At 68.9% G+C, this 94,982-nt stretch carries 60 protein-coding genes and 7 pseudogenes; 43 read left to right on the top strand and 24 right to left on the bottom strand.

Going from position 1 to position 94,982, the window contains the following annotated elements; all coding sequences use genetic code 11:
- The first annotated feature begins 177 nt into the window (after positions 1-177).
- The 5 genes from PZE19_RS32120 (at position 178) to PZE19_RS32100 (ending at position 9,766) form a co-directional block, all read left to right on the top strand.
- Positions 178-552: a hypothetical protein gene (locus PZE19_RS32120; protein ID WP_277864753.1), complete on the top strand. Its 375-nt coding sequence runs from the start codon at positions 178-180 to the stop codon at positions 550-552.
- A gap of 194 nt (positions 553-746) precedes the next feature.
- Complete coding sequence (locus tag PZE19_RS32115; RefSeq protein WP_277864752.1) at positions 747-2,360, top strand: efflux RND transporter periplasmic adaptor subunit; 1,614 nt, start codon at positions 747-749, stop codon at positions 2,358-2,360.
- 28 nt (positions 2,361-2,388) lie between these two features.
- The gene (locus PZE19_RS32110; RefSeq protein WP_277864751.1) at positions 2,389-5,520 is read left to right on the top strand and encodes an efflux RND transporter permease subunit; all 3,132 of its coding nucleotides are present in this window, start codon (positions 2,389-2,391) and stop codon (positions 5,518-5,520) included.
- Positions 5,521-5,645: 125 nt separating this feature from the next.
- Positions 5,646-6,487, top strand: a protein-coding gene (locus PZE19_RS32105; protein ID WP_438269962.1) for an IS5 family transposase whose coding sequence is annotated in 2 segments (ribosomal slippage) — positions 5,646-6,008 and positions 6,011-6,487 — 840 coding nt in all. Because the reading frame shifts where the segments join, the coding sequence is not laid out codon by codon here.
- Positions 6,488-6,820: 333 nt separating this feature from the next.
- Positions 6,821-9,766 (top strand): serine/threonine-protein kinase, encoded by a 2,946-nt coding sequence (locus tag PZE19_RS32100; RefSeq protein WP_277864750.1) that lies wholly within the window; start codon positions 6,821-6,823, stop codon positions 9,764-9,766.
- A 653-nt stretch (positions 9,767-10,419) separates the two neighbouring features.
- Here PZE19_RS32100 and PZE19_RS32095 read toward each other — a convergent pair.
- Together PZE19_RS32095 and PZE19_RS32090 are read right to left on the bottom strand one after the other, a co-directional pair.
- Complete coding sequence (locus tag PZE19_RS32095; protein ID WP_277864749.1) at positions 10,420-11,388, bottom strand: DUF1559 family PulG-like putative transporter; 969 nt, start codon at positions 11,386-11,388, stop codon at positions 10,420-10,422.
- Positions 11,385-14,207 (bottom strand): sigma-70 family RNA polymerase sigma factor, encoded by a 2,823-nt coding sequence (locus PZE19_RS32090; RefSeq protein WP_277864748.1) that lies wholly within the window; start codon positions 14,205-14,207, stop codon positions 11,385-11,387. Before PZE19_RS32090 ends, PZE19_RS32095 begins: the two co-directional genes overlap by 4 nt.
- 260 nt (positions 14,208-14,467) lie before the next feature.
- Here PZE19_RS32090 and PZE19_RS32085 point away from each other — a divergent pair, with 260 nt between their 5' ends.
- The 3 genes and pseudogenes from PZE19_RS32085 to PZE19_RS33400 form a co-directional block, all read left to right on the top strand.
- On the top strand, positions 14,468-15,091 hold the full coding sequence (locus tag PZE19_RS32085; RefSeq protein WP_277864747.1) for a PEP-CTERM sorting domain-containing protein: 624 nt from the start codon (positions 14,468-14,470) through the stop codon (positions 15,089-15,091).
- Between the two features lie 423 nt (positions 15,092-15,514).
- The gene (locus tag PZE19_RS32080; RefSeq protein ID WP_277864746.1) at positions 15,515-18,553 is read left to right on the top strand and encodes a serine/threonine-protein kinase; all 3,039 of its coding nucleotides are present in this window, start codon (positions 15,515-15,517) and stop codon (positions 18,551-18,553) included.
- Positions 18,554-18,778: 225 nt separating this feature from the next.
- Positions 18,779-19,084, top strand: a pseudogene (locus PZE19_RS33400) (integrase core domain-containing protein); the annotation flags it as partial.
- A 321-nt stretch (positions 19,085-19,405) separates the two neighbouring features.
- Here PZE19_RS33400 and PZE19_RS32070 read toward each other — a convergent pair.
- Complete coding sequence (locus PZE19_RS32070) at positions 19,406-19,573, bottom strand: hypothetical protein (RefSeq protein ID WP_277864745.1); 168 nt, start codon at positions 19,571-19,573, stop codon at positions 19,406-19,408.
- A gap of 182 nt (positions 19,574-19,755) precedes the next feature.
- Positions 19,756-20,565 (bottom strand): YncE family protein, encoded by an 810-nt coding sequence (locus PZE19_RS32065; protein WP_277864744.1) that lies wholly within the window; start codon positions 20,563-20,565, stop codon positions 19,756-19,758.
- A gap of 1,357 nt (positions 20,566-21,922) precedes the next feature.
- On the opposite strand from PZE19_RS32065, the gene PZE19_RS32060 reads away from it, so the two are divergent.
- The 3 genes from PZE19_RS32060 to PZE19_RS32050 all read left to right on the top strand — a co-directional run bounded on the left by PZE19_RS32060 (position 21,923) and on the right by PZE19_RS32050 (position 27,371).
- Complete coding sequence (locus tag PZE19_RS32060) at positions 21,923-23,326, top strand: TlpA family protein disulfide reductase (protein WP_277864743.1); 1,404 nt, start codon at positions 21,923-21,925, stop codon at positions 23,324-23,326.
- A 194-nt stretch (positions 23,327-23,520) separates the two neighbouring features.
- Positions 23,521-24,069 (top strand): sigma-70 family RNA polymerase sigma factor, encoded by a 549-nt coding sequence (locus PZE19_RS32055; RefSeq protein ID WP_277864756.1) that lies wholly within the window; start codon positions 23,521-23,523, stop codon positions 24,067-24,069.
- Positions 24,066-27,371 carry a protein kinase domain-containing protein gene (locus PZE19_RS32050; RefSeq protein ID WP_277864742.1) on the top strand — a complete coding sequence of 1,102 codons (3,306 nt, stop codon included), beginning with the start codon at positions 24,066-24,068 and terminating at the stop codon, positions 27,369-27,371. The genes PZE19_RS32055 and PZE19_RS32050 overlap by 4 nt, the downstream gene beginning before the upstream one ends.
- A 1,042-nt stretch (positions 27,372-28,413) precedes the next feature.
- On the opposite strand, the gene PZE19_RS32045 is transcribed toward PZE19_RS32050, so the two are convergent.
- From PZE19_RS32045 to PZE19_RS32030, 4 genes are all read right to left on the bottom strand, one after another.
- Positions 28,414-28,980, bottom strand: coding sequence for a hypothetical protein (locus tag PZE19_RS32045; protein ID WP_277864741.1), 567 nt, complete (start codon positions 28,978-28,980; stop codon positions 28,414-28,416).
- Positions 28,981-29,632: 652 nt separating this feature from the next.
- Positions 29,633-30,154 carry a helix-turn-helix domain-containing protein gene (locus tag PZE19_RS32040; protein WP_277864675.1) on the bottom strand — a complete coding sequence of 174 codons (522 nt, stop codon included), beginning with the start codon at positions 30,152-30,154 and terminating at the stop codon, positions 29,633-29,635.
- The gene (locus PZE19_RS32035; RefSeq protein ID WP_277864676.1) at positions 30,151-30,480 is read right to left on the bottom strand and encodes a type II toxin-antitoxin system HigB family toxin; all 330 of its coding nucleotides are present in this window, start codon (positions 30,478-30,480) and stop codon (positions 30,151-30,153) included. Before PZE19_RS32035 ends, PZE19_RS32040 begins: the two co-directional genes overlap by 4 nt.
- Positions 30,481-31,276: 796 nt before the next feature.
- On the bottom strand, positions 31,277-31,555 hold the full coding sequence (locus PZE19_RS32030) for a hypothetical protein (RefSeq protein ID WP_277864740.1): 279 nt from the start codon (positions 31,553-31,555) through the stop codon (positions 31,277-31,279).
- A 295-nt stretch (positions 31,556-31,850) separates the two neighbouring features.
- Here PZE19_RS32030 and PZE19_RS32025 point away from each other — a divergent pair, with 295 nt between their 5' ends.
- Positions 31,851-32,990 (top strand): PDDEXK nuclease domain-containing protein, encoded by a 1,140-nt coding sequence (locus tag PZE19_RS32025; protein WP_277864739.1) that lies wholly within the window; start codon positions 31,851-31,853, stop codon positions 32,988-32,990.
- Positions 32,987-33,292 carry a hypothetical protein gene (locus PZE19_RS32020; protein ID WP_277864738.1) on the top strand — a complete coding sequence of 102 codons (306 nt, stop codon included), beginning with the start codon at positions 32,987-32,989 and terminating at the stop codon, positions 33,290-33,292. The genes PZE19_RS32025 and PZE19_RS32020 overlap by 4 nt, the downstream gene beginning before the upstream one ends.
- A gap of 774 nt (positions 33,293-34,066) precedes the next feature.
- Here the strand turns inward: PZE19_RS32020 and PZE19_RS32015 are convergent.
- From PZE19_RS32015 to PZE19_RS31990, 6 genes are all read right to left on the bottom strand, one after another.
- Positions 34,067-37,171: a serine/threonine-protein kinase gene (locus PZE19_RS32015; RefSeq protein WP_277864737.1), complete on the bottom strand. Its 3,105-nt coding sequence runs from the start codon at positions 37,169-37,171 to the stop codon at positions 34,067-34,069.
- Positions 37,172-37,288: 117 nt separating this feature from the next.
- On the bottom strand, positions 37,289-38,110 hold the full coding sequence (locus PZE19_RS32010) for a PEP-CTERM sorting domain-containing protein (RefSeq protein ID WP_277864736.1): 822 nt from the start codon (positions 38,108-38,110) through the stop codon (positions 37,289-37,291).
- A 101-nt stretch (positions 38,111-38,211) separates the two neighbouring features.
- Positions 38,212-38,760, bottom strand: coding sequence for an ECF-type sigma factor (locus tag PZE19_RS32005; RefSeq protein ID WP_277864735.1), 549 nt, complete (start codon positions 38,758-38,760; stop codon positions 38,212-38,214).
- A gap of 164 nt (positions 38,761-38,924) precedes the next feature.
- Positions 38,925-39,578: a PEP-CTERM sorting domain-containing protein gene (locus PZE19_RS32000; protein ID WP_277864734.1), complete on the bottom strand. Its 654-nt coding sequence runs from the start codon at positions 39,576-39,578 to the stop codon at positions 38,925-38,927.
- An 87-nt stretch (positions 39,579-39,665) separates the two neighbouring features.
- Positions 39,666-45,374 (bottom strand): choice-of-anchor Q domain-containing protein, encoded by a 5,709-nt coding sequence (locus tag PZE19_RS31995; RefSeq protein ID WP_277864733.1) that lies wholly within the window; start codon positions 45,372-45,374, stop codon positions 39,666-39,668.
- 126 nt (positions 45,375-45,500) lie between these two features.
- Complete coding sequence (locus tag PZE19_RS31990; RefSeq protein WP_277864732.1) at positions 45,501-46,646, bottom strand: TIGR03032 family protein; 1,146 nt, start codon at positions 46,644-46,646, stop codon at positions 45,501-45,503.
- Between the two features lie 328 nt (positions 46,647-46,974).
- Between PZE19_RS31990 and PZE19_RS31985 the strand changes: the two genes are divergently transcribed.
- The 3 genes from PZE19_RS31985 (at position 46,975) to PZE19_RS31975 (ending at position 52,871) form a co-directional block, all read left to right on the top strand.
- Positions 46,975-47,619: a sigma-70 family RNA polymerase sigma factor gene (locus PZE19_RS31985; protein WP_277864755.1), complete on the top strand. Its 645-nt coding sequence runs from the start codon at positions 46,975-46,977 to the stop codon at positions 47,617-47,619.
- Positions 47,616-52,370, top strand: a complete 4,755-nt coding sequence (locus tag PZE19_RS31980) for a protein kinase domain-containing protein (protein WP_277864731.1) — start codon at positions 47,616-47,618, stop codon at positions 52,368-52,370. The genes PZE19_RS31985 and PZE19_RS31980 overlap by 4 nt, the downstream gene beginning before the upstream one ends.
- Before the next feature lie 117 nt (positions 52,371-52,487).
- Complete coding sequence (locus tag PZE19_RS31975; RefSeq protein WP_277864730.1) at positions 52,488-52,871, top strand: hypothetical protein; 384 nt, start codon at positions 52,488-52,490, stop codon at positions 52,869-52,871.
- On the opposite strand, the pseudogene PZE19_RS31970 reads toward PZE19_RS31975, so the two are convergent.
- A pseudogene (locus PZE19_RS31970) lies at positions 52,840-52,977 on the bottom strand (IS5/IS1182 family transposase); the annotation flags it as partial. The gene PZE19_RS31975 and the pseudogene PZE19_RS31970 overlap by 32 nt on opposite strands.
- Positions 52,978-53,286: 309 nt before the next feature.
- Between PZE19_RS31970 and PZE19_RS33330 the strand changes: the two are divergent.
- Together PZE19_RS33330 and PZE19_RS33325 are read left to right on the top strand one after the other, a co-directional pair.
- Positions 53,287-53,724 (top strand): annotated as a pseudogene (locus PZE19_RS33330) (recombinase family protein); the annotation flags it as partial.
- 120 nt (positions 53,725-53,844) lie between these two features.
- Positions 53,845-54,390: pseudogene (locus PZE19_RS33325) on the top strand (recombinase family protein); the annotation flags it as partial.
- A 9-nt stretch (positions 54,391-54,399) separates the two neighbouring features.
- Here PZE19_RS33325 and PZE19_RS31965 read toward each other — a convergent pair.
- Together PZE19_RS31965 and PZE19_RS31960 are read right to left on the bottom strand one after the other, a co-directional pair.
- The gene (locus PZE19_RS31965; protein ID WP_277864729.1) at positions 54,400-54,870 is read right to left on the bottom strand and encodes a hypothetical protein; all 471 of its coding nucleotides are present in this window, start codon (positions 54,868-54,870) and stop codon (positions 54,400-54,402) included.
- Between the two features lie 15 nt (positions 54,871-54,885).
- Positions 54,886-55,600, bottom strand: a pseudogene (locus PZE19_RS31960) (IS5 family transposase); the annotation flags it as partial.
- 567 nt (positions 55,601-56,167) lie between these two features.
- Here PZE19_RS31960 and PZE19_RS31955 point away from each other — a divergent pair.
- Complete coding sequence (locus tag PZE19_RS31955; RefSeq protein WP_277864728.1) at positions 56,168-56,524, top strand: DUF1330 domain-containing protein; 357 nt, start codon at positions 56,168-56,170, stop codon at positions 56,522-56,524.
- Positions 56,525-56,655: 131 nt separating this feature from the next.
- Positions 56,656-57,273, top strand: a complete 618-nt coding sequence (locus tag PZE19_RS31950) for a hypothetical protein (protein ID WP_277864727.1) — start codon at positions 56,656-56,658, stop codon at positions 57,271-57,273.
- A gap of 277 nt (positions 57,274-57,550) precedes the next feature.
- On the opposite strand, the gene PZE19_RS31945 is transcribed toward PZE19_RS31950, so the two are convergent.
- Positions 57,551-58,516 carry a quinone oxidoreductase family protein gene (locus PZE19_RS31945; protein ID WP_368411431.1) on the bottom strand — a complete coding sequence of 322 codons (966 nt, stop codon included), beginning with the start codon at positions 58,514-58,516 and terminating at the stop codon, positions 57,551-57,553.
- An 806-nt stretch (positions 58,517-59,322) separates the two neighbouring features.
- On the opposite strand from PZE19_RS31945, the gene PZE19_RS31940 reads away from it, so the two are divergent.
- Positions 59,323-61,062: a GMC family oxidoreductase gene (locus PZE19_RS31940; RefSeq protein ID WP_277864725.1), complete on the top strand. Its 1,740-nt coding sequence runs from the start codon at positions 59,323-59,325 to the stop codon at positions 61,060-61,062.
- A 141-nt stretch (positions 61,063-61,203) separates the two neighbouring features.
- Here PZE19_RS31940 and PZE19_RS31935 read toward each other — a convergent pair whose 3' ends face one another.
- Together PZE19_RS31935 and PZE19_RS31930 are read right to left on the bottom strand one after the other, a co-directional pair.
- Positions 61,204-64,056, bottom strand: coding sequence for a protein kinase domain-containing protein (locus PZE19_RS31935; RefSeq protein WP_277864724.1), 2,853 nt, complete (start codon positions 64,054-64,056; stop codon positions 61,204-61,206).
- A gap of 35 nt (positions 64,057-64,091) precedes the next feature.
- Positions 64,092-64,733, bottom strand: coding sequence for a sigma-70 family RNA polymerase sigma factor (locus tag PZE19_RS31930; RefSeq protein ID WP_277864723.1), 642 nt, complete (start codon positions 64,731-64,733; stop codon positions 64,092-64,094).
- A 344-nt stretch (positions 64,734-65,077) separates the two neighbouring features.
- Between PZE19_RS31930 and PZE19_RS31925 the strand changes: the two are divergent.
- The 8 genes and pseudogenes from PZE19_RS31925 to PZE19_RS31890 all read left to right on the top strand — a co-directional run bounded on the left by PZE19_RS31925 (position 65,078) and on the right by PZE19_RS31890 (position 72,110).
- A pseudogene (locus tag PZE19_RS31925) lies at positions 65,078-65,527 on the top strand (DUF1348 family protein).
- A gap of 123 nt (positions 65,528-65,650) precedes the next feature.
- Positions 65,651-66,823 (top strand): cupin domain-containing protein, encoded by a 1,173-nt coding sequence (locus PZE19_RS31920; RefSeq protein ID WP_277864722.1) that lies wholly within the window; start codon positions 65,651-65,653, stop codon positions 66,821-66,823.
- Positions 66,824-66,903: 80 nt separating this feature from the next.
- Positions 66,904-67,227, top strand: coding sequence for a ferritin-like domain-containing protein (locus PZE19_RS31915; RefSeq protein WP_277864721.1), 324 nt, complete (start codon positions 66,904-66,906; stop codon positions 67,225-67,227).
- A gap of 303 nt (positions 67,228-67,530) precedes the next feature.
- Positions 67,531-68,955 (top strand): cytochrome B6, encoded by a 1,425-nt coding sequence (locus PZE19_RS31910; RefSeq protein WP_277864720.1) that lies wholly within the window; start codon positions 67,531-67,533, stop codon positions 68,953-68,955.
- Positions 68,956-69,026: 71 nt separating this feature from the next.
- Positions 69,027-69,833, top strand: coding sequence for a glucose 1-dehydrogenase (locus PZE19_RS31905; RefSeq protein WP_277864719.1), 807 nt, complete (start codon positions 69,027-69,029; stop codon positions 69,831-69,833).
- A 597-nt stretch (positions 69,834-70,430) separates the two neighbouring features.
- The gene (locus PZE19_RS31900) at positions 70,431-70,676 is read left to right on the top strand and encodes a type II toxin-antitoxin system Phd/YefM family antitoxin (RefSeq protein ID WP_277864718.1); all 246 of its coding nucleotides are present in this window, start codon (positions 70,431-70,433) and stop codon (positions 70,674-70,676) included.
- Between the two features lie 33 nt (positions 70,677-70,709).
- Positions 70,710-71,135, top strand: coding sequence for a type II toxin-antitoxin system VapC family toxin (locus PZE19_RS31895; RefSeq protein ID WP_277864717.1), 426 nt, complete (start codon positions 70,710-70,712; stop codon positions 71,133-71,135).
- Positions 71,136-71,210: 75 nt separating this feature from the next.
- The gene (locus PZE19_RS31890; RefSeq protein ID WP_277864716.1) at positions 71,211-72,110 is read left to right on the top strand and encodes a hypothetical protein; all 900 of its coding nucleotides are present in this window, start codon (positions 71,211-71,213) and stop codon (positions 72,108-72,110) included.
- Between the two features lie 33 nt (positions 72,111-72,143).
- Here the strand turns inward: PZE19_RS31890 and PZE19_RS31885 are convergent, their stop codons facing one another.
- Genes PZE19_RS31885 through PZE19_RS31875 form a run of 3 tightly spaced genes read right to left on the bottom strand, consistent with a single transcriptional unit; the run spans position 72,144 to position 74,320 of the window.
- On the bottom strand, positions 72,144-73,157 hold the full coding sequence (locus tag PZE19_RS31885) for a hypothetical protein (RefSeq protein WP_277864715.1): 1,014 nt from the start codon (positions 73,155-73,157) through the stop codon (positions 72,144-72,146).
- A gap of 23 nt (positions 73,158-73,180) precedes the next feature.
- Positions 73,181-73,618 carry a hypothetical protein gene (locus PZE19_RS31880; protein WP_277864714.1) on the bottom strand — a complete coding sequence of 146 codons (438 nt, stop codon included), beginning with the start codon at positions 73,616-73,618 and terminating at the stop codon, positions 73,181-73,183.
- A gap of 3 nt (positions 73,619-73,621) precedes the next feature.
- Complete coding sequence (locus PZE19_RS31875; RefSeq protein ID WP_277864754.1) at positions 73,622-74,320, bottom strand: RNA polymerase sigma factor; 699 nt, start codon at positions 74,318-74,320, stop codon at positions 73,622-73,624.
- Positions 74,321-74,559: 239 nt separating this feature from the next.
- On the opposite strand from PZE19_RS31875, the gene PZE19_RS31870 reads away from it, so the two are divergent.
- The 7 genes from PZE19_RS31870 (at position 74,560) to PZE19_RS31840 (ending at position 83,543) form a co-directional block, all read left to right on the top strand.
- The gene (locus PZE19_RS31870) at positions 74,560-75,711 is read left to right on the top strand and encodes an SAVED domain-containing protein (protein ID WP_277864713.1); all 1,152 of its coding nucleotides are present in this window, start codon (positions 74,560-74,562) and stop codon (positions 75,709-75,711) included.
- Positions 75,711-76,877, top strand: a complete 1,167-nt coding sequence (locus tag PZE19_RS31865) for a cyclic GMP-AMP synthase DncV-like nucleotidyltransferase (protein WP_277864712.1) — start codon at positions 75,711-75,713, stop codon at positions 76,875-76,877. Before PZE19_RS31870 ends, PZE19_RS31865 begins: the two co-directional genes overlap by 1 nt.
- Positions 76,877-77,611 (top strand): hypothetical protein, encoded by a 735-nt coding sequence (locus tag PZE19_RS31860; RefSeq protein WP_277864711.1) that lies wholly within the window; start codon positions 76,877-76,879, stop codon positions 77,609-77,611. The genes PZE19_RS31865 and PZE19_RS31860 overlap by 1 nt, the downstream gene beginning before the upstream one ends.
- 841 nt (positions 77,612-78,452) lie before the next feature.
- Positions 78,453-79,559 carry a hypothetical protein gene (locus tag PZE19_RS31855; protein WP_277864710.1) on the top strand — a complete coding sequence of 369 codons (1,107 nt, stop codon included), beginning with the start codon at positions 78,453-78,455 and terminating at the stop codon, positions 79,557-79,559.
- Between the two features lie 293 nt (positions 79,560-79,852).
- Positions 79,853-80,086 (top strand): hypothetical protein, encoded by a 234-nt coding sequence (locus tag PZE19_RS31850; RefSeq protein ID WP_277864709.1) that lies wholly within the window; start codon positions 79,853-79,855, stop codon positions 80,084-80,086.
- Complete coding sequence (locus PZE19_RS31845) at positions 80,064-81,104, top strand: hypothetical protein (protein WP_277864708.1); 1,041 nt, start codon at positions 80,064-80,066, stop codon at positions 81,102-81,104. The genes PZE19_RS31850 and PZE19_RS31845 overlap by 23 nt, the downstream gene beginning before the upstream one ends.
- 228 nt (positions 81,105-81,332) lie before the next feature.
- Complete coding sequence (locus tag PZE19_RS31840; RefSeq protein ID WP_277864707.1) at positions 81,333-83,543, top strand: recombinase family protein; 2,211 nt, start codon at positions 81,333-81,335, stop codon at positions 83,541-83,543.
- A gap of 1,037 nt (positions 83,544-84,580) precedes the next feature.
- On the opposite strand, the gene PZE19_RS31835 is transcribed toward PZE19_RS31840, so the two are convergent.
- Positions 84,581-84,811, bottom strand: a complete 231-nt coding sequence (locus PZE19_RS31835) for a hypothetical protein (RefSeq protein WP_277864706.1) — start codon at positions 84,809-84,811, stop codon at positions 84,581-84,583.
- A gap of 565 nt (positions 84,812-85,376) precedes the next feature.
- Between PZE19_RS31835 and PZE19_RS31830 the strand changes: the two genes are divergently transcribed.
- The 7 genes and pseudogenes from PZE19_RS31830 to PZE19_RS31800 form a co-directional block, all read left to right on the top strand.
- Positions 85,377-86,762, top strand: coding sequence for a replication initiator protein A (locus tag PZE19_RS31830; RefSeq protein ID WP_277864705.1), 1,386 nt, complete (start codon positions 85,377-85,379; stop codon positions 86,760-86,762).
- Positions 86,763-87,513: 751 nt separating this feature from the next.
- Entirely contained in the window at positions 87,514-88,329 is an 816-nt protein-coding gene (locus PZE19_RS31825; protein ID WP_277864704.1) for a ParA family protein, read from the top strand.
- Positions 88,326-89,237 carry a ParB/RepB/Spo0J family partition protein gene (locus PZE19_RS31820; protein WP_277864703.1) on the top strand — a complete coding sequence of 304 codons (912 nt, stop codon included), beginning with the start codon at positions 88,326-88,328 and terminating at the stop codon, positions 89,235-89,237. Before PZE19_RS31825 ends, PZE19_RS31820 begins: the two co-directional genes overlap by 4 nt.
- 1,047 nt (positions 89,238-90,284) lie before the next feature.
- Positions 90,285-90,899, top strand: coding sequence for a hypothetical protein (locus PZE19_RS31815; RefSeq protein WP_277864702.1), 615 nt, complete (start codon positions 90,285-90,287; stop codon positions 90,897-90,899).
- Between the two features lie 473 nt (positions 90,900-91,372).
- A complete protein-coding gene (locus PZE19_RS31810) occupies positions 91,373-92,494 on the top strand; it encodes an ISAs1 family transposase (RefSeq protein ID WP_277864701.1) in 1,122 nt (373 codons plus the stop codon).
- A 114-nt stretch (positions 92,495-92,608) separates the two neighbouring features.
- Entirely contained in the window at positions 92,609-94,750 is a 2,142-nt protein-coding gene (locus PZE19_RS31805) for a recombinase family protein (protein WP_277864700.1), read from the top strand.
- Positions 94,751-94,841: 91 nt separating this feature from the next.
- Positions 94,842-94,982: pseudogene (locus PZE19_RS31800) on the top strand (ISAs1 family transposase); the annotation flags it as partial.

Here is a 94,982-nt window from a genome sequence, read left to right as displayed (position 1 = left end):
GTCGGCGTGAAGAACAAGCGGCTCAAGGCCGCTTGCAATACGGCCTATCTCGAGCAAGTCCTATTCGGATCATAGCTTATGGTGCAATCGCCCTGCGGTGCCGCCGCTTGACCTTCGCATTCGCAGCCGTACCGTTTATGATGGGTCGACCCGTCATATTCTCAAGCCTGAGGCGCAGTGCGAGCGTACCTGTCCACCTTCCTGGCCCTCCTCATCCTCGCCTGCCCGCTCGTATGCGGGGCCGTCGAGGCGGGGCACGGTGCGCCCCAGGAAATTGAGACAGGGGTTCCGGAAGGCGGACACCACCCGACCGACTGCCCGGCAGAGACCGACAACTGCGTCTGCCAGGGGGCCTTGCAATCGAGCGACGTTCGAGTGCCGCACTCGGACATGCTGCCCTCGCTGTTCGTACCCTTCGGGCTTTTCGCCCTCCTTTCGAGTCCCCTCCCGCACTCGCTCGCCCATCTCACCCTGAACGGCACCCCGACCGGCCTCGCCTCCTGGGGCGACTCCACGGCCATTCGGGCGCTCCTCCAGAACTTCCGCTGCTGAGTCGGGCGTAAGCCCCGTGCGTCGGCATCGGGATAGGGACGCCACGTCCCCTCCCGCGAGCGTTCGCTCGTCCCCGGGTCGTCCCGGGAACTCCAGCCTCTTTTTTCGCCACCGCCCGGCGGCTCGGGGGAAAGTCCCTCCACGGCCCGGTCGAGTGGTCCGAACGCCCCATCCCAGCAGCGGGGGAGATCTCGATGAAGCGGAAACTACTCGTATCGTCCGTGGCCGTTCTCGTGTTGGTCGCCGGCCTCTCGGCGACGCTCGCCCGGCCCCAGTGGCTGCCCTCGTGGGCTCGCATCGACCCGGGCAAGCTCCCGACCTGGGCGCGTTTCGACGCCAAGGCTCCGGCCGCGGCCGAAGACGTCGGTCTCTACTGCGAGGAGCACGGGGTCCCCGAGAAGTTCTGCACCCTCTGCCACGAGGAGCTGAAGGACAAGCTCATGCTCTGCAAGGAGCACGGGAACCTCCCCGAGGACGTCTGCACGCTGTGCCACCCCGAGGTCGAGAAGAAATACAACCTGAAGATGTGCAAGGAGCACGGGCTGCCGGAGAGCTTCTGCTTCAAATGCGGCAAGGGGCCGTCGGCGTCTCTGGGGCTCCCCGACGACGGCTGGTGTGCGGCCCACGCGAAGCCGGAGGCGCTCTGCAGCGAATGCGCCGCGCTCAAGGCCGAGGGGCTGCCGCTCCCCGGTGCGAAGTCCGGGTCGGCGAAGGTCTGCCGCGACCCGTTGCCCCTCGTGCGCCTCGCCTCGGCGGACCTGGCCCGCCAGATCGGCATCCAGACGGCCGAAGTCCTCGAAGAGGAGCACGCCCACCGTCTCGTCGCGAACGCCGAGACGGCCTACGACGCGAACCATTATGCGGACGTCTCGCCCCGGGTCTCCGGCTTCATCCGCGAGGTGAGGGCCGACCTCGGCCGGTCCGTGAAGCGAGGCGAGGTCCTCTGCATAGTCGACTCCGCCGAGGTGAGCACGATCAAGCTGCAGTATCTCTCGGCCGATGCGGCCTTGAAGCTCGCGGAGGACACCTATCGCCGCATGAGCGCGCTCGCGGCCCAGGACGTGGTGCCCAGGAAGGAGGAGATCGCGACGAGGACGGCCTTGAATCAGGCCAAGTCGAGCCTGCTCGACGCCAGGCAGAAGCTCAAGAACCTCCTCTTCGACGACGCGGCCCTGGAAGAAGTCCTCAGGACCGAGGGCACGGGGTCGCTGATCGACGTCGTGAGCCCCATCGACGGCGCCGTCGTCCTGCGGCACGCCGTCAAGGGCGAGGCGGTCCAGGCGACGGCCCAGCTCTTCGCCGTGGCCGACGGCTCCAGGATGTGGCTCTGGGTCGACGTCTACGAGGCCGACGTCCAGAAGGTGAAGCCGGGGCAGGCGGTCGGCTTCTCGATTTCGGGGACGGGCCCCGGGGACGGGCCCACCGCGAGCGGAGAGGTGACGTGGGTCGGCGCCGAGGTGAACGAGCAGACCAGGACGGCCCGCATCCGGGCCGAGCTCGGGAACCCCGACGGCCGCCTCCGGGCGAACCAGTTCGGCGAGGCGACGATTCAAATCGGCTCTTCCCACAAGGCCGTCGTCGTCCCGAAAGAGGCCGTACAGCGGAAGGACAAGGTCGAGGTGGTCTTCCTGCCCGAAGGGCGGGGGGTCTATCGGCCCCAGCGGGTGACCACGAAGCCGACCGACAGGAACGACGTCCTCGAGGTGACCTGGGGGCTCAAGCCCGGGCAGGAGGTCGTGAGCAAGGGGGCGTTCCTCCTGAAGACGGAAATCATGAAGGGGGCCATCGGGGCCGGTTGCTGCGAGTGACCGACCCGACCCGAAGGAGCCCCCGCCGATGCTGAACGCCGTCATCGAATTCAGCCTGAAGAACCGCTTCGTCGTCATCCTCCTGGCCGGCGTCCTCGTCGCCCTCGGCGTGCGAGCCGCCGGGGAGCTTCCGCTCGACGCCTTCCCGGACACGACCCCGGTCCAGGTCCAGATCAACACCGTCTCGCCGGAGCTCGCCCCGGAGGAAATCGAGCGACAGATCACCTTCCCGGTCGAGCAGGCCCTCGGCGGGTTGAAGGGGCTCGAGGAGGTCCGCTCCATATCGAAGTTCGGCCTCTCGCAGGTGGTCGCGATCTTCGACGACGGGACCGACGTCTACTTCGCCCGGCAGCAGATCAACGAACGCCTGGGCGAGGTCCAGCTCCCCGAGGGCGTCGGCCGCCCCGCCATGGGGCCGGTCGCCACCGGGCTCGGCGAAGTCTATCACTACTTCCTCTCGAGCCGGGTCTACGACCTCGTCGAACTCCGCTCCCTCCAGGATTGGGTGGTGCGGCCCCGGCTCCGTCGGGTTCCTGGCGTCGCCGAGGTGAATTCCTGGGGAGGCCTCGCGAAGCAGTTCGAGGTGCGGGCCGAGCCGTCGAAGCTCGCGAAGTACAAGCTCACGCTCGACGAGGTCGTCAGGGCCCTCGAGGAGAACAACAAGAACGTCGGCGGGGGCTACGTCGTCAGGGCCGGCGAATCGAGCCTCATCCAGGGCGTCGGCCGCGCGAGGTCCGTCGAGGAGATCGGGAAGATCGTGGTCACCGCCCGCGACGGCGTGCCCATCCGCATCGGCGACGTGGCCGAGGTCGGGATCGGCCACGTCATCCGCCGCGGCGGCGTCACCGCGAACGGCGAGGGCGAAGTCGTCCTCGGCCTCGCCTTCATGCGGATGGGCGAGAACTCGCGGGACGTGACGATGGCCCTGGACCAGGCCATGCGGGACGTGAAGAAGGCGCTCCCCGCGGGGGTCGACGTGACGGTCGCCTACGAGCGGACGCATCTCGTCGACCAGGTCTTGAAGACGGTCGAGCGGAACCTGTTCGAGGGCGCGATGCTCGTCATCGCGGTGCTCTTCGCCTTCCTAGGGAACATCCGGGCCGGGCTCATCGTCGCCTCCGCCATCCCGCTCTCGATGCTCTTCGCCGTGACGCTCATGGAGCGCGTCGGCATCGCGGGGAGCTTGATGAGCCTCGGCGCCATCGATTTCGGGCTCGTCGTCGACAGTTCGGTCGTCATGGTCGAGAACTGCGTGCGGCGTCTGGCCCACGACCGCAGCGGCCGGAGCAAGCTCGACGTCATCCGCGACGCGGCCGTCGAGGTGAGGAAGCCGACCATGTTCGGCGAGCTCATCATCATGATCGTCTATCTGCCGATCCTCACGCTCCAGGGAATCGAGGGGAAGCTCTTCCGGCCGATGGCCTTGACCGTGGTCTTCGCCCTCATGGGTTCGATGGTCCTCTCGCTCACGCTGATGCCGGCCCTCGCGTCCATCGGCCTGAAGCGGAGGACCTCGGACAAAGAGACCGTCATCGACCGCGCGGCCCATCGCTTCTTCCGGCCGCTGCTCCACCTCGGCCTGCGCTTCCCGAAGACGACGCTCGCCTTCGTGGGGGCCGTCACGGTGGCGACGACCATCCTCGGGTTCACGCTCGGCTCGGAGTTCGTCCCCCGCCTGAACGAAGGGACCATCGTGATCAACACCATCCGGCTCGCGAGCGTGAGCCTCGAGGAGTCGATCCAATACGGGGGCCGCATCGAAGCCCTCCTCAAGGAGGAGTTCCCGGACGAGATCGACCGGATCTGGAGCCGCACCGGGACGGCGGAGGTGGCGACCGACCCGATGGGGTTCGAGGTCTCCGACGTCTACATCTCGCTCAGGCCGCGAGCGGACTGGAAGCGGGCGAAGAGTCAGGACGAGCTCGTCGCCGCGATGGCCGATGTCACCGGGAAGCTCCCAGGCATGCGGTCCGTCTACAGCCAGCCCATCGAGCTCCGCATCAACGAGATGGCGGCCGGAATCCGGGCCGACATCGGCGTCAAGCTCTTCGGGGACGACCTCGAAGTGCTCAAGGCGAAGGCCGCGGAGATCGAGCGGGTCGTCAAGGACGTCAGGGGCTCGGCCGACGTCTCGGCCGAGCAGGTGACGGGACTCCCGGTCCTCCGGGTCGAGGTCGACCGGGACGCCCTCTCGCGGTTCGGAGTCCCCGCACGGGCGGTCCTCGACGCCGTCACGGAGGCGGGGGGCATCAAGGTCGGGGAGGTGCTCGAGCCCGGGAGACGGTTCCCCCTCGTGGTCAGGCTCCCCGAGTCCTATCGGGACGACCCGACGGCGCTCGAGAGGATCGTCATCCCGACCGCCTCGGGGCAGAGGATCCCCATCACCCGGCTCGCCCGGCTGGAGGAGACCGAAGGCCCGTCGACGATTCAGCGAGAGTGGGGCCAGCGTCGGATCGTCGTCCAGTCGAACATCCGCGGCCGTGACATGGGCTCGTTCGTCGAGGAAGCCAGGAGGCGGGTCGAACGCGAAGTGGACCTCCCGGACGGCTACACGCTCGCGTGGGGCGGCCAGTTCGAGAATATGCAGCGGGCCGAGAAACGACTCTTCATCGTCGTCCCGCTCGCCCTAGCGCTCATCCTGAGCCTCCTCTACCTCACCTTCAATTCGGTTCGCGACGCCTTGATGATCTTCAGCGGCGTCCTCTTCGCGCGGGTGGGGGGCGTGTTCGGCCTCTGGGTGATGGGCCTGCCGTTCACAATCTCGGCGGGGGTGGGCTTCGTCGCTTTGGCCGGGGCCTCGATGCTCGAAGGGCTCATCCTCGTGAGCGCCATCCGCGACCGCATCGCCCACGGGACGGAGAAGCGGGAGGCCATCGAGCAGGCGCGGCTCGCACGGCTCCGCCCGGTGCTCATGACGGGCAGCGTCGCGGCCCTCGGCTTCCTCCCCATGATGCTCTCGACCGGCATCGGCGCCGAGGTCCAGCGGCCCCTCGCCACCGTCGTCTTCTTCGGCATGGTCTGCGACACGTTCCTGACCATGCTCGCCCTGCCGGCCCTCTACCTCCTGTTCGGAGAAGGCCCCGAAGAGCTCGTGACGGAAGTCTCGACCTACGACAGAGACGACGCAGTCGCGGCCGAGCGGCACGCGGTCGCGGTGTAAGTCGGAGACCACGCAAGAGTCCTCGAAAGGAGTCGGGACAATGAAACGCTCTAGGGTCTGTTTGATGAACAGGCAGCCAGTCATCTTCGTAGAACCTTGTTCGGGAAGAGCAAGGAGGGTCGGAGATGAGACGGCACGAGTTGACGGAGGCCCAGTTCGAGGCGATCAGCCGGCTTCTGCCCCAGGGCGGCGGCCGCGGCCGCAGGTGGCGCGACCACCTGAAGGTGCTCAACGGCCTGCTCTGGCGGCTGCGCACCGGCTGCCCCTGGCGGGACGTACCGGAGCGCTACGGCCCCTGGTCGACGATCTACGGCCGATTCCGCCGCTGGAGCCGCGACGGCACGTTCGATCGCATCCTCAAGGCGTTGCAGATGCGGATGGACGAGGAGGGGCGGGTCGACTGGGACCTCTTCTGCATCGACGGGACCTCGATCCGAGCCTCCCGGGCGGCCGCCGGCGGCGGAAAAAAGGGGGCGCGGACGAGCCCGACGACCATGCGTTGGGCCGCTCGCGCGGCGGATTCGGGACCAAGGTCCACCTGGTCGTGGACGGTCGCGGACTTCCCCTCGCGGCCGAGGTGACCGCCGGTCAACGCCACGAGTCGACGCAGTTCGAGAGGGTGATGGACGCGGTCCGCGTGCCTCGGCGGGTCGGTCGTCCCCGCAGCCGGCCCGCGAACGTGGCCGGCGACAAGGGGTACAGCTACGACCGCATCCGCGTCTGGCTGCGCCGCCGCGGGATCGGGGCCGTCATCCCCCAGCGTTCGGATCAGAAGGCCAACCACCGTGGCCGGCCCTTGAAGTTCGACCCCGACAGCTACCGCCGCCGCAACGTGGTCGAGCGGTGCGTGAGCTGGATAAAGGAATGCCGGGCCGTGGCCACGCGCTTCGAGAAGCTGGCCCGCCACTACCTCGGAATGGTCAAAACCGCCATGATCGAAAGGTACTTGCGCCTACTCTATTTGTGATACAGACCCTAAGGCGGCTGAAGGACGACCTGCAATCGCTACAGGCCTCACATAACTACCCGCAAGAACATAATCGCCAAGATCGGACGGTGGCCATGCTCGGTCTTATGGCCCCGAAAGGGGGCTTGAACCCCTCTCGCGACTGCATCCGATGACAGGCGCGGCGTCCGGCTCGGGCTGGAGGCCCGGCCCCTCTTCGGGCATCCACTTCCGCTCTTGCGCTGTATTCGTTTACCATGAGCGTCGGCCTCGCAGAGCCGCGCCGGCGACCACGCCTGGCAGGGCTTCCAGGCGCGTCGCAACGCCCGATGCCGGGGGCCGGGAGCCGAGCCGATGCCACCACGCGACGACGCCCCGCGCGACATGCTCTTCGGCCTGCTGGCCCTGCAGAACGGGATGGTCGCCCGCGACCAGCTCGTGGCCGCCTTCGCGGTCTGGACCGCCGGCGGCGACCGCCCGATGGCCGACCTGCTGGTCGAGCAGGGGGTCCTCTCCCCGTCCCGCCGCTCCCTGCTCGACGCCCTGGCGGGCGAGCACCTGGCGGCCCACGGCGGCGACCCCGAGGAGAGCCTCGCCGCCCTCGACCTGAACCGATCGACCCGCGAGAGCCTCGCCGCCGCGGGCGGGGCGCAGGTCGAGGCCACGCTCGCCCGAGTCGGCGGCGGCGCCGAGCCGGACGGCGACGCCGACCGCACCAGCAACTACTCCGTCGGCTCCGCCACTTCCGACGGCCGACGATTCCGCGTCCTGCGTCCCCACGCCCGGGGCGGGCTCGGCGCCGTTTTCGTGGCGATGGACTCGGAACTGAACCGGGAGGTGGCGCTGAAGCAGATCCTCGACCGCCACGCCGACGACCAGACCAGCCGCGCCCGCTTCCTGCTGGAGGCCGAGATCACCGGCGGGCTGGAGCACCCCGGCATCGTCCCGGTCTACGGGCTGGGGACCTACGGCGACGGGCGCCCGTATTACGCCATGCGGTTCATCCGCGGCGACTCCCTGAAGGAAGCCATCGGTCGGTTCCACGCCGACGCGGCGTCGAAGGACGACCCCGGGCGGCGGTCGCTGGAGCTGCGCCAGCTCCTGCGTCGGTTCCTCGACGTCTGCAACGCGATCGACTACGCCCACAGCCGCGGCGTCCTGCACCGCGACCTCAAGCCGGGCAACGTCATCATCGGCAGGCACGGCGAGACGCTGGTGGTCGACTGGGGCCTGGCCAAGGTCCAGGGGCGAACCGACGCCGTCGGTTCGCCGGACGAGCGTCCGCTGGCGCCCAGCCCGGCCAGCGGCAGCGCCGAGACGCTGCCGGGAAGTGCGTTGGGCACCCCGGCCTACATGAGCCCGGAGCAGGCCCGAGGCGACCTGGAGGACCTCGGGCCGCGGAGCGACGTGTACAGCCTCGGGGCCACCCTGTACTGCTTGCTGACGGGGCGGCCGTCGGTCGAGGACGACGACGTGGGCGCGGCGCTGCGCGCGGTCCAGAAGGGCGAGTTCGCGCCGCCGCGCAAGCTCGATCCGACGATCGATCGGGCGCTGGAGGCCGTCTGCCTCAAGGCCATGGCCCTGGAGCCGGGCGACCGCTACCGCTCGCCCCGGGCGCTGGCCGAGGATCTCGAGCGATGGATGGCCGACGAGCCGGTGGCCGGCTACCGGGAGCCATTCGCGACGAGGGCCGGCCGCTGGGCGCGCCGGCACCGGCCGCTCGTGGCGGGGGCGGCGACGCTGCTCCTCGCGGCCGTGGTCGGGCTCGCCGCCGGGACCGTCCTCCTGGGCCGGGCGAACGCCCGGACCGACGCCGAGCGGCGCCGGGCCGACCAGCTGCGGCTGGCCGCGGAGGCCAACTTCCAGAAGGCCCGCCAGGCGGTCGACGAGTATTTCACCAAGGTCAGCGAGAGCAAGCTCCTCAACGTCCCCGGGCTGCAACCGCTCCGCAAGGAGCTCCTCGAATCGTCTCGGAGGTACTACCAGGAGTTTCTCGACGAGCACGCCGACGATCCATCGGTGCGGGCCGAGGCGGCCGAGGCCTGGTACCGCGTCGGGTTCGTCACGATGGACGTCGAGTCGGCGACGGAGGCGATGCCCTGCTTCGAGCGGGCGACGCAGATGTACGATCGGCTCAGCGGCGAGCACCCGACGGTCGAGCGCTACGCCTACAAGCTCGCGATGTGCCTGAACGACCTCGGAAACCAGCAGGCGGCGCTTGGACGCGAGGCGGACGCTCGTCGCTCCCATGAGCGTTCCCTCGAAATCCGCAAACAGGTCGTCCGCGAGCATCCCGACGTGCCCGAGTATCGGAAGGAGCTGGGCATCGGCTACGGGGTCTGGTCGGAGAGGTTGTATACCGCGGGATCGACCTCCGAGTCGCTGCGCTCGACGGAGCAGGAGTTGGCCATATTCGAACATCTCATCCGCGACTACCCCGACGTCGCCGATTACAGGTCGCGACTGGCCGGCGCCCTTCGCAGCATCGGCGCGCGGCAACGCGACTGCGGGCGCTCGGCCGAGGCTCTCGCGGCGTTCCAGCGATCGCTCGCGCTGAGCGAGGGACTGGCCCGCGACCATCCCGACGACGTCAACCATCGGTGGGGCGTGGCCAACTCCTTGCACGGCATCGGCTGGACTCATTACCGGTTGACCGGCCGTACGGAAGACGCGCGAGCCGCCTTCCGCCGCGCGTTGGATCTGTCTGAAGCGATCGCCCGCGACAACCCGGGCCTGGAGACGGCGCGTGCCACGGTCGCGTTTTATGAGAACGAGCTGGCTCGGGTGCTCGCCCGTCTCGGCGAACCGGACGAGGCCCTCCAACATTACCGAAAGGCCCTCGCGTACGCCGAGGCGCGCCGGCGGAAGAACGACGGAGGCGTCTGGGCCGAGCGCGACCTCGGATACATTCTCTACGAGACGGGCCGGATCCATCTGGCGTCCGGTCGCGTCCAGGAGGCGTCGCAGTCGCTCGATCGAGCACGCCGACTCTTCGAATCCATCGCCGATTCCGCCGCCCTGGATCCCTATAATCGCGCGTGCGTACGCGCCATCTGCGCCGATCTGGTCGCTCCAGGAAAGACCGACCTCGCCCCGGAGGAGCGGTCCCGCCGCGCGAACTTCACCGCACGAGCCGTCGCGAGCCTGCGGGAAGCGCTCGCCGGCGGCCACCAGAATCCCGACATGATCGCGTCGGACATCGACTTCGACGCCATCAAGTCCGACGAAGACTTCGAGGCGCTGCTCGCCGAGCTGAGGGCGGGGCGTCCCGAGGATCGGGTCGTAACGCCCGGCCCTTGACCGCGGACTTTGCCGTTCGAATCGCGGGATGGATGGTCCGACGGACTTCGGAGCAGAGAGGCGCTCCAGGCCCCGCGGCCCCGCCATCGGAGACGAGTCGGGTTGGAGGCCGGTCCATCGCGACGGCGCCTTCCGCGCCGGAGGGCGCCCCCAATTCGCTCGATTGTGCGTCCTACCGATAGAGTCGGCCCGTCCGACGGTCGCCCCGGGACTTCGCCGCGCCTCCGATCCCGGGGGCCCAAGCATCGTGAAACGACCGGTATGATCGATACATTTGCACATCATTGAACATAAACCCCAAGATCGGACGTTTGCCAGATCGGGCCCTCGATCCCGTAACAGGTGCGTATTCGGGCCCTATCGTCTGGGTCCGATAGTAGCTGTCAAGTTCTTGGACGTGTAAATGCGTCGATCGTTATGTATGTTCCGCGGCGCTGGAGCCGCCGGCTGCGGAGCTCAGGGTCGACGTACCGTCCCGCCCTTCTTCATGTCCGACCGAGGGCGCGGCATGGCCGAGGGTCGGCCCGACTTACGACGGGCCCCGGACCGTCGAACGTCGAGTCGGTCCGGCCTATAGTCGGGGTCGCCGCCTCGCCCTCGCCCTCGCCGTCGTCGCGGCCCGTTCCGGCGATCCCTCGGGCTGCGGGAGCCGATCATTCCGCCGGGGGGACGACCTCGCCGCCGGCCCGGGTCCCGAGCGCCCGCCAGATCTCGCGCGCCGTGGATTCTCCGACGAAGGCGACGTGGCCGTCGACGGCCAGCGCGGCCGCCCCGCCCGGGTGGCGGCTGGCCGCGGTCCAGGAGCCGTCCGAGGCCGAGCGGGTCCCGTCGTCGCACGACGGCATCCCGACGCCCTGATTGTGGTTGTAGAGGGTGGACGCCAGCCCCGTCTGCAGCCAGTAGCAGCGCTTGCCGTTCGGCAGGACCGGCCGGACGCCGACGCTCGAGTCGCACGCCGCGACGAAGCCGTCGAAGTCGGACGCGCCCGAGACGTCGTAGATGTTGCCCCGGAAATCGGCAGCCGCCCCGAGCCCCGCGCCGAGCACCCATTCCGAGACCGCGACGGTGTTCGAGGCCCCGTCGGCGATCTCGGCGAGGCGCGTCACGGAGGATTGCGGCGACCATTCGTCGAAGAAGACCCCGCGGGCGAACCCCGGCGTCCCGCGGCGGCCGTGGCCGAGGTTGCCCGCGTAGTTGGTGGTCCCCGAGTTCCACGAGGCCCGCCGGTCGCTCGGGCAGGCGAGGACGCCCAGCCTGGCGAGCGACGCCGTGCGGTGCGCGTCGGCGGGGGTCCCCGCGGGATAGTCGTGGGCGATCGAGACGTGGACGCTCATGTTGAGCGAGTCGTAGAGGGCCGCCTGATCGAGGTGGGGCAGCAGGGGCGCGTAGAAGGAGTACCCGTTCCAGCACCGCCCCGGCGGCAACCCGCCCGTAAACGTCGCATAGCTGTTCAGGGCCGTCCCGATCTGCTTCAGGTTGTCGACGCATTGGATGCGCCGCGCCGCCTCTCGAGAGGCCTGGACGGCGGGGAGGAGGAGGGCTAGGAGGACCGCGACGATCAAGATCGCCGCGAGGAGTTCGATCAGCGTGAACCCGCGACGCACGGACTTCGATCGAGTCATGGGCCGGCCCTCCGGATGGATGGGGATGCGGGAAGAGGACGGACGGTCCGAACGAGGGCCGCGGCGTGCGCCCAGGGCCCCGATTGTCCGACCGCGGTCGGATTCGACCGATCGATCGACTCGAGCACGACGTCGCGACGGACTTCCGGCCCTGCGGCGTCGAGGTCGAGCATGACGACGGCGTCCGCATCGCGACCGTCGAGGAGCGACGGGAGGCGAGGCCGCCGTTCGAGCCGGGCGTCGGCCGGCGCGAATCGCCCGCCGGCCCGGACCGCGAGCAGGCCGCGTCCGGGCAGCGCCGCGACCGCGAACGATCCATCCGGTTCGGTGGGCGCCGCCTGCCGCGTCCCTCCGAATCCGGGCGCCTCGTCGGCGTGGGGATTCGACGGATCGGCGAAATACTGCACCCGGGCCCTGACCGGGAGGCGCCCCGACCCGCTCGTGACCCGGCCGCGGACCAGCACCCCGCGCCTCAGCGCGAAGTCGACCCGGGTCGGCTCGCCGTCCGGGGCGAGGCCCACCTCGACGAGCGACGCCAGGTAGGGTTGATCGCCCGCCGGCGCGGCGACGATGGAGTTGCCCGGCCCGTCGGGCAGCCCGTCCAGCCGATAGCGCCCCCGCTCGTCGGTCGTCGTGCGGATGAAGTCGTCGGCCGACGTCGCGCCTTGCGACACCCGATCGCTCTTCACGGCCACGCCCGCGATCGCGCGGCCCGTCTCCCCGTCGAAAACCACGCCTTCGACGGATCGGGACCGTGCCGCGACGACGTCGAAGGCCGCCGACGCGGCCAGGGCGACGCCCGGTTCGGGCCGCTTCACCGCACGTCGCGGGGCGCCGGGAGGCGTCGGGCCCGCCGGCGCGGCGACCAGCTTCTGCGTCGCGACGCCCGGGCCCGCGATCCTCAACTCGACGACTCGCCCGCGACCTACCCCCTCCAGGTGGAAGCGGCCGTCGGGCCCGGTGCGGACGGACGGGACGAGGCCCGAGGCCTTCACGTCCAGCCGCCCCCCGAGCAGCAGCAGGGCCCCGGCCGCCGTCGGCGTCCGCTCGAAGGCCCGCACGAACGCGCCGAGGTCGTCCCCCCGGACGGCTCGCAGTCCGAGCACGCGCACCTCGGCGTCGGGGACGGGCCGGCCTTCGGCGTCGAGCAGCTTCCCCGAGATCGGGACGTCGTCCTCGACCAGCCTCAGCTCGACGTTCGACGCCGAGGACGGCGACTGGCACGAGACCCAGGCGGGGCCGAAGCCGTCGGCGAGGGCCGAGACGGTGGGCCGGCTCAGGGGGGAGGCGCGGTCCACGCCCGCCCAGGCGTCCGCCTCCGCCCGGAATCGGAACCGGCCGTCCGGGCCGCTCGCGGCCACCTCGGCCGCCTTGCGGGCGCGCGGCTCCTCGCCCGCGCGGGCGTCGTCGGGGACGTCGAAGTAGACCTTCGCCCCCGCGAAGGGTCGACCGTCGGGCCCGAGGACGACGCCGTCGACCTCGGCCGGTCGATCGGACGTCGGGGATGGAAGCGGCCTGGGCGCCGGGCCGCCCCGTCCCAGGACCAGCAGGCGGGGAGGCCCGGCGACGCCCTCCCGGAACGACGACGGTCGAGGCATCCCGGGCGTCCCGTAGCAGATCTTGAGGGAGTCGCCGTCGAGCTCGTAGATCCCCAGATTGTCCTCCAGCGGGCCCGCGGCGGAGATCGCGTGGACGATGGCGAACGTCTTCGGGTTCGACCGTCGATCGACCACGAGGCGGGCCTCGACGGGCGGATCCTCCGCGACGCCGTCGGGGCTCGCGACCCAGATGGAGAGCGCATCCCGCTCGATGGCCCATACCAGGACCTGGGGCCGGCCCTCGGGGCCCGGAATCGAGGCCGACCAGCGGCCTTGCAGCGAGACGTCGTCGCGTCCCGCCTCGCGGAGGCGGGGCGAGGGGGTCGGGGCCCCGTCGACGCCCCGCCCCCCGAGCATCCTCGTCGCATGGGCGCAGCAGACCGCCACGGCCCCGCACAGGGTCGCCGCGGCGAACGCCGCCTTCCACCGGCCGAGGGCCGGGGGCCCGAGCATGGATTCGGCCATGGCGACCGCCGTCGAGGATGGGACGGCCGAGCGGCCCGCGACGAACTGCACGGCCGCTCGCGTCGCGGCCGAGGCCAGCGCCCGGGGCACGCCGGCCCCGGCCGCGTCCGCCGACGTCGAGAGGGCGAGCAGTCCCGCCGACGGCGCCGCGCCGCGCCGGACGAGCATGCGGCGGAGGCGCTCCCGCCCGCGGATGAGTCGCGTGTGGACGGTCCGGACCGGGCATCCGAGCCGCATCGCCGCCTCCTCGTAGGTCAGCCCGGACAGGTGGCAGAGCACGATCGGCTCGCGGTACTTCTCCGGGAGGCGGTCCAGCTCCTCGTAGAGCTCCGCCCCCGCCTCGGTCCGTCCCGGGACGTCCGCGCGTCGGGCCGCCATCTCCGCCCCCCGGCGTTCGAGGGCCTTGCGGCGGGCGACGTCCGCCCGCGACTTCGCCGCGATCCGGCGGGCGATGCGGAACAGCCAGCCCGCCACCGCGTCGGGCCGGCGGATCGAGCCCGCGCGACGGGCGAGCAGCAGGAACGTCGCCTGGAACGCGTCCTCCGCGGAGTGCGGGTCGCCGACGACGCCGCGGCAGACGCGCAGGACGAGGGGGCCGTGCCGCTCCACCAGGGCCGCGAAAGCGGCTTCCGCCCCGGCTTCGCCCCGCCGCGAGGCGAACGTCCGCAGCAGGTCGCCGTCGGTCATCCCGCCGACCGACCCGACATGGAACAGGACTCGCAGCGGATCGACGCCCCCGACCGTTCCTGGCTTCATCGATCCACCCCCGAACCGAACGGACTTTCGACCTCGCATCCCTAGTGCCGTCTTCGGGGGGGATGCGCCTCAATCATTTCCTCGATTCTTCGGCACGCCCCGCTTCGAGCAAGGCCCGATCGACCAGAGGGGGCGTCGTCCGCGTCCTAGGTGCGCGGCGATCGCGAATCCGGGGTTCATCCTTGCACCCGTCCGATCCTAACATCATGATGCTGGACGCGTTTCCATGATTGCATCGAAACCCCGGGCGCGAGGCGCGGATGAAGATGCGGAGATCGAGCTTGGCGATCCTGGCGGTCGGCCTGTGGGCGGGTGCCGCGCGGGCGGACGTGGTCATCGATTTCGCGGCGCTTGCAGCGCCGGGGGCCGGCGCCGTCGCGGTCGGATCCCCCTACGTGGAAGACGGATTCGAGTTCTCGTCGACTTCGGTCAACTCCGCGTTCTCGTCCTGGGAGGCGCAGAGCGCCAACTTCGCGGGCTCGACCGGCCTGTTCAACAGCGCCGCGGAGCAGACGACGATCCTCCGGAAGGTCGGCGGGGGGGCCTTCGACCTGGTCTCGATCGCATTGGCGTTCTACTCGAGCGGGGACGGCCAGCAGGTCCCCGTGAACTTCACGGGGACCCGGGCCGACGCCTCGACCGTCCAGCAGGGGTTCGTCCTGGCGCCGACGTTCGGCTTCCATACCTACAGCTTCGTCGGCTTCGAGGACGTCGTGAGCGTGGCCTGGGTCCAGCAGGCCGGCTTCCACCAGTTCGACGACGTCCGGATCGCCTCGTCGTCGGCCGTCCCCGAGCCGGCCTCGCTGGCGATGCTGGGCGTCGGGGCCCTCGGCGCGCCACGCCTCGCCCGGCGCCGCCAGGCCCGAAGGACCGAAAGACGGTGAAGGCGGCCGGGCTCGCCCTCACGCGGCGCGTCCGGCCTTTCTCATGCGCCTCGGCGGGAGACCGCCGCGGCTCGAAGCCGCGGAATTTCGACGGCCGAGCGGGTCCGATAATGGGTAATTCGCCCGCCCTGTCGGGTCCCCCCGCCCGGTCGCGGCAGTCGGCGTTTCGAGCTGCGTCTCGCCGTTTGAAGGGCCGGCTGGCTGAAGACGCTTCCCGCACCTACGCGCTCGATCGCGGTCGCCCCCCCCAAAAACGCCACGTGATCGGGCGGGCCTGCGGGAAGCGTCGGGTCGGAGGCCGATCCGCCGGGACTTTCTCGCACGACCTTGGGATAATCCAGGCGATCCGAATCTGGACCAGGCCGACGGCGCCGGGGCGGGGGCGCGGCGCCGATCCAAGCTTCGCCTCGGGAGCCTCGTCCCATGGCCGCGAACGCCGCCGACCGCGATCTCCTGTTCGGGCTGCTGGCCCTGCAGAACGGCCTGATCGACCAGGTCCAGCTCGTCGCCGGCTTCCAGGCCTGGACCCGGGACAGGGGCCGCACCCTGGCCGAGCACCTCGCCTCCCGCGGCGACCTCGACGCCGACGACCGCTCGGTCCTCGAGGCGCTGGTCGACCGTCACCTGAAGAAGCACGGCGGCGGCGCGCAGGCGAGCCTCGCGACCGTCGCCCCGGGCGGATCGACCCGCGAGAGCTTGGCGGCCCTCGGGGACGCCGAGGTCGGGGCGATCCTCGCCCGCATCCGCCCGGCCCCCGATCCCGCGGGGGACGCCGACCGGACGAGCACCTGCGAGTTCGGCGTCGCCGACGGCGAGGGCCGGAGGTTCCGGGTGCTCCGGCCCTACGCCCGCGGGGGCCTGGGGGCCGTCTTCGTGGCTCTGGACGCCGAGCTGAACCGCGAGGTGGCGCTGAAGCAGATCCTCGAGCGCCACGCCGACGACCCGTCCAGCCGCCAGCGGTTCCTCCTCGAGGCCGAGATCACCGGCGGCCTGGAGCACCCGGGGATCGTCCCCGTCTACGGCCTGGGGACCTACGAGGACGGGCGGCCCTACTACGCCATGCGGTTCGTCCGCGGAGATTCGCTCAAGGAGGCGATCGGGCGCTTCCACGCCGACGCGGCCCTCGCTGGCGATCCCGGGCTGCGGTCGCTCGAGCTGCGCAAGTTGCTGCGCCGCTTCCTGGACGTGTGCGACGCGATCGAGTACGCCCACTCGCGGGGCGTGCTCCACCGCGACATCAAGCCCGGCAACGTGATAGTGGGCAGGCACGGCGAGACCCTGGTGGTCGACTGGGGCCTCGCCAAGACGCTGGGGAGGGTCGAGCCGGGGGTCGGCTCCGACGAGCGGCCGTTGAACCCGAGTTCCGCCAGCGGGTCGGCCGAGACCCTCCCCGGCAGCGCCCTGGGGACGCCGGCCTACATGAGCCCGGAGCAGGCCGCCGGGGACCTCGAACGCCTCGGGCCCCGGAGCGACGTCTACAGCCTGGGGGCGACGTTGTACTGCCTGCTGACCGGCAGGCCGCCCTTCGACGGCGAGGTCGTCGACGTGCTCCGGGCGGTGGGGCGGGGGGACTTCCCGCCCCCGCGCAAGGTCGACGCGACGGTCGATGCGGCGCTGGACGCGGTCTGCTCCAAGGCCATGGCGCTCGACCCTTCGGGCCGCTATGTGTCGCCGAGGGCGCTGGCGGAGGACCTGGAGCGGTGGATCGCCGACGAGCCGGTGACGGCGTACCGAGACCCGCTCGCGACCCGCGTCACGCGCTGGGGCCGGCGCCATCGCTCGCTGGCCGCGTCGTTGGGGATGTCGCTCGCCTCCGCCGTAATCAGCCTGTCCATCGCCGTGGTGGCGATCAACCGCGAGCGCTCGAAGGCGGAGGCCAATTTCCGGCGGGCGCGGTCCGCGGTCGACGAGTATTTCACGACCGTGAGCGAGAATCGGCTCCTCAACGTGCCCGGCCTCCAGCCCCTCCGGAAGCGGCTCCTCGAGTCCGCCCGCCGTTATTATCTCGAGTTCCTCGCCGAGCGCGGGAGCGATCCCTCGGTCCGCTCCGACGCCGCGTCGGCGTCGTTCCGCGCCGGCTGGATCGATCAGGCTATGGGCGACCTCGAGGGCGCCATGAGCGCCCACCGCGCCGCGACCGAGCTCTACGAGCAACTCGCCCGCGACGGGCCCGACGACGTCGAACTTCGACGGTCTTTGGCCCGCTGCCACGGCGCCCAGGGCCTGGCGCTCGCGGGCCTCGGCCGCATCGAACAGGCCATCGCCGAGCATCGCAAGGCGTTGGAGATCCGCCGCGCCGTCGCGCGTCGGTCCCCGGACGATCCGAGTTCGCGTATAGACGTGGCCCGCAGCCATCGCAACATCGGCCAACTCTTTCGCGACGTCGGCAAGCCTTCCGAGGCCATCGCCGAGTGGGACGACGCCGCCGCGATCGCGCGGCCCCTGCTCGACCTGCCGCTCCCGCACGCCGCCGGCCCGGTCGACCTGACCGGGCGGACCAGCCTGTCTTGGATCGTCCGCGAGGACCTCGGCAGCATCCTCCTCGATCGCGCCACGGCCCTGCGCGAGGCGGGACGACAGGACGAGGCCCGCACGTCCTGGGATCAGGCCCGCGTCCTGTTCGAGGACCTCGCCCGGGACGAGCCGGACGACCTGGGCCTCCGGTCGCGGCTGGCCGACTGCTACGCCGAGGGCCACTCGCTGGCGTACGATCAAGGGCGCTTCGAGGAGGCCCACCGCCACATCCTCCGCTGCCTGGAGCTGCGCGAGGCGATGGCCGTCGCCAACCCCTCGGTCCCGTCGTACCGCCGCGCGCTCTCGGAGAATTTGCTGAGCCTCGCCTACGTCCTCGCCCTGCTGAAGCGCCGGCCCGAGGCGTTGGCCGTCTATCGCCGGGCCGCCGACATGGCCGAGGGGCTTCTGGAGGAGGAGCCGGACGCCGCCTACACGAAGAACCTCCTGGCGCAGGGGCTCAAGAGCCAGGCGGACCTGTTGGTGGTCGCGGGCCGGGGCGCCGAGGCCTTGCCTCTGATCCGGCGATCCGCGGCGATCCTGGAGCAGGTCGTCCGAGAGCATCCCGGCCAGGTGTTCCACGCCAGCTCGCTAGGGGGGGCCCTACGCACGCTGGGCCGGGTCGAAGCGGCCCTCGGCGATGGGGCCGCGGCCCTTCGCACCTTCGAGCGTGCCGCTCAGGTGGACGGCGAGTTAGCCGATCGTTACCCCGGCGTCCGCTACAACCTGGCCTGCGACATCGCCCTGATGAGCGCGGTCGCCGAGCCGGGTCGCGAAGGCCTCGCGGCCGATGCGGTCGCGCAGCTCCGTAGGGCGTTCGTCGCAGGTTACGCCAATCTCGAGAACGTGAAGGTCGACGCCGATCTCGAATCCCTGCGGGGCCGCGTCGACTTCCGGGGACTCGAGCTCGACATGGCCTTTCCGAGAGATCCGTTCGCCCCGGAGAAGTGATCGGCGGATCGGTTAAATTCGATAAGCTGGTCGCTCGCGCGACCTGAGCGGTCGTCGTTCCATGTCCGCACGGCAGCGTCCGATAATCGGGTTTATTTCCTCGGCGTGCCACGCCGTCGGGCCCCCGAGGAGCGATCGCGCGTGGGAGGCGACGCGACGGCGCCTTGACTTCCGGCATCGCGTCCGGACCCTTGGACGCACCTCAACGGGGGTACTCTAAATTTCAGCCGCCAAGGCGAGCCGACGGACGACGGCTTCATCGAGTCGTTCAACGGCCGGGTCCGCGAGGAGCGCCTCAGCCAGAGCTGCTTCACCTCTCGCCGAACGTCATCGTGCTCACCCAAGGTACTGGCCGCAATGCTTGCAGGCCGCGGTGGGCCAACTGCTGTACCAGGCCAAGGCGAACCGCTCCCCGCAGCGCGGACAACGGAAGAGCAAGAGCGCGAACCATGCGACGAAACTGCCGACCCAGCATGTCAGAAACCCGATGAACAGCGTGATGACGAGAAGGCTGCGGACGAGCGGATTTAACCGTGGGCCGAAGGCGGAGAGGGGGCCCCCGAGCATCGCGATTAAGGCTACGGCGGCCAGGAAGAACCGCCACCACCTCATGCGTAGGTTCCTGTGGCGCCGCGCGGCATCGGCCAGCGTGCTGTCGCCAATGTCGCCCAATGTAGGACCGCCTGACGCAGTTTGGCTCGCGAAAGAACAGGGCTTGCCTCTCGCTGAACGCGACGAGTTGACGCACCGGCATCAGGCCGGATGCCAGGGGCCGAGGGCGGCGAGTGCATCGTCTCAAAGGGCGATGCGTCGAGCCCACGATGATTCTCTACACCCTGGAGAACCAGCGATCTAGGCTCGGTCCTTCGGCCACCACTTTCGCCTCCGCCGCATCCTGACCCGCTCGCCGACGTCGTCCACGGCGAACGCCTGGATGTCCAGCCGGCCCCACCGGCGTCGGGCGAGAAGAGGTTCGGCCTCGGCGGAGGGGGATTCCTGCTTCGATTCGGAGGGGATCACGCTGAAGACTCCTCGAACGAAGGCCGGGAGAGGCTTCGGCGGGGTGTTTGGAAGGCGAAATGATCGAACTTTCGCTGTTTATGGGCGAGCGGACGGGCGGCGTCCACGAGAATCCGAGGCCGTGGCCCCATCTCCTCTTCGAACTCCCAGCCGGGGCCCCGCGAGACTTGGACCGGCGACGATCAGGCTCGACGACGAACGACCGCCAGGCCCATCAGTGCGGCCGTCGTACCCATCGCGAGCGAGGAGGGCTCGGGGACGGCGGCCGACCCGCCGACGAAAGCCAGCCCCGAACCGAACACCCCATCGCCCAGGGTGCCTACGGTGGCGACGGCCCCCGTCGCGCGGTTTACGGTGAAGAGCGAGTTGGCTTCAAACGTGCCGCTCAGATAGAGGACGTTCGCCGTCGGATCGAAGGCCAGGTCGTTGTCGTTGACGCCCTGGCCGAAGCCGCCGACGAAGGTCGCGGCTCCGGTCGCGACGTCGATGGTGTAGAGGCCGCTCGTGACGTCGTTGAACGTATCGCGCGACGCGTAGAGGGTGTTCGTGACGGAGTCGTAGGCCAGCCCCTGGGCACCGACGCTGGCGCCGATCAGGGCGGCCGCGCCCGTCGTCGGGTCGATCGTGAAGAGTTGGGCCAGCCTGTAGTCGACCATGTAGAGCAGGCCGTTCGCCGAGTCGAAGGCCACGTCGGCCGCGACGATGTCCACGCCGAGCGGCCCCACAGCCGTGGCCGACCCCGTCGCAGGGTCGACGATCAGCAGCTGGTCGGTGTCGCGGTCCAGACCGTAGAGGACGCCGGCGGCGGAATCGTAGCCCAGCCCTGTGACGCCCGTGAACCCGAAGGACGAACCGAGGGGCGTCGCGACGCCGGTCGACGCGTCGACCGCATAGGCTTGGCCAGCAATCAGGTCGCCGGCGATCAGGCCGGCCGACGCCAGCGACGGCAGGGCCAGCAGCAGTCCGGCGAAGGCGGTGACTCGGCGGATCATCGGGGATGACCTCGTCTGGATTCGCGTCGCATCGCGGCCGCCCGATGCGGGGCCGCCAAGACACATTAGCGGACGCCGACCGTGTATGCAATCGCCTGCGAACGACTTTAGCACGTTTCGAGACGATAGTGCCGACCGAAGAGGAGTTCGGCTTTAATTTCGATGAATTTCTTCGGACCGTTGGGTCCGACGACGGAGCTTCATACGCCTTCGTGACTCTTGGCGGCCGTGACCTTGGCTTCTCACCTTTCGGCTCGCCAAGGAAGCCAATTCCGAGTCAGGGCGGTGACGAAGAACCTGTCTTCGGCGAGCTGGCGCGACCTAGGCTCCGGATTCAAGCGGCGGCGCGAAGACCTGGACGTTTCCGCATCCATCGCACCGCCGCGCCGGCAGCTTCAGGCCTCCGCGGAAGAACTTGCTGAGGAGGGAGGCTTCGTCGGGGGTGAAGTTGATCCCCTGCGCGCCCAAAGTCCCCCAGCAGTATGAATCGCTCCCGCACATTGGACAGGGCCGGTCGGCCTTCTTGCCCGACTCCATGGGTCTGACTCCTGAATGGGCGCCTCGAGGCGACCCGCACGTGGGCGTCCGCCACGGCGCGGCCGGAAGGGCATTCGCTCGGCCCGCCGCCTTATTCGACTTCGGCCGCGCACGGCGGCCTGTTCGAGCCCTCGCCCCGCGACGAGGGTCCTTGAATTCCTCGGAATCATCGGCACCCGTTGCGTCCGATAATAGCTATTATGTTCGATGACGTGAAACTATGCCGATCATATCGGCTGCGACTCGCTCCTCGGCACCCTTGCAGACCGTCGCGTCGAGGTGGCCGTCCTGAAACGCCCCCTATGTTGCACCCGCCGAGACGGGAGCAAACTTCAGCCTACGGCCTCGCCGACGCCCCGGAGTATCACCTGGTCGGCGGCGACGGCGGCCGGCCGCCGTCCGAACTCCGCCGGAGAAAATCCGAGAGGCCGTCGCCCGCCTCCTGAAGCATAAGCCATACCTCCGGGCCGTCGTCGGCTCCTCGACGTCCAGCTGCGCCATCCATCTCCTACCGACCAGGGCCGCCGAAGTCCCCGCGGTCGCCTCATGCGCTGGACTATCAAGTCGTCGGAGGCGGAGGCAGGACACCGCGTAACGTTCGACGCCGGCGGGAGCCGGACGCGACGCCCCGCGGGGCGGTCGAATCGACGGCATGCGGCGCCAAACAGCGATGAGGCAAAGGCGTCTAATACCGTTGAACTGAACATGGAATCCCAAGTTTTCACCCTCGCGGCGCGCCCTGGTCCCGCTCGGATGGCGGCTTATACCGTATGGAAGCCTTTTCGGCGCGAATCTCGCTCGCTTACAGGGGGAAATGAACATGACGCGGGTTTGGGATGCAGGCTCGTGGAAAACCTGGATCGTCCTGCTGGCCGGTCTGACTTCCCAGGCCGTCTCGGCCGCGAAAGCGGAGGAAGAGCTCCCGAGGTATCGGCTCGAGCCCGGCATGGTCCTCTCCTACACCGGGCGGACCAGCATCAAGGCCAACAGCGACACGTTCTTCGAGGATCAGGACACGACCGCCTGGGTCGTCCGACGCAATTCGGACGGCAGCCGCCGCGTCGTCATCCGCGTCGGGAACCGGCTCCGCGAGGCCGCCGGCCCGGGGGCGGGGAAGGCCCCGACCAAGGGGCAGCAGCTCCCGCCGATGGAATACAGCCTCGGCTACTTCGACCTGTCCCCCGACGGACGGCTCGGGGCCGACGCCCAGCTAGGCTCCGACTTCGACCCGGCGATCGCCTTCCCTCGCCTGCCCGACAAGCCCTCGGCGGGCGAGTGGGGTCAGCGCGACGCCCGAACCGGGCAGGAGTACGGCTACTCGTCACTGCGGCGCGGGACCGACGGCTGGGGCTTTCACGCAGAGCGGCTCGGCCCCCTGAAGCGGGTATATACCATAGGATTCGGGTCGGACTACCGCTTCGACCGCGGCATGGTCGTCGGGGCCGAGCAGCACTTCAGCCAGGAGATCGGCGTCAAGACCAAGGGCACCGGCAAGCTTGAGCTGGCGGGCGTCGAAACCAAGAACGCGGCCTGGGTCGCCGCCTTCGCCCCGGCGGCCGATCGGTCCATCGCGGCGCTCCGGGCCTACAGGAAAGCGATCCAGGCGGCCGCGAAGGACGCCGAGAACGGCGCCTCCCTGCTGGCGGACGCCAGGCGGAAGCTGCAGGCCGCCCGCGACGCGACCGACGAGCCCGTCTTCCGCGAGGAGTTCGACCGCAAACTCGCCGGCCACGATGCCAGGGCCAAGGCGTACATGGAGTCGGCGAAGCGGCGCGCCGCGGTGGTGGGCAAGCCGTTCCCGGACTGGTCCCTGCAGGGGCTCGACGGCGAGACGCACTCCCTGGCCGACTACCGCGGGCGGGTCGTCGTGCTCGACTTCTGGTTTCGGGGCTGCGGCTGGTGCATCAAGGCGATGCCGGAGATCGACGCCGTGGCTGAGAAGTTCAAGGGACGCCCGGTGGCGGTGCTGGGGATGAACACCGACGCCGAGGAGGAGGACGCCCGATTCGTGGCCGAGGTCATGGGCCTGAAGTACCCGACCCTCCGCGCCCGGGGCGTCCCCGAGAAGATCGACGTCAAGGGCTTCCCCGCCGTGATCCTCGTCGGCCCCGACGGCGTCGTCCGGGACATCCATTATGGCTACTCGCCGACGATGGGCGCCGAGCTGACGAAGGCGATCGAGGGATTGCTCCCGCGGGGAGCGAAGTCGACGCGCAAGCCGTGACGATGGCCGGCGGCGGCCGCCCGCCCTCCTGAACCCGCGAGTTTTCGGGACGACGACGCCGACCTCGCCGTGACGCGGGTCGGCGTCGCCCGTTGCGAGGCGACCGAAAATCGACGAATCTTGTTCACGACGCGCCCCGATCGGGCGGCGATGGCGGCTACAACCCCATGAGGACGCCGGAGAGCGACGTGGAGATGGCGTTGGAGCGATACCGCTCCTACCTGCGATTGCTGGCCGAGGCCCAGCTCGGGCGCGACGGGCGCCGGGGCGTCGAGCCGTCGGACGTCGTGCAGCAGACCCTGCTCGACGCCCACAGGGACCGCGCCGGCTTCCGCGGCGGCGAGGCCGAGCACCGCGCCTGGCTCCGCCGCCTCCTCGCCTGCAACTTCGCCGACGCGCTCCGCGCCCAGGGCCGGGCCAAGCGGGACGCCGGCCGCGTTCAGTCGCTGGAGGCGTCGCTCGGCGAGTCCTCCGCCCGCCTGGAGCGGTGGCTCGCCGTCGACCAGTCGTCGCCCTCCCGGCGGGCCGAGCGGAACGAGTCGCTCGTGCGTCTCGCCGATGCGCTGGTCCGGGTGCCCGAGGACAATCGCCGGGCCCTGGTGATGCGGCACTGCCAGGGGGCGAGCCTGGCGGAGATCAGCGAGGCCCTCGGCCGCACGCCGCAGGCCGTGGCGGGGCTGCTCAAGCGCGGCCTCGCCCAGCTCCGGGACGAGATGCCCGACGACGAGGGGGGCGCCGGATGACCGGTCCGGATCGCGAGCGGGCCGTCGAGCGGGTCATCGCCGAGTATCTCGCGGCCGAGGACGTCGGCGCGACCCCGGACCGCGCCGCGATCCTCGCCGCGCATCCCGACCTGGCCCCGGAACTCCGTTCCTTCTTCGGCGGGCACGACCGTTTCGGCCGCCTGGCGGCCCCGCTCCGGGGCGACCCGGCCCCCACCGTCGATCTGGCCGCCGCGGTCTCCGCTCCGGGCGACGCGGGCGGGCTGCCCCCCGGCGAACAGGTCCGCTATTTCGGCGACTACGAGATCCTGGAAGAACTGGGCCGGGGCGGCATGGGCGTCGTCTACCGGGCCCGCCAGGTCAGCCTGAATCGGCCGGTGGCTTTGAAGATGATCCGGTCGGGCATCCTCGCCGACGCCGACGACCTGCGGAGGTTCCAGAACGAGGTCGAGGCCGTGGCCCTGCTCGACCACCCGGGCGTCGTGCCGGTGTACGAGGTCGGCGAGCTCGAGGGGCAGCGGTATTTCAGCATGAAGCTGATCGAAGGCGGCGGCGTCGCGTCCGGAGCCTTCATGGACGACCCCCGGGCCGCCGCACGCCTGGTGGTCGAAGCCGCCGAAGCGGTGGCGCACGCCCACGTCCGAGGCGTCCTGCACCGCGACCTCAAGCCGGCCAACCTGCTGCTCGACGCCGACGGGCATGCCCACGTCACGGATTTCGGCCTGGCGAAGCGGACCACTGAGGACGCCGAGCTGACGCAGTCGGGTGCGATCCTCGGCACCCCGGCCTACATGAGCCCCGAGCAGGCCGCAGGCCGCCGGGGCGCGGTCACCACCGCGACGGACGTCTACGGCCTAGGGGGCGTCCTGTATACGCTCTTGACCGGCAGGGCCCCCTTCGTCGGCGAGAGCGTCGTCGAGACGCTCGACGCCGTCCGGACGTCGTCGCCCGCCCGGCCTAGGCTTCTCAACGCGAAGATCCCCCGCGACCTGGAGACCATCTGCCTGAAATGTTTGGAGAAGGAGCCCGACCGGCGGTATGCGACGGCCCAGGCGTTGGCCGAGGATCTGCGGGCGTGGCTCGGGAGCCGGCCGATCGCCGCGCGGCCGACGGGCCCGCTGGAGCGGGCGGCCCTGTTCGCGAGGCGCAAGCCGGCGGCGGCGGCCGCTTGCGGGCTGGCGGCGGCGGTCGTGTTCCTGATCGGGGCCGGCGGGTCGATCGCGTGGCTGTGGCGGGCGGCCGAGAGCGGCCGGGTCGAGGCGGAGACGGCCCGCGCCGGGGCGGAGAAGGCCCGCGTCGATGTGGAGGCTGCCCACGTCCGGCTGGCGTCGGTCGAATACGGCCGGGCGGTCCAGGCGGCCTACGAGGAGTGGCGCGACGACGACGTCGTCGGGGCTCTGGCGATCCTCGAGGGCACGCGACCCGAGCTGCGCGGGTGGGAGTGGCGTTACGTCGATTCGCTCTGCCGCCCCGAGCTGGCGACGTTCCAGGGGCCGGGGGGTCGTTTCGAGCCGTATTTCGACGAGTCGGGGACGCGGATCGCGACCCTGGACGGGGCGGGGACGATCCGCTTCTGGGACGCGCGGAGCGGGGCCGAGCTCCCCGGGCGCGAGGGGCGGACGTTCGTAGGCCTCGACGCCCTCGGCCGCGACGGCGCGCGGGTCCTCGCGGCGGGCGACGGGGGTCGGACCGTCGTCGTCAAGGACGCGGCGAGCGGGGTCGCGATCGCCACGCTGGCGGGACACGCGGGCCGCATCTTCTCGTCGCGGTTCGACCGGGACGGCGGGCGGGTCGTGACCGCGAGCGAGGACGGCACCGCGAAGGTCTGGGACGCCGCGTCCGGCGCGGTGCTCCTCACCCTCGTAGCCCCGAAATTCTCGCTCTTCCCTCACGCGGAATTCAGCCCCGACGGGACGAAGGTCGCGACCGCGGACTTGCACGGGCCGGCGCGGCTCTGGGACGCGAGGACGGGCGAGGGGCTGCGCACGCTCGCCGGGCACGAGGGCGGCGTGGAGCGGGCGGCGTTCAGCCCCGACGGGACCCGGGTCGTCACGGCCGGGCACGACAAGACGGCGCGCGTCTGGGACGCGGCGAGCGGGGCCGAACTGCTGACGCTCAGGGGGCACGCCCGCCGGGTCTTCTCGGCCCTGTTCAGCCCGGACGGCTCCAAGGTCGTGACGGCGAGCGAGGACCGGACCGCCCGCGTCTGGGACGCGGCGAGCGGAGCGGCGACGCTCACGCTCAAGGGGCACGGCTCGGCAGTGTGGGCGGCGCGTTTCAGCCCGGACGGCTCCAGGGTGATCACGGCCGCCCTGGGGACCTTGGAGTCGACGCGGGTCAAGCCGGAGCCGGCTCGGATCTGGGACGCGAAGACCGGCCCCGGGCCGTTCACGCTCGAAGGGGGCCGGGGGTCGGCGCGGGCCTCGTTCAGCCCGGACGGGGCCAAGGTCGCGGCCATCCGGTGGGCCGCCGACCCTTCCGAATCGCGCGTCCTGGACGCGCGGACGGGCCGCCCGAGCTTGCGGCTCGGGAGTGGCGGCGGCATCTCGATCGAGTTCAGCCGCGATGGGAAGCGGATCGTGACGGCGGACTACGACGGGACGGCCAGGATCTGGGACGCCAGGGGCGGCGGGAATCTCATCTCGCTGAAAGGACACGGGGGCTTCCTGACGGCCGCGTCCTTCAGCCCGGACGGGTCGCGGGTCGTGACCGCGGGCGTCGACGGTACCGCGAGGCTCTGGGACGCGCGGGACGGGAGGGAGATCCGCGTGCTGAAGGCGCGTGGGGGCCGGGTCGATTGCGCCGCGTTCAGCCGCGACGGGTCGCGAGTCGTGACCGCGGGCTTCGACCAGGCGGCGACGGTCTGGGACGCGACGACGGGGGTCGAGGTGCTGAGGCTCGTCGGGCACGCCAAGGCCGTCGCGTCGGCTGCGTACAGCCCCGACGGCGCGCGGATCGCGACCGGCGGCTTCGACGACGTGGCGAAGGTCTGGGACGCCGCCGCCGGGGCCGAGATCCTGACCCTCAAGGGCCATACGGGCACGCTGTGGTCCGTGGCCTTCAGCCCCGACGGGTCGCGGATCGTCACCGCCGGCGGCGACGGGACGGTGAGGTTGTGGGACGCCGGCAGCGGGACGGAGGTCCTCGCCCTCAAGGGACACGCCGACGGGGTCCGCTCGGCGTCCTTCAGCCCGGATGGGACGCGGATCGTCAGCGGGAGCGACGACGGCACGACGAGGGTCTGGGACGCGCGACCCTATGCGGTCGTCCGCGCCGAGCGCGCCGACGCCTCGCCCATCCCCGATCCCGCTCGATCTCCTTGATCCTTCCATCCCCAAAACTCCGGAGTTTCAGCTGCAAGCCTCTGCCTCGAAGCACTCGGCGATCCTCCGAGTTCGGGGTCATGAGGTGGCGTGGGTCGAGAAAAACGATGGTGCCCGCCGCGAGCCGCTCGTCGGCACCCGAGCGTGCGGTGCGGGGCGCATCTTACGCGCCGGGGAGCGAGGGGTCTTGCTACGCGCCGGAAGCGCCGGACTCCCGCAACCCCCGTCGCGCTCGGTCGTCGCCGAGTCGAGGCGCGACACCCCCCTGGCCCCCTTGGGGAGTGCCCGAGCCGCACGCCTATCATGAACAGTGCACCGAAACCGCGGATTCGACGGCGCCACGGTCTTTCGGACGATGACGCCCCCGTTTCTAGCGCCAACCTGTCAACCAGCGCCAACTTCTCAACCTGAAGCGGGCCGCCGCCGACCCGGGGCGGGCCGCCCGCGGTCGAAGCCCGACGCCAGGGCGGTCTCCGCCCCGCGGCGCGCGCCGCGGGGGCCGGATTATGCGCCCTGATATGCGCTTCGGGGGCCGTCCGGCCCGATCCCCCCCTCCCCCGGGCGTCGCGTCTGGTTGGACGAGCGTCCAACCAGATGCGACGAGGCGTCTTGCCTGCCCCTCCCCGCCCCACGATCGAGTCGACGTCAGGGGGCGTTACCTGTTGCAGGAAATTCGCCGACGGATGATAACCCCCATTATCGGACCCGGCCTCGAGGTTTAAAACCCGTGCCTTTTTCGAGGCCGAAAGCCCGCCTGCTTCGGGCGTCCGAGCTTGGCGCTTATGTTCGAACGCGTGAAAATGAGACGGTCATGACGCCCGCGACACGGTCCTCAAGCCTTCTCACGTTCGTCTTGGTTCACGAGGACGCTGAGTCCTCGTGAACCAGGGTCAAGGGGACTTGGGGCCTTCCGACGCGACCTATCCGCTCCACCTATAGCCCAGAGGCCGCGTTCGCCAAGCCCTCTCAAGTAGAGGCGACGGGAGATGCCGGGCCGGAGCCCGAGTGGAAAGTTTAGCATATGAACGCCCCATGACATTCTTCAGCGGCTGCTTTCTCTCACCAGCGCTTTAAGAATGCTCAGCTCGATCGATCGGACGAAAGAGTACTTCGGCTCCGGCCCGGGTATCGTGACCGTCCCCTTGGGTAGTTGCACATCGTCGGACCAAATCGTCGCATGGTTCTTGCCCTTGACCTCACGAAGCGGCATCCTGCCTCGCCCCGAATGGGCGATCGTCATAATCGGCGAATCCTTTCGGGTCTCCAGGAAGAGGACGACTTGCTCCCCCTCCTCCGCATCCGAGATGTCGCAGGTCCAAAGCGACGAGGCGACGTAACGGACCTCTGGACCTGGCGTGCCCTTCCACGTCTCGACAACCCGGGCCGTGGCGACCTTAACTCGCGGGAAGACTCGATCATCCTCGGTCTTGATGTCAGCGGGGCCGTCCTCGACCTTGGAGACTTTCGCGAGGACGATCAGATCACTCCTGGTGGCGAGCTCCTTCAACGAAGTCTCCGCCACTTTGGCCCAGACGATTAATGGGAATGACGTCAGGAAAGCGACGACGAGCAATCTGAAAGTGCGGCAGACTTTACGGTTCCACATCATCGTCCTCGTCTCCCGTTCCGTTGATATGTCAAAGGTCATCGGAAGTCCACGCGGTACGCCGGAGATTTGACGTAAATCCGGAACAGACGCAGCAGCTTTCGCCGATGCGATAGGAGTGTTCACTCTTTAGACGTCAAACGCTTGTAGAGAGTTCGCGTTGGCATTCGTCAAGCGATCACGAGGCCAGCCGATCTTGACCTCAAGCATACCGCCCCTCGGATCCTGCCGCACCGCCTCCCGGGCTCAATCGGGTCCCGTCTCGACGGAGCTGGCTGCCTTGTCGAATGCACGATAACCCCTCGATCCTGCCGATAGGGAGTCGGTCTGCACCCGAAAAATAAACCCCATTATCAGACCCACCGACGATGGCGGGGGTGGAGTAGACTCGCGACGCCGTGAAGGCGCTCACCCGATCTCGGAAGGCGATCGAGGCTCGGAAGACGGGCATCACGAGCACGGCCGGGGAGCTCACTCCGACCTGCCGACGATACGATCCCAGGAGCGACGAATACCGCGGACTGCTGCGGGCGTACCTCGAGTTCCAGACGAGGCCGATCCCCGCCCCGGATTCTCCATGCCCGGAAGAATTACAGGACGGCGAGGATCGACGAGCCGCCTGCCTGGGGCGAATCCGTCGGCTGCGGCTATTTCGTCATGTCCTCGGCAGGAAGACCGCCGGCGGAACCTTGAAGAAGCGAGCGAGGTCGACGACTTGGGACTTGGTGAGGTTTCGGGCGCCGCGAAGTACGGCGGAGACGGTGGACTGCGAGATGCCGACCTCGTCCCGGAGGTCGGTCTGGCTGACCCCTTTTTGCTCCATCAGCAAGCCGAGGACGTCGGCCTCGGAGGCGTCCGGGATCGGGCGCGTCCCGGCCTCGTAAGCCTCGACGAGGCCCGTGAGGACGGCCAGATACGATTCCGCGCCCTCGTCCAGGTCCCGACACATCAGAGTCTCGACCGTCGCCAACGCCTCGCCGAGGTGGGCGTCGTCCCGGATGGGTTGCAGCGGGAACTTCTTCACCAGGGCGAGATAGTTCCGAAGGTGGAAGGGGGGCGTGAGGGACGCCGTCGGCTTCATACGCTTCGCCTTCGCCATCCCGCCGGACGAGGCTGGAAGGCCGGCGGCCTCGTGCCGCTTCGGGACCTTGGCCCGTGATCCTTTCTTGATCGTCATCGTCTTCCACCTCTCTTAAGGGCCTTGCCCTCAGGCTTCTCTTTCGGCGACGCGACCGCCCCCGCCTTGGATTTCCCGGGCGGGTCGGGCTCATGGCACCCGCATTGGTCGGGCCATAGATCCCTGTCGTATTCCTTGTGGTCCATCACCCGTTTGATGAACACGATGGCTCGGGCGAAATCGACCTTGGCGATGATCCGATAGTGATTGCCGCCGACGTCGAAGACGAAGCAATTGCCTACCTTGTCGGCCGCGCGGAACGTCTGCTGGAGTTCTCCGAAGTTGGCCCAGACCATGGCCTCGGTGAGCTTGTACCAGGCTCTCATGCGAGACTCGGCCTGAGGATCTCCCGGCCGAGATCGCCAGAAGTCTCGCAGCGGCGCCAAGGTCAATACGTGCATGTCGGTTTCCCGGAAGTCGCAGCGGCCCTGGGCCTACTATCGCAGAATGCGTTGAACGCGTCCAGGCCAAGTATCGCGTATTGCGATAGGATGGTCCTGTCGTCGCCCGGGGTCGAAGGCCTGGGGGCCCGCACGACGCAGTCCGGCGCGTATGCAAGCCGGGACCTTGTCTCAACGTCGGGAGAAGGCGAAGCCGGGGTGGATCGGCTCAAGTCGAGCCGAACCAGTATAACGCCCATTATCAGACGCTGACGTCTGGTTCCTCTTCCGCCTTTTGGTGCTGCTCTTCGCCCACGGTCGAGGCGTCTGAGAGCGGCTGTCCAACATGCGGCCACGGTCAAGAACGTATCATCGTTACAAGACATAAAGGGCGTTATGTCCTTGAAAATATTACATATTCAGACGTTCATAATACTTCGACGAACGGGCTACAGGCCCGAGCTTCGCCTCGCTCCTCCAGCGTCAGGACCAACATCGTCTGAGGTTGGCCTTTGCCACCGACGTGGCCGAGTCAATCCGAATGATCCCCGAGGCTAGGCTCGGGGTTTGCCGGATCTGTTCGGTGTCCTACGAAGTCTCATCTGGAAGACCGAATCGGCATGAAGTTTGCGCGAACCGGGTTCCGGCGAAGGGGTGATCCGGCAAGAAGTTTAATCGCCATGCCTGAGAATCACCTCGACGCTGGGAGGAGTCTCGCAGCCGGCTTCGCGGACCCCTGGATTCAGGATTCCGCTCGAGCGCAGCCAGAGGCGGCGTCGCGGAGCGAGATGAGTTCGACGGCCCGGTTCAGGAGCAGGCTGTACGCCTCGGCGTGACGACCGGTGCCGACGTCGACCCGGAGATCCTCGGCGTCCTCATCGGCGAGGAGCGTCCAGACGAACGCGCTCGGTCCCGGGTGACGACGACGCGTCAGGCGATGCAGCTCGTTCCGAGCGACCTGGTCCTCGGGGATGAACCGGCGGAGCCCGGTGTGATCGATTTCGCCGACGAATGCCCTCATCGCGTCGTCATAGCACGGCCGGGGTCGCCGGCCAAGCGAAACCTCCACGCTGGTCAGTCCTGAGGCGAGAAATCGTCGGCCCCCCGCCCGTGATTTCGCCGGTTGATGGCGGAAGATAAAACCGGTTGCCTTCCGCCATAAACCCCGAGCGAGGCTGCGAGGGGAGTCCTCGATTGGATCATGGACGGCACCTGCGGTAAGCTTCACGAATGGCCATGACGAGCAGCAGCCCCGACCCGCAGCCCCCGCGTCTCCGGCGGCACGCCTCCCGCATCCCGGAAATGGGGGACGGGGCATGAGCAAGGCCAGGAAGCCCGCCGCGCCCCAAGCCGCCGGCTTGACCTTCGAGGGCCTCGTCCTGTCGATCAGCGACGTCGACCACGATCTCGGCGTCCAGGCCGGGCGCGCCGTCAACATCAGCCTCACGCTCCGCAACTGGCTCATCGGCCTCTACATCGCCGAGTACGAGATGCAAGGCGCGGATCGCGCGCGGTACGGCGAGAAACTCCTCGCGAATCTATCGGCCCGCCTGGTCGGGGCCGGCGTCAGCCGGGCCGAGGAGCGAGAACTTCGACGCTACCGGAAGTTCTACGAGACGTATCCTCGGATCCGGGAGTCGCTGCCTCCCGAATTGGCGGAGCGCGTGATCTCCCAGACGGCCGGGCCGACCGCCATGATCCGGGAGTCGGCGACTCCCGAATCCGGCCCGGACGGGAAGGCGTTGATCTCCAGCCTGTCGTTCACGCACATCGTCGAGCTGCTGGCGATAGGTGAAGCAACCAAACGTTCCTTCTACGAGGCGGAGTGCATCCGGGGCAACTGGTCTGTACGCGAGTTGAAGAGGCAGATCGCTTCGCTCTACTTCGAGCGCTCCGGGCTGTCGCACGACCGGGCGAAGCTGTCGGGGCTCGCCCACGCCTCCGCGGAGCGGGCGACGCCCGGCCTGACGGTTCGCGATCCTTACATCTTCGAATTCCTCGGCCTCAGGCCGAGGGAAGTGATGAGCGAATCTCATCTCGAGGATCAGCTCCTGGACAGGCTGCAGGAGTTCCTGCTCGAGCTCGGCCACGGATTCTGCTTCGAGGCCCGCCAGAAACGCATCCTCATCGGCGACGTGCACTATTTCATCGACCTCGTGTTCTACCATCGCATCCTGAAGTGCCACGTGCTCATCGAGCTCAAGCTCCAAGAATTCAACCACGAGAACATCGGCCAGCTCAACACCTACGTGAGCTGGTACGCGAAGAACGTGAGGGGTGAGGGCGACGGCCCGCCGATCGGCATCCTCCTCTGCACGCAGAAGGACCACGCCCTGGCGGAATACGCCCTGGCGGGGATGGACAACCAGCTCTTCGTGTCGAAATACCAGCTCCACCTGCCTCGACGCGAGGAGTTGCAGGAGGAAGTGGAGCGGACGCTCAAGGAGGGGTCGTGAATCCCCCGGGGCGGTCGATGGACGATCTGGCGAGGTCCATGTCGTCGCTGGCTCGCCGGGCGGTGGAAGAGTACGAGCCCCTGGTCGAGTCGATCATCCTGGACCCATCCCCCGGAATCAGCGAGGTCGAGCGTACGCTGGACGGCCTGCTGGACTTCTGCTTCGACCCGCGGGCGTCGTCGCTCTACAGGAAGCTCTGTCGCCGCTATTTCGCGATCGACCCGACGGCGACCTTCGAATACATCCGGGCCTACCGCGAGATGTGGGATCCCGAACAAGAGACGCCTCGACAGGCCGAATGATCGGCCGACGAGAGGACGGAGGATGAACGAGGGGTTGGGCCGCTCCCGGACCGCGAGGTCGTCGCCGCCTTGACCCGTGAGCTGGGCTGGAGCCGCTTCGTCGAGCTCCTCCCGCTGAACGACGGCCTCGGCCGCGACTCCTACGCCGAAATGCGCCGTATCGAGCGTGGAGCGTCCATATGGACTTCCCCACGGATGGCGAGCGCCTAGGTAGGAACGTAAGCTCGACCTGCGGAGGCCCCCCGATGGCGAAGACCCGAAGGACGTTCACGCGCGAGTTCAAGGTCGAGGCGGTGCGTCGCATCGACGAGCCTGGCCTCGCCCGGGGGCGAGGCGACGCTCGTCGCCGAGGTCGTCTCGTCGGATACGTTCGCGGGGTGGCACGAGACGCCCGAGGGCGACCTCGCCGGCCTGCTCCGGGAGCTGGGCCGGGCGGGGAACCACTTCCGCGGGGCGCATCCCCGGCAGCTGCTGGCGGCCCTGCGGGCCGACCCTTCGATCCGCCCGCTCGCCGCGTCGGCCCCGCTGACTCCCTGGCGCTGGCGGCTCCACGGCCGGACTTACCTCGTCGGAGGCCTCGCCTTCCGCCTTGGCCCGTGCCGCGGGCGGTGCCACCCGGAATTGCCGCCTCGGCCTCGGGCAACTTGTGGCACGAGCGGTCGTCCGTGCGAAGACGATCTACCCGGCGGTGAACCTGGTTCTCTTCATGGATCAAGGCTCCGACTGCCGAAGCCTCCGGCTTCCGGCCGATGGTCATCCGGTCGCCGTCGGATTTCACCGACGCGGCGGGGGCTCTTCGAGGTCGATCGTCATCTTCGCTTCCTTGTAGGCCAGCCACAGGATGAGGTTGCCTGAATCGCCGCTGTTGCCCGAGCCCGGGCCTTGCCCGACTTTCGGGAGCGGCTTCATCCGCCCGGCGGTCCTGGTCGCAAGGTCCCTGGCCTCCTCTTTTCGGCCGAGCCGGAAGAGGCACATCGCCCGATAGAAGTCCGCCGTGTCCGCCGCGGTGATATCCCGCCAAGGGGTGGCGGCTGACTGGAAGGTTTTCTCGGCCTCGGCGAAGCGGCCAATGCGGTACTCGGCCATGCCCAGGGCCAGGAGTTGTCTCTCCCCCTTGTGGAGCTCGACCGCCTTCCGTCCCAGATCCAGCGTCTCGCGCTGGACGGCCTGGTCGTCCGACGGCCGCAAAGCGCCGACCTGTGCGGCGCGGAGCGCCGTCGTTGCGTCGTTGGTCCCCCGGGCGAACTCGAGGATGCGCGTCCGGGTCTCGGCGAAGTCGTCGTCGAGACCGAACCACGCCTGGAGCGCCGCGACCTTCCATGAGCTCGCCGGCTCCTTGCGGCTCGCCGCGGAGCACTCCTCGAGGAGCGCCTTCGCGCGATCGCCGCGGCCCGCGGCCATATGGACGCGGGCCAGGGACGTCATGCTCTCGAGCGTATAGACGTGGTCCGGACCGAACTGGGCCTTCCCTCGAGCCAGCGTCTCTTCCAGCAGGCGGAGGGCGTCCGCTTCCCGGCCCAAGGCCGAGTAGACGTCGGCCAGGACGCTGTTGGCGGCCAGGGTACTACGGTGATCGGGGCCGAACTTGTCCTTCAAAAGGGGCAGCGTCTTTTCGAAGAGCGAGAGCGACTCGGCGTGCCGGCCGAGTTCGTTGTAGATCTTGGCCAGATCGGTCGTGCTGGCAAGGGTGTCGGGATGATCGCGGCCCAGCGCGGCTTCCTCCCTGGGCAGCGCCTCCTCGAAGAGCTTGAGCGCCTCGGCGTGGTGGCCCATCTCGTCGTACATGCGGGCCAGGTTGAGCTTGGCGAACGTCGTGTCGTAGTGCTCGGGACCGACCTTGGACGTTTGCCTGGCGACGACCTCTTGCTGCGTTTCGATGGCTTCGGCGTGCCGGCCGGCCTCCAAGTACATGCCCGCCAGGTTGCCCATGGACCAGATGGCGAGCTCGTAATCCGGGCCCTGCCCGGCCTTCATGAGCCTCACTGCCTCTTCCATGCGATTGATGCCCTCGGCGCGTCGGCCGACGAGCCAGTAGTTGGTGGCCACGTTCATCAGGCTCTTGAGCGTGTCGATATGGTCGGGGCCGAGTTCGCGGCGACGGATCTTGTAGTCGGCCTCGTGCTGCTCGAGTGCCCGATCGAAAAGGCTCAGGAAGAAGAAGGAATTTCCGATCGTCCGGCGGAGCCGGGCTTCGATCAGCGGTCGGCCGCGGAAGTCTCCATCGATCGACGGCAGGGAAGCCGTGATGGCGTCGACCAGCTTGACGTCGTAGCCCAGGCCCCCCTCCTGGCCCTTGGGGCGAGCGGCCGCGAAGATCTTGCCCTCCACGAAGCCCAGCACCGACTCGACCGACTCTTTCGCCTTCTTCTCCTCCTCGGCGGCGGCCAGGGCCTTCTTCTCGTTCGACTCGGCCAGGACGCTCTTCTCTTCCGCGTCGCGCTTGGCCTTGCGCTCCGCGTCGGCCGATCGCCGGGCTTCCACCAGCCCCAAGGTCGTCCCGGCGATGCCCGCCAGCAGCGCGAGCAGCACCAGGCTCGCCGCGAGGACCTGGCCGCGATTCCGCTTCACGAACTTCCGCAGCCGATAGCTCGCGCTCGGCGGGCCGGCGGCGACGGCCTCGTTATTCAGGAAACGCTCGACATCCCTCCCGAACCCGGTCGCGGTTTCGTAACGGCGGTCGCGTTCCTTGCTGAGGGCTTTCAGCACAATCCAGTCGAGCTCCCCCTTCACGAACCGGCCCAGTTTTTGCGGCTCCGTCCTCCGGTTGGCGGCGATGCTGGGGGCCGAGTCGACCGTGCTCAGCCGGCTCGACGGCGTCGGCGCGTCCTGCTCGCGGATCAACCTGAGCATCTCGTCGAGCGCGGCCTTCTTCATCGACTCCCGCGTGATCGGCGTCGTGCCCGTCAGCAGCTCATACAGGATCACGCCGAGGGCGTAGACGTCGGCCCGGGTGTCGACGTCCACGGCGTTGAATGCCGCCTGCTCGGGCGCCATGTACAGCGGCGTTCCCATGACGCTTCCGAAGGCCGTGAACAGCGTGTTCTCGCTCAGTTGCAGCCCCGAGGTCGCCTTGGCCAGGCCGAAGTCGATCACCCTGGGCATCGGCTTGCCGTCGTGATCCTCGACGAGGATGTTCGTCGGTTTCAGGTCGCGGTGGATGATGCCCTTCTGATGCGCGTGCTGCACGGCCGAGCAGATCTGCACGAAGAGCGCAAGCCGATCGCGGATGCTCAGGTGGTGGGCGTCGCAATACTCGTTGAGCGGGACGCCTTTGACCAGCTCCATGACGAAGAACGGCGAGCCGTCGGCCGTCGTGCCGGCGTCGAGGAGCTTGGCGATGTGGGGGTGGTCCATCAGAGCGATGGCCTGCCGCTCGGCCTCGAACCGCGACAGGATCGTCCGCGAATTCCCCTGATGCACGCGGATCAGCTTGACCGCGACCCGGCGCCTGACGGGATCGGTCTGGTCGGCCATCCAGACCGTGCCCATGCCCCCTTCGCCGATCTGCTGGAGCAGTTTGTACCGGCCGGCGACGACCGTCCCCGCCGACTCGGCGGAGAACTGCAGGGACGCCGCTTTCGTGCTCGAGCCGTCGCGATCATGGGCTTCCGTGGCGGTTCCCGCGCGGGCCGGGCTTTCGGGGGCGGCGCGCTCGGTGACGGGGAGGTTTGCGATCGAGGAGGATTCCGCCGTTGCGGGAGGGCCGGGTTCCAGGAACCGGCCGGCGCCGTCGTGGGCGGCCAGCATCTCCTCGACCAGACGGCGAAGCCCCGCGTTCCCCCGGCAGGCCTCGTCGAGATAGGCGGCGCGGGCGGCCGGGTCGTTCCGCTCCAGCGCGTCCGAGAAGACGGTCATCAACTGCGGGTCGGGGCTCGGCATCGAGTCACCTCGGGGATGGGAGTCGAGTCACAATGTCCTGCATTTTTCGCGATTTCACGCCTGCGTATGACTTCCGACGACGGGTGGCGGACCCGCCGCCGGCCAACGGATCGGAGATCAACGCGCGTTCCGCCGTCGGGCCCGCACGGCGAGGACCCCAAGCCCGCCCGCAAGCAGCCCGAGGCTGGCGGGCTCCGGGACGGCGGTCACCGCGTAGTTGTCGAAGTACGCCACGGTCCCGGTCGGAGTCGACCAGTCTATGCGTTGCATGTAAATATCGAAGTCGCTCACATTGCCGACTCCCGGGGCGAACGCCGCCGTCCCGAGCGTCACTCCGTTCAGGTCGAATGACGCCGTTCGCAGCGTATAGTCCAGGGTCATGCCGAGATGAACGTATTCGCCGAAGGAGGTGAATGCGATCAATTCGGGGTTCGCGGGGTCGGTGTAATAGGCGAGCTTCGGCCCGGTCCCCTCGTCGTCGGTGGTGATGGTGATCCCGGCGATGCCGTTGAAGTCCCGGTCGTACGCCTGGAGGCCGACCTGGACCTCGCCGGGCCCGGATGCGAAGACGGCGACGTCCGCCTCGACGCGCAAGACTCGGGCCCCGCCCGCCACCGGGTCGCCGAGGTCGACCCAATTGTAGTTCTGAGAGATCGGGATCGACGGATCGATCTCCAGCAGCGAGGCGGCGTCGATCCGGAGCGCCTGGCTCCCGCCGGCCGGGAACGCCGTGCTGACGGTCGAGGCGTTCGGGAAGAAATCGGTGTGGAAACCGCCCTGGCCGTCGATCGGCGCTCCGGCGGTGAAGGTCGGGGCCTCGAATCCGGTCTCATAGAGGACGTCCGCATCGGCGGAAGTCGCGACCGCGAGGCAGGATGACGCGAGGAGGGCCAGGCGGGCGATCGCGGCGTGATGGCGCCGGCGAAGGAGGTGGAACATGGCGGCAAGCTCTCCAACGGATGGAGGACGATGCGTCTCAAGCGCATCCAATGCTCCGTCCGGGCGGAAAACATGCCGCGCGATCTGGATGAATTTTCGGATCACTCGCGGGTGAGCGACGCCGCCAGCCAGGCGCGCGCGAACGCCCATTGCCGGTTGGCCGTCCTGGGCGAGAGCTGCAGCGCCTCGGCCGCTTCGTTCATGGTCATGCCGGCGAAGAACCGCAGCTTCACGAGTTCGGCGGCCTCCGGATACTGGCGGGCGAGGTCGCCGAGGGCTTCGTCGAGCGCGAGGAGTTCCTCGTTCGTCGCCGAGGCGGGCTCCATGAGCCGGTCGAGATCGATCCGCTTCTTCCCGCCCCCTCGCTTCAGGCGGGCTCGGTTGCGACTGTGGTCGACGAGGACCCGTCGCATCGCCTCGGCGGCGGCAGCGAAGAAGTGCGCCCTCCCTTCGAACTTCTGGTCGCCGCCCAGGCGCAGGTAGGCCTCGTGCACCAACGCCGTGGCGTCGAGCGAGTGGTCCGCCCGCTCGCCGACCATCCTGGCGGCCGCGAGCCTGCGCAGCTCGTCGTAGACGAGAGGCAGGAGCTTCTCGCTCGCCGCGGGCTCGCCCGATTCGATATTCGAGAGGATGCGGGTCACCTCGTTCATCAGGTCGATCATACGACACCGACCGCCGTTCGACCGGCAGAGAAATCAGACAGCGGGAACGTGCAATGAAGCGCCTGGGCGAAAGCGGTGTTGCCTGAAAGCTTGTCGGGATAGCAGCTTGTTGGCTCGGGGCCGCCGAAACGACCCCGAACCTCATCGACAAATCAAGGAAGCGTGTGGGCCAATCGCCGCTTGGTCGAAGCGGCGGCGATCGCGGCGACGCCGAGTGCGAACGCGCAAAGCGAAGCAGGCTCGGGGACGGCCTGGGCGGGGTAGATGATTTCGCCGGACTCGTCGGAGATCGACGTCCCTTCGGCGACCACCTGGATCATGCCGGCCGAGAGGCGCGAAAGTGGGTCGTCCTGGAAGGTGACGTGCGCGAGGCCGTAGCTCTCGCCGAACCCCACGACCCGATAGAACGGGACGTCGAACTCCGAATCGACGACCGTCAGATCCCGGTCAGCGAGGCCGGCGTACAGGGGGATGCCGAGGAAATCGGCGAACGACGTCGCGTAGATGTACGTCATGCCGGTGGCGGTGGTCGCGTCGGTGAATTTGGCTCCGGTCGCGCCGAGGATCGCGACCTCCACCACGTCGGAGCCGACGCTATAGGACGTCGGGCCATCGTTGACGAGGATGACGTCGAACGAGCCTGTGTCGTCGGCCAGGGTCGTGAAGTTCTGGATCTCGATCGTCAAGCCGGCCCGAGCGTCGGAGGAGCCCGCCGCCGTCAGGCAGGCGAGAGCCACGACCAGCGCTCGGCCGGTGATCCGGACGGTCGAAGTTAGCGAGAAACGCTTGCGGAGGGTCGTAATCATGATGATTCTCGGTCGGTGTCCTGGAGATGAAAGGGTAACAGACCGCCCTGCGGTCGCGGGTGGCCTGGAGGTCGACCTCGGGATGCCTCAGGGCAGCTTGGTCTTCTTCTTGCCGATGGCCTTCGTCAGGACCAGGTAGTCGGCCGACGTCACGATCCCGTCGCCGTTCAGGTCGAAGAAGACGGGGTCGATCCCGCCGAGGACGTTGGGCTGCCCGGCCAGGTAGGACTTCATGAAGTTGACGTCGGCCGCATTCACGGTGCCGTCGTCGTTGATGTCGCCGGGCAGGACGTCGAGCCTGCGGGTGTACGTCCCGATCGTCGGGTTGGAGATCGTGATGGTGACCCGGTCGGCCTCGTTGATCGGCCTGGCCAGGGTGACGAGGAAGGTCCCGCCGCCCAGATCGATCACCGTGACCGGGCCGTAATCCGCGACGTTGACGCCCTTGACCACCACGTCGGACGCCGAGACCGAGCCGCCTCCGGCGATCGTCACCGAGATCGACTTGATGCCCGCCCAGTCGATCGTGCTTTTGCGGCCTACAGGCAGGAGCTGGACGCCGTCCGGTGCGGTGACCAGGCCGGCCGTCTGCGTGCCCCAGCCGACGCTGACGCCGGCGACCATGTCCGCCACGATCGTCAGGTCGAACCTCGCCGAACCATTCTCGCCGCCGGGGAAGGCCCGGACGGTGGCAGGGCCGGCGCTGTCGCCCGCCGTGGCGGTCACGGAAGCCCGACCGTCCGCGACGACGGCGAACTCGGACGAGAGCGTTACGGCGTTCCTGCCATGTCCATTGCTCACGTTGAGGAAGCGGATCATGCCGCCGTCGACCGGCTCGACGGAGTTGAGCGCCGTCACGGAGACGGCCAGCGGGTTGCCGAAGGGCGTATCGACGAGGGACGTCTGAGGTGTGGCACCGGCGATGGGCGCGATCTTGAAGCCCTGGCTTTCGAAGGCTCCGATGTCCACGCCGCCGACCCGGCCCAGGCCGCGCTGATCGGTCGTCGGGGCGCCCGTAGAAGTCCCGGCGTCGAGCCCCGGGCCGCCGGGGAGCAGGGGCATGGTCTGCGTCGGCCCGCCGTAGTCGCCGAGCGGGGCGAGCAGGGCCATGGCCACGTCGACGAGGTTGCCGTCGATTCCGTCGATCAACCCGCCCGAGCCGCCGACGCCGATCAGGTTGTTGACGCCCGAAACGGGCGCGTTCCCCTTGATGTCGGAGGGGGCTCCGTCCGGCCCCGTGTTGCCCGCGACGATCGTGTTGGTCAGCGCCATCGTGCCGGCCACGCCGGAGAACGTCGAGTACAATCCGCCCCCGGAGGCGCCGGCGCTGTTGCCGCTGACGGTGCAGTTGATGAGGCGGAGCGTCGGGAGGGCACCGCTGCTCCAGGCGCCGCCGCCGAAGGTGGCGGCGGCGTTGCCGGCGATGGTGGTGTTGACGGCCAGGATCGCGCCGCGGGACGCGGTCGCCAGGCCGCCGCCGCCGTTGCCGGCGACGTTGCCGCTGACGGTGCAGTCGGTCAGATTCGTCACGGCGGACACGCCCACCGTGACCACGCCTCCGCCGTTGAACGACGCCGCGTTGCCGGCGACGGTGCAATTGGTCAGATTGGTCGTGCCGCGGGCCGTGGTGGCGATGCCGCCGCCGCTGCTCGACGCGGTGTTGCCGCTGACAGTGCAGTCGGTCAGATTCGTCACCGCGGATGCGCCCGTCGTACACAGGCCGCCGCCGCTGCTCGACGACGCGTTGCCGGCGACGGTGCAATTGGTCAGGTTGGTCGTGCCGTAGGCCGAGGTCGCCACGCCGCCACCGCTGCTCGACGACGCGTTGCCGCTGATGAGGCAGCCCGTGAGGGTCGTCGTGCCGAAGTAGCCGCCGTAGAAGCCGCTGGTGAGCACGCCGCCGGAATTCCCGCTGATCGTGCAGTCGATCGCCGTGACCTTGCCGCTGTCGTTCGACAACCCGGATCCGCCGTTGCCGTTGATCGTGACGCCGACGGCCGCGACCGTGCCGCTGGAGTTCGACAATCCCCGGCCAGAATTCCCGCTGATCGTGCAGTCGGTCAGGGCGGCCGATCCGTCGGAGCCGGAGGCGTCCGCGATGATCACCACGCCGTCTCCCGAGTTGTCGTTGACGACGCAGTCGGTGAGGGTCGCGGTTCCGTAGAGCGAGGTGAGGCCGCCGCCCCATGCCCAGCCCGAGGCCGAGTTGCCGGATATGGTGCAGTCGGTCATCGCCAGCGTCCCGCGGTAGTTCATCACGCCACCGCCGCCTACGCCGTAGGAGTACACGGTGGAGTCGTTGCCGGTGATCGTGCAGCCGATCAGGGTGGCCGCGCCCGAGGCGTTCAGCAATCCACCCCCGGACCCGTTGAACGTCGAGTTGCCGCTGATCGTGCAGTCGACCATCGTCAGCGCGCCCAGGTTGAGCACGCCGCCGCCCGCGGCCTCGCGGCCGCCGGTGATCGTCAGCCCGTCCAGGTACGCCCCGGCCGACTCGTCGACCTGGAAGACCCGGCCCGCGCCGGCGGCGTCGATCGTCAGGCCCGCGGCCGGGCCGGCGATCGTCGTCGCACCGCTCGCGTCCGAGAACTCGAGCCGGCCGAGGGCCAGGACGATCGTCCGGGCTGTGGCGAACGCCGCCGCGTCGAAGGTGATCGCCTGGCCGCCCGCGGCCGCGTTGGCGCCGGCGAGCGCCTCGCGGAGGCTGGTCGTCCCGTCGTAGAAGCCGAACGAGTCGTCGGCCGTGTCGACCACGTAGCTGGGCGCGATCACGCTCAGGACGTCGGCCGGGCTGGTGATGCCGACGAAGGAGGCCGTGATCCCCGTGCTGCCGACGGCCAGGGCCGTAGCCAACCCGTCGGCGCCGATCGCGGCCACCGACACGTCCGCCGAGGCCCAGGTCACCGAATTCGTAAGGTCGACGGTCGATCCGTCGGCGAAGACGCCGACGGCCGAGAACCGGCCCGACACGCCCAGGGCTAAAGTCGGATCCGCGACGCTGGCCACGACTTTGATGGACACCAATCCATCGTTCGTGAGCTCGAAAGATGCCGTCCCCGACACCCCGGCGGCCACGGCCGTGACGAAGTAGCTCCCGCCGATGAAATTGGACGACGCGGTGGCGCTCGCCGTGCCGTCGACACCGATCGTCGCCGGATTGCCCGAGAAGATCGCGCCCGGCCCGGGCGTCGGCGAGGAGAAGGTCACCAGGCCGCCGGCGACCGGCTCGGTCGGGTCGTTGGCCGCGACCGTCGCGACCAGCGGCGCGGCGAAGGCACCGCCCGACGTCTGGCCGCCCCCGGACGTCGCAACGATCGTGAAGCCGCGGCTCTCGAAGGCGCCGACGTCGACGCCGCCGACGCGGGCGACGCCGCGCTGGTCGGTCGCCGGGGCGCCTGCGGTGGTGCCGGCGTCGATGGCCGGGCTGCCGGGGAGCAGGGGCATCGTCCGCGTCGGCCCGCCGTAGTCGCCCAACGGGGCGAGGCGGGCGTCGACGGCGATCAGGTTGTTGGTGCTCGCGGGGTCGAGCGAGCCGGAGAGGTTATAGTCATTGCCGGCAATAATTGTGTTGACGGCCGTGGCCGTGGCATCGTTGATAACGACGCCGCCCGAGAAATTGCCGGCGACGGTGCAGTTGATCAGGGTGGCCGTCCCGTTGAGCGAATTGAGGCCGCCGCCGCTGCCTCCGAAGCCGGATACCGAGTTGCCGGCGATGGTGCAGTTGGTCAGCGAGAGCGTGCCGTTCTGATTCATCACGCCGCCGCCGCCGTAGCCGTACATGAAATACACGGCGGCGTTGTTGCCGGTGATCGTGCAGCCGATCAGGGTGGCCGCGCCCGAGGCGTTCAGCAATCCACCCCCGGACCCGTTGAACGTCGAGTTGCCGCTGATCGTGCAGTCGACCATCGTCAGCGCGCCCAGGTTGAGCACGCCGCCGCCCGCGGCCTCGCGGCCGCCGGTGATCGTCAGCCCGTCCAGGTACGCCCCGGCCGACTCGTCGACCTGGAAGACCCGGCCCGCGCCGGCGGCGTCGATCGTCAGGCCCGCGGCCGGGCCGGCGATCGTCGTCGCACCGCTCGCGTCCGAGAACTCGAGCCGGCCGAGGGCCAGGACGATCGTCCGGGCTGTGGCGAACGCCGCCGCGTCGAAGGTGATCGCCTGGCCGCCCGCGGCCGCGTTGGCGCCGGCGAGCGCCTCGCGGAGGCTGGTCGTCCCGTCGTAGAAGCCGAACGAGTCGTCGGCCGTGTCGACCACGTAGCTGGGCGCGATCACGCTCAGGACGTCGGCCGGGCTGGTGATGCCGACGAAGGAGGCCGTGATCCCCGTGCTGCCGACGGCCAGGGCCGTAGCCAACCCGTCGGCGCCGATCGCGGCCACCGACACGTCCGCCGAGGCCCAGGTCACCGAATTCGTAAGGTCGACGGTCGATCCGTCGGCGAAGACGCCGACGGCCGAGAACCGGCCCGACACGCCCAGGGCTAAAGTCGGATCCGCGACGCTGGCCACGACTTTGATGGACACCAATCCATCGTTCGTGAGCTCGAAAGATGCCGTCCCCGACACCCCGGCGGCCACGGCCGTGACGAAGTAGCTCCCGCCGATGAAATTGGACGACGCGGTGGCGCTCGCCGTGCCGTCGACACCGATCGTCGCCGGATTGCCCGAGAAGATCGCGCCCGGCCCGGGCGTCGGCGAGGAGAAGGTCACCAGGCCGCCGGCGACCGGCTCGGTCGGGTCGTTGGCCGCGACCGTCGCGACCAGCGGCGCGGCGAAGGCACCGCCCGACGTCTGGCCGCCCCCGGACGTCGCAACGATCGTGAAGCCGCGGCTCTCGAAGGCGCCGACGTCGACGCCGCCGACGCGGGCGACGCCGCGCTGGTCGGTCGCCGGGGCGCCTGCGGTGGTGCCGGCGTCGATGGCCGGGCTGCCGGGGAGCAGGGGCATCGTCCGCGTCGGCCCGCCGTAGTCGCCCAACGGGGCGAGGCGGGCGTCGACGGCGATCAGGTTGTTGGTGCTCGCCGGGGTGAGCGGCCCGACCAGGTCGGTCGAATCGTAGCCATTGCCGGCGATGATCGTGTTGACCGCCGTGGTCGTGCTGCCTCGGATGACCACGCCGCTATCGGCGTTGCCGCTGACGGTGCAATTGGTCAGCGAGAGCGTGCCGCCGTACAGGGAGTAGAGGCCGGTGCCGGTGCCCTGACGTCGACCGGTCACGCTGTTGCCGCTGACGGTGCAGTTGGTCAGCGAGAGCGTACTGCCGAAATTATTGTAGACGCCCCCTCCGCCATAGATGAAGGCATAGGCGCTGTTGTCACTGATGGTGCATCCCATCAGAGTGGCCGTGCCGGCGTTGGACAGGCCGGCACCTCCCCAGAAGGTGGATTGGTTGCCGCTGATGGTGCAGTCGGTCATCGTGAGCGTGCCGGCGTTCAGCACGCCGGCGCCGCCGATATTCATCCCCCCGGTGATCCTCAGATTCGACAGGGAGGCCGCGGCCGAAGGCTCGATCCGGAAGACCCCGCTCATCCAGCCGCCGTCGATCGTCACGCCCGGTGCCGGGCCGTCGATCCTCGTGGCGCCGGTCGTGTCGGCCAGGCTGAGCTCGGTGCCGCCCAGGGGGATGGTCTGCGGCGTGTCGAACAGGTTGGAGAAGTCGATCGTGTCCGGCCCAGAGTTCGCATTCGCCTGGCCGATCGCCCACCGCAGGCTGCCGTCGCTGCCGTCGTCGAGGGTGTTGGTGACGGTGAACGTCGAGAGCAGCTTGCGGTCTTCCAGGGCCGTCAAGGTCGGCCGCAATCGACCGCGGTCTCGCTTCCGTCCGTTCGCGCTCGGTCGAGTCATCGCGCTTTCATCCTCCGGTTGAAGGTTCTCGGGGCGGTCACATCGGGGAGACAAGATCGAGGATCGATTGGGGCGCGGACGTTACCGCGTCGTAACAGCCGCGCCCCGCAACGACACCGGAGCGTCGACCAGCGCCGAATCCGGAACCGTGAATGAGTTCTCCAGCAGCTTCGGGTCGTCGTTGATCAGGTCGGGATAGCGCTGGCCGGGCAGCACCGCCACGGCGAACACCTCGTGGACGCCGGTGTCGAACCGCAGCAGGGCGACCGCTTGACCCGTCGCGACGTCGATCACGCACACTCCGCAGGTCCGCTCCTCGGCCGCTAACCGTTCGGTGATAGGGAGACCGCTGAACACGGCGCTCTCGCGCACCTGCGAGAGGCCGACGAAGGCGAGGTTCCCGGCGAACTCCAGGCCGCGCGTGAAGCCCGGGATCTGGGCGATCGGCTCGTACTTCCCCGTGTTCGGGTCGACGAACCCGAGCGTCCCCGCGCCTGACTCGCAGACCCAGAGCCGGCCTCCGTGCCATCGCGGCGAGTGGGGCATCGACAGCCCCCGCGTGATTACCTCGCCCGAGTCGACGTCCAGGACGACGCCGCCCCGCGCCTTGTTCGCGCGCCAGCCGGCCGGCGCGTCGGCCTCGCCCAGCGCCGTGACGTACTTCGGGCGGCCGTCGACCATCGCCAGGCCGTTCAGGTGGCAGCGGTCGGTGGGCTCCAGCGCCGTGACGAACGGCGGTCGCCAGCGGGGCGTGAAGCTGGCCGACGGGTCGATAGTGCAGAGGCACGAGAACCTCGTGTTCACCACCCACAGCTCGCGACCGGCGCCCCAGGCCATCTCGTGGACCTGGATGTTGCCGGTGACGTGGCAGGAGCGGGGCAGGTAGCAGGCGTCGTGACGCCCGGGCTGGTCGAGCTTGGCGGCGACCGCGGGGACGTTCACGAACTCCCAGACCTGCATGCTCGTGCCGACGGCCAGGCGGTCGCCGTCGAGGGCCATGCCCATCGGCGCCGGGAAGGTCCGGAAGTGGGTGTTGAGGCGATCCCCCTCGCCGCGGACCATCACGAGCTTGCCGGCCTGGTACGTGGTGACGAGCAAGGACGAGCCGATCCGTCGCAGCAGGTCGGGGAAGCCGGGCGTGTGGACGGCACGCAAGGCCGGCGGGGCGTCCGCTTCGGCGGGGGCCAGTTCCAATTCCGGTCCGGATGGGGCGACGGCCGTCGTCATGATGAGTCTCCTCGTGGGTCCGGGCTGGCGCATTTCTGGGATGCTCAGTCGTCTTCGAATTCGAGGGGCGACGGCGCGCAGAGCGATCCCACGTCGCGTCGACGCGACTCTTGCGATCCCGACCCTGGCGATGGCCCCCGGCCGTCCCGTCCCCTCGTCGGACATGCCATCAGTACTGCGAGTCGACAACGATCGAGGACAGGATTCGGAAATATCGGGGAGCCGTCGGTACCGGATCGAGCCGATCGGGCGGGGCCGGGCGAGGATCGGCGAGGTGATCTGTCGCCAACGGCTGGAACTCGCAGTACGAATCAGTATCGTGAATGATATGTCGCCGCCCCCAGGACAGATCCCCGAGCTGGTCGCCCGCGCCGCGGCGGGCGACCGTGAAGCCATCGTCGAACTGCTCGATCGCTATCGATCCCGGCTGCGCCGGATGGTGGCGCTGAGGCTGGATCCCCGGCTCCGGGGCCGCATCGACGCCTCGGACGTGATCCAGGAGGGCTACCTCGACGCGATGCGACGGCTCGAGGAGTTCATCCGGGATCCGTCCGTCCCGTTCTACATCTGGCTCCGGTTCCTGGTCGGCCAGCGGGTCCAGGAGCAACATCGGCGGCACCTCGGCGCGCCCGGACGCGACGTCGGTCGCGAGGTGTCGATCTACCGAAGCGCGATGCCAGGGGCCAGCACCGGTCTCCTGGCGGCCCGGCTCCTGGGCAAGCTGACCAGCCCCAGCCAGGCGGCGCAGAAAGCCGAGCGCAAGGTCCGGCTCCAGGAGGCCCTCAATCGCATGGACCCGCTCGACCGCGAGATCTTGGTCCTCCGCCACTACGAGCAGATGACGAACGGCGACGTCGCCGCGGCCCTCGGGCTGGAGAGCTCGGCGGCCAGCAAGCGTTACACGCGGGCGCTGACGCGACTGAAGGAAATCCTGGCCGGGCTCCCCGGCGCGGGCTCGGAGGACGGGCCGTGACGAATCCGGGAAACGATCGAGACCCCTTCGAAGTCCTGGCCGAGTCGTTCCTCGCCCGCTACCGCGCCGGCGAGCGGCCGAGCGTCGAAGGGCTCGCCGCCCTGCACCCCGAGCTAGCCGAGCAGATCCGCGAGCTGCTGCCGGCCTTGGTGAGGATCGAGCAGGACCTGTCCATCGATCGCGTTCCCTCGGCCGACCCGCCGCCCCGGCGCGTCGGGCCGATGCAGCTCAGCGACTACCGCATCGTCCGGGAGATCGGCCGCGGCGGGATGGGGGTGGTCTACGAGGCCGAGCAAGTCAGCTTGGGCCGCCGGGTCGCCCTGAAGGTCCTGCCTCATCACATCGCGCGCGACCCCAAGGCCCTGGAACGGTTCCGCCGCGAGGCCAAGGCCGCGGCCAGGCTACACCACACGAACATCGTGCCGGTCTTCGAGGTAGGCCGCGAAGGCGAGATCGCCTTCTATGCCATGCAGTTCATCCAGGGCCAGGGGCTCGACCACGTCATCGACGAGCTGGCCCGGCTGCGCGCGGGCGACGACGGGCCGGCGGCCGGGGCGGCCGTCGAGGGGACGGAGGCCGCGAGCGTCGCCGCGGCGGTCCCTCGGGATCGAGAGTTCGGACAGGTGGCCCAATCGCTGTGGAAGGGCCGATTGGGGGCCCAATCGATGGAGGCCGCCGGATCGTTCGCAGAAGCCGCCGGTCCCGGTTCCTTCCGCGCGGAAGCGACCTGGGCGGGACTCGAGTCGCTGGCCGTCGACCGGCCGCCGGCCGAGGTCGCACCGCCGGCCGCATCGACGGGGTCGGCGGTCCTCCCGGGCGGAGCGGCGGTCTCGTCGGTCGACTCATCCGGCCGCCGGACTCCGTACTTCCGGAGCGTGGCCCAGATCGGCCGCCAGACGGCGCAGGGGCTCGCATACGCCCACGCCCGCGGCATCGTCCACCGCGACGTCAAGCCGTCCAACCTGCTCCTCGACACCGCGGGAGTCGTCTGGATCGCCGACTTCGGGCTGGCCAAGGCCGACGACGACGGCCTGACGGCCACCGGCGATATCCTGGGCACGCTCCGCTACATGGCCCCCGAAAGGTTCCGCGGCGAGGGCGACGGCCGCGCCGACGTCTACGCCCTGGGGCTGACCCTCTACGAGCTGCTGACCTTGCGCCCGGCCCACCAGGCGACCGATCGGCTCGAGCTCATCGAGCGCATCCAGAACGAGGAGCCGCCCCGGCCCCGGTCGCTCGACCCCAGAATCCCCCGCGACCTGGAGACGATCGTCCTGAAGGCGATCGACAAGGACCCGGCCGGGCGCTATCGCTCGGCCGACGCCCTGGCCGAAGACCTCGGCCGCTTCCTCGACGACCAGCCGCTCGAGGCGCGGCGGGTCGGCGTCTCGGAACGCTACTGGCGCTGGGCGCGGCGCAATCCGGCAATCGCCGCGTTGGGCGGCGCGCTCGCCGCGGTGCTGGTCGTCGGGTTCGTCGTCATGGCGATGTTGTGGTCACGCGCCGAGCGGAATGCAACGTTCGCGCGCGCAAAAGAGCGAGACGCGCAAACGCTGGCCGAGAGCGAGACGAAGGCGCGAGATCGGGCGCAGGAGCAAGAGCGGATCGCCCTGGAGAAGGCCGAGCAACTCGCCCGCGAGGACTACGTCAACCGCGTCGGCCGGGCTTACCGCGAACTGCAGGACGACAACGTCGCCCTGGCCGAGGACCTGTTGCACGGCTGCGCCCCCGAGCGTCGAGGCTGGGAATGGAATTACGTCGAGCGGCTCTGCAACGCCGATCGACTGACAGTCGACGTCGCGGGTGCGAGTTGCAACGCGCTGGCGTACAGCCCCGACGGGGCCTGGCTCGCCGTGGGCGCGGGTTCGCCGACATTCGGATACCCCGCCGATACGGCTCCGATCGTCGAGATTCGCGAGAGCGTCACGGGGCGGCCGCTGAGAACGTTGGCCGGCGCCAAGGGGGTCGTTCGAGACGTGGCGGTCAGCCCAGACGGCAGGATGCTCGCGGCGGCCTGCTCGGACGGCCTCACGGTCGTCTGGGCCGTGGACACGGGGCGGGTGCTGTGGAGCCTGACGGATCCGGGACTGGATTCGATGAGCGCCGCCTTCAGCCCGGACGGCAAGTCGATCGCCGTGGGGTACGGATACTACAGCCACACCCAGACGGGCCACGTGAAGATCTGGGACGTGAATTCGGGAGAGGCGATCAAGGCTTTCGCGAGCCTGCATCACGGGGTCAACAAGGTCGCGTACCACCCCGACGGGAAACGGCTGGCCGTCGCGGGCTCGAACGTGGTCGAAGTTTGGGACATCGAAGCTGCCCGCAAGGTCCAGGACCTGAAGGGGCACGAAAAATGGGTCTACGCCGTCGCCTATAGCCCTGACGGCAAGTGGATCGCCACCGGCGGCTGGGACCGCACGGTCAAGCTTCGCGACGCCGCGACCGGCACCGAGGCGGCGACCCTCTTCGGGCATCGTGGGTTCGTCCTGAGCCTCGCCTTCGGGCCCGACGGCCGCACCCTTGTCAGCACGAGCGAGGACCGCGGAGTTCGGCTCTGGGACGTCCCGACCGGCCGGCTGTTGGACGCATTCCACGGCCACCCCGATTTCGTCCAGGCGGCGGCCTTCCGGCCCGACGGTCGCGAGTTCTGCACGGGCAGCCTCGACGGGTCGATCCGATTCTGGAACCTTAAAACCAGCCGGCCCGTCGTCGTCGACCACCCCGGGCTGACGACGCGGTTCGCGTTCCGCGCCGACGGGCTTCGCGTGCTCGCCAAGGTGATGCCGGAAGGCCCCGAGGTCGCTCGGGGATGGGATCCCTTCACCGGCGATATCGACGACTCGCTGGCCGGGATGAGCTTCGCCCGGCTGCCGGAGGATTACATCCTCGGAGGGCCCGGCTTCCGAGATCCGGAGGCCCGCGTGGACGAGGTCGTCACGAGCCCGGACGGGAGGCTGGTCGCTCAACTCGCCGCCTCGGACGGCGCGGTCGTTTCGCGCAGCAAGGAATTCGCCAAGAGCTCGATCTTGATCCGGGAAGCGGCGACGGGCCGGGTCGTCCACAACCTGACCGGCCACACGGCCGACGTCGTCGCGATGGCGTTCAGCCCGGACGGCCGTCGGCTCGCGACGGCGAGCTTCGATCGGTCCTTGAAGCTTTGGGACATGAAGACGGGCCAGGATCTCTTCACGCTTCGCGGGCACGTCGCGGGCGTGCTCAGCCTGGGCTTCAGCCCCGACGGGAACCTGATCGTATCCGGCGGGTTCGATTTCAAGGCTTTCATCTGGAATGCAGCGCCCCTCCCGTCCACCCTGATCGCGGAGCACGACGTCCGCTACCGGAATAAGGTTGAGATGCTGAGGCGCCTGAACACCGCGACCGACGCCCTGGAACGAGCCAAGATCCTGGCCGGGGACGGCCGATGGGACGTAGCGGCCGAGGTATTCGCCGCCGCGATCGCGAGGGACCCGGGAAACGCCCAGCTCCGAATCCTGCACATCGAAGTCCTCGAGAACGCGGGCGACGCGACCGCGGCTCGTGACTTCGAGCGAGAGATGCTCGCGTACTTCGACGAGGCGCTCGCGAAAGATCCCAGCGACCCGAAATCGGCGGAATCCCTGGCTCAAGCGCTCTTTCAGCAATGGAAATCGTCGAACGCGAGCCGATGGACGGTCCTCAAACCATCGGAGTCGACCTCAGAGGAGGGCGCGAGGCTGAAGGAGTTGGAAGACGGATCGGTCCTCGTCGAGGCACCGTCGGCGACCGGTGCACACACGATTCGCTGGCACCCCGGCCCCGGGCCGGCCCGAGCGCTACGAATCGAGACGGGCGTCCAGGAGCCGGGCACCGCCGTAGGAGCCCACTTCCCCGATGAATGCCAGGTCGTGGCGGCGAGCGCGGCGTCTTCCCGCTCCGAGGCCCTCCGAGGCCGATTCGTTCGGCTCGACCTGCCCGGGGACAACGCCCAGTTCCCGAGGCACCCCAAAGACGGTGCCATGAAAATCATCAACCTGGCCGAACTGCAAGTGTTCCACGGCGACCAGAACGTCGCGGCGAGTAAAGCGGCTCGGCAATCCAGCAATTACGACGATCGCCTGGTGGCCGAGCGTGCCGTGGACGGCAACACGACCGGCAATGATCAGGGAAATCCCTACGCCCACTCCGGGGGCGAAGCGGAGCCCTGGTGGGAAGTCGATCTCGGCGGCGAACAGGCGATCGACCGGATCGTCGTCTGGAATCGAGTCGAGTTCGACCTCGTGCAGCGAATGACACATTTTCGCATACGAGTTCTCGATCAATCGAGGAGAGCCGTCTTCGAGCAGCTAGTCGAAAAGGCCCCGAATCCTTCGACCGAAATCATCCGCCGCGTGCTCCTGTCGGATACGAACACCGAGCCATCAACCCCCGAGAGCCAGCCGCTGATCCTCCGACTGCCGATCAAGGAGTCGCCGGCCCGCCTCCGCGTCTCGGCCGCATCCAGCCTCAACGTCTTGTTGCCGATGGATGAGGCCATGCGGCTCACTGACCCTTTTGCGAAACTCGCCGTCGCCAATGCCTTGAATGGGCGAACCGATCGTGCGTTGCAATGCTTCGATCGATCTCTCGCACGGAGCGAAGGCGATGCGGCCAGGTCCAGGATCCTCGAGTTCGCCGCATATTTTGACGAGATCTACTCCAAGCTCATCAGCCGAAACACGCCCTTAACCCCGGAATCGAGTCCGTCGCATTTGAGACCGGCGGTGCGATAGCCGACCCCGGGAGAGGAGGGTCGGAGTCGTGAGGAAGTCGAAGTCCGCCGAGTTGCCACGGCGGAGGAGCTAACGGCTGCGGGGGCCGAACTGCCCGAACGTTCGGAGGTCCCCGCCTTGGTCGAGATGATGGTCAAGGTGGACGAGCGATGGGACGCCCTAAAGGCCATCCAGAAGACCGGGTTCAAGCCGCCCGCCGACCATCCGAACGTCGACCCGACGGCCGAGGCCCTGCAACTGCTGGAGCTGTATCGCGAGTCGTCTCGGCTGCCTGAGTCGAAAGCCAAGGGCGAGGAGTTCCTCAAGCAGATGGCATCGGCCGAGAATCTCGCGAACGGCCTCTGCGAGTCGATGTCGAAGCACGGCGGTCAACGCTCGCCCGACTCTCTCAGGGGACTCGAGGCTTCTTTCGCCGCGGCGGGGAAAAGTTGCAAATCGTGCCACGCGAGTCACCGGGACAACCAAGAGCCTATCCCAGTAGGCGTGCGGCGCGATGGGTGATGTATGCGCAGGCCAGATGCAGCATCGCCTCATAGTTCTCCGCCTTCTTCTCCCAGCGGATCAATAGCCGGCGGAAGCGATTCATCCAACTATGCGTCCGCTCGATGGTCTAATCGCAAATGACAAATTCTGCCTGGCACGCTCCCGCCGGCTGGCCCTGAGGCCGCGCCGGCCCAGATGATCCGGGCGGGCCCTGGGCTTGTCCCGTACCTTCTCCCCGAGGCACATCGCCTCGGGGAGGCGGCCATGCACCACGACTGGCGGACCACCCGCCGATTCGCGTCCCGCCCGGACGGGCAGCGCCGATGGGATCGCGCCTACCAGCTGCTCCTGGGCTGGTCGCCGTCCGGCCCCGGGCCGGCGCGAGCCAAGCCCGACGAGCCGGGCCATCCCACCACCGCGGAGGAGACGACCGATGAAGATCGCGATATATGCACGCGTCTCGACGCAGCGGCAGGCCGAGGCGCAGACCATCGACGAGCAGATCGGGCGGCTGCGGGAGCATGCCCGAGGCCGGGGCTGGGACCTCCAGGAGGCGAACGTCTTTCGTGACGACGGCTACAGCGGGGCCGCGCTCAAGCGGCCCGGACTCGACCGCCTCCGCGACGCGGCGGCCATGGCCTCGTTCGACGCGATCCTCCTGACCGACCCCGACCGGCTGGCCCGCAACTTCGTCCACCAGACCCTCCTGCTCGAGGAGCTGCAGTCCAAGGGCTGCAGGGTCGAGTTCCTCGACCGGCCGATGTCCCGGGACCCGCACGACCAGCTCCTGCTCCAGATCCGCGGCGCCGTCGCCGAGTACGAGCGGACCTTGATCGCCGAGCGGACGCGCCGCGGCCGCCAGCGTCGATATCGGGCCGGGGAGATGCTGCCGTGGACCCGGGCCCCGTACGGCTACCGGATGGCGGTCGACAGGCCCCGCGACCCCTCGGGCGTCCACCTCGACCCGTGCGAGGCCGCGGTCGTCGCCGAGATGTTCGCCTGGTACTCCGAGGGACGACGCACGCTCCACGGCCTCGTCGACCATCTACGCGACCTCGGCGTCCCTTCGCCCTCGGGCAAGGCGTGCTGGAGCGACGCCTCGGTCCGCGGGATCCTCCGAAATCCGGCCTATACGGGCCGCGTCTACGCCGGACGGCACCGATACCGCGAGGCCCGAGCGCGACGCTCGGCGACCCACCCGATCGGCCGCCCCCACGGGACGGCCGAGCCGACGCCGCGCGACGAGTGGATCGACGTCGGGCCGATCCCCGCGGTCGTCGATCCGGGGCTGTTCGAGCGAGTGCAGGCGAAGCTGGCGGCCAACCGGTCGTTCTCGTCCCGCAACAACAAGGTCGGATCCTATCTGCTGCGGTGCCTGGTCAGCTGCGGCCACTGCGGCCTGGCGAGCATCGCGAGGCGACGCCCGCCCCACTACGGCTACTACACCTGCACCGGCAAGTCCCGGGCGGCGCGGAATCGCAACGGGGCGACCTGCGGCTCGCGGTTCATCCCGGCGGCGGTCCTGGACGACCTGGTCTGGGGCGACCTATGCGAGCTGCTGCGAGATCCGGCCGCGGCGGGCGGGGCGTTCCGTCGGGCGGCCGCCGGGAGCTGGCACCCGCAGGAATTCCAGGCGAGACGGGAGCGGCTGCGGCAGGGGAAGGCGTCGTTGTCGGGCCAGCTCGATCGGCTGACCGAGGCCTACCTCGGCGGCGTCGTCCCACTGGAAGAGTATCGCCGCAGGCGCGGGGAATTGGAGTCGAGGCAGCAGACCCTGGCCGAGCAGGAGGCCCGGCTCGCCGGGGAATCGGAACGCCTCGACGAGGTCGTGGGCATGGCGGCGACGCTCGAAGCGTTCTGCGGGCGGATCGCCGCCGGGCTCGAGACGGCGACGTTCGACGGGAAGCGGCAGTTGGTCGAACTGCTGGTCGACCGAGTGGTCGTCACGGGCGACGAGGTCGAGATCCGCTACGTCCTGCCCACGAGCGATAAAAGCGAGAACATCCGCTTTTGTCATTTGCGTTCAGACTATCTCCACGACCCGGCGTCGGGCCCGATAGCCCGGGATCGCGGCCTTCTCCGCCGCCTCCTCGCCGCGGGCCTTGATGTGGGCCGTGAACCCCCACAGCTCGGCGACCTCCCGCACGTCGGCGTAGTCGTAGCCCTTGTCGGCGCAGAAGTGGATCGGCTCCTCGGGCGTAGGTTCCGGGCCCAGCACCGGCTGGCTCAGGAGCGTCGGGCCGGCCAGCCACTTGTCATGCTCGTCCGCCCCGGCGACGGCCAGGCCGACGGGGATGCCGCCGCCGTCCGTCAAGAGCGACCGCTTCGTCCCCGACTTGCCCCGGTCGGTCGGGTTGGGCCCCGTCTTTCCCCCCCCCGAGCGGGGCCTTGGTCATCGCCCCGTCGATGCACAGCCACTCCCAGTCGATCCCGCCCAGCTCGTCGCACTCCAGCAGGCCCAGTCGCCACAGCTCGCGGAACACGCCGGCCTTCGCCCACTCCTGGAACCGGCGGTGGGCCGAGCTGCTGGTGCAGAGGCCCGTGGCGTTCAGGGCGTTCCACTGGCAGCCCGTGCGGAGCACGAAGAAGATCGCGTCCATCGCCCGGCGGTCGTCGACGCGGGGGTTGTGGCAGCCCAGCGGGTGCGCCTTGCGGGCCGGCAGCAGGGGTTCGAGGCGGGTCCACAAGGCGTCGGGGATGCGCCACCCGTCGTCGACGGGGGCCTTGCGCGGGGCGGCCTTGGCCATTGCTGCAACCTCCTGGAGCGGCTTCCTTTCGCTTCAGGAGAACATACACAATCGCCGCCTAATGAGATAGGCTCTAAGTCGGACATAAAGGCCATCCCCGACTTCCGGGCAGGACGAAGCTGACGCCCTGCACAAATCTCGCTTCGGCTTCAACACATTGAAGCGAACATAAAGGCCGCTTCCAGGACGTTCCTCCTCGATCGAAGGAGGGAGGCGCACCATCAGCGAAACCCGCCGGCCCCTCCCACGCTCGTCGAAGGGGCCTTCGTCCCCCGGCAAGGATCCCGGCTTGTAGCCCGCGCTTCGCGACGCCGAGGGGGTCGGATCGGCCTCGCGTCTTCGGGCTATAGGTTATGCGTCCTTCCGTCGAGGTACTCGACGACCGACACGAGGTTCCGGGCGGCGACCTCGGGATTACCGGCCCTACGGTCGACCCTCGTGTCCACCTCACGCGCCTAGCCAATGCGATGGACGGGCGGACGGCGGACGACCGGGGTGCAGATCGCCCGGAAGCCGAGCTGCCGGCCCCATTTCGCTCGAATTTCGCAAGGCGACGGAGCAGCGATCATGGCGACGTATCTGATCAACCACCTACGCATCCCGGGCGACATCCCGAACGAAGATGCTCTCTCCTATCTCGATCAAGTCGAGGCGACGGTCTCACCCTACGGGGGCAGGTGGCTCGCCCAGGGGTCGATCGACGTCATCGAAGGCGCGTGGCCGGGCGCGGTCGTCCTGATCACGTTCCCCAGCCGGGAATCGTTCGACGAGTGGTACGATTCGCCGGAGTACACCGCGCTACGCCCTCTCCGGGTCAAGAGCTCGATATCCGACATGGTGGTGATCGACTCGCTCCCCGAAGGCTTCACGATCAAGGCGTTCGCGGCGAAAACTCGCGAAAGCGTCGAGAAGTCCAAGGTCTGATCGCGGGCGGGAATACCTGGGACGCGGGTGGGCCGAGGGATCGAGGATTTCAAGACCAATGCCGAGGTCCATGGCCCGCAGACGCCGGGCGTCGACGGGACGGACGAGATTTCCATCCAAGGGGCATCGATATGGATTCGCCTGACGCGGGATCGCAGGACCGAGCGAGCGTGCCGGGGGCCGGCGGCAACGGCTCGGCCGCGATGGAAGAGCGGGTGGTCGAAGCCAAGATCGCCAGGGCGATGCTGTCCGGCCCACGCGCCATAACCAGGGACGCGACGGTCGCGGAGATGGGCGTGGACGGCGAGATCGTCGTGCTGCGGCGGGGGAGCAACGACTGGATCTGCTTCCCCGGCGACGAAAATGACGTCGGCAACGTCCCGATGTGCGCGGATCCGATGGGCATGCAGTGGATGAGGGACGTCCTGGCGAGGAAGCCCAGGCCGACCAACGCGGCGCCCGGCCTCGTCTACATGCTCTGCGGAGCCGCCCAGCACAGCAACACCGATCCATTCGACAGGACGAGCCCCCCGATCCCGATCGGCCCCCATTGGATGATCCTCTGGCCGTTCGACGCGAGGCTTTGCGGCCTGCCCTCCACGGTGAGGGATGCCGGGGTGTGGGTGATGTTCGACGGCACTCCCTACGCCTATCTCCACGTATGCGGCACTCCCTGGGCCGGGAATGAATATAAGCCGGGGCAGATCCCGATCTGGACGATGCGTTTCGGCCCTTCGGAGGAGCCCTGAGCCTCCATGGATCGGCCGTGCAGTTTCGCGTCCGGACGGGGGATCCCCCGTCGACGGGAGCATCGCGCGTCCCTCGATTTCGCATGCTGTGGGCACGGGCAGATGGAAGGTCAGCCGGTCGTCGGCATGGGCGGCGTGGATCCGATTCAGGATATCGAAGCGGCGAGACGCCGGACCCGATCCTTGGCGTCTCGCGGCCACGCCCCGCCGAAGTCCGATCGACTGGACGGTCGCGCCGATGGGGACGGCGGCCCCGGGGTGCCGACGCCCGGGTCGGTCACGAGATGAGGAGCAGTTTGCCGATGGTGCTTCGGGCTTCCATGTCGGCGAGGGCCTCGGCCGCGTCGGCGAGTCGATACTCCCCCCCGATTCGGACTTCGAGCCTGCCTTCCTCGATCCAGTCGAACAGCCGACCCGAGCGCGAGCGAAGCAGTTCGGGCGTCGAGACATGGTCGCGGTACACGGCGTAGCCGATCTTGACGCTCTTCGGCAGGCTCATGATCTCGATCGGCCCCGGGCCTCCGAGGACCGGGCCGTACCAGCAGAACGTCCCGGACCGACGCAGCACGTCGAGGGAACCCTGGAAGGTCGTCGGCCCCGATCCGTCGTAGACGACGTGCACGCCCTCCCCTCCGGTCAGGCGTAGGGCCTCCTCGACGAACCCACTCCCGGCGTCGACGATCACGTGGTCGGCCCCCGCGTGCTCGGCCGCGGCCGCCTTCCCGCTCGACGAGACCCGGCCGATGACGCGGCCGCCCCGCAGCTTAATGATCTGCGTCAGCAGCAGGCCGAGGCCGCCGGCGGCGGCGTGGACGAAGGCGACGTCGCCTGGCTCCACCCGGTAGAAGTCGGTCGCGAAATGGCTGGCCGTGAGGCCCTGCATCATCACGGCGGCGGCCGTGCGATCGTCGATCGCGTCGGGGACCGGCACCAATGACGAGGCGGGGATCGCGATCCGCTCCGCGTAGCTCCCGAGCGCGAAGGCCCAGGCGACGCGCCGGCCGGGTTCGACGGATTCCACGCCGTCTCCCACCGCCAGGACGCGGCCGGCTCCCTCGACGCCCAGGACCTTCGGGTCGGGGATCTCGGTCAGGAACGCGCCCCGGCGCACGCCTATGTCCATGAAGTTGACGCCCGCGCAAGCGACCTCGACCAGGGCCTCCCCCGGGCCCGCCGCCGGGTCGGGACGCTCGACGTATTCCAGCACGGCGGCGCCGGCTTGGTTCATAACGACAGCTCGCATGTTCATACACCGTTGGTTCGAGGATTTGGAGGAGGCGTAGCGTCGGTTTGCAGGCGAGAGCGAATACTCGGCGCCGAGTCGGAGACGACCTCAACGGGGCGCAGCCGGACCGGGCATCGAGTATTGGAAATAGTCATATCTTTGAACGGATTCGGCGGGCGGTGGGGGTTGCTGAGGGTAGTAGAGCCAATAGCCCCCGGGCGCGGGCGCGACCGCCTGGGGGGGTCGGTAGATTATGTAGGGGCTGCGGAACGAGGGCCGCCGTGCGAGATGGCGGGTCGAAGGCCGGCGGCCCGAGGACTGGTCGGGCGCCGGGGCGCCGTTGGAATAGAAGTCCCACCCCCCGTCGAAGGCGCGAGCCTTCGACGCGAAGACTCCGACGGATCCCGCGACGACGGCGGCGATCACCCATGGCTTGGACTTGAATCGCACGTCGAATCCTCCAGGCTGAGATGACGGGGCGGCCGGACCCATCCCGGCGCCCCGCGGCGATGCACCATGTCGCCCGGAGCCTACTCCCCCGACCCTGCTGGGCGGCGCAGGTGGACAGCTCCCTCCGATCTCGCCGAGGGAGCGAGCCTCCACGCGGCAGGACGGCTCGCGCGGGGGGGTTGGAAATCGAGCACGTCGTTGGACGGTGTCCGCCTCGACCCGCCGGCGATCGCGCACCGCCGAGCCATCGCCCATGTCCACCCGCCTCGCCTAGTCGGTGGGCCGGATCGAAGAGGTCCGTCGGCCCGGGCGCCGTCCGGGCGGGCGGTCGAGTCGGGAAGCATACACATGTCGACACGTTCGAGGAGGAACTGATGGTCGCCAGCGGTGCTCGCTTTGATTTCATCATCGTCGGCGGCGGCACGGCGGGTTGCGTCGTCGCAGGCCGCCTCGCCGAGAACCCCAACGTCAACGTCCTCGTCATCGAGGCGGGCGTGGGCAACCCCTGGGACCTCGAAAAGATCACCACACCGTCGGAGGCCATGGGCCTCCGCCACGGGAGACACGACTGGAACTACAAGGCCAGGTTCGTCAAGCGCGACGTCTGGGAGCGCACGGAAAGGGAAGACACCCGCGGCAAGATCCTCGGCGGCAGCTCCTCGCTCAACTACTTCTCGTGGGCGCCCGGCTGCAGACCGACCTTCGATCGCTGGGGCGAATACGGCGGCGCGGAATGGACCTGGGATCCGCTCGTCCCCTATCTCCGGAAGTGCGCCAGCTACCACGACGACGCCGATCGTTACTCGCCCGACCTTCGGAAGATCGGCGCCGGAGGCCCGATCCCGATCTCCCACGCCGAGCTCATCCCCGAGATGCAGCCCTTCCGCGACGCCCTCACGAAGGCCTGGACGTCCATGGGCCAGCCCCTCACCGAGAACATCTTCGACGGCGAGATGATCGGTTTGACCCATTCGGTCAACACCATCTACAAGGGCCAACGCTCCGGGAGCTACCTGTTCGTGAAGGACAGGCCGAACATCACGATCGCGCCGGAGGTCCGCTCCAAACGCCTGATCATCGATTACGCCGACCGCACGTGTAAGGGCGTCACGGTCGTCGACTCTTCTGGCAATGAGCTCGAACTCTACGCGAGCCGGGAGGTCGTCCTCTCCCAGGGTGTCTTCGAGACTCCCAAGCTGCTCATGCTCAGCGGCGTCGGCCCGGCCCGCGAGCTGGCCAAGCACGGCATCCCCGTGGTCGTCGACTCCCGCCACGTCGGCCGCCACTTGTTCGACCACCCGGGAGTTCCGTTCGTCCTGCGCCTCAAGGACGGCTTCGGCATGGACGGCACGCTCCTGCGTCAGGGCCCCAAGAATGATGCCGCCGTCGCCGCCTACAAGAAGGACCATTCCGGCCCCGTCGGCTCGGGCTTGCTGGAGCTGATCGGCTTCCCCCGCATCGACGCGTATCTGGAAAAGGATCCCATCTACCGCGCGGCCAAGGCCGCCAACGGCGGGCTCGACCCCTTCTCGCCGGATGGGCAGCCGCATTTCGAGCTAGATTTCGTCTGCGCGTTCGGCAGCGCATTCCAGTGGCAGTACCCACTCCCGCCGGACGGCGATCACATTACGGTGATGGTCGACCTGGTACGGCCGGTATACGACGGCGGCGAGGTGACGCTGAACAGCGCCGACCCCCTCGAGCAGCCCAACATCAGCCTGAACTACCTCTCGAACGAGCTCGACGTCATCGCGCTGCGCGAGGGCGTCAGGTTCTGCTACGACGTCCTCACCAAGGGCGACGGCTTCAAGGACCTCGTGGTCGACCAGTACCCCTGGGACATGCCCCTCCATTCTGACGAGCTGATGAGGACGGCCATCCAAGATCGCGTCCAGACCTCGTTCCATCCGGTCGGGACCGCCCGCCTCTCCAGGAACATCGAGCAGGGCGTGGTCGATCCCAGGTTGAAGGTCCACGGAGTCGACAGGCTTCGGGTCGTCGACGCCTCCATCATCCCGATCATCCCCGACTGCCGTCCCCAGAACTCCGTCTACATGATCGGCGAGAAGGGGGCGGACCTGATCAAGGAGGATCACAAGGACCTATTCCATTGACCATCAAGCGCGGCCCGGCGGCGCTTCGTCCATCGCAGGCTGCTGCGAAAATTCGAGCCTCGGTCGGCCCGACGCCTCAGGACGACCGATGCCGAGGCGACTCGCAGATCGCCCGCGATGGGCTCGAGTCCTGGAGTGCTCTCAGGGCTTGGGGATGATCAAAGCCTCGGCCTCGCGACGGAGCACGTGGACGATCCAATTCTCGTGATCATGGGGCAGGCCTGCCCGCCAATCGTGGCTCTTGACGGCCTCGTCGAGGGCTTCCCGCGCCTCCTTTGCACGGCCGGCTCGCCGCATGGCCATGGCCAGGACGAGGCGCGGGGCGGGCCCGATGACGCCGGCCGCATCGCCCCCCATCGTCTCAATCGCGCGATCGAACCGCCCTTGCCGATACTCGGCGAGGCCTCGGACGAACTCGAAGTATGGAAACGAGCCTTCGAATTCCGATCGTTCGACGCCCGCGGCACGCTCGGCTAGGGCGACGGCCTTCCGGAGTTCGTCGCCCGCCGCGGGCCCGACCAGGCACGCCCTCGCGGTCCGCTCTGCGATGTTCGGGTCGGCAGTCTCGCCAAACTTGGCGAGCAAGGCCTTTCGGGCGAGCAGGTACTCGTCTTCCCTGCCGAGGAACAGGCACAATTCGGCATGCCCAAACCACACCTCGTGCTCGTCCGGATCGGATTCCAGCAACTCGGCCCAGCACGAAAGCGCTTCCTCCGTCCGGCCCGAAAGTATGAGAATGCGTCTGAGATCCCTCTGGGCTGATAGGAGTTTCGGTGCGAGCTCGACCGCCCGCCTGTAGTGGGACAAGGCCTCGTCATTCATGCCCTTCCGCTCGAGTCCTAGGCCTAAGGCGTGGTGGACCTCGCCGAACTCGGGGCGGCGTTTGACGGCCTGCTGCAACCGTTCGAGCGACTTCTCGTACTGCCCCTGATTGAACCAGAGGATGCCCAGATTACCGAAGGCGGTGTTATACGCAGGTTCGATTGCCAAGGCGCGTTCTAAGTACTGAGTAGCCTCGTCGAAACGGCCGCTAAACATCAGCGAGAGGGCGAGGTTGTTGCAGATGGAGGCCGTCCGGGGGCGCATCGTCAGCGCAGCCTGGTAGTAGCGGATCGAATCGCCGTACTCGTGCCGCTCCCGGAGCTTGTTGGCCAGAGTATAGTTGGCCCACAGGTCGGAGGGGTGGGCCTGCTGTACCCGCGTCAGGAACGGGATCGGGTCGCCTCCGCTTGCCTCAAGGTAGTGGGCGATCGCCACCAGCGACGATACGGCCCGGTCGCCGACGGGGACGGATTCCGTCAGATTGATCAGCGCCGCCCTGCTCCCCCAGGCTTCGGGGTCTCGGATGCGGACGCCCCAGCCGGTCGGATCCGGATCGGCCATCCGGGCGACTTTCAGGATCCAGCCCCGCCGGTCCGCGCCTCGGGTGCATACGGCCCAGTCATCCAGGGCGGCCACGAGGGCGGCGCGGATGTGGGACCTCCGGATGCACTTCGCGACTCCCTCGACGTCATCTCGGACGCGACCGAACCCGGCCTCGAAGAATTGCCGCTCGTAGGCTTCGTCTTCCTGCTCATCGGCCCGGACGAACGGGAGGGAACTGCCGGTCTTGTCCACCCGGGCCAGTCGCATGGCGTCCAGCCGCGCCGCCAAATCCAGGTCCCGCCCGCCCTGGTCAATGCGGAGACGCAGGTCGGCCGACCCGCCGACCCCGACACGACCCTTCGCCCTCTCGAGGTCGGCATTGGCCTGGGGCCAATCGGACTTTCGCAGGGACTCCGCCATCTCCTGCAAGTCCGCCTCCGCAGCCCGGGCTGCGGCCGACCGCTCGGATGTCAGCCAGGCCGCGCCTCCGACCACGGTGAACGTCAGGACTACCGCCAGCGCGACCGCCCCGAATGCCAGCGGACGCCGTCGGATCCTCCGAGCGAGCCGGGCGATCCAACCCTCCGGACGCGCCGCGATGGCGTCGCCTCGCTGGAAGCGTTTCAGGTCCTCCGCGAGCGCCGCGGCCGTGGCGTATCGCTTCTGCGGCTCCTTGCTCAGGCATTTCAGGCAGATCGTCTCCAGGTCCCGCGGCACGCGCGAATTCAGGCGCGAGGGCGGCACCGGGTCGTTGGCGACGACCTGACGCTCGGTCTCGATCGCGGTCTCGGCGCGGAATGGGGGACGTCCGGTGATCATCTCGTAGAGGATGGAACCCAGCGAGTAGACGTCCGTATGATTCCCGATCGCCGACGTAAGGCCGGCCGCCTGCTCAGGCGCCATGTAGCTCGGTGTGCCCATCCTGGCGCCGGTCCATGTCAAACCGACGCCGGCTTGATGTCGCCAGGCGAGCCCGAAGTCCGTGACCTTGGGAGAACCGTCCGTGGCCATCAGGAGGTTCGCCGGCTTCAAGTCCCTGTGGACGATCCCGACTCGATGGGCGGCGTGGACGGCCTCGGCGATCGTCGCGAGCAGGGGCGCGACCTGGTCGCAAGCGAGCGGGACGCCGTTCAATCGCTGGGCGAGCGTGTCGCCGGCCACGTACTCCATCGTGAAGTAAGGCAGCCCGTCGAGGTCGCCCACTTCGTGGATTTGGACGATGTTCGGGTGGCCGACCGCGGCCAGTGCCTCGGCCTCGCGGTGGAACCTCGCCAGTTCCGACGGTCCAGAATGGCCTCCGTGGAGCATCATCTTGACCGCGACGAGCCGATTCAGGCGTAGGTGACGGGCCTTGTAGACGACGCCCATCCCCCCCCGGCCCAGCACGGACTCGACGACGTGTCCGGGGATCTCGGGCGTCGAGTTCGGCGGATGCCGAGCGTCCGCCTCGACCTGGATCGCCCCGGCCCCCGGGAAGAGCATCTGCAACCTATTGTCGATTCGCGCCAGCCGAGACAGGCGGGCGCGGATTTCTCCGAGCATTTCGGGATGGGCTGCGCAGGCCTCTTCGGGGGACTTGCCGGAATCCACTTCCTCCAAGAGGGACAGCACCAGCGGCTCGATGGACATGGGCGATGGCCCCTTTCGGCGTCGTGCGGCGCTGCTCAGTCGTCCAATGTCCCGGGACCGTCGGATCGCGAAGGGCCCATCCCGGGGAACCCCAAGGTCTCGACCAGCACGTGCCGGGCGCGATTCAGCCGCCTCTGAACGGTCTTGGTCGACGACCCGATCACCGCGGCCGCTTCCTCGTGGGTCATCCCATGGATCATCACCAGTTCCAGGACTTCTCGCTCGTCTTCGGGGAGCGCATCGATGGCGTCGAGCATCCGCTTGGTCTCCGTGCCCAGCCCCGAGTCGCTCTCTGCGGGTGCGGCGACGTCGATCGCGTGGACGTCGAATGGAACGTCACGATGATCAAGGCGGCGGGCCAGGTCATTCAGCTCCCAACGCATGTGTCGGCTCGCGAGCGCGAAGAAGCCGCGGACGGTTCCGGGCCGAGTCTCGCGGAGCGCCTTGAGGAGCCTCTCCACGACGGCGCCGAGCAGGTCCTCGACCTGGAGCCCGACCGGCGGCCGCGCCAGGCGGGGATAGCCGCGATGGAGCAGCGTATTGCAGAGCAACTGGAGGCGGCGGACTGATTGGCCTAGCAGCGCGGAGATGATCGGGCCCACGTCGTCGTCGCCACGCGCGACGGCCAGTTCGTCGAGGTAGCGCTGAACCACGAGTGTCGTCTGATTCGTGTCCATGATGTCACGGATTCTACCCTCGAGTTTAGCTCGTGTCACTCGTGCCCGGTCGGTCGATGTCCAGCCCGAACGCCTTGTGATTCGAAAGACGAGGGAGAGGAAGTGGGCCACGCCCGGTGACCGACGATGGTCCGGCCCAGCACCGGGGCGTGAGGATGGCCTCCATCTCGGTCCACCTTCGGATCCTTCGCCTCGGCATCTCCGTCGCGGCCGAACATCGCGGGTTTCACCAGCAGTGGAGATACAATCTCATGCCCATCGATCACCCCGGAGTCGATCCAACTTCTGTCACTACCAGCCATGCGTCCGCGGCCGACGAGGGCCGCGTCGGCAAGCATGTCGTCGTGCCGCCTTTCGACCTCGCCGCCGCCGTGCAGAAAGTCCGGGCGGCCGAGGACGCATGGAACTCGCGTGATCCGGCCCATGTGGCGCTGGCCTACTCGGAGGATTCCGCATAGCGGGCCCGCGGCACGTTCGTCACCGGCCGGGACGAGATCCGGAGCTTCCTGGCCGACAAATGGAGCCGCGAGCTGGATTATCGGCTCGCCAAGTCCCTGTGGTGCTTCGGCGACGACCGAATCGCCGTGCGATTCCAATATGAATGGCGCGACGCGGAAGGCCGTTGGTGGCGCAGCTACGGCAACGAGCTGTGGGAGTTCGACGTCGCCGGCCTCATGCGACGTCGCGAGGCCAGCATCAACGAAATCGAGATGCGCGAGCAGGACCGGCGATTCTTCTGGACCGCCCCCGGGCCTCGCCCGGCCGATCATCCCGGAATCCCCGATGTTCAATGAGCCGGCACAGCCGACTCCGCGACAATTCCGCGGCGGGATCGAGGTCCGTCCTCCGGCAATCATACCTCGCGGCATCGCTCCGTCGTCATCCATCGAGATATCAACACAACCGGAGAGGGTCCCATGCAAAGACGTCATTTCCTCGCGGCCGCTGGATCGGCCGCCGCGGCCGTCGCGCACCTGTCCGCTCGAGAGGCCGAGGCCGGCGACCCGAGCTTCGCGAACAACGCGCCCGACCCGATCCTCGCGGGCAAGGAGCTGCCGACCTTCAAGTTCGAGCTCGAGAAGTCGGTGGGCAAGGTCATCGGCGCCAGCTACGGCAAGGAGGCCACCGTCGAGCAGCTGCCCATCTCCAAGGGGATCGCGGGAGTCTCGATGAAGCTGGAGCCCGGGGCCATGCGGGAGCTGCACTGGCACGCCACGGCCGCCGAGTGGGCGTTCGTCGTCGCCGGCCGGGTCCGGACCACCCTGTTCGACCCGCAGGGCGGGGCCGAGACCGACGACTTCGACCCCGGCGACGTCTGGTACTTCCCCCGCGGCCACGGCCACATGCTGGAGTGCCTCGGCGACGAGCCTTGCCACTTCATCCTGATCTTCGACAACGGCTACTTCTCCGAGTTCGGCACCTTCAGCATCAGCGACTGGATCGGCCATCTGCCCAGGCCGCTCCTCTCCAAGAACTTCGGGCTGCCGGAGTCGGCCTTCGACGGCTTCCCGACCGGGGAGGTCTATTTCGCGCGAGGCGATCTCCCTCCGCAGGAACCCTCCCGGCCCCTCCAGGGCTGGAAGCCGCCGGCGTTGCCGCACAAATACGAGCTGCTCAAGCGTCCGCCCCACGGGGTCTTCAAGGGCGGCCGCGAGTGGCGCGTCGACTCCACGACGTTCCCGATCTCGCAGACGATCACGGGCGTCGTCTTCGACCTGGAGCCCGGCGGCCTGCGCGAGCTGCACTGGCACCCGACGGCCGACGAGTGGCAGTACGTCGTCGAGGGCGAGGTCGTCGTCACGATGTTCGGCTCGCACGGCCGATATCGCGACGAAAGGCTCTCCGCGGGCGACGTCGCCTACATCCCCCAGGGCTACGGGCACTCGATCGAGAACGTGGGGGCCAAGACGTGCCGCATCCTCATCGGCCTCAACTCGGGCGTCTATTCCAAGATCGACCTGTCGGAGTGGATCGCCGGGAACCCGCTCGACGTCCTGGCCGCCAACTTCGGCAAGCCTGCCGCCCTGTTCGAGAAATTCCCGCGGTCCGACGTCTACATCGCCCCCGAAGCCTCCGGGCCGCGCGAGTGACGGATGGGCTTCGCCCATGCACGACGAGGGTCCGTCCCGGCGGGCGGACCGCAACTGAGCGACCCATCAGGACGACGACCATGTTCGAGACGATGAACGACCTGGCGCTCGAGGTCCGCGGGCGATTCATCGGGCTCCTCAACGCCCGCCTCGCCGATTGCGTCGACCTCCAGACGCAGGTCAAGCACGCCCACTGGAACGTCAAAGGGCGGGACTTCATCGCCCTGCACGAGTTGTTCGACGAGATCAACGAGGCGGTCGAGGACTACGTCGACGACATCGCCGAGCGGGCCGTCCAGCTCGGCGGCGTGGCCCAGGGCACGGCCGACCTTTTCACCGAAGTCTCGCGAGGGTTGGACAAGTGGCTCTGGTTCGTGGAGTCGCATGCGCAATCGAGGCCGTGAATCCTCGTCGGCCGCGGCCACGAGAGGACTTCGTCCCGTTCCGACGCGGCTCGAAACGACCCTCGATTTCGACGATGCCGGCTTCCGTCGGCGCGGGTGTTCGCCGAGCTCGGTGCGGCGCGGAATCTCAATCCATCGGTGACTGCCCTGCGGGTCCGAGGTCCTTCCCGCCGCCGGGGGCGGAGGGGCGCATGACGCCCCTCCGCCGATCTCCCCCGCATGGCAGCCCTCGCCCCACTCGCCGATCATCGCGGCGATTCGTCCAGCTTCAGCTCGCCCAGGCTTTGCAAGAGAGGAATTCCCATGAGCCGTCCATCGCCTCGCATGCTTCGAATCTGGGCTCGCGCCTGCCTCCTGCCGGTGGTCCTCATCGGCGTGCTCCCGGGCGGCGGCGACGCCCAAGAGGCCGCGAACGCCTCGAGTTACGACCAGGTCTCGCCGGTCCTCCTGGGGCTCGAATCCTTCCAGGGCCGGATGGCCGGGGACAAGGCGGAGCGGGCGGGAGTGATGGAGCGTCAGATGGCGTTGTTGGGCTCGCGCTACGACCTGGCCCCGAGGCCCGACCCGAGCCTGCGGATGTCGCGCGGGAAGCCGGTGCAGGTCGGGCCGACGGCGAGGCTCCCGGAAGGCCTGACGTGGGATCGACTGGCCGCGTCGCCGCCGGGGGAGATTCGCGCGAAGGGCCTCTTCCCCAAGGGCTTCCTCCCCCTGCCCCACCCCGATCACGGCGTGGGCGGGATGGTCTTTCCGCAGGCCGAGATCAAGGCCCTGCCCAGGCTGGAGAGGTTCGACCTGGACTTCGACCTCCCCGATCAGTTCCTCCCGGAGTTCCCCCCGGCCCTATACCTGACGACTCGTCCCGACCTGGGCGACGTCTCGCAGGGCAAGGTCGTCACGGTCGAGAATTTCCAGGAGATCTTCGCGGGCGTCCTCAATTCCAAGGATCTCGAGGGGATGCGACTGCTGGTCACGCAATTCCCGCAGCAGCAGTTCAACGCGACCGCCGACCGGAAGACCGAGAGCTCCGCGGGCATGCAAGGCGTCGCCTGCTTCGACTGCCACGTGAACGGCCACACCTCGGGGGCGACCCACCTCGCGGGCGACATTCGGCCCCAGTCGCACCGGAGGCGGCTCGACACCACGAGCCTGCGGGGCGTGAACGTCCAGCGACTGTTCGGCTCGCAGAGGGCCCTGAAGACGGTCGAGGATTTCACCGAGTTCGAGCAACGGGGTGCGTACTTCGACGGCGACCAGGTCTCGGCCTCGGCCAAGGGGGTCAACCCGCTGGAACGGGGGAGCCAGGTCCACTTCATGGCGGAAGTGCAGGAACTCCTCGACTTCCCGCCCGCGCCGGGGCTCGACGTTTTCGGCAGGTTGGACGCGGCGAAGTTCGCGGCCGACTCGCCCGAGATGAGGGGGCAGGCCCTGTTCGAGGGGAAGGCCCGATGCGCCGCCTGCCATCCTGCCCCGTATTACACGGACAACTCGATGCACGACCTGAGGGTTGAGCGATTCTACGAGACCCAGACGATCAACGGGCTGGTCGCGACCCGCCAGGGGCCGATCAAGACGTTCACCCTGAGGGGGATCAAGGAGTCGCCGCCCTACTTCCACGACGGCCGGCTGCTCACGCTGGAAGACGCGACGGAGTTCTTCAACCTGACCCTCGAGCTGCACCTGTCCTCGGCCGAGAAGGCCGACCTGGTCGCCTTCCTCAGGCGACTCTGAATCGACCCGGGACGTCGGGGGCGGGATGCACGGCGAGACCGATCGAACCATTTCCATTCCTGGAGGTCCGCATGAGGCTCGAGGGGAAGACCGCGTTCATCACGGGCGGCAACAGCGGCATCGGCCTGGCCGCGGCCCGCACGTTCGTCGCCGAAGGGGCCAGGGTCGCGATCACGGGCCGCAATCGAGAGACGCTCGAGGCCGCGAAGGCCGAGCTCGGGGACAGGCTGTTGGCCATCCGGGCCGACTCCAAAGACGTCGCCTCGATCGACGAGGCCGTGACCCGGGCCGTGCGGGCCTTCGGCAAGCTCGACGTCGTCTTCGCCAACGCCGGGATCGCCGCAGTCACGCCGGTCGGGGGGACGACGCTCGCCGAGTTCGAGGACGTCGTTCGCACCGACCTGACGGGCGTGTTCTTCACCGTCCAATCGGCCGCACCGCACCTCAACGAGAAGGCGTCGATCATCCTCACCGGATCGGTCCACGCGGTCCTGGGCACGGCCGGCTGGGCGGCCTACGCGGGGTCCAAGGGCGCGGTGCGATCGATGACCCGCGTGCTGGCTTCGGAGTTCGCCCCTCGCGGGATTCGGGTCAACCAGCTGACGCCCGGCGCGACCCGTTCGCCGATCTGGAACGCCTTCGCGCCGGACGCCGGGGCGATGGAGGCCTTGGAACGGGAACTGATCGCGACGATACCGCTCGGCCGGATGGGCGAGGCCGAGGAGATCGCCAAGGCCGCCCTGTTCCTCGCGTCCGACGATTCCTCATTCATCACGGCGGCCGAGATCGTAGTCGACGGCGGCGCGACCGGCGCCCCGCGAGGACGGGTGGAGATTCCGCCTGCCCCAACCGGGGGACTGCGACTGCGTCAGGGATAGGGTCGCCACGCCGCGTGATAAGTCAGCTTTGACTAACGCAACATAAAGGCCGTACCCGACGGCCCGGTAGGCCCCTGCCCTCCTCCGGGCCGGCTGGTTGCGTCGTGCCCTTCGTGATCCGGTCGGGTCGGCCTCGCCGGCACCGCGGCCGTCCTGCCCTGATTTATGGACGTCGGTGCCTGACAAAGGGCGACGTCCTGCTGCGCCGGTAACGAACCGGCGCCGGGGTCGTCCTCTGGCATCGCAGCGGACCTTTGCCACAGGGCCTCCAAGCCGCGGCAGATGCACTTCAGCTGCCGGTGCTGTATAGGCGCGCTGGCCGCCTCCGGGCCAGTTTGGCGAGGCGAAGAGCCAGCCGTTTGAGCAACTGGTGGGCAACACGGGCAGGTGACATACGGTGGGGGCTCTCGGACGACCCACGTGGGGCCCTTGCTCGGCTGGTGTCGCACGGGCGTCAAGTACGCGACCCCTTTTACCGCAAGAACTTACGCCTTTGCAGGTCATAATTTCCTGTTATGACCTACGATCGGCATGGGTTTGCCGAAACTGGAGAAGGCTGGTAGACTGGTCGAAGACCGGTCTAAACCAGGAGGGGTCATGGAGAAGACTGTAGGGAGCTATCAGGCCAAGACGCATCTCCCGCAGCTGCTCGAGCGGGTGGCCAAGGGGGAGCGCATCACGATCACCAAGCACGGCGTGCCCGTGGCCGTCCTCGTGCCGCCCCCGGCCGCCGAGAAGCCGGACGTCCGGGCGGCCGTCGAGGAGATGCGGCGCTTCCGCAAGGGTCGCTCCCTCGACGGGCTCACCATCCGCGAGATGATCGAGGAAGGCCGGCGGTTCTGAAGGACATGAGTCTACCGCTCACGAAGGAGCGTCATGAGCAGCACGGATGAGTTCGTCCTCGACAACTCGGTGGTGATGGCCTGGGGCTTCGACGACGAGGCCGACCCGTACGCCGACAACCTGCTAGGGCTAATCCCCTCGGCCCGAGCCTACGTGCCGAGCCTCTGGCCGCTCGAAGTGGCGAACGTCCTGCTGGTGGGTGAACGCCGCCAGCGAATCACCGCCGCGGACACGTCACGGTTCCTCTCGCTCCTCGGCACGTTCCCCATCACGGTCGATGACGAGACGACCGCCCACGCCTGGGGCGAGACGCTCTCGCTCGCGCGGGCCCAGAAGCTGTCGGCGTACGACGCGGCCTACCTCGAGCTCGCCATGCGGCGGGGCCTGCCCTTGGCCACCCTCGACGCCAAGCTCAAGGCGACGGCGGCCGCAGTGGGCGTCACGTTGTATTCCCCCTGACGAATTTGACGGCCGGCCGCCTGAATCATCGATCGACGCCGCGGGCCGAGGATCAAACGAAGGAGGGTCAGCGAAATGGCGAAGACGATTTACCTGGATCACGACGTCTTCGTGCGGCTACGCCGCGACGAGCGCCCGGGGCTCGCCGGACATATAGCTGCCTTCAAGCAGGAGGAGTTCCTTTTCACCTACAGCCCGGCCCACCTGGAGGAAATAGCAGTCATCATCCGGGAGGTCCAAGACCAGACCGAGGCCGAGAAGCGAGTCGCCGAGAGCATCGCGATCCTCTCGCAAACGACGGGGAATTGGGAGTTCCTCCCAGCGGAACACAATCAGGGACCATCCCGGCTCATCCAGGAAGATCCACGAATTTGCATGAGTCGTGTGCTCGACGGATACGAGTTAACTCTGGCGGCCGAAGAGAATGAGCGATCTCTGATGAGCATGAAGTCCGCGGCAGCTTTCGAGGAGGTCTATGGAGAGCTCGGCGCGGACGTCAAAGCTGAGCCCGGCGTCCCCTTGTTCGAACGCAGACGTGCGGAGGACGAAATCAATGTCTTGGCTGTAAACAACCTAGCTCCGGAGAACCTTTTCACCGACTCGAAGGTCTTGGCGGGCCTGGGTGTGAAGCTCTGGAACTACAACTACGAATGGAACCTCGATACCCTACCCAAAGGGGCAGAGCTGCTGGCCTCGCACAAGACGAGGGAGACGGTCGTCAATCTCGTGTTCGCATACCTGGAGCAGATTGGTTACCGGGCTGATTCGTTCGACAAGTTCCGCTCCCGCATGCACGACGTTTCGCACGCGATCTACGCTGCTGCGGCGAACGTCGTCGTGACGGGCGACGGCCGCTACCTGATGCGGTTGAGAGCGGCTCACCGGTTCCTTGGGCTGCCAACCCTGCCCCTATCGCTCGACGAGTTTATGGCGGCTTCGCCCGACGACGTTAACGAGCGTATGAAGCAGACTTGATCGCCGAACATCCAGGCGGCCCGCTTGTCGCCATCAGCATGGGACGACGAGCCCGAATACCTGCGACGGGAGTCGCCTTGCCTCGATGAAAACGGTCGCGTCACTCAGGGTCGAGCCGTCGGAGTGCTCCCAATTCGACAGAGCCTCGTGACCGGCGAGGTCTGTCGAGGAGCCCCGATCAACCTCGCCGCCGAAAAGACGGGCGAGAACCGAGGTTCCAGGCACCTCCATGTTGCGATCGAACCTCAGGCGGAGCCTCCGTGCTTCGTCGTTCCCCGTCGCATTCTGGATGCGGAGGCGGGCCTCGGGCAATTCGACCGGGAAGAGCGTCCTCTGGGGCGAGAAGACTTTCGTCGCTTCGTCTTTCTTGTAGCCCATCGCCGCCTCGACGTAGACCGCGGGCACGGGTGCCTGGCGGACGCACGCGATGAGCGTCGACTGGAAGCTCGCCGTCGGGCAGTGGTCACGACGGATCTGCTCGACGACTTGGAACCCGAGAGAGCCCGAGGCGAGGTAGCCCTCCAGAGCGGGTCGGAAGATCGGGTCGAAGAAGCCGACCTCCGCCGCGATCTTGTCCATCAGTTGTTCGACGGGGCAGCGGCCGAGGGGGGATCGGTTCACCGGCTCTCCCGACCGGGGCGGCAGCGTGAGAAGATGGGCGATCTCGTGCCAGCGGGTGAAGTAGCGGCGATGGGCCTTCGGGCCGCGGCAGTCGATGAAGGCGATATAGCTCTTCACGCCGGGGGCGACGTCGTCGCGGATGAGCGTCGTCCCGAACGTCTCGCCGTCGAACGCCGTGCGGATGTAGGCGAAGGCGTACTCGCCTTGCTCGGCGTACTTCCTGACGAGCCGCTCGATGTCGTCGTCGCTCCAGATCTCTTCGAACTCGAGGCACAAGCGGCGGCACGCGACCCCCTCCAGCTCCGCGAGCGTCGCCACTCCGTCCTCATCGGCCCAACCGGCAACCTGGCCCATGCAGTATTCGAGCACCTGGTCGACGACGGCCCCGTCGCCGCGGAGGCCCAGGTCATATGCGAGCTTTTGCACCTTGCGACTTGATGCGATCCCGCTCACAGGAACTCCTTCACCGCCTCGTAGAACTTCCGCCAGTCGGCCAAATCCATCTCGTCTTTCTTCGTGCTGCTCCGATGCGCGACGACCTGGCGGCCCATCTTCAGGAGCTTCAACGACTGCTCGATGGTCAGGCCGACCTCGCGGGCGAGCTCGATGAGAGCGATCGGCAAGGCCTTCCACGGGTCGGTCGAGGCAACCGGTGTGCTGGAGGGCACGGCCTTCGGCTCGGAGAGCACACGGCGGTCGAGGAGACGATGCGGATCACGCAACCGCTCGGGAAGCGGAACGTGCCTCTCCAGCAGTTCGGCCTCGGCGCGGCGCACCCCCTCGATGGTCGTCGGCAGGAGCCACCCGCAGTCTTGCATCGCTCGCTCGACGAGCTTCTCCAAGGCCGGGTCGGTGGGATCGATGTCGTTTGGTGGAAGCTTCGGCATGGTCTACCTCCCGCTGGCATCCGCAGACACATCGGGCGGAAGGGCGGCCTTGAGCTTCTGAAGGGCCCGTCTCCGGATCTGCCGGATGTTGTCGGGCTTCAGGTTCCAGAGTCGCGCGAGTTCGTCCACGGCCTCATTCGGGAGCTTCTGGCGGTCCTTCGTCGGATCGTGCCAATGGAAGGTGACCCGCAGTACATCCTGCTCCCGCTCGCTGAGGACCTGCTCCATGGCCCGGCTGACTTCCTCGGTCGAAGTCGACTGCGGGCTCTGGTCGTGCTCGGGTACGTCCCGCCACTCATCGTGTTCGAGGTGGGACGCGGGCAGCCGTTTGCGGCCCCGGAGGATGTCGCGCACCAGGTTCTTCGCGATGGTCCCCAACCACGCACGGACCCGCTGCCGCCGGTAATCAGCATCACCGTCCCTGGCCGGCTGGTAGGTCGCGGCGGCCTTGTCGTACACCTTGAGGAAGGTCTCGGCGACGAGATCCCCGACGCCGGTCTCCCCCAGTTTTGTTCGATAAGCGGGCATGCAGACACCGTAGAGGTACTCGGCGTGCCGCCCGTAGAACATCCCCCAAGCCGCCCGGCAGGACGACTCGTCCGACTTGTCCGAGGTCCGGGCAAGGAGGACGTCGTCCGACGGCTCACTCCCGTCGTCGGTCGTCGGCCCGTCGGCCCGTCCCGCAATACTCGGCTCGGTCATCTCGTCCACCAACGTCTACGGCAGACCGTGACAAATCCCGCACCTTCGCCGGATGTCACGGTCCGTCGTTGACCAGTATAGCGGGCCCTGTGGCCACGCCCGGGTCCCACCTAGGCCGACCCCGGTGCGATGCCCGCCGCCCCATGTGCCGGGCGACCGAGTTGGCCGTCCATCCAATGCGAGTAGAACATATGGCGAAGAACGCCACGAGACGAAAGAGCCGAACGCTCCCACCGGGCGTGAGGGAAGAGACGAGCCGGACGATCAAGCGGCCGGTCGAGTCGATGCTTTGGGGCCGGGCCGCGGGGCGGTGCGAGTTCTCCGGATGCAACAAGATCCTCTCCCGGTCGTCGGTGACCCAGGAGCAGGTCAACACGAGCCAGAAGGCCCACATATATTCGTTCAAGGCGGCCGGGCCTCGGGGCCATGACGAGATCACCGAAGAGGAGCTGAACGACGTCGGCAACCTCATCCTCGTCTGCCACGAGTGCCACCGGAAGATCGATCAGCACCAGGACGGGGGCCGCTACCAGGCGACGCTCCTCAGGCGGATGAAGGCCGGCCACGAGCGGCGAATCGAGATCGTCACCGGGATCGACCCCGGTCGTCGGAGTAACGTCCTCTTCTACGGGGCGAACGTCGGCGAGCAGGGCGCGCCCTTCGATTTCAACGAGGCGGCCGCGGCGATGTTCCCCGACCGCTACCCCGCCGAGGCGAGCCCGATCGCCTTGGGGCTCACCGACAGCTCGCTCCAGGACAAATCCCCCGAGTTCTGGGGAAGCGAGGCGAGACACCTCGCGACCCGATTCGACCAGAGGGTCCGCGAGCGGGTGTCGCAGCGGGAGATCGACCACCTGTCCGTGTTCGCCCTCGCCCCGCAGCCGCTCCTCGTGCTCCTGGGGACCCTCCTCGGCGACATCGCGCCCGTCGACGTCTACCAGCGTCACCGCGAGCCGACGACCTGGTCGTGGCCGACCTCCGCCGCCCCCCTGCCCTTCGAGGTCCGCGAGCCCGAGTCGTTCGACGGCCCTCCGGCCCTCGTCCTCGCCCTCAGTGCCACGGTGACCCCCGACCGGATTCAAGCGGTGCTGGGGGCCGACGCCCGCATCTGGAGCGTGACGGTCGCCCAGCCGGGGAACGACGTCATCAAGGCGAGGGAGCACCTGGCGCGGTTCCGGACCGTCCTGCGGGGGCTGTTCGATCGCATCAAGGCCGTTCACGGCCATACGACCACGCTTCACGTGTTCCCGGTCGTGTCCGTGTCCGCTGCGGTCGAATTCGGGCGGTCCCGCATGCCCAAGGCCGACATGACGTGGTGCATCTACGACCAGAACAACGAGCCCGGCGGCTTCGTGCCGACGATCAACATCCCCCTCGGAGGAGACCTGTAATGGACGTGGAGCACGAAGCCTTCAGCCGCTCTCTCGATATCGTGATCGAGCACCTCGACATCCCGAAGTCTCTCTACAAGAAGGCCGCGGACCGACATCGGAGCCTGGGCGTGTGGCTCCTGCGGCCGGAATCTCTGCTCGCGGCCTACGATCCGGACGTCCGGCCCCAGGGCTCGTTTCGATTCGGCACGGTGAACCGGCCCTTGCGGGACGGCGACGAGTACGACCTCGACAACGTCTGCGTCCTGAAAGGGCTCGGCAGGTCGACGCTGACCCAGCGGCAGCTCAAGGAGCTCTACGGCCGCGAGATCGTGGGCTACGCGAAAGCCCACGACATGCTGAAGCCCGTCACCGAGCACAACCGGTGCTGGCGGCTTCAGTATTCGGACGAGGTGAAGTTCCACCTGGACACGCTGCCCTGCGTGCCCGAGGAACCGTCCGGGCAGCTCCGCGTTCGGAGCCTCGGGGTGGCGCCCGAACTGGCCCTGAGGGCCGTCGCCATCACCGACAAGCGGGATCCGAACTACGAGAGGATTTCGCCCCTCTGGCCCAGCAGCAACCCGCGGGGCTTCGCCGTCTGGTTCGAGGGCCGGGCCGCCCTGGGCCGGGCTCCCGCTCAGTTCGCGATCCGTGCGTCGGTCGAAGACGTGCCCCCGTACGAGTGGAAGACGACGCTCCAGCGGAGCATCCAGCTCCTGAAGCGGCACCGCGACGTGATGTACAGCGACCCGGAGGTCGCCGACATGGCCCCGATCTCGATGATCATCACGAACCTTGCGGCCCGTGCGTACGAGGGCGAGACCGACATCGGCCTGGCCCTGCGGAACATCGTCGAGAAGATGCCGAACTTCATCAACCCTGAGAGGCCTCGGGTGCCCAACCCGGCCGATCCGGCGGAGGACTACGCCGACAAGTGGGCCCGCGACCCGCGCCTGGAGAAGAGCTTCTGGGAGTGGCACGCGGCGGTTCGGGCCGACATTGCGCGGCTACCGGCCGCCGTCGGCGACGGCTCCGTGAAGACGCGAGTGAAGTCGGCCTTCAGGGTGGACCTCACAGACGGCGAGGTCCGCCGGTTGACCTCGACCGGCTCTGTCACAGTCGCCGCGGTGGCGAGGACCGCCCCGGTGCTCCACATCCCGTCCGCGCCGCGGCCGTGGGGACGGTGATGCCTCCGTCAGTCGTCGAACGACACCGACGCTGGGGCGTCGAGGAACTGCTCGCGAACAACCCCGACCTGCGGATCGTCCCGTCCCCGGACGCGAGCCTGAAGGTCCGGGGCGAACTCCACTTCCACGTTCGCGGCCCGGGCGATGTGATCATCGGGGACGCGTATCAAATCGATCTGCTGATCCCGCCGTCATTCCCGGCGACGGCCCCCGCCGTGTTCGAGAACGGCGGCAGGATCCCGAAGACCTACCACAAGCTCGAGGACGGCTCGCTGTGCCTCGCGGCCCCGACCGAGCTGCGGCTTCGTACGGGACCCGACACGACGATCGGCGCCTTCGTCGAAACCTTCGTCGTCCCCTATCTCTTCGGGTACAGCTATCGAGAGAAGCACGGCGTCTCGCCCTACGGCGAACTGGAGCACGGGAGGGACGGCCTCCGGCAGCACTTCGCCTCCTTGTTCGGGGTTCCCGACAGGATGGCGGCCCAAGAGCTCGTGAGGCTCGCCTCGCTGAAGAAGCGACCGGCCAACAAGGTGCCCTGCCCCTGCGGGAGCCGGCGTCGTCTCGGCCGATGTCACCATACCATCGTCAACGAGTTGCGGGCCAAGCTCGGCCGAGCATGGTTCGCTTCGCAGTACGACTTGCCGTCGCCGATCGACTCGCGGCCCGCGAATCGAATCGCCGAACGTCATCAGCCGGACGGTGTGAAACGACGAAAGGGAAAGAGCCGATGAGTCGGCGAGCACGCCACGCTCCGGGCAGCGACTCATCGACCGCACGAAGCACGTCCTCGCTCGCCCCCCAGGTCGCCGACGCTGGAGGGAATGGAGGGACCTGCCCGCCGCAGCTGAATCGGAGCCGCCCGCGGTGGTAGGTATTCTCGGAGACGTCCAGGGCCCTGCAGATCTCGGGGACGCCGACCCCCCTGGCCGACTCGGCGTCGGCTTCACGGAGCTTGCGGACGATCTGATCGGGCGAGTGACGGATGCGCTTCATCGAAAGTCCTCCTGCGCTCACGAGCGAGAATGACTCTCATACCAGACCGACCAGCCTGGTGGGAGCAGGTCATCCTGGGGCGATCCAGCGGCCCGGGACCGGGCCACGCCCATGACGGCGGAGGGCCCGCCCCCGCGCGGGACGACCGGCGGCCCGGCGAGGGCGCCCTCGCCGGGCGATCCTCGAGCGTGGCGAGGTCGCCCGCCGGGGCCGAGGGCGCGCCGGTCGGCCCCGGCGGGCGGCCTCCGCGTCCCCCTCCGGCGCTCTCGGAATCGATCGTCTCGGCCTCCGATTCCGACCCCGCGGCGGGCCCGATCGCGGGCGGCCCTTGATCCCCAGGAATCAAGTCGATCCCGCATGACGGCCGCGGCGGCGAATCCCGCGCGTCGCGGGGGGGCGCGGCCGCGGCTGCCGGGCCGCGTCCGAAAGCAGGCCTCCACGCCCTCGCTTCGGACGTCGCGGCGGGCCCGGGCCGGCGAGCCGCGGGGCCTGAATCGAGGCCGTTTCCGCGTCATAGAGGATTGGTGCTCCTTAGGGGACGCTCCTGGACGACCACACCCTCGGACGAAAGGCCCGACGATGCCCCGCAAGACCCGGATCCGCAGCGACGCCTCCGACTTCTCCTTCGCCGACCCCCGCCGGCGCGAAAAGGCCGCCGGCCTGGCGGCCGCGGTCTGGACGCGGTGGGACGCCCCCCGCTTCGGCGGCCCGTTCGAACGCGCGGCCGACCTGCGGCTCTGGCTCGTCCGCGAGGCCGGCGGCCGGCCGATCCTGGCCTGCCTGCAGCCCCGCGTCGACGACGCCGCCGGCCTCGTCGCGCTCGGGGCCGACGACGTCCAGGGGGCCTGGGACCTCTCCCTGCGCGACCGCTCGCCGGCCTCCCTCCGGGCCGACGACTCGCCGCTGGGCGACCTGGCCCGCCGCGTCGCCGACATGATCGCCCGCCGCCGGCCCTCGGCCCCGGCCGCGGCCCCGCCGATCCCCAGGACGTACCTGGGCTACCCGGCCCGCGTCCGGGCCCGGCGCTCGGCCGGGTTCGCCGCGCGGCTCGCCCGGGCCTTCGGCGACGACCCCGCCCCCGCCCAGGTCCGCGAGGCCTGGGAGGGCGTCCCCACTGTGCTCCGGATCCCGGGCCGGCGGGACCGCTTCCTCTATCCGGTCGAGTACTTGTCCTCGTCCGCCGAGGGGGCCCCGGGCGCGATCGAAGTGGAAGGCGGGCGGCCCCTCCGCCCCCCGGGCGGCGCGGCGGTCTACGCCGCGACCGCGCGGCTGGGCGGGCTCGAGGCGGCGAACCCGGCCCTCGAGATCTACAAACGATTCGGCCTGCTGGGGCCGCGCGACCGCCGCGACGACCGCGCCCGGGTCGACGCCGCGGCGGCCCGGCTGGCCGACGCCGCCGAGTTCACGCCCGGGGACCGCCTCGCGCTCTGCGAGGCGATGCGCGGGCGGCTCTCGGCCCGGGTCGCGTACGCGCCGGCCGACCTCATGGCGGCCCTGCTCGACCCCCTCCGGCCGATCGTCGCCTCGACCCAGCCGCGGCCGGCGTGGTTCCCGGCGGCCGAGCTCGAAGACCTGCACCGCCGCGGCTGGGACCTCCGCGGCCTCGCCGCCCCCGCGCCCGCCGAGGCCGCGGAGCTCGGGCACGGGGAGGGGGCCGACGTCGCCATGCTCGCCGCCGCGTCGTGAAGCCCCCCGCCCTTTCTCGGGCGTCGAAGAGAGGATCGCGCGGGCGCGGGCCCTCGAGGGCCCGCCCGCGGCGTCCGGATCGTCCCACGGGCCGAGCTTGACGGCCCGGCCCGCCCGCACCCATGATCGGGCGCGCCGCGCGTCATCCTCCGCGACGGCCGGACGCCGCTCGATCGCAGCCCTTTCCGCGGCGTATTCAGAGATCCATGAGAAGGGCCCCGCCCCGCGACCCGGACCGCCCCGCCCGGGGCGCGGGCCGCACGGGCGGCGTCCCATCCCCGAGGAGCATCCCGATGGAATCCCCCTTCGACGCGAACGCCCCGGACACGTCCGACGCCGCGCCCCGGCCGGCCCCCCCCTCCCCGACCGACGCGGCCGACCCGCGGCGCGAGCGCCTGGTCCGGCTCCTGGGCCGGATCCTCGCCCGCCGCTGGCTGCTCGAACGCCGCGAGGAGGGGGGCCGGCCCCCCGCCGGCGGGCCCGAGGCCGCGAGGACCGCCGACCATGAGCGCCGCCCCCCCGGATGAGCCGGCCCCGGGACGCCCCCGGCGGCCCCCCGCCCCCGACCCTTCGATCCCTCGCCGATGGGCCCAATTCCGCGAGGACCATGCGTCCTGGCTGGAAGGGCTGCCGCGGGGCGAACCCGTGTACCGCCTCCCCAAGGTCCTGATCGATACTCTGTGGGCCGCCAAGCATATCGACGACGCCGCCCAGGCGGCCGAACTGGCGCTCGGCCGGCTGTGCGCGCGCGCCTCCGCCGCGGGCTTCCACCACGACGGGACTCCCGTCGCCTATCCATTCCTCGCCCCCGGCTCCGCCGAGCCGGCCGCCCGCCCCTCGGTCCGATCGAGGGACTCGACGGCCGACGGCCGCCGCCTCGGGGACGCCGACCTCCGCCTCAAGGCCTGCGCGGCGCGGCTGGTCACCGACCCGGCCTTCGTCCGGGACTTCGAGGCCCAGCGGGCCCGATGGGCCGCCCTGCCGGAGGACGCCCGGCCCCGGTTCCCGATCCGTCGCGACGGCCTCGACCCGGGGCCGCCGGGGCCGGGGGCCGCCTTCGCGACGGCCTTCGCCGGATTCTGCGACCGCTGGGCGCTCGCGGGGGCCGCGACGTGGGACCTGCCCGTGCCCCTGGGCCCCGTCGTCTCGGGCGCCCCGCCCGCGTCGACCGCGCCGCGCCCTCGCGGCGTCTACGCCTTCATCCCGATCCACCACGACCTCGACGGCGACGCGCGCCTGCCCCGGGAGCTCCGCCGGGCGCATCGCGCGCAGGCCCTCGCCTCCGGCCTCGCCGACGCCGCCGCGGGCCCCCCCGGCCGCGCGGGGATGGCGCGCATGTTCGAGATCCTGCACTGGGAGCGCGTCGCCTCGGCGCGCTATCGGACGGCGAGGCGGACCTCGGGGTTCGTCGCCGACCTCGTCCGCGGCCTGGCCGGGTCGCTCCGCCTGAGCGAGGGCCGGGTCCGCAAGTGGCGCAAGGCGGCCTCCGCCCGCCTCAGGCGTAGGCCCGCGACCCCGACGCCCCCCCCCGACGCCCGCCCCTGACGCCGGATCCCCCCGCCCGCCGGGAGGCCCCCGGCGCCGTCGCGCCCGCCCTCGCAGATCGGAATCCCGCGGGGCCCCGAGAATCCGGATCTCGGGGCCCCGTACCGTTGCGCGCGCCCTGCGAAGATCGGCGCGTCGGGCGGGGCCTCGGGCCCGCCGCTCGGCGAATTCCGGGGCGCGACCCCTTCCGGACGCGCACGGACCCGCCCGACATCAAGGAGAAACGACATGCGCCGCCCAGCATCCCCGGACGGGCCCCACGCCCCCCGCGACGTCGACCTCGAGATCGACGGCCTGATCGCCGACGCCCACCGCCGGCTCCCCCGCGACGAGTGCGAGCTCGTCGGCGCGATCTACGCGCGCTATTCCACCAGGACCCAGGGCAGCATCGGCGACCAGGTCAGGGCCGTCCTCGAGGCGGCCCTCAAGCTGAAGGTCTTCGTGCCCCGCGAGCACGTCCATCACGACGCCGCCGTCCGGGGCTGCAAGGACCGCCGCCCCGGCCTCGACCGCCTCCGCGCCCTCCTGGCCCGGGGCGGGGCCGTGCAGATCGTCCTGATCTTCTCCACCAACCGGCTCGCGCGCAAGGTCTACCGGGCGCTGCAGTTCGTCCACGAGGAGATCGTCGAACGCGGCGTGCGCTGCGTCTTCACCTCGACCGGCGTCGACACGGCCGACGCCGGGCGCTGGTCCCTGATGCTGCAGGCCCACGCCATGGTCGACGAGGTCGTCGTGGCCTCGGCCTCCGCCCACGTCCGCGCCGGCCAGGAGGGCCTCTTCGCGCTGGGCAGGGTCCACGGCGCGGTGACCTTCGGCTACCGCGGCCGCGAGCTCGAGGGCCTCCTCACCAAGAAAGGCCTGCCCGCCCGCGTCTACGAGGTCGACCCCGAGGCCGCCCCCTGGGTGGCCCGGGCCTTCGAATGGTACGCCCGCGACGGCGTCTCGATCGCCGAGGTCGCGCGCCGCCTCAACGGCGAGCCGCGGGCCGCCCTCAACTCCAGGCTGCTGGCCGGCTGGTCCCAGGCGTCGGTCCGCCGGCTCCTGGCCAACGGCCGTTACCGGGGGGCGTGGGAGTACGGCCGCTACCAGTCCGTCTACAAGGGCCGGGAGGACTACGTCGTCCAGGTCCGCAGGGACGAGCCGCTGATGTCGGCCCAGTGGGAGCCCCTGCGGATCGTCCCCGACGACCTCTGGCTGCGGGCCCAGGTCCGGCTCGGCGAGGGGGACCGCCGCGCCGCCGGCCGCAAGCCCCGCGACGGCGACGGCCGCTCCCGGCCCAGGGCCCTGGGCGGCCTGTTCTTCTGCGCCGCGCACGGCCGCATGATGTACTCGGGCGGCGACCACGGCAAGATGCTCATCTGCAAGGACTGCCAGGCGACGGGGAGGGCCCTGAAGCCCCTCTGCTCGGTCCTCAACCGGGGCCTGGCCCTGCGCCTGATCTGCGCCACCCTGGCCCGCCGACTCCGGGCGGACGAGGGCCTGGCGGCGGAGGTCGCGGCGGCCTGCCGCGCCGCGGCGGCCGCGCTGCAGGCCCCCGACCCGGCCCGCCTCGACGAGCTGCGGGCGCGGGACGGCTCGCTGACGCGGCGGATCGGGCTCCTGATGGACAACCTCGGGCTCGGCGACCGCGACGTCCGCGAGTCCACGAAGAGGCTGCAGGCGCTGCGGCGCGAGCGCGAGGCCGCCGCCGCCGAGCTCGCCGGCCTGGAGGCCGACGCCGGCCGGCCGGTCGAGGTCCCCGACGAGGGCGGCGCGCGCGAGCTGCTCGCGCGGCTGGGCGCGATCCTTGAGGAGGCCGCCGCGGGGGGCGACGCCTTCGACGACCTCGAGGTCCGGGAGGTCGTCGACATGCTCACCGGGGGCCGCGTCGACCTGGTCCAGGCGGGCGGCCGCGAGATCAAGCGGGGCTGGCTCAGGGGGACGTTCCGCCTCCGCCTGCCGGGCGTCCCGGGCCCGGACGCGGACGCGGCGGGGCAGGCGGTCGCGATCGACTTCCGCGCGCCGGCGCCGTGCGAGGCCCACGCCGACGCGGTCAAGGAGCTGTACGACCAGGGCCTGCTGTACAAGGAGATCGGGGCCCGCCTGGGCATCCACCACAAGCTGGCCTCCAAGGCCCTGGCGGCCTGGCATCGCGTCCGCGGCCTGGAGCCGCCGGACGGGCGTTCCCGCCGCTCCGCGCTGACGCCGGCGCAGAGGACGCTCGAGCCGCCGGCGTTCATGCGGATGGCCGACGAGGCCGTCCGGCTCTACGACCGGGGGCTGCTGTACGACGAGGTCGCGGCCCGGCTGGGGTGCGACCGCAACACGGCCGCCAAGGCGATCAGGCACGGATGCGGCCTGCTGGGCAGGGCCGTGCCGGACGGCCGCACGCGTCGCAAGCTGCTGGGCCGATACGCCCCGAAGCCCGCCGACGACGGCCCTCGGCCCTCGCCGGCCTGATCCCGGGGCCCTCGCCGGCCCGACCCGCCGCAGGGCGCCGGGGCTTCGACCCCGGCGCCCTGCGGCTTTTCCTTAGCCCTCGGCCACGTCGATCCGCAATCCCGGCGTCGTTTGAATTCGCCCTGGTGGTGGATACGACCACCTCGAATTCAAACGACCCGTGCGATCGACTCATCAACCGACCCGGTCAGGATTTACGGCTCGCGGCGGCGGGCGGCTTCGCGGCCTCGGAGACCGTTATCTTCAGCGTGCGACCGCGGCTCGGGTCCTCGGCAGTCCAGCCGGCAGTCCCCGGCCCCGACTGCAAGGTCGACGGCGGCCGACCCTTCGTCCAGGCGGACGCTCAACATTCGCTCCCGACGTGTTAATGCTCCGCCACGACCCCTCGCGGCCCTGGATTGAACCTGCTCGACATTTCCACGCAGCAGGCCGGTGAGAACGACTCGTCAACGGCGAATTAGACGTCCCACCCGAGCTGACGCGTCCTGGTGCCCGGGTTGTGCACTTGGCTGACGTCGGTCCCGAGATGGAGGTGGCGTTGCCGACGTCGAGTCGTGATACTGTGGCGACCATGTTGAGCCTCGCTCATCCGCGGTGTTCCGGAATGTCGCCGCGATCGGCGTGGAACTGGAGGAAGCCGCGGACTGGGGAGGGGGGACCGGGGCGGCTCGAGCAGCTCAGCGGGCCTGGCCGCTGCTCCATTGCGTTGTGTCGTCCTGGATCGTCTGGAACGATTCGCGTGCATGGGATCTGAAGAACCGAGAGCTCGCCATCGCCCGTGTCAGCCTGACCCGAGTACCCTCGACGGCGACATCGGTGGAAACCGCCACAGCGTCGACGCCCTCGACCCGTATGGCGACAGTCACCTGGAGCTCGGGGGCGGCGTTTAGTCCTGGATTTTCCGAGGCCTCCCAGGCCCATGCTTCAGGGGCTGGGACTTGGAGTTGAGGGCCGGGCATTTCGGCTCAGCGGATCTCTTGGACGGATTGCCCGATAGGTTCGCCGACTCCTTCTCCCACCCGGGCGACGGTGTAGCCTCAGTTAGGGAAGATCGCGAAGTCGACGAAGGGTCGTGAGCACCCTCGTTGGCTCGTACGAGATTCCTTCATCACTTCGGCCCTGAGTCGCTCGCCGAGGACCCGCTCATCGGGGTCGTCCAAATCCATGAGGCGGCGAGCTTGCGCTAGGGCCGTCTCCCACTTGGAGGTGCCGTAGCGGGTGAACGCCAGCTGGATTTTATCGGTCGACACCTCTATCAACTGCTTCACCAGGTCGTGTTTTCCGGAAAAACTCGACCCTGTGGAAACCCTCCCAGGCCCTCGCAGCGAGGCCTGTTCGTCCGCCCCGCAGCACCGCAAGTTGAGGGGTGGTCTGGAAGGGCCAGCTTGAGGCAAGAGGGAGGCCCGAGGCCGGAAACGAAAAGATCGCCCGGAAGATGAAAAGGATTTGAGCGTTAGTCCATTTCGTACCGCAAAATGAAGGGTAGAAGTACCGCAAGACGAAGGGTGGTATACCGCAAAACGGGGGGTGGCTGGGGCCGCAAAACGAGGTGTGATCTTACCGCAAAACGAGGTGTGGATTTACCGCAAAACGAGGTGTGGATTTACCGCAAAACGGGGGAGGTTTTTCGGATGTAAACTCTTGATATTATTTGACTTTCGACCACCCTACCTATAACCTCTTCAACTTATAACTAAGAACAACAACCAAACCTAGGGTTGTTGCTTTCTTCTCTTCGATTACGAGGGATGGATGGGACCAGAGCAGGTCGGCGAGACCACGGTTCTCGAGACTCTCCCGGACGTATCGCGAGAACGCGAGGGTCGGGACGAGATGAATCTCGCCGAATACCCCATCGCCCTGCTCGCCGACCGGGCCCCCGCGGGTATTAAGACTGTCGTCTACCACGACAAGGATGAGACGGTCACCATCACCGGGAGCGACCTGCTCGGGCTCCCGACCGCCCTCGACGTCGACGTCATTATCGGCCTGCTGCACCTCACGAAGAAGAAGAACAATTACGAGAGCACGACGCTGCACTTCACGCGATACGAGCTCATGAAGGTCCTTGGCTGGCCCGACCGGGGCTTTTACTACGAGCGGCTTACCGAGTCGCTCAACCGCTGGGTGGGGGTCACGCTGATCTACAAGAAGTCCTGGTGGGACAACGACACGAAGACGAAGGGCAACTACAGCTTCCACATTCTCGAGGCGGCGACCGTCATCGAGCAAGAGCAACGCCGTGGCTGCCGGACCCGGCAAATCGCCCCGCCCCCCTCGACGATTCGATGGAGTTCCGAGTTCTTCAAGAGCTTCCAGGCGAACAATCTGAAGAAGCTCGACCTGAAGGTCTACTTCTCGCTGAAGAGCTCCATTTCGAAGCAGCTCTACCGGTTTCTCGACAAGCGGTTCTACAAGAAGTCCGAGTGGACTTTCGACCTCCGGACGCTCGCCTGCGAGCATGTGGGGATGAGCCGCAATTACGAGTGCTGGCGGCTCAAGCAGAAGCTCCAGCCCGCCATCGACGAGCTCACGGAGGCGGGATTCTTGAAGGGGATGGATTCCGAGGAGCGGTTCGCCCAGACGGGCCGGGGCCAATGGAGCGTCACATTCGCGCGGAGCGGAGTTCCCGTCACGGCCCCTCAGGCCCTCCCCGCCGACGGCGTCGGCGATGGGGAAGAGCCGAGCGAGCTGCAGTCGGAACTCGTTGCCCGCGGCGTGTCCTCCAAGACCGCGAGGGAGCTCGTCACGGGCTTCCCCGAGGAGCGGGTGCGGGCCCAAATCGAACAGGTCGACTGGCTCAAAAAGAAGGGGACGAGGAAGATTCTCGATCTCGGTGCCTACCTGACCAAGGCCGTCCGGGACGATTACTCGCGGCCGGAGGGCTTCGTCTCGAAGGCCGAGAAGGCCGAGCAGCAGAGGGCAATGAACGAGCGGCGGAAGCTCGAGGCCGCGGAGGCCAGGCGGAAGCGTGAGCACGCGAGGCGGTGCGACGAGGCTAACGCCCAGGTCCGCGAATATTGGGACGGGCTCTCGGCCGAGGGGCGGGACGCCCTCGACCGGGAAGCGGTCGCCGCGGCCGACCCGGAGTTCGTGAAGGTCTACGAGCAGACGGCGGTCAGGGGAGGGTCGCTTGCGGCGTCCCTCTTCCGGCTCTCCATCAGGAACCCGTTCATCAGGACCACGCTCGGCCTTCCCCAAGACGACGCGAGCGAGTGAGGCCCAGGGCCTCCTTCGCGTCCGCGTGCGGCGACACAACGACGCCCCCCCAAACCCTCTCCTCCCCTCTCGAACTCGACGCCCCTCGGGCCCTCCGGCGGCCTTCAGGACGCCCCTCCCCCGGGGCCGAGAAGTCCTCGCCTCACCGAAAATAGCCGTTCGCCGAGCCGACTCTTTTGGTAGTAGCGTCTCGCGGCGCGAGGTAGCCCGGATGATTGACTCCCTCGCCCACAGCTTTGCCACGGGCCATACAGCACGTCGCAGGTAGTCCCCCGCGCTGTTGCAGTGCCAGTTTGCCGAGGTTCGGCGGAACTACAGCGGCCACTCGGCGTCGGGCGGGTCCTGACAGGCTCCAGCGAAACCCTCGTGGTTTGTTATTTTACGAGCTTTCCGACCACTGGCTCACGGGGGGCGGGTCCGAAGTCGAGAATCGTCGTAGGTGAAAGAGGCGGTCGCGGAATAGCCGTACGTGTGCCGCGCGATCGGCGGCCTTTGTGGGCCTATGAACCCCCCCCTCGGGATCGCACCGCGCGCTTGGCCGACAACACGGTGTGCGGTCCGCACACCGGCTCGGAATGCGTCCTCGGCGACGCCTGCGCCGGCCTGATGTGCGGTCCGCACACCGCGTCCGGAATGGTGGTGGATTTCCGCGCGCCGGCGGTCGATCACAAGGGCAGGGCGGCACCGTCGAATCGCGCGCCCGGGGCGTTCCCGGGAGGGCGATGTGCGGTCCGCACATGGGAGGCGTCCCGTGCTCGTCGTGACTCTATTAAACCAGAAGGGCGGCGTCGGGAAGACGACCTGCACCCACCACCTCTCGGGGGCCCTCGCTGGGCCGCTGGGGCGGAGGGTGCTCGTCGTTGACGCCGATCCTCAAGCCTCGCTTTCCCAGGGGTGGTTCGGCCCCGCCGGAACCAGGGCGATGCCCCCTGAGGAGACGATTGCCGAGATCTTCGCGGGCCGCCTCCCCTACCCCGATCAGGTGATCCGGCCGACGCCGCTGGCCGGCGTGTCAATCCTGCCGGGGAGCCGTGCCGCGGCCGAGTGGAACGACTCCCGCCCGTTGCTCCTGCCTCGTGAGTCGCGGGAATCGCTGCGCGACTTCCTCGCCCAGGTTGAGGACGACTTCGATATCGTCCTCGTTGACCCGCCACCGAATCTGTACGGCGCCTCCTTCGCCGCCCTCGCCGCCTCTGACGCGCTACTGGTCCCACTCCAGCCGGAAGACTACGGCGCCCAGGGGATCGCGGACGTCCTAGACTCGCTGGACGCCGTCCGCGGCGAAGGGTATCCCGTCGAGTTGCTCGGCTACCTGTTGACGATGGTCGCGCCCGCCAGAGCCCTCCACCGCGAGTACGAGGCGAGCCTCCGCGCCGCGTACGGGGAGCAGGTCTTCGCCGCACGCCTGCCGATGCGGCCGGAATTCCCCGAGGCCGTCGCCCACCGGAAGACGGTGCACCAATACAAGCCGAAGAGCGCGGCGGCTAAGGCCGTCCTGGCCGTGGCCGAGGAGTTGCTGGCGCGGGCCGCCGGCACGTCCCCCATCGCGGAAGGAGTCGCGGCGTGAGCAAGTCCGAAGAGCTGAAGGCAATCTCGGGGAACCTGCGCGAGTCGATCGGCCTCTTCGAGCGCGGCCCCGCCGCCCCGGCGCCGCAGGCCCGAGAGCGGGTCGGTAAGCACGCCGGGGTGACCCGGGCCCTGGACGTAGCGGTCATCGAGACGGGCCGCATCCAACCGGACACCGATCAGCCACGCACCGAGTTCGATCCCGAGGCGCTCGAGCGGCTGGCCGAGTCGCTTAAGACTCGCGGCCAGCTCCAGCCCATCCAGGTGCGTTGGGACGAGGGCAGGGGGGCTTACGTAATCATACTCGGGGAGCGCCGCTGGAGGGCCGCCCAGCTCGCCGGCCTGGCGACCATACGGGCCGTGATCCGCGATGGCACCCTCGGCGACAAGGAGAAGCTCGCCCTCCAACTCGTGGAGAATTGCCTGCGCGAGGACCTCTCGCCGATGGAGCAGGCCCGCGCGTTCCGGTCGCTGATGGACCGTCAGGGTTGGACCCAGGAGAAGCTGTCCGAGGAGTTGGCCGTCTCGCGCACCGCGATCGTTCGCGCGCTTTCGCTCCTGAAGCTCCCGGCCGAGATCCAGGATCGGGTGGAGCAGGGGGGGCTGGCGCCCTCGGCCGCGCACGAGATCGCCAAGCTCGAGGATCCGACCGAGCAAGTCCGCCTCGCCGAGGAGACCGTCCGCCAGGGGCTTGGCCAGAAGGATCTCGCCGCCCGTGTCAAGCGAACCCCGAAGGGCAAGCCGAAGGCACCGAAGGTCCCCGTCCGGGTCGTGCTCAAGGCCCAGGGGTTCCGCGTCGAGGTGAGCCGCAAGGCGGGCGTCCCGAGCGAGGCAATCGAGCCGTTGCTGCTTGCCCTGCTCGATCAGCTCCGGGTGGGCAAGGCGGGCGAGGACCAAGAGGCCGCGTGACTGCCCGCAGCGAGGAGGAACAGGCGAATTAGGAAGGCCCCGCCCGACGTCTCGAGGCCCCGGGCCTGTTGCTCGCGAGGCCTCAGCACCTGGACCGTCCCGGCGTCGGCCGCTTATAGGAACCACAGGACAGCCTGGGGGCGTCGGAGTCCGGGTTTACGTCCCACCGGGGCTTGCCCGGCGCGCGGCACGCGTTCCGCAAAGAGAGCCAGCCGGGGCCGTCGGCCGGCCCGATCCATGCCGCCGCGTCCCGATTCCCGCACCCCCCGCTTAAGTCGCGCCACGAGGTCCACCTGGTCCAGGGCCTGGACTCACAAGCCGGTCGACTCGGCGGCCCGGATCGCAGTCCTCCATCAGTTCTTCGGAGTGCCGGACGTTCAGCCGGGTCCGCTCGGGATAGGCATCGGTCGAGGCATGGACGAGCCCATAGTCGGCGAGCCACGGTGCCGGACCGTCCTTGGCGAGCCAGCCCTTCGGTGCCCGGCCGCCCGGCTGGCCGCCTTTGACGATCCTGCGAAGTTCGACGGTAGGCATGGGACGGCCCGAACGACGAGGTGGATGGCGACGACCGTCAGGGAGGCTGCAGTGCCGAGTACCTGCGGTCGGCGGAGAAGGGCGGTCAGGTGAAGAACCGGGCGGTCGTCTCGCCGCAGGCCTGGCCTGAGAAGTTGAAGCGGCTCCGCTCGACGTGGCGGTCCGGCGGCCCAGCGACTGACCGCGGGCGTCCCCGCTCGATCGACTCGTCGTGGTCGACTCGTCGTGGACGACCGAGGGAGCGTCTCGAAACTCGACCGATGCGGCGAGGTTTTGGGACGGAGATTCCGGGACGGGTAGCGGGACCGATTGCGGCCCGTTCCTGCAAGCCTCGCAGTGTCGGTCCCGGTCGTCTCGGAAACGGGCGTTTTTGACACAGCCGCTTGGACGCATAGAAAGGGAGTCATCCCCGGTAAAAGGCCCGAGAGAACTGTTAGCACGAAGCGGTTACGAGGTGGGAAGATGACATAACTCTACGTCCGACCGCTCGAACATCGGGAGGCGACGGTGCCCATGCACTATCTCCGACGCATACGAGACCTGGCCGAGGCCCGCGGCTACCTGGATTGCCCTGAGGTGCGGGCGATGGAAGACCGGGTGCCAGGCTGGTTCCGGGCCCTGGGCACCGTTCCCGGGGTCGCCGAGTTCGAGGCCCGGCGAGGGGTCCGGCTACCGGACGCGATACGCGAGTTCTACCAGTCCACCCCCCTGGCGTGCTTCGTCGAGGCTGCCGTCGACGGCGAAGTCTTCCTGCACGAGCTGGTCAAGTCCGGCATCGGGCCCGACTTGCCGCCCGTCGTCGACTGGTCGGGCCGCCCTCATCTTGTCCTCTCGTTCCACTGCCACAGCGGGCAGGTCCTCGCCGCCGAGTTCGGGCGGGACGACCCCAGGGTATTTACCGGGTACGAGGCGGACGGGGACTTCGAGCCCGACTCGGAAGGGGGCCGGCCGACCGAATCCTTCACCGACCTGTTGTTGCGAATCGTGGAAGGGCACGAGGGGAAGCTCGACGATTTGCAGGACTTCTACGAGCGTTGCCGAGACGACCAGGCCGAGGCCCGCCGCTTTGGACTTCCCGAATGGGTCCGGGGGGTGCCGGGGATGAACGCGAGGCTCGGTCGGACATGAGGGAGGGGTGCCGAAGAAACACAAGGATAATGATGCGGCAACTTGTCCCAAAAACGAGCGTTTTTGAGACAAGCGGTCGGACATGGGAAAGGGAGTTAGCCTGCACGAAGCGACCATATTGATTGCGTGCATGCTTATGGATGCTGGCCAGTTGCTCTCGGACCTTATGTCCCCAAAGGTAGGGCATGCTTCGATGGAAGTTGGCGTCGGTGGCAAGCCATGGGACGGAGGGTCTGGGGTCCTACTGAAATGACATGGCTGATTCCCGGCGACGTCGACGGTTTTCGTCCGGGGCTTCACACTCGACCCGTTCTTACCGATTACATTTTCGATATGACCGAATTCTTCGCGAACCGGCGGTGCCGCCCAGGGCGATTGCGCCATGATGGGTGACCTGCGAAGATCTTGAGGATCGGCCCGCGATGGCCGGGCGGCAGCCCGGCGGGCGGGCCGCCCAAGGTCCTGGATCGATCATGCCGACGCCCGAGCCCGACCCCTCGCCCCCTTCCGTACGCCTCCACGACCACTTCGCGAGCCTCGCCGACCCGCGGCGGCGCAAGGTTATGCACCCGCTGATCAACGTCGTCGCCATCGCGGTCTGCGCCGTCGTCGCCGGGGCCGACGACTTCGTCTCCATCGCATTGTGGGGCCGCGAGCGGCGCGACTGGCTGTCGAAGTTCCTCGACCTCTCCGCCGGGGTCCCGTTGCACGACCGCTTCAACGCCATCTTCCGCGCGCTCGACACGAGGGCCTTCGAGGCCTGCCTGCTGGGCTGGATCGCCGCGCTCCACGAGGCGACCGCAGGTCGGGTCGTGGCGATCGACGGCAAGACGTTGCGCGGGAGTTTCGACCGGGCCTCGGGCAAGTCGGCGATCTACATGGTCTCGGCCTGGGCGACGGACGCCCGGCTGAGCCTAGGGCAGGTGGTCGTCGACGCGAAGTCGAACGAGATCACGGCGATCCCCGAACTCCTGGAGCTTGAGGGCTGCCTGGTCACGATCGACGCGATGGGCTGCCAGGTCGAGATCGCCGGGGCGATCCGCGATCGGAAGGCCGACTACGTCCTGGCCGTGAAGGACAATCAGCCGACGCTGCACCGCGGGGTCGAGGGCCACTTCCTGGGGCACATGGAGGACGACTTCGCCACGGTCGCCGTGACGCGGCACGAGACGAAGGAGAAGGGGCACGGCCGGGCCGACCACCGGGCCTACTACGTCTGCGACGCCCCGGCCGACCTCCCCGACCGCGAGCGATGGCCCGGCCTGGCGGCGATCGGCGTCGCGATCAACGTCTCGACGCGCGACGGGAAGCCGAGCGACGCGGTGCGGTACTACATCCTGAGCCGCCGCCTCGACGCCCGGGCGTTCGCCGAGGCCGTGCGAGGCCACTGGGGGATCGAGATCCCCCGGCCAGAAGACCCACGAAGCGACAGCTTGTGCGCCGTCGGAAGGGCCGATTACCATCGCCGTAGACGCCCTGTTGGCGTTGGCCGCGTGGAGCGACACCCGCTCTCAGGACCACGGAGGCACCTCATGCTCGACAGCGAATCCAACTGCGTCCCCCCCCGCCCACGGCATCTCCGCCGGACCCACTGACCGCGATCTGGGCCCAACTCCCGCCGGATCGTCGGCGGAGGCTCCAACGCCTCCTCGCCGAACTCCTCGCACGTCCCCTGGGCGCCGACGCGGTTGCGACGGGGGAGGCGAGTCATGACCACCCTCTCGCATGACGCGCCAGCGTCCCCCAAGCTCAAGTCCTGGCATCTCGACCGGTCCGCCGTCGTCTACATCCGGCAGTCGACGCCGCAGCAGGTCCTCGAGCATCAGGAATCCACGGCCCGCCAATACGCCTTGACCGACCGGGCCGTCGACCTGGGATGGTCGCGGCCCCAGGTCCACGTGATCGACGACGACCTGGGCAAGAGCGGGCGATCGATCGAAGGCCGGGCGGGGTTCCAGCGGTTGCTCGCCGAGGTCGCCCTGGATCGGGTGGGGTTGATCCTCGGCCTGGAGATGAGCCGGCTGGCCCGATCCTGCAAGGATTGGCACCACTTGATCGATCTCTGCGCCCGATTCCGCGTCCTGCTCGCCGACGCGGAATCGATCTACGACCCGACCGAATACTCGGATCGCCTCCTGCTCGGGCTGACCGGCATGATGAATGAAGCCGAGCTGCACGTCCTCAAACAGAGGATGTATCAGGGGAAATTGAACAAGGCCCGTCGCGGGGAGTTGGTGGTCGCCGTCCCGGTCGGGTATGTGAAGTCGCCGGCCGGAGAGGTCGCCCTGGACCCGGACGAGCAGGTCCAGGAGATCGTCCGCACGGTCTTCGATCAGTTCGATCGGCAGGGGACGGTTCATGGCGTCCTCCGCCACCTGATCGCCTGCGGAATCCGGATGCCGTTGCGTCGTCGCGGCGGGCCCGATCGCGGGGAGCTGGACTGGCGTCCCCCATGCCGGGAGACCGTCCGCCACATCCTCCGGCACCCCATCTATGCCGGTGCTTACATCTATGGGTTTCGTCCGGTCGATCCGCGACGCCGGAAGCCCGGCAGTCCCAATAGCGGCCGCGAGAGCGGGCTGGCGGCGGAGGAGTGCCAGGTCTTCCTGAGGGACCGGCACCCGGCGTATATCAGTTGGGACCGGTTCGAGACGAACCGGAGGCGGATGGCGGCGAACCGGTCGCGAGTCGAGTCGCCCGGCGCGGTGCGGGACGGGGCCGCCTTGCTGGCGGGGGTCGTGCGGTGCGGGCGATGCGGGCGTCGGATGTACGTGCGCTACAGGCGGAGCGGCGGTCGTCCCACGTACGTCTGCAGCACGCTGCGATCGGACTATGGCCTACCCCTGCGTCAATCGGTCTCGGTGGTCGACGCCGAGGCCTGGGTCGCCCAGGAGGTCCTGGAGGCTTTGCAACCGGCGGCCCTGGACGCCAGCCTCGAGGCCGCGTCACGGGTCGATGAGCAGCGACGTCAAGCGATCCGCGACTGGGAGCGTCGAGTCGAGCGGGCGCGATACGAGGCCGATCGGGCCGGCCGGCAATACCACGCCTGCGAGCCGGAGAATCGCCTGGTGGGCCGCACCCTGGAGCGTCGCTGGGACGAGGCGTTGCAGGCCGTCCGAAAGGTGGAGGAGGGCTTCGATCGTTTCCTCGGGGCGCAGCCGCGAGTCTTGGGCGAGGCCGACCGGGAGCGGATCCGCCGCCTGGCCGCGGAAATCCCGACCTTGTGGCATGCCCCCACGACGACGAACGCGGACCGCCGCCGGATCGTGAGGCTCCTCATCGAACGGGTGGTGCTGACCTTGAATTCAGAAGATGATCATGTCGTAGTGCGTGTCGAATGGGCCGGAGGTGCGGTGCGGCAGCGGATGCTGCGGCGGGAAGTCTTCGGATATAAAAAGCAACAGCAATGGAAACCGCTGTCAGGGCGACTCGCGGCTCTGCATGGTCGGGGAGAGACGCCGAACGCGATCGCGACGATCCTCGACCGGGAAGGATTTCGGCCGCCGAAGCGGGCGACCCGTTTCACGGGCGGGATTGTACGACGGCTGCTCCATGAGATTGAGCTGAGGCCGCGCGTGCCGCGCTCGGCGGCGGCGGGCGCCCTGTCGTCGGGCGAGGTGTGGTTGCACGACCTGGCGCAGACCCTGGCCTTATCGCCGTATACGCTGCACGGCTGGCGGAAGAAAGGCTGGCTGCACGCGCGCCAATCGGGTGGGCGTGGCGGCCCCTGGGCGGTGTGGATCGACGCGACCGAGCTGGACCGGCTGCGGGGCTTGAAAGAATATCCCCGACTCTGGAATCATCAGGAGCAGCTGGCCCGATTGCGGACGCCCGGGCCGCGTGACGATTGATCTTGACTATCCGATCCGGAGGGGGTCGAGGCAGTGCGGCTCGCTCCCCCTCTCGCACAACTTGTCACCTGGAGGGCAGTATGACAGGCCCATCGAGAACTCGCTGCACTGGCAGCTCGACGTGACCTTCGGCGAGGACCGCTGCCGCGTCCGGACGGGCCTCGCGGACGCCAACCTCAGCGTCGTCCGACGCGCGGCCCTCGGCCTGCTCAAGAACGAGAAGACCGAGAGG

It is taken from the genome of Paludisphaera mucosa, assembly GCF_029589435.1.
GTDB lineage: Bacteria > Planctomycetota > Planctomycetia > Isosphaerales > Isosphaeraceae > Paludisphaera > Paludisphaera mucosa.
Note: the sequence above shows the minus strand (reverse complement) of the source record. Positions and strands in the feature narration are given on the sequence as shown.

Excerpts from the sequence above, each read along its gene's own strand:
- PZE19_RS31940 (WP_277864725.1), top strand. The coding sequence starts at position 59,323 with ATGGTCGCCAGCGGTGCTCGCTTTGATTTCATCATCGTCGGCGGCGGC.
- PZE19_RS31915 (WP_277864721.1), top strand. The coding sequence starts at position 66,904 with ATGTTCGAGACGATGAACGACCTGGCGCTCGAGGTCCGCGGGCGATTC.
- PZE19_RS31805 (WP_277864700.1), top strand. The coding sequence starts at position 92,609 with ATGACCACCCTCTCGCATGACGCGCCAGCGTCCCCCAAGCTCAAGTCC.
- PZE19_RS31910 (WP_277864720.1), top strand. The coding sequence starts at position 67,531 with ATGAGCCGTCCATCGCCTCGCATGCTTCGAATCTGGGCTCGCGCCTGC.
- PZE19_RS31810 (WP_277864701.1), top strand. The coding sequence starts at position 91,373 with ATGCCGACGCCCGAGCCCGACCCCTCGCCCCCTTCCGTACGCCTCCAC.
- PZE19_RS32055 (WP_277864756.1), top strand. The coding sequence starts at position 23,521 with ATGGCGTTGGAGCGATACCGCTCCTACCTGCGATTGCTGGCCGAGGCC.
- PZE19_RS31855 (WP_277864710.1), top strand. The coding sequence starts at position 78,453 with ATGCCCCGCAAGACCCGGATCCGCAGCGACGCCTCCGACTTCTCCTTC.
- PZE19_RS32015 (WP_277864737.1), bottom strand. The coding sequence starts at position 37,171 with ATGCCGAGCCCCGACCCGCAGTTGATGACCGTCTTCTCGGACGCGCTG.
- PZE19_RS32035 (WP_277864676.1), bottom strand. The coding sequence starts at position 30,480 with ATGAGAGCCTGGTACAAGCTCACCGAGGCCATGGTCTGGGCCAACTTC.
- PZE19_RS32090 (WP_277864748.1), bottom strand. The coding sequence starts at position 14,207 with ATGAAGCCAGGAACGGTCGGGGGCGTCGATCCGCTGCGAGTCCTGTTC.
- PZE19_RS32030 (WP_277864740.1), bottom strand. The coding sequence starts at position 31,555 with ATGAGGGCATTCGTCGGCGAAATCGATCACACCGGGCTCCGCCGGTTC.
- PZE19_RS31990 (WP_277864732.1), bottom strand. The coding sequence starts at position 46,646 with ATGACGACGGCCGTCGCCCCATCCGGACCGGAATTGGAACTGGCCCCC.
- PZE19_RS31890 (WP_277864716.1), top strand. The coding sequence starts at position 71,211 with ATGGCGAAGACGATTTACCTGGATCACGACGTCTTCGTGCGGCTACGC.
- PZE19_RS32040 (WP_277864675.1), bottom strand. The coding sequence starts at position 30,154 with ATGACGATCAAGAAAGGATCACGGGCCAAGGTCCCGAAGCGGCACGAG.
- PZE19_RS31935 (WP_277864724.1), bottom strand. The coding sequence starts at position 64,056 with ATGTCCATCGAGCCGCTGGTGCTGTCCCTCTTGGAGGAAGTGGATTCC.
- PZE19_RS31860 (WP_277864711.1), top strand. The coding sequence starts at position 76,877 with ATGCCTCCGTCAGTCGTCGAACGACACCGACGCTGGGGCGTCGAGGAA.
- PZE19_RS32110 (WP_277864751.1), top strand. The coding sequence starts at position 2,389 with ATGCTGAACGCCGTCATCGAATTCAGCCTGAAGAACCGCTTCGTCGTC.
- PZE19_RS32000 (WP_277864734.1), bottom strand. The coding sequence starts at position 39,578 with ATGATTACGACCCTCCGCAAGCGTTTCTCGCTAACTTCGACCGTCCGG.
- PZE19_RS32025 (WP_277864739.1), top strand. The coding sequence starts at position 31,851 with ATGAGCAAGGCCAGGAAGCCCGCCGCGCCCCAAGCCGCCGGCTTGACC.
- PZE19_RS31840 (WP_277864707.1), top strand. The coding sequence starts at position 81,333 with ATGCGCCGCCCAGCATCCCCGGACGGGCCCCACGCCCCCCGCGACGTC.
- PZE19_RS31865 (WP_277864712.1), top strand. The coding sequence starts at position 75,711 with ATGGACGTGGAGCACGAAGCCTTCAGCCGCTCTCTCGATATCGTGATC.
- PZE19_RS32095 (WP_277864749.1), bottom strand. The coding sequence starts at position 11,388 with ATGACTCGATCGAAGTCCGTGCGTCGCGGGTTCACGCTGATCGAACTC.
- PZE19_RS31875 (WP_277864754.1), bottom strand. The coding sequence starts at position 74,320 with ATGACCGAGCCGAGTATTGCGGGACGGGCCGACGGGCCGACGACCGAC.
- PZE19_RS32115 (WP_277864752.1), top strand. The coding sequence starts at position 747 with ATGAAGCGGAAACTACTCGTATCGTCCGTGGCCGTTCTCGTGTTGGTC.
- PZE19_RS32065 (WP_277864744.1), bottom strand. The coding sequence starts at position 20,565 with ATGATCCGCCGAGTCACCGCCTTCGCCGGACTGCTGCTGGCCCTGCCG.
- PZE19_RS31905 (WP_277864719.1), top strand. The coding sequence starts at position 69,027 with ATGAGGCTCGAGGGGAAGACCGCGTTCATCACGGGCGGCAACAGCGGC.
- PZE19_RS32045 (WP_277864741.1), bottom strand. The coding sequence starts at position 28,980 with ATGATGTGGAACCGTAAAGTCTGCCGCACTTTCAGATTGCTCGTCGTC.
- PZE19_RS32050 (WP_277864742.1), top strand. The coding sequence starts at position 24,066 with ATGACCGGTCCGGATCGCGAGCGGGCCGTCGAGCGGGTCATCGCCGAG.
- PZE19_RS31880 (WP_277864714.1), bottom strand. The coding sequence starts at position 73,618 with ATGCCGAAGCTTCCACCAAACGACATCGATCCCACCGACCCGGCCTTG.
- PZE19_RS31955 (WP_277864728.1), top strand. The coding sequence starts at position 56,168 with ATGGCGACGTATCTGATCAACCACCTACGCATCCCGGGCGACATCCCG.
- PZE19_RS32060 (WP_277864743.1), top strand. The coding sequence starts at position 21,923 with ATGACGCGGGTTTGGGATGCAGGCTCGTGGAAAACCTGGATCGTCCTG.
- PZE19_RS31965 (WP_277864729.1), bottom strand. The coding sequence starts at position 54,870 with ATGACAAAAGCGGATGTTCTCGCTTTTATCGCTCGTGGGCAGGACGTA.
- PZE19_RS31850 (WP_277864709.1), top strand. The coding sequence starts at position 79,853 with ATGGAATCCCCCTTCGACGCGAACGCCCCGGACACGTCCGACGCCGCG.
- PZE19_RS31815 (WP_277864702.1), top strand. The coding sequence starts at position 90,285 with ATGCACTATCTCCGACGCATACGAGACCTGGCCGAGGCCCGCGGCTAC.
- PZE19_RS31950 (WP_277864727.1), top strand. The coding sequence starts at position 56,656 with ATGGATTCGCCTGACGCGGGATCGCAGGACCGAGCGAGCGTGCCGGGG.
- PZE19_RS32010 (WP_277864736.1), bottom strand. The coding sequence starts at position 38,110 with ATGTTCCACCTCCTTCGCCGGCGCCATCACGCCGCGATCGCCCGCCTG.
- PZE19_RS31895 (WP_277864717.1), top strand. The coding sequence starts at position 70,710 with ATGAGCAGCACGGATGAGTTCGTCCTCGACAACTCGGTGGTGATGGCC.
- PZE19_RS31920 (WP_277864722.1), top strand. The coding sequence starts at position 65,651 with ATGCAAAGACGTCATTTCCTCGCGGCCGCTGGATCGGCCGCCGCGGCC.
- PZE19_RS32100 (WP_277864750.1), top strand. The coding sequence starts at position 6,821 with ATGCCACCACGCGACGACGCCCCGCGCGACATGCTCTTCGGCCTGCTG.
- PZE19_RS32005 (WP_277864735.1), bottom strand. The coding sequence starts at position 38,760 with ATGAACGAGGTGACCCGCATCCTCTCGAATATCGAATCGGGCGAGCCC.
- PZE19_RS32085 (WP_277864747.1), top strand. The coding sequence starts at position 14,468 with ATGAAGATGCGGAGATCGAGCTTGGCGATCCTGGCGGTCGGCCTGTGG.
- PZE19_RS32080 (WP_277864746.1), top strand. The coding sequence starts at position 15,515 with ATGGCCGCGAACGCCGCCGACCGCGATCTCCTGTTCGGGCTGCTGGCC.
- PZE19_RS31985 (WP_277864755.1), top strand. The coding sequence starts at position 46,975 with ATGTCGCCGCCCCCAGGACAGATCCCCGAGCTGGTCGCCCGCGCCGCG.
- PZE19_RS31900 (WP_277864718.1), top strand. The coding sequence starts at position 70,431 with ATGGAGAAGACTGTAGGGAGCTATCAGGCCAAGACGCATCTCCCGCAG.
- PZE19_RS31845 (WP_277864708.1), top strand. The coding sequence starts at position 80,064 with ATGAGCGCCGCCCCCCCGGATGAGCCGGCCCCGGGACGCCCCCGGCGG.
- PZE19_RS31930 (WP_277864723.1), bottom strand. The coding sequence starts at position 64,733 with ATGGACACGAATCAGACGACACTCGTGGTTCAGCGCTACCTCGACGAA.
- PZE19_RS31945 (WP_368411431.1), bottom strand. The coding sequence starts at position 58,516 with ATGCGAGCTGTCGTTATGAACCAAGCCGGCGCCGCCGTGCTGGAATAC.
- PZE19_RS31830 (WP_277864705.1), top strand. The coding sequence starts at position 85,377 with ATGAATCTCGCCGAATACCCCATCGCCCTGCTCGCCGACCGGGCCCCC.